The following is a 112,881-nucleotide window of genomic DNA, read 5'->3' on the forward strand; positions in this document are numbered from 1 at the left end:
CCGGGCGCCCCGGTCGGCCGCCGTCCGGGCCGCCGCGGCGGTCGAACTGGTCCACAACTTCACGCTGCTGCACGACGACGTGATGGACCGGGACACCACCCGCCGGCACCGCCCCACCGCCTGGACCGTGTTCGGCGACGCCGACGCGATCCTGGCCGGGGACGCCCTCCAGGCGCTGGCCCTCGGCATGCTCGCCGTGGACCCGCACCCGGCGGCCGCGGCGGCCGCCGCCCGGCTCGCGGCCTGTGTGGTGGAGCTCTGCGAGGGCCAGGGGACCGACACGGCCCTGGAGAAGCGGCCCCCCGCCGAGGTCGCCCTCGACGAGGTGCTCGTCATGGCCGAGGCCAAGACGGGTGCGCTGATCGGCTGCGCCTGCGCGGTGGGCGCGCTGTACGCGGGGGCGGCCCCGGAGGACGTCGACGCGCTGGACGCGTTCGGCCGTGAGGCCGGGCTGGCCTTCCAGCTGATCGACGACGTCATCGGCATATGGGGCGACCCCGGGCACACCGGGAAGCCCGCGGGCGCCGATCTCGCCGCCCGCAAGAAGTCCCTGCCGGTGGTCGCCGCCCTGGTGTCCGGCACCCCGGCCGCCGGGGAACTGGCCGAGCTGTACGCCCGGCCGCCCGTACCGGAGGACCCGGACGACCTCGACCGCACGGCACGGGCGGTGGAGCGGGCCGGGGGCCGGGCCTGGGCGCAGGACCAGGCGGCCGACCGGATGTCCCGGGCGATGGACGAACTGGCCCGCGCGATCCCGGACCCGGAGTCCGCGGGCGGCCTGCTGTCGCTGGCCGAGTTCGTGACCAGACGCAGCACCTGAAACACCACCTGGCCCCGGCGGGTCCCGCACCTCCCCACGGCGTGCGGGGCCCGTCGGTGTTCTCACGGTCGAGATCATCGCGTACGGCGTCGTCGTACGGACGTACACAAGGGAGCGCCGAGGGCACACCCGCCCTACGCTGAGGGCATGGACAGAGAACAGCGTGTCTGTCCCGTCTGCGGGCAGCCCGTACAGTCCGTCGTCCGGCGCCACAAGACCCTGGGCACCTGGGTCCCGCGCTGGGTGCCGGGCCCGTGCCACAACCCCGCATGCGAGGCGTACGTCGAGGAGGGCGCCCCGGCGGTGGCGCACGAGGAAAAGCCGGAGGCCCGCCCCGAGCCGACCGGCTAGCGTGACCCCATGACCGCACCCCTCCCGCACATCCTCCACCTCACCGAACGCGCGCTCTGGGCGGCGGCCCGCGAACAGGGCTCCTACACCTGGTCCACCCGGGGCCGCACCCTCGCGGAGGAGGGGTTCATCCACTGCTCCACCCGCGCCCAGCTCCCCAAGGTCGCCGCCTTCCTCTACGGCTCCTACGACGGCCCCGACGACCTGGTGGTCCTGGTGGTGGACCCGGCACGGCTGGACGTCGCGCTGAGGTACGAGGCGCCGGAACCGGGCGGCGAGGAGTTCCCGCACGTGTACGGGCCGATCCCGGTGGACGCCGTGGTGGACGTGGAGCCCTGGAGCCGCTGACTCAGCCCGCCGGCGGAACCGGCAGTCCGCCCGTCTCCGGATCACGGCCGGTCAGGCAGTACAGGGCCCCCGCCGGGTCGCGCATCACCGTCCAATGCCGGGCCGGGGCGACGAGGGACGCCCCCAGCCGCTCGTGCCGGGCGCGCACGGCGTCGATCCCGGTGCCGCAGGCCAGGTCCAGATGGGCGGAGACGGGCCGCTCCTCGGCCAGCCGCTGGAGCAGGATCCGCACCGGCAGCCCCGGCGGGGGCGCGACCACGTGGAACTCCGGCAGCGACCCCGGCCGGGCCGACCAGTCCGGCAGCAGCGCGCTCCAGAACGCGACTTCGGCGTCGTACGCGGACGGCGGGACGTCGACGCTCACCTGGTCCAGCCGGCTGCCCCCGACGACGGGCGGCCGGACGGACTCCCCGTGCCAGGGCACCGCGCAGAACACCTGCCCGGCGGGGGAGCTCATGACCGTCCACCCGTCGTGCGCCGCGACCGTCCGCGCCCCCAGGTCCGTCGCCGCGCGGCTGAACCCGGGAACGTCCTCCACCGCGAAGTCCAGATGCGCGCCGCCGGCCCCGTCCGCGACGGCCTGGACCTTCACACAGGCGTCGGCGCCGCCGCCCGGCAGCAGGGTGCCGAACTCCTCCCGCTCGCCGCGCGGTGCGGACGGTGTGGTGCCCGTGACGGCGGTCCAGAACGCGCACGCCGTACGGAACCGTTCGGCGGGCCGGTCGACGAAGGCGTACGTCCAGCGGACCGGGACGGGGGTGCGGGAGCTCATGGGGTGATCGTAGAGGGGGCTTTGCCTGGGGTTCGCCCGGGATTGGCCTGGGCTTGTTTGTCTGTGCGGATGGATCCCCTGACCGAGAGGACGCCATGACCACGCCTCCCCTGCTGTCCGAGCTGGCCGACCTGCGGGTCGACTACAGCGACCACGACGACCCCGTACTCGTCCGGCCGGACGGGAGCCCCGTCGACACCTGGCGGGAGAACTACCCGTACGGGCAGCGCATGGAGCGCACCGAGTACGACCTGCACAAGCGGCTCCAGCAGATCGAGCTGCTGAAGCTGCAGAGCTGGATCAAGGAGACGGGACGGCGGCTCGTCATCGTCTTCGAGGGCCGTGACGCGGCCGGCAAGGGCGGCACCATCAAACGGTTCACCGAACACCTCAACCCGCGCGGCGCCCGCGTGGTCGCCCTGGAGAAGCCCACCGAGCGCGAGCGCGGGCAGTGGTATTTCCAGCGGTACGTCGAGCAGCTGCCGACCGCGGGCGAGATCGTGCTGTTCGACCGGTCCTGGTACAACCGGGCCGGGGTCGAGCGGGTGATGGGCTTCTGCACCGACGACGAGTACCAGCGCTTCATGCGCCAGGCGCCGCTGTTCGAGCGGATGCTCGTCGACGACGGCGTGGACCTGGTGAAGTTCTGGTTCTCGGTGTCGCAGAGCGAACAGCGCACCCGCTTCACGATCCGTCAGATCGACCCCGTACGGCAGTGGAAACTCAGCCCCATGGACCTCGCCTCCCTGGACCGCTGGGACGACTACACCTCGGCCAAGGTCGCCATGTTCCGCGAGACCGACACCGAGTTCGCGCCGTGGACCGTGGTCAAGAGCAACGACAAGAAGCGGGCCCGGGTCGAGGCCATGCGCAGCGTGCTGGCCCGCTTCGCCTACTCCGACAAGGACGAGGACGTGGTGGGCCTACCCGACCCGCGGATCATCGGCGCGGCGGCCGGCCTGCTGGAGGCGGGCGAGGACGACGACCGCTAGCGGGTCCCCGACCCGCCCGGCGCGGCTTGCCGACGGCCCGTGAACAGCACCGCACCCGGACCGCCGTGGACGCCGTGGAGGCGGCCTGCGGGCCGGGTGCGGTGGTGAGGGAAAAGGTGATCGAGGTCGATCAGGCCTTCTTGGTCTCCCAGAAGATCTTGTCGATCTCGGCGATCAGCTCGAGAGCCTTCTCGCCGGTCTTCGGGTCCGTCGACGCCTTCGCGGCCGACAGGGCCTTCAGGGTGTCGTTGACCAGCACGTGCAGCTGGGGGTACTTCTCGAAGTGCGGGGGCTTGAAGTAGTCGCTCCACAGCACGGAGACGTGGTGCTTCGCGAGCTCGGCACGCTGCTCCTTGATGACGGTGGCGCGCGCCTGGAAGTGCGGGTCGTCGTTGGCGGCCATCTTCTCCTGCACGGCCTTCACCGACTCCGCCTCGATGCGGGCCTGGGCCGGGTCGTACACACCGCAGGGCAGGTCGCAGTGCGCGCTGACCTTGACCTTGGGGGCAAACAGGCGGGAAAGCATGGAGCATTCCTTCCTCGTGATCGTCTTCTCAGGTGGGACATTACTCCCTGCAAGACGGGTTTTCGCGAGTGCCCCCATGGGCTTAGGACAAAAGTCCGGGGTCAGACTGGGACTGGTGGAGGAACGGACCGGGGAGGTGCCGGGGATGCCGGAACTGTCGCAGGAGACCGAGCGGGGGAGGGCCGGGGCGCCGCCCTTCGGGCTGGCCGAGGTGACCGGGCCGTCCATGGTGCCCACGCTGTACCACGGGGATCAGCTGGTGGTGCAGTACGGGGCGCGGGTGCGGGCCGGTGACGTCGTCGTGCTGCGGCATCCCTTCCAGCAGGACCTGCTGGTGGTCAAGCGGGCCGTCGAGCGGCGCGACGGGGGGTGGTGGGTGCTCGGGGACAACGCGTACGCCGGCGGGGACAGCACCGACTACGGGACCGTGCCCGACGAGCTGATCCTGGGCAAGGTGCGGCTGCGCTACCGGCCGCGCAAGCCGGGTCAGCGCTCGCCGCTGGCCGTGGTGCGCTGGGCGCTGTCGGCGGCGAGGCCGGTGCTCGCGGTCCGGTCGGCCTCGAGGCGCTTGCGGGCGCGGTAGGCGGCCACGTTGGCCCGGGTCGCGCAGCGGTCGGAGCAGTAGCGGCGGGAGCGGTTGGTGGAGGTGTCGAGGTAGGCGTTGCGGCAGGGGGCGGCCTCGCACAGGCCGAGCCGGTCGACGCCGTACTCGGTGAGGTGGAAGGCCAGGCCCATCGCGGCGATGGCGGCGTAGCCCGCGGTCGCGTTCGAGGGGTGGTCGGCCAGGTGCATGTGCCACAGCGGGCGGCCGTCGTCGTCGCGGTGGTCGTGGCCGGAGATCTGCGGGCTCACCGGGAACTCCAGCAGGAGCGAGTTCAGCAGGTCCACGGCCAGGGTCTCGTCGCCCTGGTCGGCCGCCTCGAACACCGCGCGCAGCCGGGCCCGGACCGAGCGGAAGCGGGTGACGTCCGCGTCGGTGGCGCGGCGGGCGGCCGACTGGTTGCCGCCGAAGAGATCACGGACGGCCTCGACCGAGGTCAGCGCGTCCTTGCCCCGGGCCGGTTCCTCGCTGTTGACGAGGCGTACGGCATAGTCCGAGTAATAGGCCAGTTCCACTTGTAGTCCTTACGGAGGGGCTCTATGGTCGTGCGTGCGGTCGGGTAACGGCTGATCGTGCTTTCAGGGTATTACGCGATGGGTGACGAGGGGGCTTCCATGACCACCACGGGGACCGGAACGACCGACTGGGCGGCCTGGCAGCAGAGCTGGGACCGGCAGCAGGAGTGGTACATGCCGGACCGGGAGGACCGGTTCCGGGTCATGCTCGACATGGTCGAGGCGCTCGCCGGGCCCGAGCCCCGCGTCCTGGACCTCGCCTGCGGCACCGGCACCATCACCGCCCGGCTGCTGGCCCGTCTGCCCGGCGCCACCAGCACCGGCGTCGACCTCGACCCGGCGCTCCTCACCATCGCCGAGGGCACCTTCGCCGGGGACGACCGGGTCACGCTCGTGGCCGCCGACCTCAAGGACCCGCACTGGCCGTCCCGGCTGCCCTACGACACGTACGACGCCGTCCTGACGGCCACGGCCCTGCACTGGCTGCACAGCGAACCCCTCGCGGCCCTCTACGGTCGGATCGCGGACCTCGTCCGCGACGGCGGTGTGTTCATGAACGCGGACCACATGATCGACGACACGACGCCCCGGATCAACGCGGCCGAGCGGGCACTGCGCCACGCCCGCATGGAACGGGCCAAGGACGGCGGCGTCCTCGACTGGGCCGAGTGGTGGCAGCTCGCCGCCCAGGACCCGGTCCTCGCCGCCCCCACGGCCCGCCGCTTCGAGATCTACGGCGAGCACGCCGACGGGGACATGCCCTCGGCGGCCTGGCACGCGCGCACCCTCCGGGCGGCCGGCTTCGGCGAGGCCCGGCCGGTGTGGTGCTCGCCCTCGGACACGCTGTTGCTCGCCCTGAAGTGACCCGGGCGCGACGAAGGGGCGGTACGGAGTCTCCGTACCGCCCCTTCCGCGTCGTACCGCTGGAGGACCCCGCTAGAGCACCTTGGACAGGAACGCCTGCGTCCGCTCGTGCTGCGGGTTGGTCAGGACCTCGCGCGGGTCGCCGGACTCGACGACCACGCCGCCGTCCATGAAGACCAGGCTGTCGCCGACCTCACGGGCGAAGCCCATCTCGTGCGTGACGACGACCATCGTCATCCCGGACTCGGCCAGGTCGCGCATGACGTCCAGGACGTCACCGACCAGCTCCGGGTCCAGGGCCGAGGTCGGCTCGTCGAACAGCATCAGCTTCGGGTCCATGGCGAGGGCCCGCGCGATGGCCACACGCTGCTGCTGGCCGCCGGAGAGCTGCGAGGGGTAGCTTCCGGCCTTGTCGGCCAGGCCGACCCGGTCCAGCAGCTCCCGCGCCCGCTCCCTGGCCTGGGCCTTGCTGGTGCCCTTGACCTGGACCGGGGCCTCGACCACGTTGTCCAGCGCGGTCATGTGCGGGAACAGGTTGAACCGCTGGAACACCATGCCGATGTCCCGGCGCTGGAGCGCGACCTCGCTGTCCTTGAGCTCGTACAGCTTGTCGGCCTTCTGGCGGTAGCCCACCAGGTTCCCGTCCACGTACAGCCGCCCGGCGTTGATCTTCTCCAGGTGGTTGATGCACCGGAGGAAGGTGCTCTTGCCGGAGCCGGACGGGCCGATGAGGCAGAACACCTCGCCCGTGTTGACCTGGAGGTCGATGCCCTTGAGGACCTCGACCGCGCCGAAGGACTTGTGGACGCCCTCGGCCTTCACCATCGCGGTCATGCCGTGCTCCTCGAGGATCCGAACAGGTGGGACCTGATCTTCTGGAAGACCGTGGGCGGGAGGCTGCGGCTGGAACCGCGTGCGTAGTACCGCTCCAGGTAGTACTGGAAGACGCTGAAGATGCTGGTCATGACCAGGTACCAGATCGACGCGACGAACAGCAGCTCCATCACGGCGAACGACGAGGAGCCGATCACCGAGGTCGAGCGGAGCAGCTCGTTGTACGTCACCACGTACACCAGCGACGAGGTCTTCAGCATGTTGATGAACTCGTTGCCGGTCGGCGGCACGATCACCCGCATCGCCTGCGGGATCACGATCCGGCGCAGCGTCTTGCCGTGGCTCATGCCGAGCGCGTGCGCCGCCTCGGTCTGGCCCTCGTCCACCGCCAGCAGACCGGCACGGCAGATTTCGGCCATGTACGCGGCCTCGTTCAGACCCAGGCCGAGCAGGGCGCACATGAACGGCGTCATGACGTCCGTCATCTCGTCCTTGTAGATCGGCCCGAGGTTCAGCATCGGGAAGATCAGCGCCAGGTTGAACCACATCAGCAGCTGGACGTAGACCGGGGTGCCGCGGAAGAACCAGATGTACAGCCAGGCCACGGTGCTGGTCACCGGGTTCTTCGACAGCCGCATCACGGCCAGCAGGATGCCGAGCACCACACCGAGCACCATCGCCAGGATGCTGATCAGCAGGGTGCGCCCGGCACCGGCGACGACCGTCGAGTCGAAGATCTTGTCGCCGACCGTGGACCACTGGATGTCACCGTTGGCGAACGCGTTGATCAGCAGCGCGAGCAGCGCGACGACCACGACACCGCTGACCCAGCGGCCCCAGTGGCGCACCGGGATGGCCTTGATGGCCTCCGGCGGCCCGGCGTACGCCGAGTCGTCGGCGCCCGGAGGGGTGTCCTCCGGCGGTGCGCCCGCGGGGGTCTTGTCGAGCTTGTCAGACATGGGGACTGCCCTTCGAAGGCTTCGAGCGGAGCGGGTGGATCACTTGCCGCCGTTGATCGCGGACTGGCTGATCGCGCCGCTCTCGGCGCCCCACTTCTCCAGCACCTTCTGGTACGAGCCGTCCTTGATGATCGCGTCGACGGCCTCCTTCAGGGCGTCGCGCAGCTGGGTGTTCTTCTTGGCGACGACGATGCCGAACGGGGCGGCCTCGTACTGCTTGTCCAGGACCTCGAAGGTGTTGCCGCCACCGGCCTTGCGGGCCATGTCCACGGCGACCGGGTAGTCGTTGACGCCGGCCACGGCACCGCCGGACTTCACGCGGGTCTGGGCCTCGGTGTCGTTCTCGAAGGACTCGATCTTCAGCGCCTTCTTGCCACCGCTCGTGCAGGTCTTCGACTGCGCCTGCAGGGCCTCCTCGTAGGTGGTGCCCCGCTGCACGGCGACGGTCTGGCCGCAGAGGTCGTCCAGGGACTGGATGCCCTTGGGGTTGCCCTTCTGCACGTAGATGGCCGTACCGGCGGTGAAGTAGTCGACGAAGTCCACGCCCTCGCCGAGCTTCTTGCCGCTGTCGTCCAGGCCCTCCTGGCGCTGCTTGTTGTCCGTGATGGACGACATGGCGATGTTGTAGCGGCCGGTGTTGACGGCGGTGATCAGGGTGTCGAAACCACCGTTGGTGAACTTGAACTCGACGCCGAGCTGCTTGCCGAGCGCGGCGGCGATGTCGGGGTCGACACCGACGATCTTGCCGCCGTCGACGGACTCCATGGGGGCGTACTCGGCGTTCGTGCCGACCTGGATGACGCCGCTCTTCTGGATGTCGGCGGGCAGCTTCGAGAACAGGGGGGCCTTGGAGGCGCCGCTCGAGGACTCGGAGGAGCTGCTGCCGCTGTCGTTGGTCTGGTCGCCGCAGGCGGAGAGCAGCAAGGCGCCCGCGACCGCGAGAGATCCGACCGCTGCCAGGCGGGTGCGCGCGGCGGTCGTGCGTCGGGTGGTGCTTGCGGTCATTTTGGGTTCCTCCGGCGGATGGATGGAGATGCCGATGGGTCGACACGCGTCGACTGGTGTCGACAAGTGCCGATGGGTCGACGAGAACACACAGCTTCGGGTGTCGCGACCTCGTGTGATTACGGCATCTTGCCATTCGGACTACGCCAATCAGGGGGCCAGCCATGTCAAAATCGGATAACGGGCGACCCCCGAGCCGCACAGTCCGGTCCATCACGGCCGGGCGACGCCGGACCATCTGCGGGAATTCAGCCCCGTGGCCGGAGGATCTTCGGTTCATCTCACGATGTGATCGCCGACCGTGCGCCGCGTCCGTTCAGTTGAGTCCGTGTCAAGGCTTCACCAGGCCGTGGCCGGTCTTCGCGCATGAGTCATGTCACTCGTGATCACCTCTGTGGAGGGTCCACAGCCCGAGCGATGTGACCTTGCACTGATTGGACTCGTCGGCTGTGGTCTCCGTCCGGTATGAAGGTTCTTTACACCCCTCATCCGGGGCTCAGGGCGCGTGTGCGGCGCGCCCGACGCGCAGGCGCCCGTACGTGACACCTCTTCAGGGCCCTGTGCGATGCCCGCCCACTCCTCACCCGGAGTGACCACCCTCAAACCAAGAACAGCTAAGGGGTACATCGAAGTGGCAGCGGAGATCGTCAATCCTCGCAGCGAGAGCGCGGACCATACGGGCCCGGAGGGCGGTGCGGAACCCCTCGATTCGTTCGATCCGGCGTTCGCACTGCACCGCGGCGGAAAGATGGCCGTGCAGGCCACCGTCCCGGTCCGCGACAAGGACGACCTGTCCCTCGCCTACACGCCCGGCGTCGCACGCGTGTGCACCGCGATCGCGGAACAGCCGGACCTGGTGAACGACTACACGTGGAAGTCCTCCGTCGTCGCCGTCGTGACCGACGGCACGGCCGTCCTCGGGCTCGGGGACATCGGGCCTGAGGCCTCCCTCCCGGTCATGGAGGGCAAGGCCATCCTGTTCAAGCAGTTCGGCGGGGTCGACGCGGTTCCGATCGCGCTGGCCTGCACCGGCGTGGACGAGATCGTCGAGACGGTGGTGCGCCTCGCCCCCTCGTTCGGCGGCGTGAACCTGGAGGACATCTCGGCGCCCCGGTGCTTCGAGATCGAGCGCCGGCTCCAGGAGGCGCTCGACATCCCGGTCTTCCACGACGACCAGCACGGTACGGCGGTCGTGACGCTGGCGGCGCTGCGCAACGCGGCGCGACTGAGCGGGCGGACCATCGGCGAGCTGCGGGCCGTGATCTCGGGCGCCGGCGCGGCCGGGGTCGCCATCGCGAAGATGCTGGTCGAGGCCGGTATCGGGGATGTGGCGCTGACCGACCGCAAGGGCATCGTGTCGGCGGACCGCGAGGACCTCACGGACGTCAAGCGCGAGGTCGCCGGGTTCACCAACAAGGCCGGGCTGAGCGGCACGCTGGAGGACGCGCTGGCGGGCGCGGACGTGTTCATCGGCGTCTCCGGCGGTACGGTCCCGGAGGAGGCGGTGGCCTCCATGGCGAAGGGCGCGTTCGTCTTCGCCATGGCCAACCCCAACCCCGAGGTGCACCCCGAGGTCGCCCACAAGTACGCGGCGGTCGTCGCGACCGGGCGGTCGGACTTCCCGAACCAGATCAACAACGTGCTTGCGTTCCCGGGGATCTTCGCGGGGGCGCTCCAGGTGCGGGCCTCCCGGATCACCGAGGGGATGAAGATCGCGGCCGCTGAGGCGCTGGCCGGTGTGGTCGGCGACGATCTCGCCGCTGACTATGTCATTCCCTCGCCGTTCGACGAGCGGGTCGCTCCCGCGGTGACTGCGGCGGTGGCCGCGGCTGCTCGTGCGGAGGGCGTTGCTCGTCGCTGACGTGCACCTGAAGGGCCCCGTCCGTTCGGGCGGGGCCCTTCCTTTTGCCTACTTTTGCCCACCCACCCGCCCGTTCGGGTGAGTCGAGGAGTGGGCGTTCCCGGGGGCGCTGCCCCCGGACCCCCGTATCGGTCCTGTTTTGGCAAGAGGGCGTGTCTCACAGGCGCCCCCGGTATCGCCCACCCCCCGCGCCGCCTATCGTCAGGTTCATGTTCGCCGTCTACGCCGCCCGAATCGACCGCGACCAGCCGCTTTCCGGACTGGAGTTGGGGGAGCGACCGGCCCCCGAGGCCCGCCCCGGCTGGAGTACCGTCACCGTGCGGGCCGCCTCCCTCAACCATCACGACCTCTGGTCCCTGCGCGGCGTCGGTCTCGCCGAGGACAAGCTGCCGATGATCCTCGGCTGCGACGCCGCCGGGGTCGACGCCGACGGCAACGAGGTCGTCCTGCACTCCGTCATCGGCCAGACCGGGCACGGCGTCGGGCCCGGGGAGCCGCGCTCCATCCTCACCGAGCACTACCAGGGCACCTTCGCCGAACAGGTCGCCGTGCCGACCTGGAACATCCTGCCCAAGCCCAAGGAGCTGTCCTTCGCGGAGGCCGCCTGTCTGCCGACGGCCTGGCTGACGGCGTACCGGATGCTCTTCACCAACGCCGGCGTCCGGCCCGGTGACTCGGTCCTCGTCCAGGGGGCCGGCGGGGGTGTCGCCACCGCCGCGATCGTCCTCGGGAAGGCCGCCGGGCTGAAGGTCTTCGCGACCAGCCGGGACGAGGCCAAGCGCAAGCGGGCGCTGGAGCTCGGCGCGGTCGAGGCGGTGGAACCGGGTGCGCGGCTGCCGCAGCGGGTGGACGCCGTCATCGAGACCGTCGGTGCGGCCACCTGGTCCCACTCGGTGAAGTCCCTGAAGCCCGGGGGCACCCTGGTCATCTCCGGTGCCACCAGCGGGGACCGGCCCTCGCACGCCGAGCTCACCCGGATCTTCTTCCTGGAGCTGAAGGTCGTCGGCTCCACCATGGGGACCAAGGAGGAGCTGGAGGACCTGTTGTCCTTCTGCGCCGTCACCGGGGTCCGTCCCGTCATCGACGAGATCCTTCCGCTGGACCGGGCCCGCGAGGGCTTCGCACGCCTGGAGTCCGGCGACCAGTTCGGCAAGATCGTGCTCACCAACGGCTGAGCCGGAGAAACACGGGAGGCATTGACTGCTCCCCTTCTCCTTCGAAAAGGGGATTCCTGGCTCAGGCAGCCTCCTGGAGCAGCGCTCCAGGAGGTCTTGTGCCCTCGACACCAGCCGGGTTCAGACCAGCCCGGACGAGCATCACGCGAGCGGAGTTCTTGTCCCTGGGGCATACGAGACCGCACGCGGTGCAGGTATAGGTTCGTTCTGACAGCGGAAGGGCGTGCTTGGTTCTCGCTCCGCATCGTCCGCAGTCCATGGTGGTGTGCGCCGGGTTAACCAGGCGCACATCCCGCCTGTGCTTGCGCCCCATATCGATAAGGGCCTTCTTTGCCTGGCCGATCGCGGCGTCGGCTGCCTTGCGAGCCAATGTTGTCTTCGCGAGGAACTTCGGCCGGAAATCCTCCACCGCGATCGCATCATGGTCACGCACGACCTTCTTAGCCCACTTGCGGGCGGTGTCCTGTCGCTGACGGGCGACTTTCTGGTGGATTTTCGCCCGCCATCTGGTCGCCTGCCGGTAGCCCTTCGATGGCGCGTGTCCTTTCCTCGGTCTACGCCGGGCCACCATGCGGTCGTAAACCGACAGCCTCGCCTGGGCCATTTTGCCGTGCTGGGCGTGCGGCAGGTCGTGGGAGTCGCTGGTTGTGGTCGCGGTTTCTCGGACGCCCCAGTCCACGCCGAGCGACAGACCGGTTTCCGGCAAGGGCTCGATGGGGGAGGGGACCACAAACGACGCGTACCAATCGCCCAAGCTGTCCTGGTACACACGCACCGACGTCGGTTCGGCAGGTAATGCCCGAGACCAGACCACGGTCAGAGTGATTCTGCCTGCCAGATGGAGACGCCCGTCCCTGATCCGGAAGCCGTTCCGTGTGTAGTTCAACGTGAGGGCAGAAGCACTCTTCTTCTTGTAGCCCGGCATTCCCGCTCGCTGCCGCAAAGGCAACCGGCCCTTGATGTCCTTGAGTGCCTTCGCGCGAGACTTACCGAAGTCGCGAATGAGCTGTTGCTGTGGAACTGACGATCCCTTTGCCAACCATGGCGTACTGGACCGGGCATCCGTCAACATCCGGTCCAGCCGTGTCGGCCCGCACTCCTGCTTCTCCTCATGGGCTTTTTTGGATCGGGCGACGCACTCGTTCCACAGCCATCGGCACCGGTCCCACTCCTCTAGGAGTCTGGCGCGAGCCGTGGCTGAGGCCCTGAGACGGTAGGTGTATCGCGCTTGGTCACCCACGGCAGCCATGTCTTTCTCACCCCTGCCCGCAACTCGGTCCGGCTCATTCTCGCTTTTTGGCTTGCCCTACACGACCGTACGTGCGGCAGCGGCACGTCTGTCTCCAGATCTGCCAGGAATCGCTCATGTGGGGGACCCTCAAGCCTTCGGGGCTCGCAGAATCGCTCCGATGTGGGCCGCCGCCGAGGACAGGTGGTGGCGGGTGGCCTGGAGTTGGTCGGGGGTGATGCCCTGGTCGCGGGCCGTGTCGCGGATGTCGTCGCGGAAGCGGTCCAGGAGGCGGTCCAGATCGCGGGCCGGGTCGCCGCTGGAGTCCTCGTGGGCCCAGGACGGTTCGTACTCGGCGGGGAAGTCCTCGGGGGAGTGGGAGTAGGACGGGGCCGGGCCCGTGGAGGTGCGGCCGAAGCCCAGGTCCTTGCCGAACTCCTTGCCGAAGTCCTTGCCGAAGTCCCCGAATTCCCGGGCCAGTTCGGTCAGGCCCTCGCGGACCCCCGTCGGCCAGTCCCCGCGTGCGAAGTGGTCCTGGACCTGCTCCTGGACACGCCGGGCGATGCGCTGCATCTCCTCCTGGGCCTGGGCCCTGGCGTGGTCCTGGGCATCCTTGGCCTGACGGCGGGCACGCTGGGCCTCCTCGCGGGCCCGGCGGCTCTCGTCCTTGGCCCGGCGGGCCTGTTCCTTCCACTCCTGCTTGACCCGGCGCATCTCCTCCTTGGCGGCACGCCAGGACTCCTTGTCGCCGTACTCGCCCTGCTCGGGGACGGGACCCGCACCGCCGTCCCGCCGGGCCTCGGTGGCCGCCGCCCGCATCTCCCGCCGCAGATCACCCGCCGCGCCCCGCACATCGGCCCGGATCTCCGCGGCCAGCTCCGCGACCGACTCGCGGATCTCCAGCTCCAGATCGGCCAATTCGCCGCTGCGGTCGGCGAGTTCGGCCCGGCCCGCGTCGGTGATCGCGTACACCTTGCGGCCGCCCTCGGTGGTGTGGGTGACCAGGCCCTCCGCCTCCAGCTTGGCCAGCCGGGGGTAGACCGTGCCCGCCGACGGCGCGTACAGCCCCTGGAAGCGCTCCTCCAGGAGGCGGATCACCTCGTAACCGTGGCGCGGGGCCTCGTCCAGCAGCTTCAGCAGGTAGAGACGGAGACGGCCGTGGGCGAAGACGGGAGGCATGTCAGAGCACCTTCTTGTCGGTCGTGCTGTCGGCCGGGCCGGCGGAGGGGGAACCGCCGTCCGGGCCGGAATCGGCATTGTCCCCCGCGCCGGAGCCGTCCGCGGACCAGTCCCCGTCCTCCACGGGCGGGCGCCGCAGCAGGGCGATCGAGCCGGAGACCGTCGTCGCCTTCAGCCGGCCGTTGCCCGCGCCGAGCCGGCCGGTGATCCGCTTGGCCCCCCACTGGCCGCTGACCCGGAGGTCCTCGAAGGCGTTGGAGACCGCGCCGCTCGCCGTGTTCGCCTCCACCTCCGCGTCGGCCGGGTGCGGCAGCCGGATGGCGATCTCGCCCGAGACATTGGTCAGCGAGATCTCCGTGGGCCTGCTCGTCGGGTCCACGTCGACCACCATCGAGCCGCTCACCGAGTCCGCCTTGACGGACGAGCCGGCCTCGACGACGGTCAGGTCCCCGGAGACGGAGTTGAACCGCAGATCACCGGTGAGCGCCTGGGCCTCCACATTGCCCGACACCGTGTCCGCGCGGACCGTGCCCGCGAGGCCCACCAGGGTGGCGTCACCGGTGACGCCCTTGATCTCCGTGCGCCCGTCGATCCCGGACACCGTCGCGCCGGCGCTCACCACCCCCAGCTCCACCCGGGTGCCGGCCGGGACCGCCACGGAGACCACGGCGCTGCGCCGCCACCCCTTGCGGTCGAGCCACTTGAGGAACCCCTTCCAGGGCAGATCCTCGTACGCCACCGTCAAGGTGCCGTCCCGGTGACTCACCACCAGGGGTGGCCCCTCGATCCGGGACACCTCCAGCCGGGCCGTGCCCTCGTCCGTGCCCACCACGTTCACCGTGCCGTCGACGATGCGGACGTGCAGGGTGCTGACGGGCTCGTCGAAGGTGAGCTTGCTCGGCTCGGCGACGGACCATTCGGACATGGGAGAACCCTCCTCGGCACGACTTCCCGGTACAACGCGCCATATCGCGTCTTCTTCAATTCACGATATATCGCGGACGCCGGAAGTCAAGACACCGTGGGGGTGACCGGCGGCCTACCCTGGGGACACAGGCCCCCAGGAGCAGGAGCGAGAGTTGTACTTCACCGACCGAGGCATCGAGGAGCTGGAGAAGCGGCGGGGCGAGGAGGAGGTCACCTTCGAGTGGCTCGCCGAGCAGCTGCGGACGTTCGTCGACCTGAACCCGGACTTCGAGGTACCGGTGGAGCGCCTGGCCACCTGGCTCGCCCGGCTGGACGACGAGGACGACGAGGACTGACGTACGACGAGGACCGGCGTACGACGAAGAGCCCGCCCCCGGTGATCCGGGGACGGGCTCTTGTGTCGCTGGGTCAGAGGCTCACGCCTCGAACACCTCGCGCACCAGCTGCTCCTGCTCCGCCTGGTGGCGCTTGGCGGAGCCGACGGCCGGGGACGAGCCGTGCGGCCGCGAGATGCGGCGCAGTCGCTCGCCGTGCGGGACGTCGGCGCCGACGGCCAGGTCCAGGTGGTCGATCAGGTTCAGGGCGATGAACGGCCAGGCACCCTGGTTGGCCGGCTCTTCCTGGACCCACAGGTACTTCTCGGCGTTCGGGTACTTGTTGACCTCCGCCTGGACCTCGGCACCCGGCAGCGGGTAGAGGCGCTCGAGACGGATGATCGCCGTGTCCGTGACACCGCGCTTCTGACGCTCGGCCTCCAGGTCGTAGTAGACCTTGCCGGCGCAGAAGACGACCTTCTTGACCGCGTTCGCGTCGACCGAGGTGTCGCCGATGACGGGGCGGAACTGCCCCGAGGTGAACTCCTCCGCCTTCGAGGCCGCCGCCTTCAGGCGCAGCATCGACTTCGGGGTGAAGACGACCAGCGGCTTGTGGTGCGGGTTGTGCACCTGCCACCGCAGGAGGTGGAAGTAGTTCGACGGCAGGGTCGGCATGGCGACCGTCATGTTGTTCTGGGCGCAGAGCTGGAGGAAGCGCTCGACACGGGCCGAGGAGTGGTCCGGGCCCTGGCCCTCGTAGCCGTGGGGGAGGAGGAGCGTGACGCCGCTCGTCTGGCCCCACTTCTGCTCGGCCGCCGAGATGTACTCGTCGACCACCGTCTGCGCGCCGTTGACGAAGTCGCCGAACTGCGCCTCCCACATCACGAGCGCGTCGGGGCGGGCCAGCGAGTAGCCGTACTCGAAGCCCATGACCGCGTACTCGGACAGCAGGGAGTTGTAGACGTTGTAGCGCGCCTGGTCCTCGGCGAGGTACTGGAGCGGGGTGTGCTCCTCGCCCGTCTCGCGGTCGATGAGGACCGCGTGGCGCTGGCCGAAGGTGCCGCGCTGGGAGTCCTGGCCGGACAGCCGGACCGGGACGCCCTCCAGGAGGAGGGAGCCGACCGCGAGGGTCTCGCCCATGCCCCAGTCGATGGTGCCGTCCTCGACCATCGCCGCCCGGCGCTGGAGCTGCGGCAGCAGGCGCGGGTGGACGTGGAAGGTGTCCGGGATGTTGACCTGGGACTCGGCGATGCGCTTGACGACCTCCGCGGAGACCGAGGTCGGGACCGCGACGGGGAAGCCGTCCTGCGGCTCGTGGACGTCGCCGCCGACGGGCTGCGCGGTGGCCTCGCGGACCTCCGTGAAGACCTTCTCCAGCTGGCCCTGGTAGTCCTGGAGCGCCTGCTCGGCCTCTTCCAGGGTGATGTCGCCGCGACCGATCAGGGACTCGGTGTAGAGCTTGCGCACCGAGCGCTTCTTGTCGATCAGGTCGTACATCAGCGGCTGGGTGAAGGCCGGGTTGTCCGACTCGTTGTGACCGCGGCGGCGGTAGCAGATGAGGTCGATCACCACGTCCTTGTTGAACGCCTGGCGGAACTCGAAGGCGAGCCGCGCGACGCGGACCACGGCCTCCGGGTCGTCGCCGTTCACGTGGAAGATCGGGGCCTCGATCATGCGGGCCACGTCCGTCGCGTACATGGAGGAACGCGAGGACTCGGGGGCCGCGGTGAAGCCGACCTGGTTGTTGATGACGATGTGGACCGTGCCGCCGGTGCGGTAGCCGCGCAGCTGCGACATGTTCAGGGTCTCGGCCACCACGCCCTGGCCCGCGAAGGCCGCGTCGCCGTGCAGGGCCACCGGCAGGACGGTGAAGTCCGTGCCGCCCTTGTTGATGATGTCCTGCTTGGCGCGGGCGATGCCCTCGATGACCGGGTCGACCGTCTCCAGGTGGGACGGGTTGGCGGCCAGCGAGACCTTGATCTGCTCGCCGTCGAGGCCGGTGAAGGTGCCCTCGGCGCCCAGGTGGTACTTCACGTCGCCGGAGCCGTGCATCGACTTCGGGTCGAGGTTGCCCTCGAACTCGCGGAAGATCTGCGCGTACGACTTGCCGACGATGTTGGCGAGGACGTTGAGGCGGCCGCGGTGGGCCATGCCGATGACGACCTCGTCCAGACGGGACTCCGCCGCGCTGTCGATGACCGCGTCGAGCAGCGGGATGACGGACTCGCCGCCCTCCAGGGAGAAGCGCTTCTGGCCGACGTACTTCGTCTGCAGGAAGGTCTCGAAGGCCTCCGCCGCGTTCAGCCGGCGCAGGATGCGCAGCTGCTCCTCGCGCTCGGGCTTGGTGTGGGCGCGCTCGATGCGGTCCTGGATCCAGCGGCGCTGCTTCGGGTCCTGGATGTGCATGAACTCGACGCCGGTGGTGCGGCAGTACGAGTCGCGCAGCACGCCGAGGATGTCGCGCAGCTTCATCAGGGACTTGCCGGCGAAGCCGCCGACGGCGAACTCGCGCTCCAGGTCCCAGAGGGTGAGGCCGTGCTCGGTGATGTCCAGGTCGGGGTGCTTGCGCTGGCGGTACTCCAGCGGGTCGGTGTCGGCCATGACGTGGCCGCGGACCCGGTAGGAGTGGATCAGCTCGAAGACCCGGGCGGCCTTCGTCACGTCGTCGTCGTGCGACGCGTCGATGTCCTTGAGCCAGCGGACCGGCTCGTAGGGGATGCGCAGCGCCTCGAAGATCTCGTCGTAGAAGCCGCTCTCGCCGAGCAGGAGGTTCGCGACGATCCGCAGGAACTCGCCGGAGGCGGCGCCCTGGATGACCCGGTGGTCGTAGGTCGACGTGAGCGTCATGACCTTGGAGATGCCGAGCTTGTTCAGGGTGTCCTGGGAGGTGCCCTGGAACTCCGCCGGGTAGTCCATGGAGCCGACGCCCATGATGACGGACTGGCCGGGCATCAGACGCGGCACGGAGTGGACGGTGCCGAGGCCGCCGGGGTTGGTCAGGGAGACCGTGACACCGGTGAAGTCGTCCATCGTCAGCTTGCCGTCGCGGGCGCGGCGGACGATGTCCTCGTAGGCCTGCCAGAACTCGAAGAAGTTCAGCGTCTCGGCCTTCTTGATGCCGGCGACGACGAGCTGGCGGTCGCCGTTGGCCTTCACCAGGTCGATGGCCAGGCCGAAGTTGACGTGCGGCGGCTTGACGAGGGTGGGCTTCCCGTCCTTCTCCGCGTAGTGCCAGTTCATCGACGGCATGGCCTTGATGGCCTGCACCATCGCGAAGCCGATCAGGTGCGTGAAGGAGATCTTCCCGCCCCGGGCGCGCTTGAGGTGGTTGTTGATGACGATGCGGTTGTCGAACAGCAGCTTCACCGGGACCGCGCGGACCGAGGTGGCCGTCGGCAGCTCCAGCGAGGCGTTCATGTTCTTCGCGACCGCGGCGGCCGGGCCGCGCAGCGTGATCAGCTCGGGGCCCTCGGGCGCCGTGGTGGCGGCCCGGGGAGCGGCGGCGGCCGGCTTCGGCGCGGCCGGGGCGGCCTTCACCGGAGCGGGGGCCGCGGCCGGAGCCGGGGCGGCCGGCGCGGGCGCGGCGGCGGCGGCGGGCTTCGGGGCGGCGGCCGGGGCCGGCACGGAGGCCGGAGCCGGGGCGGCGGGCGCCGGGGGCGTGGAGGTGGTCCCTGCGGCCCCCGCGGCCGCAGTACCCGCCGGAGCCGAGGGCGTGGCCGCTCCCGGCTTGTAGTCGGCGAAGAAGTCCCACCAGGCACGGTCTACCGAATTCGGGTCCTGGAGGTACTGCTGATAGATCTCGTCGACGAGCCACTCGTTCGGGCCGAACGCGGCAGCGGGGTTCTTGCCCGCTTGGTCTGCGTCGGTCGAGATGCTCGATGCGTTACTGGGGGACTGTGGCGACACGGCGGCAACCGCCCTCTTCCGCTTCACAAGGTGATGGACAGCGGGAATAAAGGCTACGCCCCCAAGAGCACGAAGGTCAGGCCGAGCCGGTCCATCGTCGCGTAAGTCACATCGGAAAGCGTGTTTCGGGGGTTGAAATGGCGGGAAACAAGCGCGGTTGCGCTCAGAAATGGGTGCGTGGAGACAGAGCGCGCACAGCAACCGTGCGGACCGGTGCCGACCTGCACCGGCCCACTGCCTGATCACACGTGTCCGGCAGCGCGGACGAAAGGTGGATCTTGAGGCTCCGGTTCGCACTTTACGTCAACTTGGAAGAGAAGGCTCTCCCGGAAGAGTGATAAGAATCCGGCAACCCCGCTCGGATTCGGCCACTCCGATCCGTCCGCCGTGCAGATCGACCGCCCACCGGGCGATCGCCAGCCCCAGCCCCGTACCGCCGTCGCTGCCCGGCCCGTGCGGCCGGCGGACGGCTCCCCGGTTGAACCGCTCGAACACGCGGTGCCACTCCGAGCGCGGTATCCCCGGACCCTCGTCCAGGACCTCCAGCTCCAGCGAGTCCGGCTGCGTCCCGCGCCGCGCCTTCACCGTCACCCGGCCGTGCGGCGGGCTGTGCTTGACCGCGTTGTCGATCAGGTTCGCCACGACCTGGTGGATGCGCTCCGGGTCCGCGTGCACGGTCAGCTCCGGCGGGCAGACGTCCAGGTGCAGATGGACGTCCGTGCGCGTGTGACTGCCGCCCGAGCCCATGGTCGCCCGTGCAGAGGAGACCATGTTGGCCTCCTTCAGCACGCCCGACAGATACGGCCACACCTCGAAACGGCGCTTGCGCAGCGCTACGACGCCGTTGTCGAGCCGGGACAGGTCGAGCAGCGTCTCCACCAGCCGCCCCAGCCGCTCCGTCTGTTTCAGCGCCGTACGCATCGTCTCGGGATCGGCCTCGGCGATGCCGTCGACCACGTTCTCCAGGACGGCGCGCAGGCCCGCGATGGGGGTGCGCAGCTCGTGCGAGACGTTGGCCACCAGCTCCTTGCGCTGGGCGTCCTGCGCCTCCAGCTCGTCCGCCATCACGTTGATCGTCTGGGCCAGGTCGCCCAGCTCGTCCCGCCGGTTCTCCCGGACCCGGCGGGTGTAGTCACCGTGCGAGATGGAGCGGGCGACCGCGTTCATCTCGTCCAGCGGCGCGGTGAGCGAATGCGCCACGAACTGCGTAATCAGCAGTGTGGCGATCATCGAGAAGACCGTGATGAAGCGGAGCTCCGTCTTGGTGTGCACCGCGATCATCGACAGGCCCGTGGTGATCAGCACCGAGATGACGACCAGCGCGCCCAGCTTGGTCTTGACCGAGAACGGGCGGACGCCGCCCCAGGGCTCCCCCGGTCCGGAGCCGGGGCTTCTCGGTCCGTCCGCGCCACTCATGGCGTCGGGGTCTCCAGCGCGTAGCCCACGCCGTGCACCGTGCGGATCCGCTCGGCGCCGATCTTCCGGCGCAGCGCCTTGATGTGGCTGTCGACCGTGCGGGTGCCGGAGGCGTCCGCCCAGTCCCAGACCTCGGCGAGGAGCTGTTCACGGGAGAGCACCGCGCGCGGGGTGTTCGCCAGACAGACCAGCAGGTCGAACTCGGTGGGCGTGAGGTGCACGTCCTCCGAGCGCACCCGGACCCGGCGCTGCGCGTGGTCGATCTCCAGCTCGCCGAGGCGCAGGATGCCGCTGCGGGGCGTGGTGGCCGCGATCGCGGCCCGTTCCACCCTGCGCAGCAGCACATGCACGCGCGCGGCCAGCTCCCGCATCGAGAACGGCTTGGTCATGTAGTCGTCGGCGCCCACGCCGAGTCCGACCAGCATGTCGGTCTCGTCGTCGCGCGCCGTGAGCATGAGCACCGGCACCGGACGGGCGGCCTGCACCCGGCGGCAGACCTCCAGCCCGTCGAAGCCGGGCAGCATGATGTCGAGGATCAGCAGATCGGGCTGCCAGGCCTCGGCGGTGTCGACGGCCGCCGGGCCGTCGCCGGCTGTTTGCACGAGGAATCCCTCGGCGCGCAGGCGGACCGCGATGGCGTCGACGATGGTCGGGTCGTCCTCGACCACCAGAACGCGCCGCTGCGCGCCCGGGGTCGCCGTCGTCGTGCCGTTGTGCGAGGTGTGTGTCGTCTCCATCGCCCGCCCCTGAGTGTGCTTTCCGGAACCAGTGGGGTGATCCCTTGTCTGCGCATGACTGCGGTTGACGCGTAAATGATCGGCGTCAGGGATGCAACGTACCCGGAGTCACCGACGCATTGCTATCCAGGCCCGACGGCGGGACGGACGGCGAGGTGTACGACGTCCGGCACTCCTCGGGCAACCGGGATCTCTTCGGTACGCACCTGCCGGAACCCGGCATTCCCCAAGGTTCCCTCGAATTCCGGAGAGGGTCGGGCGGACCAGACGGCCAGGACACCACCGGGTGTCAACACCCTTGCGCAGTCCGTGAGTCCGGCCGGTGAGTACAGGCTGACATTGCCCTCGGTGACGGTCCAGCCGGGCCCGTTGTCGATGTCCAGGCAGATCGCGTCGAACGTGTCGTACGTCTCACGGAGGTGGTCGAGCAGGTCCGCCTCCACGATCGTCGTGCGCGGATCGGCGAGGGCCCGGGCGGAGAGCCGCCCGAGCGGGCCGTCGAGATGCCAGTCGACGACGGCCCGTTCCCGCTCCACCACGGTGATCGCGCCCCAGCGGGCGTCGGCGGCGGCGTGCGCGAGCGAGAAGCCGACGCCCAGGCCGCCGATCAGCAGCTTCGGCGCGGGACGGCCGTCCAGCGCGGCGAGCGCGGCGTCGACGAGCCGCCGTTCCGAGCGGCCGTCGGAGGTGTCCATCAGGAAGCAGCCGTTGGCGATGATCTGGAGCAGTTCGCCGTGCCGGCGTAACACGACCTCGCCATGGGGTCCTGCGCGACGGTCGAGCACCTCGGGGCCGTCGGGGATGTCGTACGAACGGGGCATCGGTCCATCCTGGCACTTCCCTGACGGTCTGTTGACGGGTTTACGGGAGCGCCGGTCGCACGGGGGTGAGGGGCGGGTGTGACGTTGACGCGCCGCTGTGCGCTGGATGTCGTGGAGCCCCTGGGAATCTCGGAGCTTCCTGTGAATCGGCCCCCGCGTGGCGCCGGTCACAGACACGGCGCGGGTCGGCCACGAAAGGTGGGGTGAAACGGAAGGAGCGCCTCCCAGTGGAACCCGCGGTGACCCGTACGAGCCCGCCCCTTCCCGACGTCTCCGGACTCCTGGACGGCATCCCCGGCCAGCGTGCCCCGCAACAGGTCACGCGACCTGTCGAGGAGCGCCCGCGCGTCCGGCTTCGCCGCCCGCCCCGGATCCCGGCCCCCTTCACCCTGTCCTACGCCGCCGTCCTCGCCGTCACCTCCTCCGTCGCCGCGCACGCCGATCCGGCCCTCGTGCACGCCCTGCACCAGGGCTCCAGCACGGATGTGGCCCATCTGCTGACCGCCCCGGCGCAGGTGCTGATCGCCAGCGCGCTGTGGGTGGCGGGCGGTCTCCTCTCACCCTTCACCCTCGGCTTCCTGATCGTCCTCACCGCGCTGGAACGCCGGATCGGCGGCGCCCGGACGGCCGTGGTCTTCCTGCTCGGACACGTCCTGGCCACCCTCGCGACCGAGGTCCCCGTCGGCCTCGCCGTCCTGGTCGGTCATCTCCCCGACAGCTCGCTGCACCGCCTCGACTACGGCATCAGCTTCGGGGTCGCCGCGAGCGTGGGCTCCCTGGCGGGCCTGCTCCGCCCCTGGCTGCGCCGGCCCCTGCTGATCGCCTTCGGCGGCATGCTCCTCCAGGACCTGATCGCCTTCACCGACCCCCTCACCAACTGGGGCCACCTGATCGCGCTGACGATAGGCATCGCAACCTGGCCGTGGGTACGGCGGTGGAGCCGGGAGCGGCCCGGGGGCGCCGCCCGGGGAGTGACCTGATCCGAACGACTCGCCCTAGGCGGCCCGTGCTGCCGCGAGGTTTCCGGCCAGTGCCGGGATGCCCAGGCGTTGTTCGTCGGCCGGGGTCGCCAGGTGCAGGAGGTTGGTGAGCTGGTAGGGGTCGGCGCGCAGGTCGTAGTACTCGCGGAAGAGGACCTCTCCGGAGCCTCGCGGGCGGCCGTCGGTGTCCAGGCGGCCCCGGTAGTACTCGGTGTACTGCTCGTTCTTCCCCACGTACGAGGCCCAGGTGTGGATCGGGACCTTGTCCTGGCGGTTCCACCACCACTCGGCGAGGACGTGGTGGCGGTCGTTGCGGGCGTCGAGGAGGGAGTGGCCGTCGTGCGGGGTGTCCGGGGTGATGCCGGCCGCGGCCAGGAAGGTGGGCGCGATGTCGACGTGGCAGGTCAGGCGGTCGTCCCGGCTGCCCTTGGCGAGTCCGCCGGCCGGCCACGACATCAGGAAGGGCACCTCCAGGCTCGGCCGGTACGGCACCGACTTGCGCAGCCAGCCGTGGTCGCCCCAGGCCAGACCGTGGTCGCTGGTGAACACCACCAGGGTGTTCTCCAGCTGCCCCAGCTCGCGCAGCTTGTCGCGGAAGTCGCGCATCGCGTCGTCCACGGAGAGCAGGGTGCGCAGCTGACGGGTGCGCAGGGCGCGGCCCTCGGCGAAGGAGTGGCCGGCGGTGCGGATGAAGGGCGGTTTGTCGAGCTTCCCGATCTCGAACACCGACGGCCGGCCCTTCCACGGCGGCACGCGCGTGTGGGCGTACGTCCCGTCCGGGATGTTCACCTCGTGCGCCGCGCGGGTGGCGACGTACGCGAACCAGGGACGGGTGTCCGTGCGGGACCTCTCGATGAAGGCGAGGGCGCGGTCCTTGATGACGGTGGTGTTGTAGCCGGGGACGGTCCGGACGGTACCGCCGTCGTTGTAGTGGCCGTCGACGTAGGCGACCGGTTCCTGGAGGAGCCACTCGTCGAAGTGGGGCGGGTTGTCGGCGGGGTGCCAGTAGTTGAGGTACTTGCCGAACAGGCCGGTGCGGTAGCCGGCCTCGCGCAGCTGACGCTGGACGGTGGTGTGCTGGTCCAGATGGGTGGGGTGCCGGGTGTCGAGGACGCCGTGGTGGTGGGCGTACCGGCCGGACATGATGGACGCCCTCGACGGCGCGCACAGCGGGGTGTTGGCGTGCGCGCGCTCGAAGGTGACGCCGTCGCGGCCGAGCCAGTCGATCGTCTGGCGCAGGGCCCAGTCGGTGTCCTTCGGCTGGTCGTCGGTGAGCACGAAGAGGATGTTCGGCCGGTGGTCGGAGCGCGGACGCGGTCCTGGGGAGGCCGGGGACGTACTGTGGCGGGCCGCCGGTGCGGGGGTGGCCGCGGCCGGGGCCCGGCCGGCGTCGGCGGTACGGCCGCCGTGGAGGGCGAGCGACGCGGCGACCGCCCCCGCGGCCGTCGCTCCGGCGACGAGGGCGCGGCGGCTCGGCCGGCGGCTGCCGCCCGTGTCGGGTGCGTCGTTCATCCGTGTGTCCCCCTGGCCCCGTTGTGCCCGTGTTTCGGGCGGCTTGCTCACTGTGAATCGCCTTGCAGTGTGCGTGAGTTGCCTGTGAGTTCTGTTGCGGGGATGCGGCGGACGGCTTGCGAAGGCATGGCGATCGGCGCGGCCGTGCCGGACGTCTCGGGGGCCCGTCAGTCGTCGTAGCGGACGGTGCCGTCCTCGCGCAGGGTCGGGTGGATCTTCATGGGGCCGTACTCGTCGGCGTCCGACGGGCGGGGCGGCTCCGGGCCGTCCGGGCCCATCCGGACCATCCGCTCGACCCGGCAGACCCGGAACACCCGGTCGTCCACGCTCGCCTCGTCGGCCCGCCCCGCCGCCCGGAACGCCTCGGCGGCGCGCGCGTAGCGGGCCTTCTTGCGCTCGTCGAAGCGGTACAGCATCGCCCAGACGCGGGACATGCCGTCGTAGAGCGAGCGACGGGCGTCGTGCGGGGTCGGGTGCAGGGAGCCGCAGGGGCTCCAGCCGGTGGCGCCGCGCTCGGCCACCGCGAAGCCGACGGGCAGCCGCACCACGTCCGGGTGTGTGGTGGCCGCCCGCACCGAGTCGGCGAGCACGTCCTCGGGGAAGCGGGCGCCCGAGTACACGAAGTCGCGCAGGCCGAGCCGCAGCGCGCCCGCCATCGGGCCCTCGTCCCGGCCGGGATCCAGCGCGAAACCGGCATCGGGGGAGGGGACCGCCGCCCGCTCCTCCCAGGACGGGCAGACCGGTTCGGGATCGGTGGGCCGTGGCGGCTCCAGGCCGTCGTCGCCGGTCCGCGCGAACTCGTCGCCGCGGACGACCCGGTAGCGCACGCCCAGCGCCTCCACCTCGTCGGCCGGGTCGCGCTCCAGCACCGAGACGGCCGCGAGCAGCGCGCGCCGCACGGCCGGGTCGTCGGTGCCGTCCTTCGCCGTGAACCACAGATGCGAGTTCAGCCCGTCCCGGGCCTGCTGGGGCATGCCGTCCACCACCGGCTTCAGCAGCCGCCAGCGCGGTTCGCCGTGGGCCGGGTCCCGGACGGCGACACCGAAGACGGGCCCGCGCAGCGCGATGTGCGGATAGCGCCGGGAGGCCTCCACGGCGTCCGCCTCCATCACCCAGGCGACGGGGTCGTCCCGGCGCACGAGATCCGCGTGCAGGGCGTCGAGCCGTCGCTTCCAGTCATCGGTCATACGCGCATTGTGGTCGCCGGATGGGGTGACTTCGGGGCGAATGCCGGAAGTGGGCGGATGGGCTGGGGGAAGCCGGGAGCGGGGAGGCACGGCCGGTCGCGTACCGCCCTTGGGCGCGCCCCCGAGCGCCTCGGGATGTCGGTCCCGCTTCGGCCGTCCGCTCTTGCGCACGGGTACGGGGGTGCGTCCGGCGGTGCCGCGGGTGGCCGCGGGGACGCCGGGCCGGGGGTGGGGCGCGGAGCCCGGCCCTCGGCCCGGCGAGCGACTCCCGTGATCGCCCACAGCGAACGCGGTGCACCCCCGGGAACATTCGAGGGCTCATGTGCATTGAGTCGGCATAGCTCAACTTGACTGCCGAAGGGGAGATCATGGCTTCGACGTCCGTATCGCTCACCCTGCCCGTACTGCCTCTTGATGACGAGGTTGTGCTCCCCGGCATGGTGGTTCCGCTGGACCTCAACGACACCGACGTGCGCGCCGCGGTGGAGGCCGCCCAGGCCGCCGCCCGTTCCGAGGGCGGAAAGCCACGTGTGCTGCTGGTGCCGCGCATCGACGGGACGTACGCGAGCACGGGTGTGCTCGGCACCGTCGAACAGGTCGGCCGGCTGGCCGACGGAGACCCGGGCGCGCTGATCCGCGGCCGCGGCCGGGTCCGGATCGGCGCCGGGACGACCGGCCCCGGCGCCGCCCTCTGGGTCGAGGGCATCCGGGTCGACCAGGAGGTGCCCGAGCCGTTGCCCGGTCAGGTCGCCGACCTGGTCAAGGAGTACAAGGCGCTCGCCACCGCCTGGCTGCGCAAGCGCGGCGCCTGGCAGGTCGTCGACCGCGTCCAGGCCATCGACGACGTCTCGGCGCTCGCCGACAACTCCGGCTACTCGCCGTTCCTGACCACCGAACAGAAGGTGGAGCTGCTGGAGACCGCCGACCCGGTGGCCCGCCTCAAGCTCGCCACCCAGCAACTGCGCGACCACCTCGCCGAGCAGGACGTCGCCGAGACCATCGCCAAGGACGTCCAGGAGGGCGTCGACAAGCAGCAGCGGGAGTTCCTGCTGCGCCGCCAGCTCGAAGCCGTCCGCAAGGAACTGCGCGAACTCAACGGCGACGCCGCCAAGGACGGCGAGGAGTCCGACGACTACCGCGCCCGGGTGGAGGCCGCCGACCTGCCCGAGAAGGTCCGCGAGGCGGCCCTGAAGGAGGTCGACAAGCTGGAGCGGTCCAGCGACCAGTCGCCCGAGGGCTCCTGGATCCGCACCTGGCTGGACACCGTCCTCGAACTGCCGTGGAACGAACGGACCGAGGACGCGTACGACATCCAGGGCGCCCAGGCCGTCCTCGACGCCGAGCACGCGGGCCTGGAGGACGTGAAGGAGCGGATCACCGAATACCTCGCGGTGCGCAAGCGGCGCAGCGAGCGGGGGCTGGGGGTGGTCGGGGGACGGCGCGGCGGTGCCGTGCTCGCCCTGGTGGGCCCGCCCGGCGTCGGCAAGACCAGTCTGGGGGAGTCCGTCGCGCACGCCATGGGGCGCAAGTTCGTCCGCGTCGCCCTCGGCGGGGTGCGCGACGAGGCCGAGATCCGCGGTCACCGCCGTACGTACGTCGGCGCGCTGCCCGGCCGGATCGTACGGGCGATCAAGGAGGCCGGGTCGATGAACCCGGTGGTGCTCCTCGACGAGATCGACAAGGTGGGCTCCGACTTCCGGGGCGACCCGGCGGCGGCTCTGCTGGAGGTCCTGGACCCGGCGCAGAACCACACCTTCCGGGACCACTACCTGGAGGTCGAGCTGGACCTGTCCGACGTCGTCTTCCTCGCCACCGCCAACGTCCTGGAGGCCATCCCGGAGGCCCTGCTCGACCGTATGGAGCTGGTCCGCCTCGACGGCTACACCGAGGACGAGAAGGTCGTCATCGCCCGTGACCACCTGCTCCCGCGCCAGCTGGAGCGGGCCGGACTGGACAAGGACGAGGTCGTCCTCGACGAGAGCGCGCTGCGCAAGCTCGCCGGCGAGTACACCCGGGAGGCGGGCGTCCGCACCCTGGAGCGCTCGATCGCCCGGCTGCTGCGCAAGATCGCCGCCCAGCACGAAATGGGCGAGCGGAAGCTGCCGTTCACCGTCACCGACGCCGACCTGCGCGCCCTGATCGGACGGCCGCACCATGTGCCCGAGTCCGCCCAGGACCCGGCCGAGCGCCGTACGGCGGTCCCGGGTGTCGCCACCGGCCTCGCGGTCACCGGCGCGGGCGGCGACGTGCTCTACGTCGAGGCATCCCTGGCCGACCCGGAGACCGGCGCGGCGGGGCTGACCCTGACCGGCCAGCTCGGCGACGTGATGAAGGAGAGCGCGCAGATCGCCCTGTCCTTCCTCCGCTCGCACGGCGCGGAGCTGGAGCTGCCCGTCGGCGATCTGAAGGACCGGGGTGTGCACATCCACTTCCCGGCGGGCGCGGTCCCCAAGGACGGCCCGAGCGCCGGCGTCACCATGACGACGGCCCTCGCCTCCCTGCTGTCCGGCCGGCTGGTCCGCACGGACGTGGCGATGACCGGCGAGGTCTCCCTCACCGGACGGGTGCTGCCGATCGGCGGCGTCAAGCAGAAGCTGCTCGCCGCCCATCGCGCGGGAGTGACGACCGTCGTCATCCCCAAGCGCAACGAACCCGACCTGGACGACGTCCCGGCGGAGGTGCTGGACAAGCTCGACGTCCACGCCGTCACGGACGTCCGGCAGGTCCTGGAACTGGCGCTCGCGCCCGCGACGAACGGCGCGTCGCCCGAGGTTCCGGCCGCGGCGATGGGGGTACCTCCCAGGCTTTTGGCACTGGGGGAGGACGCGACCGGATGAGGGCAGGGCCCGGGCTCCTCGTGAGGGAGGCCCGGGCCCTCGCCCGTACCGCCCCCGGGAAACCGCCGCCGGTCCCGGTCTGCGAAATACTTGAGGAGCCGCGGCCAGGGCGGGCACCGGCGGAAACAGGAGTGGGCTGACGTGCACGAGGAAGCGAACGGCGAGGAGTCGCCGCGCGGGGTGGACCAGGGCGACCGGGAGTTCCTCTCCCTGGAGCGGGAACTCACGGTGCTGTTCCGGCGCGCCCGCGCCAACCAGGGCGAGATGGCCCGCGAGGTCCACCCGGACCTGGAGTCCGCCGCGTACGGCCTGCTCGTCCGGCTGGAGGAGTGCGGCCGTCAGCGCGCCACCGAACTGGCCGGCTACATCGGCGTCGGCAAGGCCACCATGTCCCGTCAGCTGCGTGCCCTGGAGCAGCTCGGGCTGATCGCCCGCGAGCCCGACCCGGCGGACGGCCGTGCCTGGCTGGTCGACCTGACCGAGGAGGGCCGCAGCCGTGTCGGCCGGGTCCGCGAGGCCCGCCGCGAGCGGTACGTCACGCACTTCTCCGACTGGGACCGGCGCGAGGTCGCGGAACTGGCCCGGCTGCTCCACCAGCTGAACCGCGGCATGGAGAAGTAACCCGGGCCCGCCGCCGACGCCGTACGGCTCCACCACGGCCCTACGGCTCGACGTACACCGCCGTCGCGTCGTCGTGCGTCTTCGCGGTCCCCAGGAACACCCGGCCGGAGCCGTCGGCCGCGTCCGCGCGCTCCAGCTCCCGTACGCGGTCCACCAGCGCCTCCACCCCCCGCGCCCGGATCAGGGCGAACAGGTCCGTCCAGTCGCCCTCGCGGAAGGTCTCCGTCCAGCGGGCCGCGCCGTCCGACAGCGCCGCCAGGGCGCCGACCCGGGCGCGCGGCACGCTCCCGGTCACCGCCCGCGCGGCCACCGCCGGATCCGCGGCGGCGGTGAAGAAGCCGCCCTCCCGGTTGCGCAGCTCGCCGTCGACGTACGCCGCGCTCCTCAGCAGCTCGCGCGGCAGCCGGGCCAGCCGGTCGTCGAGGACGGGGGTGACCGCGCCGTCCGGGGCGGCGAGCAGCAGCACCGCGTCGGACAGGACCAGATACTCCACGGTCTCCGCCGACCAGCGCGCCAGGGCCACCGTCGCCTGCGGGGTGCGCGGGTGAGAAAGGTCACAGGTTTCGGCGTGGGCCGCGGCGGTACGCGCAACGGCGAGAGAGAGGGCCTCGACCAGCGGAACATCCGGTGCCGAAACGGTCAGTTCGGTCAGGGCCCCGCCCAGCCGTGCCGTGAACCAGGGGACCGAATGCAGACAGCCCCCGCCGTCCGGCGGCGGAGTCACCCCGTCGAGCACCACGACCGAACCGCCCTGCCCGCAGGCGGGAAGGCCGACGCTCACGAAGTCCTCGTCGGGGCGGGCCGGATCGCCGGGCCGCGACACAAGTTCCGTACGCATCCGGCCAGTCTGCACGACCCCTTCACCACCTCCGCGAAAGGCTTGCATCGCTCGCCGAACAGGCGTAGGCCCGCAGGTCAGACGCCTGGTTTGGGAGGTAATGCAGGGGTCGGGGAAGCGGTGGCGGCGAATCTTGTCAAAGCCCGCCGCCCACGTCCAACCGGCCTGCCGCGCAAGGGCGCTGCACGCGCCAGAGGAACTTGCCCGCCAACTCCCCTCCGATGTTCACTCCTTCGGGTGGCGGGTCAGGCGATGCACGGTTCCCGCCCACCGGCACTGGGAGGGTCGGGGACCGAACCGGGCGTACGCACCAGTTGACGGGGCGTCATATCCGGCCCATGGGTACACGAGTCAGGAATGCGAGCACCGGTGCAGAAGACGCGGCCTCGGCGCACAGGCAGGCAGACGGCCTCCGAGGGGGGCGCGGAGCGCACCCCTGTCGGCAAGGGCCGCCCCACCCATGTACGCAACCGGCTGATCGTCGCGGTGGCCGTGGTGGCCGCCGCCATCGCCGGAGCGGGCGCCCCCGCCGTCCTCACCGCCTCCGGGCAGCTGAAGGACGCCCAGGACCTGGTCACGCTCGCCGGGCAGACCCAGGACGCCCTCGTCCTCGCCCAGTCCCTCGCGGACGAGCGCGACGAGGTCACCTCCTACATCGCGGCCGGCCGCCCCAAGTCGCAGGCGCCCGCCGCCGACGGCAGCGCCCGCGTGGACCGGCAGGCGCGCGAACTGGGGGAGACGGACCTCACCGCCTCCCTGCGCGCCGCCCTCGACTCCCTCGCGTCCGTCCGCGCCACGGCGCTCACCGGCGACGACACGGCCGTGGAGACGCACGAGGCGTACTCCGCGATCATCACCGCCCTGCACGGCCTCGCCGACCGGCTCGCCGAGGGCATGCCGCCGCGCGCGGGCTCCGGGGCGTACGCCCTCGCCGAGCTCGACGCCGCCGTGCAGCAGGCCTCCGCGGCCCGCGGACTGCTGCTCGCCGCGCTGAACGTGCCCACCAGCTCCCGGTCCGTCTACGACCCGGCCACCGGTCTGACGACCACCGAGAAGACCTCGTCGGCCGCCGACACCAAGACCCGCGACGCGCTCACCGCCGCCGCCCAGCAGGCCCGGGTGCGCTCCGACGCGGCCCTCGCCGACTTCCGCGAGGGCGCCCCCGGCAAGGCCGTGGACTCCTTCGACTCCACCGTCACCGGCGGCGACGTCGACACGGCCGAGAAGTACCTCGACCGCCTCACCGACCAGCCCGTCCTCGGCGACGACGAGCTGGACACCGGCACCAAGAAGCTGGACGCCGCGCTCTCCGCCCGCATCGAGCTGATGCGCGGCGTCGAGTCCTCGCTCTACGACCACCGCACCAAGGACCTCGCGCAGCTCCGCGACGACGACGTCACCGCGCTGGAGATCCGGGTCGCGCTGATCGGCGCGCTGATGCTGCTGGCGGTCGTCGTCAGCACCGGCATGGCGCGCAGCCTGACCTTCCCGCTGTCGGTGCTGCGGCGCGGCTCCGCCCGGCTCGCCGAGGCCGAGAACCCGGGCGCGGAGGAGCCGGTCCGGTTCACCGGCCGCAACGACGAGTTCGCCCAGGTCGTCCGGTCCGTCAACGCCCTCCACGAGCACGCCGTCGCCCTCCACGAGCGCGTCAACACGCTGGAGTCCGACCGCAAGCACCTCGTCGGGCAGCGGCAGCTGATGGCCGACGCCCGCGAGGAGCTGCGCGCCGAACTCGCCGACTCCGCCGCCCAGCTGGAGCGGCTGCGCGGCGCCATCGGCGGCACCTTCGTCAACCTCGCCCTGCGCACCCTCGGGCTCGTCGAGCGGCAGCTCGCCGTCATCGAGACCCTCGAGGAGCGCGAGCAGGACCCGGACCGGCTCTCGACCCTCTTCAAGCTGGACCACTTCGCCACCGTCATGCGCCGGCACAGCGAGAACCTCCTCGTGCTGGCCGGGACCGAGCACGTCCAGCAGCACGCGGGCCCGATCCCGCTGGTGGACGTCGTCCGGGCGGCGGTCAGCGAGATCGAGCGCTACGAGCGGGTCCGCATCGCCTCCCTGCCGCCGCACGCGCACGTGGCCGGCTTCGCCGCCGACGACCTGAGCCATCTCCTCGCCGAACTGATGGAGAACGCCACCTCGTTCTCGCCGCCGGACCTCCCCGTCGAGATCTCCGGCTGGCTCCTGGAGAGCGGCGAGGTGATGCTCTCCGTCCAGGACGAGGGCATCGGCCTCGACGCGGAGCGGATCGTCCGCCTCAACTCCCGGCTCGCCGAGTTCGACCCCGAGACGCCGTACGACCAGGAGGGCGAGGAGGGTCTCGGCCTCGGCCTGTACGTCGTCGCCCGCCTCGCCCACCGGCACGGGGTACGGGTGCAGCTGCGCGAGCAGAAGCAGGGCGGGACCGCGGCCGTGGCCGTCCTGCCGACCGCGCTGCTGGCCGCCGCGCCCACCGCCGCGGTCCCGTCTTCCACCCCCGCCGGCGCCGCCGGCCACGCCTTCTCCCTCCCGGGCGCCGACGCCGAGGCCAACTCCAACGTCCTCCCCGGCCGCACCAAGCCCACCGACGACCCGTTGGTCGCCCTGGCGGAGAAGGCCGTACGCAAGGCGGACGACGCCCCGCGAGACGCCGCCGCGGGGACGACGGCCGACGCCCGGTCCGACACCGGCGGGGCCACCGGTACCGGTGCCGCCGAGACGGCTGGGGCCACGGAGACCGCTGGGGCCAACGAGATCGCCGGTTTCGACGGGGCCGCCGAGCACAAGTCCCCGGCCACCGAGCGTCCCGCTCCGGAGGGCCAGGTCACCCTGGCGGAGAGCCCCGCCCCCGAGCTCCCCGCCGAGACGACCATGGAGCTCCTGCTGCCGCACCCGCAAGGGGAAACGGACGCCGGGCCGGACAGCACCACCGAGCACAGCAGGGTCCCGGACGCGCCCGAGGCCCTCGTCGCCGACGAGGAGCCCGTCACCGACAAGGGCCTGCCCAAGCGGACCCCCAAGATCACTGTTCCCACCCAGGCCCCGCGCCGGCTGACCGGTTCGGTCGACGCCGAGGCCCTCCGCCGCCGTCTGGGCGGCTTCCGCCGGGGGGCGGAGGCCGGTTACCGCGAGGTGGAGGCGGAGATCGCGGAGAAGACGGGCCAGAACAAGGTTCCGTCACCCGCGACACCTCAAGATGCACACGCACACGCCGAAGAAGACACGGGGGGCACAGTCGAGGAGGCAAGCAGTTGACCGCGCCCAGTACCTTCGGACTGAGCAGTGAAGCTCGTAACCTGCACTGGCTGTTGACCAACCTCGTGGAGGAGGTCCCCGGCATCCAGTCCGTCGCCGTCGTCTCCTCCGACGGCCTGCTCCTGCTCTCCTCGGACCCGGGCAGAAACGACGAGGCCCGGCAGTCCCGCACCGGTAAACCCACCGGCCCCCGCGGCTCCTCCGCGGACCTCGCCACCATCGTCTCCGGCATCGGCAGCCTCACCATCGGCGCCGCGAAGCTCATCGACTTCGGCGGGGTCAAGCACACCATGATCGCCATGGAGGAGGGCAGCCTCTTCGTGATGTCGATCAGCGACGGCTCCCTGCTCGGCGTCCACGGCTCCGCCGACTGCGACATGAGCGTCGTGGCGTACCACATGGCCCTCTTCGTCGGCCGGGCCGGACACGTCCTGACCCCCGAACTCCGCAGCGAGCTACGAAAATCGCTGGAGGAGTCGGAGTCGGCGGGGAGCACCCGGTGACCGACGACCCGCGTCGGCCGGAGCAGCCGCAGCAGCAGCTCAAGAAGCAGCTCCCCGTCCGCGGCGGCGACCGCAGGCCCGCCCGCGTCCGCCCCTACTCGCTCACCGGCGGCCGTACCCGCTTCGGTCACGTCCTCCTCGTGGAGACGTTCGTCGCGGCCCTCGAAGCCCCGGAGGAGCGCAAGGAACTGGCGAACAGTTCCCTCAAGTCCACGGTCATGCCGGAGCTTCGGGCCATCGTCGAACTGTGCCGCCGGATGCGCACGGTGGCCGAGATCGCCGCGCTGCTGAAGATGCCGCTCGGTGTGGTCCGGGTGCTGCTCAGCGACCTCGCGGACCAGGGAAAGATCCGTGTGTACGGCACCGGTACCGCCCACGGTACGGGCCGTCCCGACCGCGCTCTGCTGGAAAGGGTGCTGAGTGGACTCCGTCGTCTCTGACGCCGCCTCCTCCTTTGGCGTCACCCCCCTCGTCGCACCCGAACCCGACGAGCCCCTTCAGCCCTGGCAGACGGACCGCACCCGAGCCCCGATAGCCACCAAGATCGTGGTGGCGGGCGGGTTCGGCGTCGGCAAGACCACCCTCGTCGGCACCGTCTCGGAGATCGAGCCCCTCCAGACGGAGGCGCTGATGACCGAGGCGAGCGCGGAGACCGACGACCTCTCCGGCACGCCCGAGAAGACCACCACCACGGTGGCCATGGACTACGGCCGCATCACGCTCGACGACGATCTGGTGCTGTATCTCTTCGGCACGCCGGGCCAGCAGCGGTTCTGGTTCATGTGGGACGACCTGGTGCGCGGTGCGATCGGCGCGGTCGTCCTCGCCGACACCCGCCGGCTGAAGGACTCCTTCCCCGCGCTGGACTACTTCGAGAGCTGCGGGCTGCCGTACGTCGTCGCCGTCAACCACTTCGACGGCAGCGAGCTGTTCGAGCCCGCGGACGTGCGGGAGGCGCTCACGATCCCCGCGCACATACCTGTCATGATCATGGACGCGCGGCGCCGGATCTCGGTGATCGAGACCCTTCTGGCCCTGGTGGGCCACGCGCTCGACGAAACCCCCGAGTAGCTCTCGATCAGCCCCGAGCAGTCCCCCGAGCAGTCCCCACCAAGGAGTCTCCCCGCATGCGGAAGATACTCGTCGTCGGAGCCGGCCAGTCCGGTCTCCAGCTCGCCCTCGGCCTCCAGTCGCACGGGTACGAGGTCACCCTGATGTCCAACCGGACGGCGGACGAGATCCGCTCCGGCCGGGTCATGTCGACGCAGTGCATGTTCCACACCGCCCTCCAGCACGAGCGCGACCTCCAGCTGGGCTTCTGGGAGTCCCAGGCCCCGAAGATCGCCGGGCTCGGCGTCTCGGTCGCGGCCCCCGGCTCGCACGACCCGGGCCCGACGCAGCGCGCGATCGACTGGGTCGGCACCCTCGACGGGTTCGCCCAGTCCGTCGACCAGCGCGTGAAGATGGCCGGCTGGATGGAGATCTTCGCCCAGCGCGGCGGCCAGCTCGTCATCCACGGCGCGGCCGTCTCCGACCTCGACTACTTCTCCCGCGCCTACGACCTCGTCCTGGTCTCGGCGGGCAAGGGCGAGCTGGTGTCGATGTTCGCCCGCGACCCCGAGCGCTCCCCGTACGCCGAGCCGCAGCGCGCGCTCGCCGTGTCGTACGTCCACGGCATGGGCCCCCGCCCCGAGCACCCGGACATGGAAGCGGTCCGCTGCAACCTGGTCCCCGGGGTCGGCGAACTGTTCGTCATGCCGACGTTCACCACCTCCGGCCGCGCCGACATCCTGTTCTGGGAAGGCATACCCGGCGGCCCGCTGGACGTCTTCAACGGCGTCAAGGACCCGGCCGAGCACCTCTCCCTGACGCTGGAACTCATGGAGAAGTTCACGCCCTGGGAGTACGCGCGGGCGACGAAGGTCGAACTCACGGACGCCGGCGGCACGCTGGCCGGCCGCTACGCGCCGACCGTCCGCAACCCGATCGGCCGGCTGCCCGGCGGCGGTCTGGTGCTGGGCGTCGCCGACGTCGTCGTCGCCAACGACCCGATCACCGGCCAGGGCTCCAACTCCGCCTCCAAGTGCGCGGCCGCCTACCTCGCGTCGATCCTCGAACACGGGGAGAAGGAGTTCGACGAGGAGTGGATGCGGGCCACCTTCGACCGCTACTGGGACACCGCCCAGCACGTCACCAAGTGGACCAACGCGATGCTGGCTCCGCCGCCGGAGCACATCGTGAACCTGTTGGGGGCGGCGGGGCAGCTGCCGGTCGTGGCTGATCGTTTCGCCAACGCCTTCAACGACCCGGCGGACTTCGAGAACTTCTTCTACGAGCCCCAGAAGACCGCGGCGTATCTGGCGGAGGTCACGGGCGGCTAGAGGGGCGTGGGCGGCCGTGGGTCGTCCGGGCGTACCGCTCCCAGGATCGGGTTCGACGCGATCGGGGAGATCTTGATCTTCTCGCCCGTTCTGGGGGCCTGGATCACCATGCCGTCACCCATGTAGATCGCCACGTGGGTGGCCTCGGGGAAGTAGAGGACCAGGTCTCCTGGGCGCAGGTCGTCGAGGGGGACGCGCGGGAGTCTGGCCCACTGTTCCTGGCTGGTGCGGGGGATGGGGGTGCCGGCCCGGTTCCACGCCTGGGACGTCAGGCCCGAGCAGTCGTACGTCTTCGGGCCCTCCGCTCCCCACTCGTACGGCTTGCCGATCTGACGGACGGCGTAGCGCACGGCCTCCTCGCCCTCGCGGGAGGCCTTGTGGTCGTCCTTGAGGGCGCCGGACGCGATCAGCTTCCGCTGGGCCTGCGCCACCCCGTCCTGCTCCAGTTCGGCGATCGCCGCGAGCTGGGCCGCGGTGAGGGAGGCGAGGAGCTTCTCGACGTCGTCGAGGCGGCGGCGGACGTCGTCGCGCTCCTTCCTGCTCCGCTCGGTCAGGGTGAGCTGGCGGTCCAGGGCCGTGCGCGCCTCGCGGGCCAGCCCGTCCGCCCGGCGCTCGCTGCCCTCCAGCCGGCCCACCGTCTCGGCCCGCTCCCGCGCCAGGCGGCCGATGACATGCCCCTGGTCCAGGGCCTGCTGCGGGTCACGGGCCAGCAGCAGCCGTACGTACGGGGAGACGCCGACGCCGTTCTGGTACTGCTGGCGGGCCAGCCGTCCGGCCGCGACCCGGCTCTCGTGCAGGGTCAGCCGGGCCGCGGCCAGATCGGCGTCCAGGCGGTCGGTCTCGGACTGCCGCCGCTTGAGGGCCTCCTCGGTGGCGTTGTAGGCCTCGGTCGCCTTCTCGGCCTCCCGGTACAGCCGCTGAAGCTCCGTCAGCAGCTCGGCCACCGACCGCCCGCCGGGCGGCGACGGGACCGGGGCCGGGCTCAGGGCCGGGCTCGGGGCCGGGCCGGGGGGCGACGGTTCCGGTACGGCGACGGCGGCACCGCCCGCCAGAACGGCCTGCGCGGCCAGCGCCGCCGTGGAGACCGCACAGGCCAGACGCAGCAGCCTTCCTGACATGTCATCACCTCCACTGCGGGGAGGCGGCCCGGGTGGCCCCTCGAACCCGCAGGGTGATAATGGGACATGTAGGAAGAAAGTGCGCGGTCGACTGCTCGGTTCGGCCCAGTCACGTCACTCTTCGGTGTCGTCCCGGTGCTTCTCCGGCGTGGTGGGTTCCGGCTTCGACCACGGCCACCTCAGGCGGCCGGAGCCCGTGTCGCCCTCGGCCGCGTACTCGTACTTCCACCCCTGCTGGAGCCCCAGCCGCCTGCTGTGGCCGCGCGGCACCCGCCGGTACACCAGGACCGTCGGCGGGCCGCCCGCCGCGTCGGGGACCGGGATGCGGTACGTCTTCGGCGGGTGCCCGGTCATGCCCAGCAGGACCGGCAGCACCCGGCCGTCCATCGGGCCGCCCTCGAAGGGGGTGTCTTCGCTCTTCACCGCACCAGTGTCGGTCAGCCCGCGGTGCTCAGCGCGTCCCGGACCAGCTCGGCGGTCTGCGGATCCCGGGCCGCGGTCACCGTGAGGATCGCCACCAACTGCTCCATCAGCCAGTCCCGCAGCTCCTCCGCGGGCGGCTCCTTGCCCTCGTCCAGCCAGATCAGCGAGGCCGCCTCGACCGCGGTGATCCACATCCGCACGGTCATCCGCAGCCGGGGGCCCGGATCGGCGACCCCGAGATGGCTGTAGATGTGCTCGGCCGCGGACCGTCGCACGCCGTCCACGATGGCCGTCGTACGGGAGGTCTCCACCACGCTGCCGCCCTGGAGCAGGGCGCTGAAGCCGGCGTCGTGGCGGGCGACGAAGCCGAGGTAGCGGTCCAGGGCGCGGGCCAGGCGGGGGAGGAGGGGGCCGCTGCGGGGCTCGTCGAAGCAGTGCCGGAGCTCTTCGGCGGCGGAGCGGAGCGCGGCCTCGTAGAGCTGCTGCTTTCCGCCCGGGAAGTAGCGGTAGACCAGTGGTCGGGACACCCCGGCTGCCTCCGCCACGTCGTCCAGCGAGACGTCCTCGGGGAGGCGGTGGGCGAAGAGGGTGAGCGCCGCGTCGAGGAGCTGGCTGCGGCGCTCTTCGACGCTCAGGCGGCGGTAGGCGGGGGCGGGGGTCATGTGGTGCAGGGTAGTTCTTCGGGGTCGTCGCCCGGGTGCGGGTGGGTGGGGGCTGGTCGCGCAGTTCCCCGCGCCCCTTGGGTTGCGCCGCTTGCCTAGGTCAGGAGGCCGGACGACCTCCACAGGCGGCGGCCCACACCCCTGAGCACCCCTATGTCGTCCAGGAAGTCCGTCAGGCGTTTCGAGCCCGTCTGCATGACCTCGCGGCGGTGGGCGCTCGCCTTCACCTGGGCCAGTGCCTCGCGCTTGTCCAGGCCGACGTTCGCGTAGACGTCCGGGTTCACGAAGGCGACCGAGAAGATGCGGGCGAACTCGCCGGACGTCACCCGGGTGAACTCCTGGGACCACCTGGGGGCGGTCACCATCTGGCGGCGGAGTTCCTCGCGGGCGTACCGGACGTGCCGGGCCTCCTCCACCACGTGGATGCGGGTGACGCCCCGGACCAGGGGCTGGACGCGCTCGTCCGGGAAGGTCAGGCGCTGCATCCAGTCGAGGACCTCCTCGCCGAGGAGGGTGGCGGTGAAGGAGCCGGGGGTGGTGGAGACGGTCTTGAACAGGCGGCCCATGTTCTGGTGGACCCGGCTCACCGGGTACCAGGGGGTGCCGCCCCGGGCGATCAGCCGGGCGAACATCTTCGAGTGCCGGCACTCGTCCTCGATCTCGGTGAGCGCGTACCGCACATGCGCGCTCGTCGCCGCCTTGTCGTAGATGTGCCGGACGAGCAGCTGCATCAGGATGATCTCGAACCAGATCCCCAGGGAGGCCAGCGCCGCCGCCTCGTGCTGCGACAGCAGGATCCGCTGCTCCTCGCCCATCCGCTTCCACAGCGGGGTGTCGTACAGCGACACCAGCTCCGGGGGCCAGAACCACTTGCCCTCCTCGAAGGGCGCGTCCCAGTCCAGCTCCCGGTCGGGGTCGAAGGAGTGCTTGGCGGAGGAGGCGAGGAGCCGCTCGGCCACCTGTTCGCGGTCCTTGAGCAGACCGAGCGCGTCACGCAGTCCGGCCGTCGCCTCGTCGTCCGTGAGGGTCGTCATGGCTCTTATGAGACTGCTTGTCAGCAAGGACGTCAATCCCCTGCGCACAGGTGGCACCGTGCAGACGTGCGCCGCTAGACCGAGCAGCCGAGGCCCTCGGGCACCTCGAAGCTCATCGGCTCCGCGCCCTGGGGCGGGAACGAGGTGCGCAGGGTGAAGGCGTACGGCGTCGGGCCGTGCGTCCGCAGATGCAGCAGCCGGGCCTCCGCCTCCGCGACGGTGGGCCGGTGGCCCGCCGGCACCCACCACAGGGTCGCCATCGCCTCCCGCACCCGCTCGAACCACTCCCGCCGGCGCGCCAGCATCTCCCGGTGCTGCCCCTGGTACATGTACGCGGTCAGCGCGTTCGTGTCCCGCCACACCGACATGTTGATGATCAGCCACGCGTCGCCGAAGACCTCGATGTCGGTGGCGTCGCCCTCCTCCGACTGGAGGCGCCAGACGAACCCGTCCGCGGCGTCCGCGTCCGCGTTGACCGGGTCGAGCGCATCGACGAAGTCCTTCAACTCCGGTGAGTCCAGCGGGAACTTGAGGCGGGCGATATTGACCTGGGCGAGTTCGTGGGCGGCGGGTTCCGTGGTCCTGGTCCTCGTGGCGTCAGTCATGCGCGAACCGTAGGACGGACCTGTCGCCTCCGAAACCCCCCGTCTCACGGAGCGAGCACCGCCTCCATCACCGCCCGCGCGACCGGCGCCGCCACCCCGCCCCCGGTGATCTCCCCGCGGTTCGCCGAACCGTCCTCCACCACCACCGCCACCGCGACACTCGGCTCGATGTCCCGCCGCCCCTGCGCCCAGGAGATGCACCAGGCGTACGGCGTCCCGGCGTTGCCGATGCCGTGCTGCGCGGTGCCGGTCTTGGCGCCGACCCGGGCGCCGCGGATCGCCGCCCTCGCTCCCGTGCCCTCGCGCACCACGTCCTCCATCAGCTCCCGCAGCCGTACGGCGGTGGAGGGGTACATCGCCTGCCGCGCCGACCGCGAACCGGCCGTGCCCACCGTGGCCCCGCCCCGCCGCGTGGTCCGCTCCACCAGGTACGGCTCGCGCACCTGACCCCCGTTCGCCACCGCCGCCGACACCATCGCCATCTGGAGCGGAGTGGCCCGGGTGTTGTACTGCCCGATCGACGACAGCGCGAGCTGCGCCCGGTCCAGCGAGGTGTCGAAGGTGCTGGTGGCCACCGCGAACGGGATCCGTACGTCCGGGTCGTTGAAGCCGAACGCCTGCGCCGTGCGCGACATCCGCGCCAGCCCCACCTGCACGCCGAGCTTCGCGAACACGGTGTTGCACGACCACTCGAACGCCTCCCGCACGGGGGCGTTCGCGCAGCCGTCGCCCGAGTTCGTCAGCAGGGTCGTCGTCCCCGGCAGCCGGTACGGCACGGGCGAGTCGGTCGGCGCGTCCGGATCCGTCACCACCCCCGCGTCCAGCGCCGCCGCCGCGGTCACCACCTTGAAGGTGGATCCCGGCGGATACGTCTGCCGCACCGCCCGGTTCAGCATCGGCCGGTCGGGGTCTCCGTTCAGCCGTGCCCAGGCGGCCTCGGCGCCCGGGTCGTTCCCCGACAGCAGCGCGGGGTCGTACGAGGGGCTGGACACCAGCGCCAGCACCCGGCCCGTCGCCGGCTCCACCGCCGCGACCGCGCCCTTGCGCCCGTCCAGCGCCGCGAAGGCCGCCCGCTGGGCACGCGGATCGAGGGTGGTGACGACCATTCCGCCGGGCGGGCGGCCCCGCGTCACGTCGTTCCACAGCGGGAGCGGCGAGAGCATCGGATCGAGGCCGGAGAGGAGATCGTCCTCGGCGTCCTCCAGGAACGTCGTCCCGTACTCCTGCGAGGCGAAGCCCGTCACCGGCGCGTACAGCGGCCCGTCGCGGTACGTCCGTTCGTAGCGCAACTGCTCCCCGGTGTCCCGGGAGCCGGTGACCGGGGCGCCGCCGACCAGGATGTCGCCGCGCGGCTGGCCGTACCGGGCGATGGACGCACGCCGGTTGGCCGGGTTGCCGTCGTAGGCGGCGGACCGGACGACCTGCACGCGCAGGGCGTTGACCAGCAGCGCCAGCAGGAGCAGGGCGCAGAACACGGCGGCGTGCCGGATGTGCCGGGTCACTCCGATACCTCTCTGGTCAGGGGGCGGTGCTTCCGTCGTACTGCCGTCGTGCCGAGTCGCTCACCCGGATCAGCAGCGCCACGATCGCCCAGTTGGTGACGACCGAGGAGCCGCCCTGGGCCAGGAAGGGCATGGCCATGCCGGTCAGCGGGATCAGACCGGTCACCCCGCCCGCGATGACGAACACCTGGAGCGCCACGATCGAGGCGAGCCCGACGGCGAGGAGCCGGCCGAACGGGTCGCGCAGGGCGAGGCCGGCCCGGTAGCCGCGCTCCACCAGCAGGCCGTAGAGCAGGAAGAGCGCCGACAGACCGGCGAGGCCCAGTTCCTCGCCCGCCGTCGCCAGGATGAAGTCCGACTTCGCCGCGAACCCGATGAGGACGGAGTGGCCGAGCCCCAGCCCGGTGCCGAGCACCCCGCCGGCCGAGAAGGCGAACAGGGACTGGGCGAGCTGGTTGGGCCCCAGGCCCGCGTCGATCGACGCGAACGGGTACAGCCAGTCCTCGATCCTGCCGTGCACATGCGGTTCGAGCCGGCCGACGGCCACCGCGCCGAGCGAGGCGAGCAGCAGACCGACCGCGATCCAGCCGGTGCGGCCGGTGGCGACGTACAGCATGACCACGAAGAGCCCGAAGAAGAGCAGCGAGGTGCCCAGGTCCCGCTCCAGGACCAGCACCCCCACGCTCAGCAGCCAGATCGCGACGACCGGCCCGAGCACCCGGCCGGTCGGCAGCTGCACGCACCAGATCTTCCGGCCCGCGTACGTCAGCGCCGTGCGGTTCGCCGCCAGGTACGCGGCGAAGAACACCGCGAGCAGCACCTTCGCGAACTCGCCCGGCTGGATGGAGAACCCGGCGATCCGGATCCAGATCCGGGCGCCGTTCACCGCCGGGAAGAGGATCGGCAGGGTCAGCAGGGCGAGCGCGGCGACCACGCTGACGTACGCGTACCGCTGGAGCACCCGGTGGTCGCGCAGCGCCGCCACGACCAGGATGAACAGGGTGATGCCGAGGGTCGACCACACCAGCTGGGTGGGCGCCGCCCGGTCGCCCGGTGTCTCCAGGTCCAGGCGGTAGATCAGCACCAGCCCGATGCCGTTGAGCAGCACGCCGATCGGGAGGGGGAGCGGGTCGGCGTAGGGGGCGCGCCACCGCACGGCGAGATGGGCGACCAGCGCGAGCGCGCCGAGCCCGGCGCCGTAGCCCGCGGCGCCGGGCGGGAGTGAGCCGTGCCGGGCGACGCCGACCGCGCAGTAGCCGTACACGGAGAGCAGGACGGCCACGACGATGAGGGCGAGCTCGATGCCGCGGCGCCGGGGGAGGCGTAGGGCGGGGGAGGGGGCGCCGGCCGCGGCGAACGCGGTCGTGGCTCCGGTTCCGGTTCCGGCACTCGTCATGTCCGGAACCTACCCAAATGATGCTCCTTGTGATTCCTGGGTGTGAGGGTGTGTCAGTGCGGTGTGTCAGCACCAGCGGGGCGCCTCGCCGATGTTCTCGATGTAGCGGGCCGAGCCCCAGGCCCAGGTGCCGTCGGTGAGGAGGTACCAGAGGGGGTTGCCGTCGACGTTCTGGCCGGGCGTCTTGCAGAAGATCGACACGATCTCGCCGCGGTGGACGGACCGGATCACCTCGCTGGCCCGGGTGGGCTTGCTGCGCAGCAGCAGGGTGTTCGCGGTGACGCGGCCGCGGAAGAGGCGCTGGGTGTCGTTGTGGCCGCCCTGGTTCCACTGGCCGTCACCGCCCTGACCGCCGCCCTGGTTCCACTGGCCGCCGCCTCCACCGTCTCCGCCGCCCTGGTTCCATCCGCCGCCGTCTCCGCCGTCGCCTCCGCCCTGGCCGCCGTTCTGGTTCTGCCAGTTGTTGCTGTTGCTGTTGCTGTTGCCGCTGCCTGTGCCATTGGTGTTGCCGTTGCCGTTGCTGTTGCCGCCGGTGTTCCAGCCCCCGCCGCCCCCGCCGTCCCCGCCTCCCTGGCCTCCCTCGTCCCAGGTGCTGGTGCCGGGGTCGCCGCCGTCGTTCCAGTCGTCGTCGGCGGTGGCGGGGGTGGCGACGGCCGCGGTGACCAGTGCGCCGACGGCGGTCGCCAGGGCGAGGCGGGTGAGGGCGGAGCGGCGCAGGGACATGGCGGTACCTCCATCAAGAGGGTGAAACCGGCTCAGAAGCTGACTTGACGCCAGATTAGGAGCGGCTCGCGCGTGTCGCCCGTCACGCTGCGCCATCGGGGAGGTTCGGTGCCTGAGGCAGCGTCAGCGTGGCCACCGCCCCGCCCTCCGGCGCGTTGACGAAGGCGAGCACGGCCCCCAGCACCTCCGCCTGGCCGACCGCGATGGTCAGCCCGAGCCCGTGCCCCGTCGCCCCGCCCTCCGTACGGAACCGCTGCGGCCCGTGCGCGACGAGGTACTCCGGATAGCCGTCCCCGTGATCCCGTACCGCGACCACCGGCCCGTCCACGGTGAGGACGACGGGCCCCCGCCCGTGCCGGTGCGCGTTGGCCACCAGATTGCCGAGCACCCGTTCGAGGCGCCGCCGGTCGGTCTCGACGCGTGCGTCCCGTACGACCCTGATCTCCGTGTCGGCTCCGGACGTCCGTACGACCCGCCGGGCCAGCGCGCCCAGCTCCTCGGTGTCCAGCTCCAGCCGCTCCCGCCCGGTGTCGAGCCGGGAGATCTCCAGCAGGTCCTCGGTGAGCGTGCGCAGCGCGGCGACCCGGTCGCGCACCAGCTCCGTCGGCCGGCCCGGCGGCAGCAGCTCGGCCGCGGCGTGCAGCCCGGTCAGCGGGGTGCGCAGCTCGTGGGCCACGTCGGCGGTGAAGCGCTGTTCGCTCAGCAGCTTGCTCTGGAGGGTGGCCGCCATGGTGTCGAGCGCGGCGGCGACCGCGCCCACCTCGTCCTGCGGCCGGCCCCGCTGCCTGGCCCGGGGATCGTCCACCCGCGCGTCCAGATCGCCGGCGCTGATCCGCCGGGCCACCCGCGCCGTGGTGTGCAGCCGGCGGGTCACCCGGGTCACCGCGAACGCGCCCACGAGGAGCGTCGCGCCGATGGCCAGCCCCGCGGACCACAGGATCGCCGAGTCGAGCGCCTCGATGGTGCGGGCGCTCTGCGCGTAGTCGACCCGTACGGCGAGGGCCCGTCCGCCGTCGGCCGGACCGGCCGCCCACATCGTGGGGCGCCCGGCGGTGTCGGCGACCATCGTGCCGCGCTCCCCGGCCAGTGCCAGGGTCCGCAGCGAGGCGGGCAGTCCTGGCGGGTCGACTCCCGCGCCCCAGCCGAGGCTGTCCCCGGCCTCGAACGCGGTCGTCGCGTCCGCCAGCCGGGACAGCGCGAGGTCACGGGCCTGGCCGACGGTCTGGTTGGTCACCGAGACATGCACGAGGACACCGAGCAGGGCGGCGAGCGCGCAGCACATCACCGTGATGAACACGGCGGCCTTCAGCGCGAGCGTGCCGGCCCACCGGGGGAGCGCGAGCCTCATCGGCCGCTCGCCGAGGCGGAAGGGGAAGCGGAAGGGGAAGCGGAAGGGGAGGCGGAGGGGTGGGGAGTGGGGGATCTCCTGGACGTTCCGGTGCGCAGCATCTCGTCGTGGGTGAGCAGCATGGCGTGCTGCTGCGGGTCCCAGGTCCACTGGAGGCGGTACTCGTACCCGGCGACCTCCGAGGGGGCCCGGACGATCACCGCGCGGCCGGCCAGTTCGACGCCGCTGACCGCGTCCTCGTAGGCCATCACCTGGACGAGCCGGTGGTCGCGGACGGTGTACACCCGGACGGCGGTGAGGTTGCCGGGCAGCTGGCGCAGACCGAGCGTCATGTCGTCGCGCCCGTCGCCGGTCAGATCGCGGTAGTACGCCTTGAGGACGGGGCAGGCGCGTCCGGCCGCGCCGCTCTTCCCGCAGTCGCTCATCCGCCGGGCGGTCTCCTGGTACGCCCCCGGGCCGTAGTCGCCCGGGTGCGCGGCGATCTCGGCGCGGACGACGGCGACCGGGTCCACCTGGTGGATGTCCCCGCCGGGCACGGTGATGCCCTTCACCGCCTCGGTCTCCACCTCGCCGATGTCGAAGGCGGGGCTGGAGGCGGGGGTGAGCTCGGGCCAGAGCCGGTCGGGGCTGATGGCGGTCGCGGTGGGGCCCGCGCCCTGGAGTCCGCCCGCGTCGCCGCAGGCCACGGTCGCCGAGGCCAGCAGGGCGGCTGCGGCGACGGCGCGGGCTATGCGGAGGGGACGGGCGGGGCGGCTGGGCGGCACGGGACTCCTGAGGTGCATGGCGATGTGCGGCCCCGTACACCTTATTTGTAGAGAAGTCCTTTTTGCGTACCGGGGATCAGGGCCGGAGGGTGGACGGGAGGGTGAACCGGAGGGTGGAGAGGAAACGATTGTGCATGGTCATTCAGCCAGCTCCTCCAGCAGCCTGGCCGTCGGCAGTCCGGCCCGCAGGTACTCCACGAACAACTCGTTGTGCAGGGCCCAGGGCGAGCGCCGCGACCGTATCAGCCGGATCGCCTCGTCGGCCGGGTGGCCCTGTCGCATCAGCGTGTGGGCGACGACCAGCCCCGAACGGTTGTAGCCGCTGTAACACCGCACCAGCACGCGGTGTCCCTGCTCCAGGGCCTCGCCGGCGGCCTGGGCCAGCCGGATCACGCCCGCCAGCTGGGTGCCGTCCAGCGGCCCGTCCGGGATCGGCCACACATGGTGCACCACCCCCGGGTCGGGACCGTGGCCCGAGCGGGCCCGGGTCAGCGTCTGGACGAGATCGAACTCGCCCCGCACCACGGCGAGCGCCGGCTGCCCGGAGGGCCCCCGGTACTCGTGGCAGCCCATCCACAGCCCCGGCACGATCTCGTCCCACGGACGGTCCGGAGCCGGTACGTCGGGTTGCTTCCTGCGGGTCCGCAACGGCGCCTCCCCACGCGCGCTCCCTGAGGGCCTGTGTCCTGTCCCCGGCCGGGCGCCCGCCGTCTGGCACGCACGCTCGCCGCGTTGCCGAAACGCCCGCGTGGCTCCGCCACGAGGACGCTCCGGCGCCTTGCGATCGCACGCACCAGGCGACGTGCGCTGATCCGGCCGGGGACAGGACACAGGCCCTGAGCCCTATGACCTGCCCAACTCCTCCCCAAGGTAACCGCCTTCTTGCCCTCGCGGCATCCTGCCTGTTCCCATGGTCATGGGGTGATGGCGCATGACCGGACTACGCGTCGTACCGACCTGGCGGCATGGCCGGGAGCGGCTCTACGTCTGTCTCACCGACGGCAGGAACATCGCCTGGTACGACCGTGAGGCGGCCCGGGTCAATCTGCTCGCCGACGACCGGCGGGAGGACGTCCTGGAGGCGCTCGGCCCCTTCCTGACCGGCTCGGTCACCGTGGGTCCGCCCCCGGTGCCCACCCCCGCCGAACTGGCCCGCCTCGCCCTCCACCCGGACGACGACCTCGCCCCCAACCGTCCCGGCGAGGCCCTCCTGGTCTCCCTGGACCGTGACCCGGCCCCCGCCCACCGTCTCCGGCCCGACCCGCGCCGCCACGCCCTGACCGCCGAGCAGACGGTCGGCGAGGCCCTGGACCGCCTGGACGGCGCCGGCTGGCACACCCTGCACTCGATCCCCCTGCCCGGCGGTGACCGGCTCCACCATCTGGCGATCGGCCCGGGCGGCCTGTTCACGATCCACTCCCTCTACGCCCGGAAGGCCCGCGTCCGCGTTTCCGACCCCCACATCACCCTGGGCCGCCGCGACCCCGACCCCCTCCTGCGCCGCCTGCGCACCGACGCCGCCCGCGCCTCCCACGCCCTCACCGCGGAGGTCCGCTCCATCCTGGTCCTGGTCGCCCCCGCGGAGGTCACGTTCACCACGGTCCCGCGCGAGGTCCGCGTCCTCACGGCCGCCGAACTGGAGAACTTCACCCGCCTCGGCGGAGTCCTGAAACCGGCGGACGTGGAGGCCCTCCACGCAATGGCCCGGGACCGCAACACCTGGACCCACCTCTGATCCTCCCCGGGCTCGGCCCTGTACTCCCGAAGCTGCCGCGAAGTGACAAGTAGCTCTCTGTAGCCGAACTGACGACTGGTTGTCGCGGCGTTCCGCGTTGCCCTGGTCAGCTTTGTGGTGCTCTGCGGGGTTAGGAGTAGAAGCCCCGGCCGTAGTCCTCGCGTGACACCGTGAAGTCGTCAGGGCGATCCTGGCGGAGTTCTTCGTAGCGTTCGGCGAAGATGTCCAGTGCCTCGTGGAGGGTGCAGGCGCGTGCTTCACGGATCGCCTTGATGGCGAAGATGATCCGGTGGTTCACGATGTCGCGGTCGACACTCTCGGGCAGCTGTTCCATAAGCCCGACAGGCTAGCGTCACGAGCTCGGCGTCAGCGGGCTTTGATCTCCCGTCGGGCGGCGTCCCAGACTTCCTCGAATTCTTGCAAGGTCAGATATTCAGGCTCGTGGCCCTCCCACTGCGGCACCGGGAGCTGTGAGGTCACCCCGAACTTCCTCTCGTACGCGGCCAGAGCACCTGTCTGCTGGGCGTGCTGCGATTCGTCCAGCGAGGCAGCCGCGATGGGGGCCAGCTCGGAACCTTGCAGTTCGACCTGCCGGGTAACCCAGCCTTCGGCATCGACCTCGAAGTAGAACCAGGTGTCTTCTTCGTCCCAGTAGCAGCGCATCCATGTCGTCACCGGTCGGCCTGCCTCTGCGACAGGGCGATGCGGCGCCGGGGCAGATCGACTTCGATGATCTTCACCGTGAGGATGTCGCCGACCTCGACGACGACGCCGGGTGAGTCGTCCAGATCACTGGTGTGCACGAGCCCCTGGAACCCGTCCTGTCGGTCTTCGATGCGCACGAAGACGCCGAACGACATGACCTTGGTGACCGGCCCGGTGACCGTTTCGCCGATCCGCTGACCCGCCTGCGGCCACGGGTCCTCCTGCACCGCTCGGAGCGAGAGCGGCACCCGTTCCCAGACCATGTCGACGTCGAGGACCTCGGCCGTGATCTCCTGACCGACGCTGACAATGTCGGACGGGTGGTTGAACGGACGCCAGGACAGCTCCGGAATGTTGATCATTGCGGTGAAGCCGCCGATGTCCACGAAGGTGACGCCGAAGCTCGCGATGGAGGTCACCGTGCCGGTGACGACCTGGCCGCGCCGCAGGGTCTTCAAAACCGCCCAGCCCCGGTCGCTGGGCGTTGGCTCGGTCTGCCAGCGTGCACGGAGGACACCGTCACTGTCCGGCAGCACGGCGGTGAACAGCGGGCGCCGGTCGTCGATCTCCAGGGACACGACGCCGGCGGCACGCGCACCGCTGATCCGGGAGGACACTGCCTCGAACTGGGTCTCGTCCGCGACCGTGCTGGTGATCTGTCCGCCGGCGTCCTCCCAGATGACTTCCACCAAACCCTCATCCGGCAGAGAGGCCGTGGCCGTGTCGATGTCGGTGAGCAGGTCCGGCCAGACCGCCAGCTGGGCGCGGGGGGTCAGCTGGGCACACACCGCCTCGACGTTGTCGTGGGTGAGGCGGTGCCAGCGGGTGGCGTTCGCGGCGTAGGTCTCCTCCAGGAACGTGGCGTCATGGGCGCCTACCACCCAGCGCAGACGGGCCCAGAAGTCGGCGTCGGCCGGGCGCTGCACGTGCAGTGGGTCGTCGGGCGCGAAGTCGTACGGCGAGGCGTCCAGGCGTTCCGGGAACAGGCCGAGGGCACGGGTGCGGGTCAGTGCCGCGTCGCAGGGTCGGCTGCTGCCTATGTAGAGGTACTGGTCCCAGCCGACGTGCACCGTGAATTCTCCTTCCGTCTCCAGGCGGCACCATGCGCCGTTGTCGCGGAGCATGGCCCGCACCAGTTCCAGGCCGGTGGCGATCGATACCAGTGCGCCGTCGTGGAACCCGGTGGGACCGGCCGGGAAGAGGTCGGCCAGGCCGTGGCCGTCGACCGGTGGCTCCAGGCCGAAGTGGGCGATGCCGCTGAGTTGCGGTTCGCGGATGGCCAGCCGGTCTATGTCGGTGTCCTCGGCGAAGGCGGCGACGGCCTGCAGATAGGCGGCTTCGACCGGCCCGTGGTCACTGATCGCGGGCTCGGTGCCGAAGTAGTGGCCGTTCTGATCACGGTCGGCGGGGTCGTACTTGGTGACCCGGTAGACGTAGGGCAGCACGTCACTGCCCGCCGGGTGTCGAAGGCGTGGGCGTGTTCTGGTGGCGTTCAAGGACGCGGTAGACGGTGGCGCGGCTGACGGAGAAAAGCTCGGCGAGGTCGGCGATGGTGTGCTCGCCGGACTGGTGCTGCTGGACCAGGTGGCTCTGCTGGCGGGCACTCAGTTTGGGCTGCTTGCCCTTGAGCTTGCCCTTGGCCCGCGCGACCGCCATGCCTTCGCGGGTGCGCATGCGCAGCAGGTCGACCTCGAACTCGGCGAAGGTGGCCAGGATGTTGAAGAACATCTTGCCCATCGGGTCGGCGGGGTCGTAGAGGGTGCCGCCGAGCGAGAGCTTGACGCCGCGGGCGGTGAGCGAGTCACCGATGTCGCGGGCGTCGGGTACCGAGCGTGCGAGGCGGTCGAGCTTGGGGACGACTAGGGTGTCGCCGGCGCGCACCGCCGCCAGGGCTTGGGCTAGGCCGGGCCGGTCGCGGTTGGTTCCGGTCAGTCCGTGGTCCAGGTGGATCCGGTCCTCCGGGACGTCCAGGCTGAGCAGGATATCGCGCTGGGCGATGAGGTCCTGCTTGTCCAGGCTGCATCTCGCGTAGCCGACGCGTTCGCTCATGCCCGGAGCGTACGGTAAGCCCCCGCTCACCGTACAGTTTACAGGACACCCTAAATGAGACGCCGTCAGCGCAGGTCGATCCTTCCGGCTGGGCAAGATCACGATTGTTCGTTGGGGGTTCCCCTAACGGACACAAAAGAGCGCCGCGGTCAGTACCCTGACGCGGTGACGACCGACACCGCCTTGTCGAGGGCCCTGAGCCGCACCGTCAACCCACCGCTGTGCCCGTTACCCGATCGCGTCGCAGAGCTCCTGATCGAGCTGGGAAGTCCGCCGCGGCTGGCAGCCCACCTGCGGGCCGTCCACGATGTCGCACACCAGCTGGTCGACTGGATGGGGAGGCGCTACCCGGCCGTCCCCTTCGACCGCGAGGCGGTGCTCTTCGGTGCCGCGACACATGACATCGGGAAGACCGTGCACATCTCCGAGCTCTCTGGGCCCGGTGCGGCGCACGAGGAGGCTGGACAGGCTCTTCTGCTTGGCCGCGGCGTCAGCCCGGAGCTCGCCCGCTTCGCCGCGACCCACGCGTCGTGGACAGAGCCTGGTGTCGTCTTGGAGGACCTCCTCGTGAGCCTCGCCGACAAGATCTGGAAGAACAAGCGCGTCTCCGACCTGGAGGACCTCGTCGTTGCCCGGCTGGCCGAAGAGACCGGCCGGGAGGTATGGGAGGAGTTCATCGCACTCGATGAAGTCCTCTCCCGCATCGGCGATGACGCCGACGGTCGCCTGGCGTTCCAGGGATCCTTCCCAATCCACGCCTGACAGAAGGGGGCAGCACACCGTGACGATCAGTCCCGACGGCCCCAGCCAGACGCCCAGCATCCCGCCGAGGCCGCTACTTCCCGATCTCGCAGCGGCCCGCAAGCTTGGATCTGCGGCGACAGTGGAGGCGCGCTGGCAGCAGTTGCTGCTCGTCTGGCAGTGGCATCACATGCGGCACGAGATCTTGAAGCCGGGCACTGCCTACCCGGGCATCGTGCCCCTGATTGAGGCGGCCGGAGCGGAACCGCGGCTGCGGCAGCTCTACCCTTTCACCAGCCATTACAACCTGAACTTCAGCAGCTTCACGAGCCACCCCTGGTCAATCCAGGTGCCGTCGGTAGACCCGCTGCATGATGGGCGGTTCTGCGTTCGCCGCCCTCGTAGTGCCGAGGTTCTCGGGTTCGCACACACCGCGGACGCCGCGGTGTCCCTCGTCGTCGGCAACCTCCCCGCTGGGCTCGGCCCGGCCGTCGCCCACGAGCAGACCGGCCGCTGACGCGGACCGGACGAGCTTTATGACATCCGGCGCCATGACGTGAGCGCGAGCGGCACCGTCGGCCCGCGTCAGCCTGGTATCGCGACCGCGCTGCTCCGTCATGAGTCACATCGCGTCAGGAGTGGAACTGGCCGTTGCGGTACTCCTCGTGCGGCAGCGAGTCCCATTCGGTATACGCGCCGTCGCGCGTCACCATGAACAACGGACGCGATCGAAGGACATGCCCGACTCGTTGCCCGCGCATCACGACCCCGGGATCATCCGGTCCTGCGTAGCCCTCGGGCGTGTAGCGGAAGTGCCCGTCCACTGCCTCGGCATGCGCGATCGCGTCGCGCTCCAGCTCCGACAGGTCTCTTCCGACCAGCGTGAGTCCGTCGTGCGCGACCTGGGGGCCGTGCACGGCGTCGGCAGCCACGCAGAACAACCCCGCTGCTTGGCTCGCATAAGCCGTGACGGCAGGCGCAGAAGGAGCCACGGCGCGACGGTGGACCTCGATCTTCCACGTCGGCGAGAAGATCGCGGGGCCCGCTGGACACTCGCTGACGCTCGACTGGCCGAGCACCTCAGCCGCCTCGACCACTTCGTCGACGGTCATGCCGAACCGGAGTGGTCCGACCCCGACGGCCGGCGCATAGGGCCACTCGTCCCGTCCGGCAACTCTGGCATCGGCTTCGATGTTGAACGGCATAGTCGCCCCTCTGGACACAGCTGAGACTTGCGCCGATTGAACAGGCAGAGAACGAAAGGATCAAGGTGCCGTCGCATCTTCGGTTCGCTCGGTGTGATCCTGCGGGGTGCGCTGCTGCGGGAGGAGCGGGCCGAGGTGCAGGTGGCGGTTCATGTCCAGCTCGAACCTGCCGTACGGGTTCACATGGGTCCAGAAAAGTGGGGAGAGGCCGCGCCGGTCTGCCTCGGTGAGCTTGTCCGCCCACTTCGGCTCGGCCAAGACCTGTTGGACCAGGAGCGTGTTGACGTGAACCAGGGCCGATTGGAGGAGGTGGAGAGCGAGCATCGAGATCTCCTGGCTCTCCTTGTCCTTGCCGGTCAGTTCGCCGTCCTTGCCGTAGAACAGGTCGTGGTTCGCGCTGTTCCAGTTCTCGACGACCTGCAGGCCTTCGCCGATCTCGCGGCGCAGGTCGGCGTCGGCGAGGTAGTCGCAGATGAAGGCCGTGTGCACGGCCCGCCCCAACTCCTCGATGGCCCGGTAGGTGGGGTGCTTGGGACCTCCGCGGGTGAACCTACGCAGGACCTGCTCGGCCTCCGCCGTGCCCAGGCGCAGGGCGGTGGTGTATTTGACGATCTGGTCGTACTGCTGACGGATCAGCTCCCAGTCGATCGTCTTGGGCGACAGCACCGGGCCCAGCTGTGGCCACTGCTCGTCCTCGCCTGCGGCGGGGCGGTACAGCCGGGCCGACCCGACGTTCTTGAGCCTGGGCAGCAGGTTGAAGCCGAGCATGTGGGAGAACGCGAACCCGACGATGGAGGCGCCGTGAGTGTCGGTGTACTGCCGGTCGACCGTTGCGTGGGACCGCCTCCCGGGAGGCCACCGAGGCGAACTCGGAGGTGAAGCCTGTGGCGAACTCGGCCTCCTTGAGGATGTCGATCAGGTCGATCGTGCCCCAGCGGCGCTGGATCTCGGCTTTCAGGGCGACCAGGTTCTCCGGCTCCTCCTGCTTGGCCGGCGGGGACACCTTGATCCACGGCTCGCCGTGCTTCCTGGTGATCTCCACCCCGCCCGTGGTGCCCAGCTCCAACGCGCGGTCGAAGCCCGTGAGGGCGTCGCGCAGCCGCTTCTGCAGGGCGGCGATGAACTCCTGCGGGTCCTGCGGCTGGCGGATCGCCCAGTAGTGCACGTCCCGGTTGTCCTCGAAGTCCGGGGGCAGGTCGTCCTCCGGGTTGCGCCAGCGGCTGGCCCCGGCCACCCACACCTCCCGCCTGCGCAGCGCGTCCCGCAAGCTGACCAGCACGCACAGCTCGTAGGGGATGCGCTCGACCCGGCCCTTGTCGTCCACCACCGCGGCCCGCCACTGCTCGGGCACCACCCCCTCCAGCGGCACCTTCTCCGCCGCGTCGAAGAACGCCCCGTCCTTGATCGGCTGGTCCAGGTAGCGCTTGAGCAGGTCGATGGCGTCCATCACGGGGCGGTAGGCGGTGTTGTTGCTCTTCAGCTCCCAGGCCGACAGCAGCGGCGAGAGCATCCGGCGCCAGTGCGCCGAGTACGAGGACCGCAGCACGGTGCGGATCCGCGCCTTGTACTTGGCCTCGTTCGCCGCAGCCTCCGCCGCCAGCGCCTTGAGCGTCTTCTCCCCGCCCACCACCGGATAGATCACCTTACGGACCGTGCCGGACGGCTCCGCCAGAGCCGCCTCCGCGACCCGCAGCATCATCGCCTCCTTGCCGCGGACCTTCTTCAGCTCCTTGACGAACTCACCCTCGACCTTCTTCTCCGCTCGCGTATTGATCTTCTGCACCAGTTGGATGAACAGGTCCACCAGGGAGTCGGTGATCTCGGTCTCGCGCACGTGGCACAGCGCCGCCAGCAGCGTGTACCGCACCGAAGCCGGCGCGGCCACCAGGTCGGACGGGTACTCCTTCGCCGCCCGCGCCCGCCACGCCGACACCAGCTTCTCCGGAAACTCCCCGAACAACCCCGGCGGCAGCTCCAACTGACGCACCCGCTGCAGCTTGTTCACCTCCGTCAGCAGGCTGTCCAGGCCCAGCGCGCCGGGGTCCGCCTTCAGCTCGGTGAAGAACGTCCGGCCCCCGCCCACGCTGCCCTCATCCCCGTCGTCCTCGGCCACCAGGTCGTCCAGCCGGGACCGCGAGGCCGCGGACAACCGCCCCACTGTCGTCGCGCAGAACCCCTCCTCGAAGGTGTTCACCGCCGAGGCCACCAGGCCGTGCCACCTTCGCGGGCGCCGGCGGCTCCAAGCGGTCGTTGCGGCACCGCGCCACCACCGCCTCAGCCAGCCGGTCCCCGTTCAGTTCCACGGGGCACAGCTCCGCCGCCAACCACTGCGTGAGCTGGACCTGGTCCTCCTGCGTGCACTCGCGGAACCCGAACGCCGCCCGGACCTCCATCCGGTGCCGCTTGATCGCCCGCCCCGACCAGTCGTAGGCGCCCCAGTCCTCGGCCGGCACCTTCACCTGTTGGGCCACGTACGACACCGCCGCCGCCGGGACCTCCGCCGCATCCTCCGGGAAGCGCGCCTCCACCTCGAAGAACTTCAGCAGCAGCGCGAAGCCCAGCCGGTTCGCCCCCGACTTGTTCCGAAGCCGCTCCTGGTCCTCCTCCAGCATCGTCCAGACCTCGATCAAGTCCTCTGGTTCCCACTCCCGACGCACGCCTGACCCCTCTCCTCGATCACCGCAACGCGACCAAGGTGACGCGGGCACAACAGAGGCAGGGCCAGAACGGCGGAGACCGGGACAACAGACCGTCAGATCGGCTACACAGAGCTACTTGTCACTTCGCGGCAGCTTCGGGAGTACAGGGCCGGCTCCGGCCGTGGGAGGATTCAAGGTAGGATAAGTAGCATGAGTGAGCCTACCGGCAAGTACTCGATCACCATGCCGCGCGACATCGCCGAAGCCGCCAAGGCCCGAAGCGGCCCCTCCGGACTCTCCGCCTACGTCGCCGCAGCCGTTGCCCGCCAGATCGAGCGGGACAACCTCAACGAACTCATCGTGGTCGCGGAGGCCGAACACGGCCCCATCACCGACGAGGAGATCCAGGGCCTGCGCGATCAGCTGCACCGGGCCCGGGAGCAACAGTCCCAAGGCGGGGCGAGCGCCGCGTGACCCGGTCCCCCGCCGTCCCCGGCGGCACCCTGGTTCTCGACTGCGAAGGGCTGGCCAAGGCTGTTGCGCGGGACCGTACGGTCACCGGCTGGCTCGCCCTCGCCCGCGCCGACGACCTGCGGGTGATCACTTCCGCGGCCACCCTCGTGGACGTGATCCATCCACGGATCAATCGCCCGGCTCTGGAATGGATCCTGTCCCGCCTCGTCGTCGAACCGGTCACCGAACCCCTTGCCCGTCACGCGGTCACCCTCCTCGCCGACGCCGGCCTGCACGGCCACAAGTACGCCCTTGGCGCCCTGCTGGGCGCCACAGCACTCGCCGCCCCCGGTCCGGCCACGGTCCTCACCTCGGACCCCGAGGATCTGACCGCCCTGTGCGGCTCTCGCGTCACCGTCGTCAAAGTCTGACGCCGACACGGTCCGTCCGGCAGGGCGAGGAAATCCGGCCTCAAGGCACCGCGCCCGCGTGATCCGGGTCGAGTACCGGCGCCAGCAGGTCCCCCCATTCCCGTACCCGCTCCACCACCTCCCCCGCCCCCAGCGCCATCCGCCCCGCCTCCCCCGTCTTCGCGACCTCCCCCACCTCCTCCCACCGCACCGGTGCCGACACCAGCGGTTCCTCCCGGGCCCGCAGCGTGTAGGCCGTGGCCGTCGTCTTGCGTGCCGCGTTCTGGCTCCAGTCCACGAACACCTTTCCCGCCCGCAGGCTCCGGGTCATCCGGTGCAGCACCAGCGACGGCATCGCCCGCTCCGCCTCCACCGCCAGGCTCTTCGCGTACTCCGACACCCGCTGCGACGACGCCCCCCGCACCGCCGCCACCAGGTGCAGCCCCTTCGACCCGGACGTCTTCGCGTACGCCTCGATCCCGTCCTCCGCCAGCCGCTCCCGCAGCCACAACGCGGCCTCGCAGCACTCCACCATCCCGGCCGGCGCCCCCGGGTCGAGGTCGAAGACCAGCCGGTCGGCGTGCCCGGGGTCCTGGATCACCCACTGGGGCGTATGGAACTCGGTCACCAGGTTCGCCGCCCACACCAGGCTCGCCAGATCCTGGACGACCACCATCCGCGCCGGCCCCTCCGACCGCGGCACCTCGGCCGTGGTCACCCACTCGGGCGTCCCCGGCGGCACGTTCTTGGCGAAGAACACCTGCCCGCCCGGCCCGTCCGGATACCGCAGGAAGGACAGCGGCCGGTCCCGCAGATGGGGGAGCAGGACGTCGGCGACCGTGGCGTAGTAGTGGAGCACCTCGCCCTTCGTGAAGCCGGTCGCCGGGTACAGCACCTTCTCCAGATTGCTGAGAGCGAGCCTCCGCCCCTCCACCTCTGTGATCGGCGTCATACGATGAGAATCACACGAATCACACAAAACGGTATAAATCGTCGCCCCTTTCCCGGTTCAGGAGGACGCTGCCCGTGCGATCCATTTGGAACGGCGCCATCTCCTTCGGTCTCGTCAGCATCCCGATCAAGCTGGTGAACGCCACCGAGAGCCACTCGATCTCCTTCCGCCAGATCCACACCGAGGACGGCGGTTCTCTGGGGGTGTGAGGCGTTCCAGTGGCAGGCCAGTGGATGTCGGCGCAGGTGGGGCCGACTGATCTGCGTTGTTCGTCTTGCAACAGATGTGGCGCAAGGTGATTCCGGTGACTGGCGCTGGCGCGTTAGCGTCTGTCTCTCATCTGGGAGCTCGTCGGCAGTTGATCTTCAACGGTAGGGTTGCTTCCTGGATCAAGCGCCTGGGGGGCGGATGAGGCGGGGACGTTTACTGCGCATGTCGGCCTGTGCTGGGCTGGTTGCGGTCGTCGCCGCAACAACGGGCTGCACGAGCCGTTCGCAGGAGGCATCCAGCGATGACATGGCGCCTGGGGCGCGGACGTATTTGTCGAGGGCGCTGAGCATCATGGAAGAGCACTCTCTTCTCCGGCACCAGGTCGACTGGGCAGACGTGCGGAGCAAGGCGTTCACGCAGGCACGCGGTGCGCGGGCGCCTGCGGACACTTACGGGGCAATCGGCTCGGCATTGCAGACCCTGGGCGACGGCCACAGCACCTTCTGGGAGCCGGAGCGGGCAAAGGTGAACCTGGGATCCTCCGCGGCCTCCCTCGATGGCCTGCGGGGCCATTCACTGAAAAACGGCATTGGGTACGTTTCCCTCCCCGGAGTTCAGGGATCTCAGAAGGTGTACGACGAGTACGTACGGCTGGGCCGAGGTGCCGTGGCGAAGGCAGACCGGACGGGGTCCTGCGGTTGGGTGGTGGATCTGCGTTCGGATACGGGCGGCAACATGTGGCCGATGCTGGCTGTCGTGGGGCCCATCCTCGGCGATGGCAAGGTCGGGATGTTCGTGGATGCCGACGGCAAGAAGTCCGTCTGGTCGATCAAACACGGTGCCCCGTACGAGGACGGGAGGCCGGCCGGCTGGGGCGACGGCCGGCCCGTGGCCAGGAGCATGCCGCCGGTTGCGGTCCTGACCGGCAAGCGGACAGCCAGTGCGGGTGAAGCGGTCGCGGTGGCCTTCCGAGGGCGTCCGGACACCCGATTCTTCGGCGAGCAGACCTATGGCGTGCCCACGGGGAACCAGGAGTACCGCCTGTCTGACGGAGCCATGCTGATCTTGACGGAAGTCAAGGACGCGGACCGTACGGGCCGTACCTACGATGCGGCGATCCCGCCGGATGAAGAGATCGTCAAGGACCCGCGCCCAGTTGCACGCGACCGGGACGAAGTTCTGGAAGCAGCCCGGCGTTGGCTGTTCGAGCAGAACGCCTGCCGACAACCGTGAACTTCTCGGCCGCTGGGTGACACTGTCTGGACCGGCCGGGTCTGGTTCGGCAGCGCGGGAGACGATCTCCGTATAGGAGTTGTCGTCCCTGGACAGCGCGTTTCATCGGTGTGCCCTAAGCTGACGAGATTGGGGCACGACTACGACCCGCTGCCGCTGCTACCTCGTCAGGACGCTTGTGTGGTGCGGTGACCTCTCCTGCCAGTGAGGGCTTTGACCAGGTCTTCTCGAGTCATCGATGAGCGACCAGGAATGTCGGCCTCGGATGCGCGCTGGTAGAGCTCGGCCTTGCTCAGCCCTTCCAATTCCGAAGCCTTCGAGGACTTCGCGGCCTTTCCTGACGTACGGCCCGCGCGTCTTTCGGTCGCTGCCTTCAACGGTGTCGGAGGACTCGTGCCCGCGGTTTTCTGCTGCCCCTTACTGCCTCCTTTCCTTGTCGTCTCGGCCTGCTCGACGCTGGCCCGCAACGCGTCCATGAGATCGATAACGTTGGTGGAGCGCGGCGGCGGCTCGCCCTTCTCCACTGTCTGACCGGTGCGCTTGGCCTCCACGAGCTGGAGCACCTTCTCCTGATAGGTGTCGTGGTACTCCTCCGGATTCCACTCGATGCTCAGCGCCTCAACCAGCTGCACCGCCGTCTGTAGCTCCTTGTTAGAGACCTTCGTCTCCTCCGGCAGACTCCCGATCTCCCGATGAGGGTCGCGAACCTCGTCCGCCCAGTGCATGGTGTGCATCGCCAGAACATCACCCTCGGCCTTCACGGCGACCAGATACTCGTGATTGCGCATGACGACGGTGGCGATACCGACCTTGTTCGCCTTGGACAGGGCGCTGTGGAGCAGGGCGTAGACCTTGGCGTACTCCTTGCCCTTCGGCGCCAGGTAGTAGGTCTTGTCGAAGAACACCGGCTCGACCTGGTCCAGGTCGACGAACCCGGTGATCTCCAGCGACTTGGACTGGCCAGGGGCGATCTCGTCCAGCTCGCCGGGCTCGACGACGACGTATTCGTCCCCCATGTCGAAGCCCTTGATGATCTCCTCCATGGGGACTTCCTCGCCGGTGCGCTCGTTGACTCGCTTGTTGCGCACTCGGTCGGATGTTCCGCGTTGGAGCTGGTTGAAGCGGATCGTGTGGCTTTCCGTCGCCGTGAACAGCTGCACCGGCAGGGCGACGAGACCGAATGAGAGAGCACCGCTCCAGACCGCTCGGGCCATGGCCTTCCCACCTCCTGTATTTCCATGGCACCTCCCCTGGCCGCTGATCGCATCCCGGCATGCGCCACCTGGACGGTTCGGAGGAACAGGTGCGGTCAGCGGTGGGTCTGGTTGAGGGTTCGGGTCAGCTCTCGGTTGGCGGCACGTGCGGCCTGTAGTTCCTTGGTGCGGTCTTCGAGTTGGCCTCGGAGTTCCACCACTCGCTGTTCGAGGGTGGTGATCTGCCGCTGGAGGTGGTCGATGTCGGTGGGCGCTCCGAGGCCGGAGTCGCGCCAGGCCTGTTCACCGAGCTGTTGGGAGAGCCGGTTCTCCAGTTGCCGGACGCGGGCCGTGAGCCGGGCGTTGCGTTCCACGGCGTTCGCCAGGTCGGCTTGCAGGGAGGCCTTGCTGACCTGGGTGTGGCCTTCGCCGGACGGCGGCGCCGTTGCCGCGGTGTGGATTACTTCCAGCAGGTCGCGGTGGCGGTAGAGAAAGGAGCGGTCGACTCCGGCGGTTCGGGCGATGCCGGAGGCAGTGATCTCGTCACCCGCCTTGATGGCGGCGCTGATGGCTCTCTCGACGCGCTGCCGTCGGCGTGCTGCGTCTGCCCGCTTCCCTTCGGACATGGCGTGATCGCTCTTGCTGGTCACAACGGCCTTTCTGGTCGCAGATCGGGGAGAGGCTGGCGGACCCGAGGCATCCCCAGCAGCACGCTTTGCCGACCGCGGCGGACCACGGATACGGCCTCCTCGACCTCGGCGCGCTGGCTTGCGTCGAGGTCGTCCATGCCGTCCTTCACTCGCTTGATGAGACGCCTCACCCGGCTGATTTCCTCGTCCGACGGCATGGCCTCGGCCTTCGCCCAGTCGTCCGCGTCCAGCGCGGCGGCGATCCGCTCGCGGTTGCGCAGCAGGTCGGAGAGGTAAGCCTCCAGGTCGGGCAGGTAGGAGACGTCGGTGCGGAAATGACCGCAGCCCACGCAGCGGAATCTGACGGGACAGTCGTGTCCGCCCGCCGCCACGTTCGACGGCTCGGTGCAGACGCCGTATGGAACGGCTACCTCGCCGACGGCCCGGCGGGCGTGTTCGGAGTCGAGCAGCTCCCTGGCCTGCCGCCAGATACGCTTGCCGTGCCGGTCGAACTGCATCTCGGTGACACGGTCCACGGCCTCTCGGCGCCGTTCTTCGGTGACCCGGTAGTAGGCCTGGGTGGTGTCCAGGCGCCGGTGATCCATCAAGGCCCTGAGGACGTCGACGGCGACCCCGGCGTCCGCGTGTCGCTGGCAGTAGGTGTGCCGGTACGCGTAAAGGAAGATCTTGGACTTGTCGAAGGGCATCATCCTGGTGACCGGCAGGCCGTCCATCTCGACCCGGGTGGGGACCAGGAACTCGGGCAGGGACCGGATCCACTCGCGATGGCGGCCGGAGAGCCATCCCGGCGCGATGGTCTTCAGGCCGTGGGGATTGGCCACCCGTGTGGGCAGCAGCATCAACTGGGCGGTCGGTGTGCTCGGGAAGTCGGCGCGGATCAGTTCCTGCTGTCTGGTGATCACTCCTGCCGTGACCTGGGAGATCGGCAGCCGACGTCCGTGGCGGTTGGCCTTGTAGTTGTCGTAGATCAGCACGTGCTGCCCGTCGGCATCCTGTTTGAGGCAGTCCCAGCGCAGCTGGCAGATCTCCTGAGGCCGTCTCCCGGTGTCGATGAGCAATTCGACGGCCACCCGGTTCTCGTTGCCGTTCCGGGCCTGGCCGACCAGGGAAGGCAACTGCTCGCAGATCTGCCGCATGACCTCGGCCGGGAGGTCCTTGCCGGCCTCGGTGTCCTCGGGGTCGTCGGGAATGTCCTCCGCGAGGATCGCGAAGTCATCCGGCAACCAGTGCAGCGGCTGACCGGGCCGGGTCAGTCCCAGGGACCGCATCCGGGCGAGATGGGTACGGACGTAGCGGACGACCCTGACCCGTTTGGTCGCCGAGATGTCCCCACTGTGGTGCAGGAAGGCCAGGCGATTGGTGAACGCGGTGATGTCCCGGCGACTGAGCGCGTGGATGTCGTCTCCGCGATCCTCGCGCTGGAGCCTCAGGCTCTCGGACAGCAGGGAGAACGCGTTGAGGATGTCCTGGATGCTGCTCATGACATTGCCACGACGCTGAGGCAGCGAGAAGAACGCCCATTCCTTGGCGGCGGCCCTCAGCCAGGGCTGGTGGATCGCGGTGAACGCAAGGTGCCCGGTGTGTCCGAACGCGGCGCCGTTCCACACATCCTTGCCCCGCTCGCCCTCCGGCGTCAGTCCGAGCCGACCCACGAGGGTGACCAGGTTGCTGCAGAGGCCGCGCGTACCTCGGGAGACATGAGCTGGGTCCACCGCTGTCAGCGAGGGGAGTTCGAGTTCGCGGAGACGGTTGGTGAGATTGCGGAGCAGGAACTGCGTGGTGTGGAGTCCCTCGCGCGTCCGGGCCTGGACGCTGTAGAGGATTTCGGCCACCACGCGGTCCGGCAGGCCACGCAGGCTGACCTCGTTGTTCGCGGAGACGGGGACGGTCGTGCGCCGCCATCGCTCCTCGTCGTCCCCGCTCAGCCCGCGGGCGACCGCGGTCCTCCAGCGCTCCCGGTGGGCGTGACAGTAGGGGGACACGCCGTCCCGGTCCCGGTGGCAGGCGGCGACCTCGCAGGGGCCGAACGCGGGCAGCGCGACCAGATCGTCGAGGGTGAGGAACTCCTCCAACGTCACATTCCGGCGCTTGAGTTGCCCGAGGTGCGTCGAGCACAACGGCCGTCGCCAGGACGAGAACGGCCGTTGGCATCCGGACACCGAGCAGTCCTGGACCCCGACCTGCCGACCGTTGCCGCGGCCCATCTCGGCGAACTCCTCCAGCCGAGGCTCCCCGGCCTGCTTCCACCGCGATCGGCAGCCGGAACACAACTGCCTGGCGACGCTGGTCTGTACGCAGCCGTTCACTCGGCACAGCGGCGTGCCCAGCAGCGGGTGGTCCACGGGGAAGAATAGCACGCCGGTCTCCGGCGACCAGTCGAAGACGGTCAGGAACTCCGGATCGACCGCCGCCCACAGGGCCGCGGTACTGCCGTCTGCCGCCTCATGCCCGAGAGGCTGGAGACGGACAACGCTGAGCGTCATCGACCTGGCTCCCCGCCCAGGTCCCTCGGCGAGGGAACACGGCTGATCGCCTCGCGCAGCCGCGACTGCGCGGGGTGCAGGTAGGGACGAGCCGAGTCCGGGTGCTTATGGCCCAGGAGAGACTGGATCTCGTCCAGTGAGCCCCCGGAGTCCGCGACATTGCTGGCGAAGGCGTGCCGCATCATGTGTGGGGTGACCTTGCGGTCCAGCCCGGCACGGCGGGTCAGGGCCTCCACGGTCTCGCCGATCGCGTCCGGTGTGATGGGTGACCCCAAGGGCTCACGGAAGAGGTTCACCAGCAGGAAATCACTGCCCGCCGGCCCGAGCCGTTCGTGCCGCTCCAAGACGTACTGGTCGAACGCCTGCACCACCAGGAAGTCCACCGGCAGCGCCACCGGACGCCGGGACTTCGACCAGGCGTTGTTCGGGTTCTGCCGCCGTACGACATGCAGGTGGGCGCCTTCCAGGCGGCATCCTAGGGCGGCTGAGTCCACGAGCAGATGAGCGTCACTGCGACGCAGGCCCGCCGCCTGCCCGCGGCGAAGCCCAACTCGGGCCAGCAGCAGGATCAGCAACCTGTCGCGCGCCGAGCGACAGGCCCGGAACATCGCCACGATCTCCGCATCGCTGGCCCGGTCCACTGCCCTCTCCGTTTCCGGCAAGCGGTGCTGGGCCTGGAGCCGGTAGCGGAGCCTGCCGTCTTCCGACTGTGCCTGAATAGGGAGGTCCAAGCTGTCCCCGAGCTGGTAGAGCTGCTCCAGCACCCAGCCCGGGACTTCCCGCTCCGTCACCGCGTGAGCCAGGAAGCCGCGAACCGCTGTGAGCACGCCATTGATCCGGCGTGCCTCCCGGGCGGGCCTCCCGCCGGGCCCTGGTACGACCGTCGCCTGCCCCTCTGCCCCAGTCGGCTGCCATTTCAGCCAGAGGATGAAGGAGCTCAAATCGCGGGCGGCTGTACGCCAGTCTCGCCCCGTCGCCATACACCAGCGTAGAAACAGCCCGATCGCTCCGGCGTACGCCTTCGTCGTCGACTCGGCGCGGTCCTTGCTCAACCTGAGACCCCGTAAGTACCGGTCGGCTTCGTTGACCACCTGCATCTCAGCGTCGACCACTGTCCAGTACGCAGTACCGGACGGCATTCGGACCGGAAAAGCACGCACCCGTTGATCCCCTCACTCCACGGACAGGCCGCAACGGTCCACCACGGAGCAACACCCCCGGAGAACCATCGCAGCACTCTCAACGACGATGCACACTGCGACGTCACGCAACGCATCTGGAACCCCCGTAGAACGGCGGCCGCATCCGCTACCGCAAGGTCTGCGAGCTGGAGGACCGCGAGGTGAGCGCCACGGAGATCGGCAAGGGCTACGAGGACGCGGACGGCACGATCATCCCGATCACCGACGAGGACCTGTCCCACCTCCCCCTCCCCACCGCGAGGACGATCGAGATCGTGGCCTTCGTCCCGGCCGACCGGATCGATCCCCTCCAGATGGACGCGGCCTACTACCTCCAGGCCGGCGGCGCGCCCGCCGCGAAGCCGTACACCCTCCTGCGGGAAGCCCTGAAGCGCAGCCACAAGGTCGCCATCGCCAAGTACGCACTGCGCGGCCGGGAGCGCCTCGGCATGCTCCGCGTGGTCGGCGACGCGATCGCCATGCACGGCCTGCTCTGGCCGGACGAGGTCCGCGCCCCCGAGGGCGTCGCCCCCGACACCGACGTCACGGTCCGTGACCAGGAACTCGACCTCGCCGACGCCCTGATGGACACCCTCGGCGAGGTCGACCTCGACGACCTGCACGACGAGTACCGGGAGGCCGTCGAGGAGGTCATCGCGGCCAAGGCGGCCGGCGAGACACCCCCCGAGGCCCCCTCCGCACCGTCCGGCGGCAAGGTCCTGGACCTGATGGCGGCCCTGGAGAACAGCGTGCGCGCCGCGAAGGAGTCGCGGGGCGAGGAACACCCGGCCGAGGCCGGACTCAGATCCCTCCCGCGCCCCAAGGCGCCGGCCGGGAAGAAGTCCACCTCCACCTCCGCCACGAAGCGGGCGGAACCCTCCCCCCACAAGTCGACGGCCCGGACCGCCAAGACCGCCAAGTCGGCACAGGGCGCGAAGAAGGACGCACCGGCGGCGAAGAGCACGGCCAAGAAGGCCGCCACCAAGAAGGCGGCGACGGCCAAGAAGGCCCCGGCCAAGAAGACGGCGGCCCGCAAGCGGACGGCCTGACGCGCCCCCGGCCCCGCCGCGGTTCCCGCCCCTGTCAGGCGGCCTTCCCCACGGCACCCTCGTCGCCGCTCCGGGAGCTCTCCGCCGCCTGCCGATGTCCCGCCCGCCCCGGGAACAGCACCGACCCCACCCCCAGAGCCAGCCCCGTCGCCGCGAGGAGCGGGAAGCGGCCGCCGTCGGCGAACCCGTGGCCGGCGAAGTACGTCAACGCCCACCCGCTCACCGCGGTCCCCGCCCACATCCGTGCCGCGGCCGCACCCCCGAGCCGGGCGTCGGGCCGCACCCGGGCCGCCCACACCCGGAGCCCCCGCTCCACCGGCCGCAGCGCTTGGAGCACGCCCGCCAGAACGCCCCCGAGCACCACCATCCACGGCACCCGCAGCGCCCACCAGGCCGCCGAGCCGTACGCGGGTTCGGGCGCGAGGTCCGTCAGATAGAAGGCGGCGGCCACCACCAGCACCGGCACCATGTGCCAGAGGTACAACGTCATGCTCGCCGCCCCCAGCCCCCGCACGGCCCGCCACACCCGGGCCCGCTCCAGCACCCGCCGCACCCCCGGCGCGACCAGCAGGCACACCCCGACCTGCGCCACGGCCCACGCCAGCATGGCCACCGAGGGCGGGTCGGTGTTGCCGAGATCCTGACCGGTCACCAGGATGAGGCTGACGGGGAACGGCCCGGCACCGACGAGCAGCGCGAAACCGGCCCCACCACCCACGGCCATGGCCACCGGAACCCCGCGTCCGCCGCCCAGCCTTCCGCTGTCCCCCCGTTCGCCGCCCAACCGCCCGTCCCGCCAGCAGAAACCGAGCTGGTAGACGACGCCCCACACGAGCAGATAGTTGAGCGTGCCCAGGGCGCCGACCGCCCCCGTGTGCCGTTCGTCGGCCGTCGCGACCAGCGTGCCGACGCCGAGCGCGGCCGCCCCCATCGCCACCGGGACCCGCGGACCCCAGCGCCGGTGCAGGGCGTACAGCGCCGGGGTCAGGCCGCTGAGCAGCAGATACACCGGCAGGAACCAGAACTGCATCGCCATCGCCCACCCCACCAGGGCGAGCGTGACCGGATCCACGCCGAGCGCCGAGCAGACCGCGACGGCGAGCAGCACCAGCCCGCTGTACACGGCCACCGGCAGCAGCAGCCGTACGGCCCGGCCGCCCACCCACCCCGCGGCCGTCGCCCCGTCCGCCCGGGCCCGCTCCCACGACCCGCTCGCGGCGTGCCCGCCCGCCAGGAAGAACAGCGGCATGATCTGGAAGCCCAGCGTCAGCCACTGCGTCCAGGGGACGGTCGCCAGCAGCTCCGGTGCGGTGATCTCCCCGTCCGGGTGCCGGACCAGCCCCGTGATCAGCCAGTGGCCCGCCACGACGAGCGTGATCGCCCACGCCCGCAGAAAGTCGATGTATCGGTCCCGGTCCATGCCGGCATGGTTCCGCCCGTCCAACTCCCGCACACCGAAAGCTCCTTGTCGCAACCAACCCGTGCCCGGGCCGACACCCCGGGGTGAGGACCGGCTCGGCCCATTCGGTGTGAAAAGCATCTTGACGGCGTTGATGTTACCGGTAACATCGAGCCTCGTCGGAGCAACCCACCCCTGCCCGTACCCGTGCCCACACCGCCGTGGGCCGTCCGCCCCTGGAGGCCGCGTGACCGACCAGCCCACGCGGCAACGGCGTACCCCGCCGGTGCCGGGCCCGCCGGACGTCCCCGTCTTCAGCACCGCCGCCGTCGCGGCCGCCTGCGCCGCCTTCGCGCTGATGGGCGCGCTCCAGGCCTTCTACGGCCCCGCCATCCCGGCCCTGCGCGAGGAGTTCGGGCTCTCGCCCTCCGCCACGGGGCTGGCCCTGAGCGCCCACTTCGTCGGGGGAGTCGCGGGAGTCCTCCTCTTCGACCGGCTGTACGGCCGGATCGGCAACCGGCGACTGCTCGGCTCCTCGTACCTGCTGATGGCCACCGGCGCCGCGGGCTTCGCCCTCGCGCCGGACTGGACCGCGGCCCTCGCCGCCGCCCTGTGCGCCGGGCTCGGCGCGGGCGGGGTCGACTACGGCCTCAACCAGCTCTTCGCCGTCGGCTTCGGCAGCCGTTCCACCGCGATGCTCAACATCCTCAACGCCCACTTCGGCGTCGGCGCGATCCTCGGCCCCGCCCTGATCGGCGGGGCCGGCGCCGACCGCTACCCGGCCGTCTTCCTCGGCTTCGCCCTGGTCACCCTGCCACTGCTGCTGTGCCTGCGCGGCGTACGCGACCACGTCCCGCCGCCGCTCGGCGACACCCCCGCCGCGCCCGCCCCCGCCCGCCGCGCCCTGCGCTCCGTCCTGGCCGTCTTCGTCACCCTCTACGTCCTGCACGTCGGCATCGAGGCCGGCGTCGGCGGCTGGGAGCCCACCCATCTGGAGACCGTCGGCTACGGCGCCGGGCTCGCCGCCACCGCCACCTCCGTGTACTGGCTGATGATGACGGCCGGCCGCTTCCTCACCGCCCCGCTCGCCCTGCGCTTCTCCGCCCAGACGATCATCACGGTCTCCTGCGCGGGGATGACGGTCTGCCTGCTGCTGGCCGCCGTACCGGGCCTCGCGCCCTACGCCTACGCGGGCGTCGGCCTCTTCATCGCGCCGATCTTCCCGACCGGTCTGCCCTGGCTCCACCGGGCCGCGCCGCACGCCCGCCGGGCCGGTGCCCTGGTCATCGCCGCCTCCCTGGCGGGCGGTGTCGCGGCGGGCCCCTCGCTCGGCAAGGTCATCGAGTGGTCGGGCGTCCGCGCCGTACCGCTGCTGCTCGCCGCGGTGTCGGCCGTGTGTCTCGCCGCGACGCTGTGGCTGACCCGGGCGACCCGCACCTCCTCCTGACCGTCCGTCCGTTCGCCCACCCGCACCCACGTCACGTCCGTACCGCAATGCACCCGAGGGGAACCCCATGCCCGCCCTGACCACGACCACCGACGGCTTCCTCCTGCACGGCACCCCCTTCCGCATCCTCTCCGGCGCCCTCCACTACTTCCGCGTCCACCCGGACCAGTGGCCCGACCGGCTGCGCAAGGCCCGGCTCATGGGCCTGAACACGGTGGAGACGTACCTCCCCTGGAACCTCCACGAGCCCACCCCCGGCACCCTCGACCTCGACGGGCTCCTCGACCTCCCCCGCTTCCTCCGCCTCGCCCAGCAGGAGGGCCTCCACGTCCTCCTGCGGCCCGGCCCCTTCATCTGCGCCGAATGGGACGGCGGCGGCCTCCCCTACTGGCTGACCTCCGACCCCGACATCCGGCTGCGCACCAGCGACCCCCGTTTCACCGACGCCTTCGACCGCTACCTCGACCTGCTCCTGCCCGCCCTCCTGCCGTACATGGCCGCGTCGGGCGGGCCGGTCATCGCCGTCCAGGTGGAGAACGAGTACGGCGCGTACGGCGACGACACCGCCTACCTCAAGCACGTGGAGAGCAGTCTGCGCGGGCGCGGCGTCGAGGAACTCCTCTTCACCTGCGACCAGACCGACGGCGACCACCTCACCCGCGGCACCCTCCCCGGCGTCCTCGCCACCGGCACCTTCGGCAGCCGCGTCGACGCCTCCCTCGCCCGGCTGCGCGAGCACCAGCCCGAAGGCCCGCTGATGTGCTCGGAGTTCTGGATCGGCTGGTTCGACCACTGGGGCGGCCCGCACCACGGCCGGGACGCCGCGGACGCCGCCGCCGACCTGGACCGCCTCCTCGCCGCGGGCGCCTCCGTCAACATCTACATGTTCCACGGCGGCACCAACTTCGGTTACACCAACGGCGCCAACCACCACCACGCCTACGCGCCCACCATCACCTCGTACGACTACGACGCCCCCCTCACCGAAAGCGGCGACCCCGGCCCCAAATACCACGCCTTCCGCGAGGTGATCGCCCGCCATGCCGCGGTCCCGGACGAGGCCGTGCCGACCGAGGCGCCCAAACTGCCGTGCACCGAGGTCGAGTTGACCCACCGGCTCGGTCTCTTCCGGCGGCTCGGCCACGACGGCGTGCACTCCGCCGACCCCGTCACCGCCGACGCGCTCGACCGGCGCGCCGGATACGTCCTCTACCGGACCACCCTGTCCGCCACGGGACCCGGCCTGCTCCACTTCGCGGGCGGGGTCGGCGACCGCGCCCAGGTCTTCGTCGACGGCGCCCCCGCCGGAGTCCTCGAACGCGAGCGCTACGACGAGACGCTCCCCATCGACGTCCCGCGCTCCGGCGCCCGGCTGGACGTCCTGGTGGAGAACATGGGCCGGGTCAACTACGGCCCCCGCATCGGCGTCCCCAAGGGCCTGCTGGGCCCGGTCACCCTCGACGGCGAGGCCCTCCAGGGCTGGGACTGCCACCCGCTGCCCGTGGACGACGCGCCGCCCACCACCGCCTTCGACCCGGCGACCGCCCCCACCTCGGCCGAACCGGCCTTCCACCGGGGCACGTTCGAGGTCACCGAACCCGCCGACACCTTCCTCTCCCTCCCCGGGTGGACCAAGGGCCAGGCCTGGATCAACGGCTTCCACCTGGGCCGCTACTGGAACCGCGGCCCCCAGCGCACCCTCTACGTCCCCGCCCCCGCCCTGCGCCCCGGCACCAACGAACTGGTCCTCCTCGAACTCCACGGCACCACCACCCCCAGGGCCCTCCTCACCGACACCCCAGACCTGGGCCCGACGACGCCCTGACACCACCGCGGACCTGGGGACCTGGCCCGGTCCCCTGACATCGCCCCGGCCCTGGTCCCGGCCCCGGCCCTGGTCCCGGTCCTGGCCCCGGTCCTGGCCCCGGTCCCGGCCCTGGCCCCGGTCCCGGCCCCGGTCCCGGCCCTGGTCCTGGTCCCGGTTCCGGTCCCGGCCCTGGTCCTGGTCCCGGTTCCGGTCCCGGTTCCGGTCCCGGCCCTGGTCCCGGCCCCGGTCCCGGTCCCGGACTCGGTCCCGGACTCGGTCCCGGACTCGGTCCCGGCCATGGACCCGGACCCGGACTCGGACACGGTCCCGGACTGGGACCCCGAACTGATCCCGGTCCCGGTCCCGGTCCCGGTCCCCGACCCGCACCCCGCCTTGGTCCCGGTCGCCGACCCGACCACGACTCGCCCCGGCGCCGAGCGCCCGGACCTGATCCCACCCCGTGACCCCGCCCCCTGATCCCTGACCCCGCCCCCAGATCCCTGACCCTGACCCCGATCCCTGATCCCCGCCCCCTGACCCCGATCCCCGGCGCCCCGTCCGGCCGTGCCAGGTGTCTCGACTCGACCCCGGAGGTCAGCCGATGCCGCGTCACCAGCTCCAGGTTCCCGCGCCCTCCGCCCCGCCCCTGCGGGGTCACCTTCCCTTCGTCGATGCCCCGGGGGTGCCCGATCCCATCGAGGTGACCAGCCGCTGGCTGACCCGCGGCGGGCGACCCTGGTTCCCCGTCTCCGGCGAGTTCCACTACTCCCGTCACCCGGCCGCCCACTGGGAGGAGGAACTCCTGAAGATGAAGGCGGGCGGGGTGACGGCCGTCGCCTCCTACCTCATCTGGATCCACCACGAGGAGACCGAGGGCGACCTCCGCTTCGACGGCGACCGCGACCTGCGCCGGTTCGCCCGCCTCTGCGCCCGCCACGGCCTCGACCTCATCCCCCGCATCGGCCCCTGGTCCCACGCGGAGGTGCGCAACGGCGGCCTCCCCGACTGGGTCCTGGCCCGCACCACCGCACCCCGCACGGACGACCCGGCGTACCTCGCCGCCGTACGCCCCTGGTTCGCCGCCATCGGGGCGCGACTCGCCGGTCTGGACCGCGCGTCCGGCGGCCCGATCGTCGCCGTGCAGATCGAGAACGAGCTGTACGACCAGCCCGGCCACCTGCTCACCCTGAAACGCATGGCCCGGGAGGCCGGACTCGACGCACCCCTGTGGACGTCCACCGCCTGGGGCGGGGTCCAGCTCCCGGGCGACGAACTGCTCCCGCTCTACGGCGGCTACCCGGAGACCTTCTGGACCGAGCACGACGGCGGCTGGCCCGACACCTGCCGCAAGCACTTCTTCTTCACCCACCAGCGCGACGACGAGGGCATCGGCGCCGACCTGCGCCCCACGACCGTCCGCGGCACCGACCCGGCCGCCCACGCCGACCGTTTCCCCTGGGCCACCTGCGAGCTGGGCGGCGGCATGGCGGTCTCCTACCACCGCCGCCCGCGCGTCGACGCCGCCGACATCGGCGCCCTCGCGCTCACCAAGATCGGCTGCGGCTCGGTCTGGCAGGGCTACTACATGTTCCACGGCGGCACCAACCCGCCCGGCGACCGCACCACCCTCCAGGAGTCCCACGCCACCGCCTACCCCAACGACCTGCCCGTCCTGACGTACGACTTCCAGGCCCCGCTGGGCGAGTACGGCCAGTACCGGCCGTCGTACGACGAACTCCGCCTCCAGCACCTGCTGCTGGCGGAGTTCGGCGAGCGGATCGCCCCGATGGAGTCGGCCCTGCCCGCCGACCGCCCCGACGGCCAGCACGACAGCGCCACCCTGCGCTGGGCGGTCCGCACCGACGGCCGCGCCTCCGGCTTCCTCTTCGTCACCAACCACCAGCCGCACGAGCCGCTGCCCGACCACGAGGGGACCACCTTCACGGTCGCGTTCCCGGACGCCGCACCCCTCACCTTCCCCGCCACCCCCGTCACCGTCCCCTCCGGCGCCTACTTCTGCTGGCCGCTGCGGCTGGACGTGGCGGGCCTGCGCCTCGACTGGGCCACCGCCCAGCCGGTCTGCACGGTCGCCGACGAGGACGGCCGTACGGTGCTGGTGCTCGCCGCGACGGACGGCATCACCCCCGAACTCGCCCTGGACGCACGGACGGTGGGGAAGGTCACCGCAGCGGGGACCGGGACCGTACGGCGCGCGGACGGCCGGGTCCTGATCACCGGCCTGCACCCCGGCACCGACGCCCTCGTGGAGACGGAGACCGCCGACGGCACCCGGGTCGCCCTGCTGGTCCTGGACGCGGCGACGGCCCGTACGGCCTACAAGGGCCGGGCCTGGGGCGCCCCGCGACTGATCCTCTCCCCGGACGGGGTCGTCCTCGACGAGGAACGGGACGAGGTACGCCTCCACACCCGTACGGACCCGCACCCCGGCGAACGGCCCACCCTGGCGGTCCTCCCCGCCCCGCCCCACCCTCCGACGGCCGCGGGCGCCACCCTGAAGGAGACCCGGGAGGGCGCCCTGACCCGCTACACCCTCTTCCCCGACCCGGAGACGGAATCGGGGGACAGCCCCCTGCCGGAACCTTCGGTCACCCTCCTGCGCCCGCCGGGCCCGGCGCCCACCCCCACCACCGGTGTCCTGGACCGCGCGAGCGCCCCGGCCGACGAGCACTACGACGCCGTCGCGGCCCTCTACCGGGTGGACGTCCCCGCGGACGTCCCCGAGGGAACCCTGCTGCGCCTGCACTGGACGGGGGACACGGCACGGGCGTACACCCGGGCGGGGCGCCTGGTGGCGGACCAGTTCTTCTCGGGGCGCCCCTGGGAGCTGGCCGCGGAGCTGGTGCCGCCGGGCGAACCCGTCCTGCTGAAGGTGCTGCCGGCCGCCGCGGGGGCGAAGGTGTACACGCCGGCCGAGCCGGCCCCGGGCGTGGCGGAGGTGACGGGCGCGGAGTGGATACGCCGCCCGAAGTGGACGCTCCGCCGGACCTGACCCCGGCCCCCGCACCCCGCCCGGCCTATCCTGTGGGTCAGCCGGGCGGGGCAGGCCCGGTGGATCCGCGGCCGGCGTAAGGCCCGTCCGCGGAGCAGCCCAGGCCGAAGGAAGCAGAGCACCCACCATGACCCCAGGCGCCGCCGACGGCCCGGCGACCAAGGGACGCAGCCGCCGCAACTTCGCCGGCGCGCGCCCCGTGATGGACGACGTGGCGAAACTCGCCGGCGTCTCCAAACAGACGGTCTCCCGGGTGCTCAACGACCACCCGGCCGTGCGCCCCGAGACCCGCGAGGCCGTCCGGGCGGCGATGCGTACCCTCGGCTACCGCCCGAGCCGCAGCGCCCGTTCCCTGGCCAGCGGCCGGACCCGGATGCTCGGCGTGATCTCCTTCGACGCCGCACGCTACGGCCCCGCCTCCACCCTCACGGCCATCAACACGGCCGCGCAGGAGGCCGGTTACCTGGTCAGCTCGATCGCCCTGGACACCGCCGACAAGGACACCGTCGTCCGCGCGGCGGACCGGCTCTCCGCCGAGGGCGCCGACGGCGTGATCGCGATCGCCCCCCAGCTCCGGGTCGCCCGGGCGCTGGCCGAGGCCCACCTGGACATCCCGCTGGTGGTCATGGACAACGACCTCGGCGACGGCACCCCCATGGTCACCTCGGACGCCCGCACCGGGGCCCGCAAGGCCACCGAGCACCTCCTGTCCCTCGGCCACGCCACCGTCCGGCATGTGGCGGGCCCGACCGGCTGGACCTCCGCCGACCGGCGCGCCGACAGCTGGCGGGACACCCTGAAGGCGGCCGGCGCCGAGATCCACGCCCCGCTCATCGGCGACTGGAGCGCCGACTCCGGCTACGACCTGGGCCGTGACCTCGCCAAGGACCCGTCCGTCACCGCGGTCTTCGTCTCCAACGACCAGATGGCCCTGGGCGTCCTGCGCGCCCTGCACGAGGCCGGCCGCGGTGTCCCCGAGGACGTCAGCGTCGTCGGCTACGACGACATCCCGGAGGCCGCGCACTTCCTGCCCCCGCTGACCACCATCCGTACGGACTTCACGGACATCGGCACGATCTCGCTGCGCATCCTGCTCGACCGCATCGACGCCTCCGACGGCCCGCGGACACCGGTACCGCCGCTGACCCTGATCCCCGTGGACCTACGCGTCCGCGACAGCACCCGCGCCGTCTGAGAGTCGGCGGCGGGCGTCCTCACGCCGAGGGCGCGAACGCCCGTACCCGCACGCCCGTGTCGCAGACGCGCACCGCCTGCTTCCTCCCGTCGGAGGTGGTGAAGGCAGGGGTCAGCGGCCGTGACTCCCCGGGCGGGACGACATCGAGCCCGGTGATCGCGTCGCACTCGTCGAGGCTGGTGAAGGTGAGCGCGGCGACGGCGGAGTCGCCCGGCCCGAGGGTGACCTCCGTGGCCTCGTCGGCCGATCCGGCCCAGTCCACCGGCAGTTCGGTCCGCCCGGTCCGGCCCTCGAAGAGCAGCGACGGGAAGCCGCGTACCGTACAGGAGCCGTCGCCCTCGTGGGTGAGCACGACGGAGGCCCGGCCCCCGCCGGTGCTCCGCGCCGCGGCCGTCAGGTCCTGCGTACGGCAGTGATCGGCGGCGGGACTGGGCAGGGAATCGGCGCCGAAGAGCACGCCGGCGGACGGGGCGGAGGTGTCGGAGTCCTGACCGGCACCGGCACCTTTCTCGTCGGTGGTCCCACGGGAGTCGTCACCGCCGGTGCTCGCGTCCGCGCCCGCACCGGAACCACCCCTCGGGACGTAACCGGTCTCGGACGACGACGGCTCAAAGGAGGCACCCGACGCCGCATCGGGGCCGGACGAGCACCCCGCCGCCCCCATGAGGAGCAGGGCCACGAAGGCGTACCTCATCGGTCGGCGCATGACTCCTGCTGGTTCATCGGACGGACTGACGGACGGACAGACGGACGGGCGGTTCAACGGATTGTGGCCCCCTGGCCCACGACTGTGAGGGTATTGCATAGAATCCACGGCGATCACTTTCACCGGTGCCGCGCAGCGCACCGCCTTTGGGGGAAAGGCACACGGGTGCAGTCGAGCGACCATTCCATCCGCCGACGGAGGTTCCTCGGCGCCGGAGCCGTCACCCTGGGAGCCGCGGGAGCGGCCGCCGCGGGGCAGCTGCTGCCGGACAGCGCCTCCGCCTCGGTGAGCGGGGCGGCCGCCGCGGCCGGCGCGGGCGCGGAGGTGAGCGGCACGGTCTTCAAGCTCGGTGTCGCCTCCGGGGATCCCCTGCCCACCGCGATCGTGCTGTGGACGAGAGTGCTGCCCGCGACTCGGGGCAGCTCCGGCATTCTGCCGTCCACCGTGGCCGTGACCTGGGAACTCGCCTCGGACAGCGGTTTCACGACGATCGTCAAGAGCGGTACGGCGACGGCGAGCGGCAGCCTCGGGCACAGCGTGCACGTGGACGTCACGGGGCTGACGCCGGCCACCGACTACTGGTACCGGTTCAAGGCGCTGGACCGTACCTCTCCCACCGGCCGCACCCGTACCGCCCCCGCCGCCGGCAGCACCCCCGACAACCTGCGGATCGCGCTCGCCTCCTGCCAGAACTGGCAGCACGGCTACTTCACCGCCTACCGGGACATGCGCGAACAGCAGCCGGACCTGGTGCTGTTCGTCGGCGACTACATCTACGAGAGCTCCGCGTACTCGTACCGGGTACGCCGTCACGAGGGCACCGGACAGCCCGTCACGCTCGCCCAGTACCGTGCCCGGCACGAGCAGTACAACACCGACCCGGATCTCCAGGCGATGCGTGCCGCCGCCCCGTTCGTCGTCGTCTTCGACGACCACGAGGTGGAGCAGGACTGGGCGGGTGACGTGGCGAACGACCCGGTGGCCTGGCCCACCGCCAAGTTCCTGGCCCGCCGTGCCGCCGCCTTCCAGGCCTTCTACGAGCACATGCCGATCCGTGCCGCGCAGAAGCCCAGCGGCCCGGACGTCCTGATGTACCGGTCCCTCGACTTCGGCACCCTGGCCCGGCTGCACGTCCTGGACACCCGGCAGTACCGCGACGACCAGGCGACCACCGACGCGGGCGCGCTGAAGGACGGCCGCGTCATCATGGGCGACACCCAGCGGGACTGGCTGGTGAACAGCATGAGCGGCTCCGGCGCCCGCTGGAACCTGGTCGCCTCCCAGGTGATGATGGCCGAGACCGACTTCCTGGCGGGCGTCGGCAAGGAGTGGTCGTACGACGCCTGGGACGGTTACCAGAAGGAACGCGCCGCCCTGCTGGCCGAGTTCCAGGACATCCGCAACCCGGTCGTCCTGTCCGGCGACCGCCACCGCACCATCGTCAGCGACCTCAAACTGGACTTCGCCGACGCGGACTCGGCGGTGGTCGGCGCGGAGTTCGTCGGGACGTCCATCTCCAGCAGCGGCGACGAGGACCTGACCGCCTTCGCCGCCGAGTGGGCGCCCAAGCTGGCGGACAACCCGCACTGGAAGATGATCGACGCCCGGCGCGGCTATCTCCTCCTCGACATCACCGCCGACGGCATCGAGGCCCGGCTGCGGGCGGTCTCCACGGTGCTCACCAAGAACGGCACGACGGCGACGGCCGCGACCTTCCGGGTGGAGGACGGGGTACCGGGCGTGTACCAGGTGGGGGTGGAGAGGGAGACGACCGCGAGCGCGCAGGAGTCACCGACCGGAACGGACGGGACGGGCAAAGCGGACGGAACGGAGGGAACGGTGGACGCCGCGGCACCGACGGAGTCCGCGACGCCTTCCCCCACCGATTCCCCGGACGGGGCGACGGCCACGGCGGACCCTTCCGCCGATGTCACCTCCGGGACGGCCGCGGACACCGCCTCCGGCGCGTCCTCCGACAGCTCCGTCACCACCCCTGACGCCTCCACCACCCCCTGACCCTCCGGGAGAGCATGTGTTCACCCTCCGATCCCGGCAGCGCGAGGCAGGCACCGGACGCCGTTCGGGTCGCCGTCGCCCCCGCGCCGGGAAGGTGTCGGCGCTGGCCGGCACGGTGGCGGTACTGGCGGCGGGCGTCTTCGTCCTGTCGCCCGGCGACGCGGACGCGACCGCTCCGGCGCGCGGCGACTTCGACGGGGACGGCACGTCCGACCTGGTCTACCGCAATGTGGCGGGCCAGCTGTACGTCAACACCGGCGCGGCCGAGACGATGGCCCTCGACACCGACGTGGCCAAGGTCAAGGACGTCCTGACCCCCGGCGACCTCGACTCGGACGGCGTCCAGGACGTGCTGACCCTGAGTCCGGCAGGCGTGCTCTACTTCCACTCCGGCGTCTACGCCCGCACCCCCGGCGGCCTGGGCTCGTACCGTACGGTCGCGTCCGGCTGGCAGATCTACAACAAGGTCGTCGCCCCGGGGGACCTGAACGGCGACGGCAAGGCCGACCTGCTGGCCCGCACCCCGGTCGGCACCCTCTACTACTACCCGGGCAAGGGCACCGGTGCCTTCGGGAGCCGGGTGACGGTCGGGACGGGCTGGCAGCAGTACGACGAACTGATCGGCGCCGGTGACCTCAACGGCGACGGCGTCGGCGACGTCCTGGCCCGCACCCCGACCGGGGTCCTCTACCGCTACACGGGCAAGAAGGGCGGCACCTTCAACGCCCGGGTCAAGGACGCGAAGACCGACTGGGCCTCGTACAGCCAGATCATCGGCGGCGGCGACTGGGACGGCAACGGCAGGACCGACCTGCTGGCCAGGGACTTCGCCGGCCAGCTCTGGTTCTACGCCGGCACCGGCAAGGGCACCTTCGGCACCAGGGCCGCCCGCAGCAAGGGCTGGGGCAAGGTGACGCAGTTCGCGGGGGCGGGGAACAACCCGCACTACGGCAAGTTCGGCGCGCTGGCCCGCACCTCGGCCGGGGCGGTCTACAGCTACCAGGTGACCGGCACGGGCACCCTCACCGGCCGACTCCTCGTCGGCACCTCCTGGCCCGCCTCCACCACCCGGCTGTCCTACGCCGTCTCCCTCCGCCAGAACGGCCTGACCGACCTCGTCGTCCAGTCCGTCGGCACGGGCAGACTGACCAACCCGGCGTACTACGCCCTCTCGGACCCCACCCTCGCCACGGGCTCCACCTCCTACAACCGGATCGTGGGCCCGGGTGACGTGACGGGCGACGGAAAGAGCGACCTGCTGGCCGTCACCACCGCGGGCACCCTCTACCTCTACCCGGGCGACGGCACCGGCACCTCGGTCGCCTCCCGCGTCAAGATCAGCACCGGCTGGCAGCGCTACAACACCCTGGTCGGCGCGGGAGACTTCACCGGCGACGGCCGCCCCGACCTCCTGGCCCGGGACACCTCCGGCACCCTGTGGCGCTACGCGGGCACGGGCTCCGCCTCCGCGCCCTTCGCCGCGCGGGTGAAGGTGGGCACGGGCTGGCAGACGTACAAGAAGCTCTTCTCCCCGGGCGACGCCAACGGCGACGGCAAGTCCGACCTGATGGCCACGACGTCCGCGGGCGCCCTGTACTTCTACGCCGGCACGGGGACGGGCGGTTTCAAGACCCGGGTGAGCAAGGCGAGCAGCGGGTGGGGAAGTTGGGCGGATCTGCTCTGACGGCGCGCGGCCGGACGGCCGGGCCTCGACGGCATCCGAAGAGACGGCCGATTCCGCGCCCTCGGGATAGCGGATTCGGCGACCGCTACCGCGACCGGCTCGAACGTCATTGAGCACCGGCGATCACCGCTGATTCCGCGTTGGGCGTTTCCTCTCTGTGATTCACCTATGTGGGTGAGAGTATGGAGCGCGAGTGTCTCGGAGACGGCAGATGTGAGAGAAGCCATGCTGAAGATTCTGATCGCCGAGGACATGGTGATGTTGCGCCGGGCGCTGGCCGAACTTCTCTCGCTGGAAAGCGATTTCGACGTGGTGGCGGAAGTCGATCGGGGCGATGAGATCGTCCCGAAAGCGCGGGCGCTGCGACCGGATGTGGCCATACTCGACATCGGTCTTCCCGGTATGGACGGCATCACCGCCGCCGCGGCGCTCTGTACCGCCGTACCCGACTGCCGGATCCTCATGCTCACGGGGCTCGGCAACCCCAGCACCCTGCGCCGGGCGCTGGCCTCCCGGGCCACCGGATTCCTGTGCAAGGACGCCAACCCCGCCCAACTCGTCGGCGCCATCAGGGCGGTGGCCGAGGGGAAGCGGGTCGTCGACCCCCAACTGGCCGTCGCGGCACTGGAAGAGGTGACGCAGCCGCTGGCCCCGCGTGAGCTGGAAGTCCTCCGGCTCGCTGCCGCGGGCGAGGGCACCGCGGCCATCGCCGGCCGGCTGTTCCTCTCCACCGGAACGGTGCGGAACTACCTGAGCAGCGCCGTGGTCAAACTGGGCGCCCGCAACCGGATGGACGCGGTACGGATCGCCCGTGAGGGCGGCTGGATCTGAGGAGCTCAGGCCACGGTCGCGGAGTTGTGCACCCCGCTGTCGTCGGGGTGGAGCGGCCGGACGAGCCAGTGCCGGGGCGTGGCCGTCTTCGCGGGGAGCGGCACGACCGCGGTCAGGGAGAACCACTTCCCGTCCATGACCTCCGCGGTGAGCCGGCCCTCCACCGCCTCGATGCGGTCGCGAAGGTTGGTGAGGCCGTTTCCCGGGCGGGCGTCGCCCGTCGCGACGGCCGGGAAGTCGTCGAGTCCGTCGTTGGTCACCGTCATCCTGACCGTGCCCTGTTCGCGGTGCAGCCGGACGACGCAGGTGCCGACCCTGCTGTGCCGCAGCATATTGGTGACCCCCTCGCGCAGCACCGTCGCCAGGGTGGTCTCGATGTCGGGCGGCAGCGGCCCCGTGCTGCCCCTGACCTGCGCGTGCACACCCAGGTTCCGGAGGGTGGCGAACAGGGTGTCGACCTCGGCCGTCAGGGACATCGCCCGGTAGGTCTGGGAGACCGCCCGGACGTCGATCAGGGCCCGCTGGGTGGTCTCCAGGATCTCCGTCAGTTCCTGGTGCAGCCGGGCGTGTTTGGAGGGCGGCAGCCGCCGCGCCAGTTCGCTCTTGAAGGCGATGGTGGTCAGGCTCATGCCCAGCAGATCGTGCAGATCGCGGGAGAAGCGCAGCCGCTCGGCCTCCACGGCCATCCGGGCGAGCTCGTCGGAGGTGTGGTGGGCGTCCTGGACGAGCCGGGTCAGCTCGGAGAGCCCGAACACCACCAGACCGGTCAGTGTGGTCGCGACCGTCCCGTAGCCGAGCGAGCCGCGGCCCAGTCCGCTCTCCAGTACCAGCAGGCTGGACGATGCCACGATCGCCGCGAACGTCAGCCACCGCCAGCGGGGCGGCAGCACGAGCAGGGCGGAACCGGCGAGGGTGCCCGGGGTGGCGAGCCAGGCGTCGGCGAAGGTGAGGAAGGGCAGATACGTGAGGAGGGCCTGGAGCCCGAGGGTCCAGTACCGCCGGCGGGTCAGCCGGGGGGACAGGTACCCGAAGGAATGGGCCAGTTGGAGGCCGTAGACGAGCCACAGGGTCACGATGCCCGCGGTGAACCTGACCGGTGAGAGATGGTCGTCCAGCAGATAGGCGACGGCGACCCCGAAAAAGGCCACGAGGACCGCGATCGTGATGGCACTGGAGGTGCCGAGGGCGAGATGCCTGCTTCTCGCGTCGTCCCGTTCGGTGCGCACACCCTGGTGCTGGGCAGAACCTCGCATCTCTTCTCTTCCCCCCGGGAGAACCGAACGAGTCAAATGAGTAACGAGTCGATGAGCCGGGTTGTGCCGCTCCTAATCCTCTCACGGCTTCGTACGGGCGTGCGGGAAACGTAATTTCTCAATCCCCTTGCCCAAGGAGACCGTTCCGGGTACGGAAAGGTTTACTCGATACGCAGAAGAAAATAGGAAGACCTCATTCCGTTATAGGTACAGGGGCAGCGGATTGAGCTCCGCGTAGTCCGTCGGCCGGGTCAGCCGGCCGAGCGCGACGGGTACGTCGAACAGCCGGCCCGGACCGAATCCCGCCCAGTGCGGGCGCAGACCGGGGATCAGCACCTTGGCGACGGGCAGGTCCACATCGGGGCGGGTCTGGTCGAGGACGAGGACGTCGAGGCCCTGCCGGCGCAGCAGCGCGACCAGGGCGTGGACCTGCGCCGCGGCGTCGGCGGGCGGCCGCAGCCCCGCGGGCGGCCGGGCGGACCGGCGGGCCGCGGGCAGCAGATGAGGCTGGTTGACGGTGGTGGCGTACCCGAACCAGCCCAGCGCCTCCGGGTCGGTGCCGGTGTACGCGGAGGATCCGTCGGCCGGCACCCCCGTCAACGGCGGCAGCATCTGGTTGAGTTCGGTGAGCGCCCGGCGCAGCGCGATCCGGGCGTCGAAATGCGCGCCGAAGCCCAGCACGATGTCCTCGGCCTTCCCCCCGGTCCGGGCCGACACGGCGGCGACCACGGGAATGCCGAGGTCGGAGGTGAGATCGAGGGCCCACACCGTCCGGCCGAGCTCCCTGTGGACGGCCCGCATCCGGGCGATCCACGGATCCCGGGGCTCCAGGGTCACGCCGGGCTGCCGGGTGCGGTTGTACCACCACAGCGCGACCGCGTCCCGCTCCACCAGTTCCAGACAACCGTGGACGACGGCGTCCTCCAGACTGGTGCCGGCGGCGGCCCCGTTGGAGGTGGCCCGGCAGAATCCGGTGTCCGCGTCGGGGGCGTTGTAGTAGAGCAGACTCGTGGGCGCCAGCCGCTGCCGTCGCTCGGTCAGCGACCAGACGGGCGTCCAGTCGAGCGGGGCGTCCTCGTCGAACGGCTCGGTCACCTGGTGGAAGGGGCCGTGCGCGCGGTTCCAGGCCACCCGGTCCTCGAACTGCCGCCGGTCGAAGAGCTGGACGCCGTCCGGATGCACGGCGAGCGGCGCCAGGTCGCGGTAACTGCCGTGCCGGCGCGGCTCGTCGCCCTGGAAGTAGCCGCTGTACCGCTCCAGCGCCTCGGCCAACGCGCTCGCCCTGGCGTGGAGTTCGGTGACGCCCTTGCCGGAGCCGGGGCTGCGCAGCGGGGTGTCGAGCGGGGGTGGCGGCCGCTCGGGGGCCCAGGGCGGCTGGGCGCCCGCGTGGAAGCAGTTGAGGAACTCCGGGCCCCGGGGGTCCCGGCGGATCTCGCCGACGAGACCGGTGACGGGGTCCACGAGATGCCCGTAGCGCTCCAGCATCCGGTCCGGACCGTACGTCCGGTGGCCCCCGCCCGTGGTGTCCCGCACCGGCCGGGACGACAGCACGACCGGGGCCGAGACCCGGTCCCGTACCAGCAGCGGATCACCGCAGCGCGAGCACTGCGGGCGGCGCCGCACCGGATGGCGGCTGCTCTCCAGCGTGCGGGTGTCCAGACGCCACAGACCGCCCTGCTCGGCGCCCCGGTGCCCGGCCAACCACTTCCCGGCCTCCAGCAGGGCCAGCTGGAGGGCCGCCGTACGCCCCGCGGGCAGGTACGACGGAGGGTGCTCGGCGGGCCCGCTCGCCCCGAGCCGGTGCTGGACGTACGCCTCGCCGCGCCGGCGCAGCCGCAGCCGGTCCGCGAGACAGCTCCAGCAGGGGCCGTCGCCGGGGGAGAAGAAGGGGCCGATCCACAAGTGGGTGCCGCTGGCCCTCACGGGCAGCCAGGTGCGTCCCGCCGCGCGGTGCTCGGCGTCCAGGGCGCCCAGCCGCGGATCGAGATAGTCGTGGCACAGCGCCAGGGTCAGGTCGGCCGGCTCGCCCGCGGCGGCCGCGCGCAGCCCCGCCGCCGGGACGGCCTCGTGCAGCGCGCCCCCCGTGCCCCCGGTGAGGTCGACCGCGGCCAGCGGCGCGTCCCGGCCGGCCCCGGGCCGCGCCGCCAGGCCGGTGAGGGTCCAGTAGGCGCACTCGGGTCCGTCGGGTCCGTCGGACCCGTCCGGCGGATAGGCGTGCAGCAGGCCCGCGTCCAGGAGCCTGGTCACGAGCCGTTCGGTGCTGGCGGCCGACAGCCCGGGTGCCGCGTCGGCGACGATACGGGGCAGATCGCGGCTGCCGTCGAGCAGCGGGGCCAGGAGGGCGACCTGCCCTCCGCCCAGCGTGGTCACCCGGTCCTCCGTCAGCAGGAAGACGGGCTCCCCCGGCACCGATGCGACCCGCAGATGCGGGGCGAATCCCAGCCGGGGGAGCCCGTGGTCCGGAACCGGACGGCTCATCGAGACGTACGACCGCCGTCCGTGGCGGACGCCGGGCCGTGCGAAGGGATCCAGCAGATACAGATGCGGCCGTCGGGGATCTCGGCGGGGTCGTGGCCGAACTCGGTGATCACGAGATCGTCGACGGCCCCGAAGGTGGCCGTGTCGCCGTCCGGCAGAGACGTGATCCGTGACATGTGCACTCCTTGTCGCTGTCGACTGCCTGCTCCGTGAGGTGCGTCGGACCGGGCCCGGCCCTGCGCAGCGCCGCCATCCTTGCGGGGCCCGGCGGGGGGATACCAGTGCATCGCGCACAGGGACCATATGAGGTTTACACATCTTGCGCATACGTTTCTCCTATGCCTGTCCGGGACCACGGCACTGGTTTACGGACGAAGCGGCCAGCGAGACTCCCTGAGCAAGGAGCTCTTCGCGGTGCTCCGCCGACCACATGGCCGACCACCTGGGGGAGACAGACGTGGACATATGGTTGCTGGGACCGCTGACGGCCGAGGTGCGGGGCCGCTCGATCGTGCCGACGGCCGCGAAGCCCCGCCAGATCCTCGCGCTGCTCGCGGTCCACGCCAACCGGGTCCTGCCCGTCGGGACCCTGATGGAGGAGATCTGGGGCACCGAACCGCCGCAGAGCGCGCTCGCGACCCTGCACACGTACATCCTCCAGCTGCGCCGCCAGCTCACCGCGGCCTACGGCTCCGACGGCGAGGTGTCCGCCAAGGACGTCCTCGTCACCCAGTACGGCGGCTACTGCTGGCAGGCGCCCGAGGACGCCGTCGACGTACCGCGGTACGAGCAACTGGTCGCCGCGGGACGCCTCGCCTCCGCCGAGGACCGGCACGAGAAGGCGTCGGCGCACTTCCGTGAGGCCCTGGCGCTGTGGCGCGGGTCCGCGCTGGTCGACGTGCGGATCGGGCCCGTACTGAGCATCGAGGTGGCCCGGCTGGAGGAGAGCAGGCTCGGTGTGCTGGAGCGGTGTCTGGAGGCGGATCTGAGGCTGGGACGCCACGCCGAACTGCTGGCCGAGCTGATCGAGCTGACCGGGCGCCATCCGCTGCACGAGGGCCTGCACGCCCAGTGCATGACGGCGCTGTACCGGGCGGGCCGCTCCTGGCAGGCACTCGACGTCTACCAGAGGCTGCGCCGCAGGCTCGCGGAGGAACTGGGACTCTCGCCGTCCCCGCGCCTGCAGCGCCTGCAGCAGGCGGTGCTCGCGGCGGAGCCGTGGCTGGACGTGCCCCGGTGCGGGGAGGAGGTGCTGCTCGACCGGATGATCGGCTGACCGCCCCCGGGCGGCTCAGCCGTTCTTGGCGACGAACTCGACGACGGACTCCCGCATGTAGTCGGTCATCTCCTCGGTGATGCCCGGGTACACCCCGATCCAGAAGCTCTGCTCGGTGACGATGTCGGAGTTGCGCAGGTCTCCCGCCACCCGGTGCCGGGTGCCGAGGTACGCCGGGTGCCGGGTGAGGTTGCCGCCGAACAGCCGCCGGGTGCCGATGCGCCGCTCCTCCAGGAACGCGACCAGGTCGCGCCGGGTGTACGTGGCGTCGGGCAGCACCGTGATGACGAAGCCGAACCAGCTCGGGTCACTGCCCGGCGTCGCGGTGGGCAGCAGCAGACCCGGGACGTCCGCGAGCCCGTCGCGCAGCCGCTGCCAGTTGCGCCGGCGGGCCGCGCCGAACTCCGGGAGCTTCTTCAACTGGCTCAGTGCCAGGGCCCCTTGGAGGTCGGTCGCCTTCAGGTTGTAACCGATGTGGGAGAAGATGTACTTGTGGTCGTAGCCCTTGGGCAGGTCACCGAGCTGGTAGTCGAACCGCTTGAGGCAGGTGTTGTCCTCGCCCGGCTCGCACCAGCAGTCCCGGCCCCAGTCGCGGAACGACTCGACGATCCTCGCCAGTTCGAGGTTCCTGGTCAGGACGCACCCGCCCTCGCCCGTCGTGATGTGGTGGGCGGGGTAGAAGCTGACGGTGGCGAGGTCCCCGAACGTGCCCGTCATCCGCCCCTGATAGGTCGAGCCCACCGCGTCGCAGTTGTCCTCGATCAGGAACAGCTCGTGATCGGTGGCCAGTTGCTGGATCTCCGCCACCTCGTAGGGGTTGCCGAGGGTGTGCGCGATCATGATGGCCCGGGTGCGGTCCGAGATCGCCGCCCGGACACGTTCCGCCGTCGTGTTGTAGGTGCCGAGTTCGAGGTCCACGAACACGGGCGTGAGGCCGTTCTGGAGGATCGGGTTCACCGTGGTGGGGAAACCGCCGGCCACCGTGATCACCTCGTCCCCCGGGCGCAGCCGCTGATCGCCGAGCCGGGGGGAGGTCAGCGCCGAGAGCGCCAGCAGGTTCGCCGAGGATCCGGAGTTCACCAGGTGCGCCTTGCGCACACCGATGTGACGGGCGAACCGGCTCTCGAAACGCCGGGAGTGCGCCCCGGCCGCGATCCGCAGATCCAGGGCCGCCTCCACCAGGGCGACCCGGTCCTCCTCGTCCAGGACCGCCCCCGAGGAGAGGATCGGTGTCACTCCCGGCTCGAAGTTCCCCGGCTGCTGCTGCCGGTGGTACTCGCGGACCTGCTCCAGGACCAGGGCCTTGGTGTCGGATGTCATAGCCGTCCCTCCGGTAAGGATTGCCTCGGGACCATGCTCGCGCCGCCCGGTCGAGGAGCCATGGAGTCCCCGCGGACAGCACCTGCTCCAGCGGGCTTCCAGGGGCCTTCGACCTGCCCTGGCTAGCTTGTGTCGGCGACGTATCCGACAGGTGAGGTGGCAGATGCCCGAGGACACTCCACGACCGGTACTCCGCATGGGGGTTCTGGGCTGTGCCGACATCGCGGTGCGCCGGATCCTGCCGGCGCTCGTGGAGCACCGGTCGGTGCGGCTGGTGGCGGTGGCGAGCCGGGACGGGGCGCGGAGCGAACGGCTCGCGGCCCGGTTCGGATGTGCGGCGGTGACCGGCTACCGGGCGCTGCTGGACCGGGACGACATCGACGCGGTCTATGTGCCGCTGCCGCCGGGGATGCACCACGAATGGGTCGCGGAGGCGCTGACCGCGGGCAAGCACGTCCTGGTGGAGAAGCCGCTCAGCACCACGTACGCGCAGAGCGCCGAGCTGGTGGCGATGGCCGCGCGCCTCGGTCTGGCGCTCACCGAGAACTTCATGTTCCTGCACCACTCCCAGCACGCGGCGGTACGGGAGATGGCGGGCGAGGTCGGCGAACTGAGGGTCTTCTCCAGCTCCTTCGGGGTGCCGCCGCCCCGCCCGGCGTCCTTCCGGCACGATCCGCGGCTCGGCGGCGGTGCCCTGCTGGACGTGGGCGTCTATCCGCTGCGCGCGGCCCAGCTCCACCTCTCCGGGGAACTCGACGTCCTCGGCGCCTGTCTGCGCGTCGACGAGGCCACCGGTGCCGATGTCGCGGGAAGCGCGCTGCTCTCCACCGCGAGCGGGGTGACGGCGCAGCTCGACTTCGGGTTCCAGCACTCCTACCGGTCCGTGTACGCGCTGTGGGGCAGCCGGGGCAGGATCAGCGTGCCGCGCGCGTTCACGCCGCCGCGGGAGCACCGTCCGGTGGTCCGCCTCGAACAGCAGGACCGGATCACCGAGGTGACGCTCTCCGCCGACCACCAGGTGGGCAACGCGCTCGACGCCTTCGCGACAGCGGCCCTGACGACCACCGGCCGAACGGCCCTGGGCGAAGCCCTCCTGCGCCAGGCACTCCTGGTCGAACAGGTACGCAAGGCGGCGAGAGTGGTGACGCGCTGAGCTTCGGTGGGGTGAGGGTGGTCCGGCCCCGGGCCGTATGCGGGCGGAGACCCGTCGGGGCCGTGACGTGCGCGGGCGAACACCGGGTGCCGTACGCCCCGTCCGGAGCACCCCGGCTCCCCGTTCGTGCAGCGGCACCGCCCCCCGACGGCCGGAGTCGGTCCGTCGAGGGGCGGTGGGTCAGGGCTGGGGGGACGGGTGGGCGCGGTGCCAGGTGATCAGTTCGCGTAGGCCCTCGTCCAGGGAGCGCAGCGGGCGGTAGCCCAGTTCCGTGCGGATCTTCGTGTCGTCCACCGCGTAGCGCAGGTCGTGGCCCTTGCGGTCCGGTACCCGGCGGACCCGGGACCAGTCGGCGCCGCACAACCCCAGGAGCTTGGACGTCATCTGGCGGTTGGTCAGGTGCGTGCCGCCGCCGATGTTGTAGATCTCCCCCGCACGGCCGCCGGTCAGCACCGCGTGGACGGCCCGGCAGTGGTCGTCCACGTGCAGCCACTCCCGGACGTTGCCGCCGTCCCCGTACAGCGGCACCGTCCGCCCCGCCAGCAGCTCGGTGACGAACAGCGGGATGAGCTTCTCCGGATGCTGGCGCGGCCCGTAGTTGTTGGCGCACCGCGTGATGCGTACGTCGAGCCCGTGCGTGCGCCAGTAGGACCGGGCGACGAGGTCGCTGCCCGCCTTCGACGCCGCGTAGGGCGAGTTGGGCAGCAGGGGCTCCTCCTCCGTCCAGGTGCCCTCGGCGATGGACCCGTAGACCTCGTCCGTCGAGATGTGCACGAAGGTCCCCACCCCGCAGCGCAGGCTCGCCTCCAGCAGCGCCTGGGTGCCCAGCACATTGGTGCGGACGAACTCCGCGGCCCCGGTCAGGGACCGGTCGACATGGGTCTCGGCCGCGAAGTGCACCACCGCGTCGTGCCCGGGGACCACCTCCAGGAGCGCGTCGAGGTCACGGATGTCGACGCGCCGGAAGTCCAGCCGGGGGTCGTCCAGCGGCAGATTGTCCGTGCTCCCCGCGTACGTGAGCAGGTCGACGACCGTCACCCGCTCCGGCGCGGGCCCGGGCAGGCGGCCGGCCAGCAGGGAGCGCACATAGTGGGAGCCGATGAAACCGGCGCCGCCGGTGATCAGGACGCGCATGGGGTGGACGCACCTCCGGGACGTCGGCGGACGTGGGCGCGGTGCCGGGCGGTCAGCCGCTCCAGTACGGGCACGACCTCCGCCGGGGTCGGATCGGACACGGCCTCGGCCCGCAGCCGGGCGGCGGCCGCGGCGAACGACGGCTCGTCGAGGAGCCGTACGAGCCGGCTCCGCAGCCCCTCCACCGTCACCTCGTGGGAGGGCAGATGGAGCCCGGCGCCCAGCTCCTGCTGGCGCCGCGCCCGCTCGATCGCGTCCCAGATCCAGCCCATGGCGATCTGCGGCACCCCCTCGACGAGCGCCGTCGACCAGGTCCCGGCACCGCCGTGGTGCACGATCGCCGCACAGGTCGGCAGCAGCGCGTGGAGCGGTACGTGGTCCACCAGGCGCACATTGTCCGGGACATGGGACAGCAGCGCCCGCTCCTCCGCGTCGAGCGTGGCCACCACCTCGATGTCGAGCCCCTCGATCGCCTTGAGGACCAGGTCGACGGGGACCGCGTTGGGGAACTCGGACGTCCGGGCCGTGAGCCCCAGGGTGACGCACACCCGGGGACGCGTCGGCGGAACCCTGAGCCAGTCGGGTACGACGGCGGGCACCGGCCCGTTGTAGGGGACGTAGCGCATGCCCACGGTCGGCTCGTCCGACGGCGGCCGGAAGCTGCGCGGCACCTGGTCCACCGACCATTGCCCCGTCACCGCCTCCTCGTCGAAGGGCACGCCGTACCGGCCGAGCGTCCACTGGAGCCACTGGCCGACGGAGTCCTCGGTGTGCGGTCCCCGCTCCCCGTCCCCGCCCCCGTCGGCCGGACCGGGGCCGAGCTGGGCGAGGAAGGCGCGCCGCATCGACAGGAACATGTCGGGGAAGGACAGCAGCCGCGCGTGGGCGGCGCCGGTCACCTTCGCCGCCACCGCGCCCGCGAACGTGAACGGCTCCCAGAGGATCAGGTCCGGCTCCCAGGCCCGGGCGAACGCGACGAGCTCGTCGACCATCGGATCGTCGTTGATCAGGGTGAAGAAGGTCGCGGTCATCATCGTGTCCCAGCCCTTGAGGAAGGCGGGGGTGAGCTGACCGGGGGTGTCGGGGTCCAGCGACTGGTCGGCGTGGTGGGAGAGCACGGAGTCGCCCACGCCCTTGACCATCTCGTCGAGGCCGGGGTCGGCGCCCACGGGGACGGCGGTCAGGCCGGCCGCCGTGATGCTCCCCGTCAGCGCGGGCTGGCTCGCCACCCGTACCTCGTGCCCGGCGGCCCGCAGCGCCCAGGCGAGCGGTACGGACCCGTTGAAGTGCGCGTCCAGCGCGAAGGACGTCAGCAGAACCCGCATGGCCGGTCCCTTCCCTTCCGTCACGCCGAGCCGGTCAACGTGAACCGCAGGACCCCGCCCAGGACGGGGGACCGCATCCGCCGCTGGACGCCGTCGGCCGGTGCCAGCCGGGGGTGGCGCTCGCGCAGGGTGCGTACGGCGGTCTCCGCCTGGAGCCGGGCGAACGCCCCGAACAGCGAGGTGTGCGGCCCGGACAGCGCCAACTGCCCTTGTCCGGTCGGCCGGGTGAGGTCGAAGTGGTCCGGGGCCAGGAACACCTCGGGATCCCGGTTGGCCGCGCCGACATGGACGACGACCTGGGCGCCGGCCGGGACGTCCTGGCCGGCGAGCGTGAGGTCCTCGGCGGCGATCCGGCTCTCCAGCCGCACCGGCGGCGCGTGACGCAGTGTCTCCTCCACGGCCCCGGCGGCGAGTTCGGGGTCCTCGCCGAGCAGCGCCCACTGCCGGGGGTGGGCGAGCAGCGCCTCCACGGCGTTGTTGATGAGCCCGGAGGTGAGTCCGACGCCCACCGCTGCGGTCAGCACACCGACCGCGAGGGCGTCCTCGGCGGGCGCGCCGGCCCGCAGCACCGTGCTGAGCAGATCGTCACCCGGCTCGGCCCGCCGGGCCGCGACGAGGTCGCCGACGAGGGCGCGGACGTCCTCGACCGCCTCGGTGAGCCGGCGGGTCACCACGAGCGGCTGCGGGCAGAGCGCCGCGTCGAGCGCTACCTCCAGGGCCAGGCAGGCGCGGGCGAACCGGTCGCGCTGCGCCTCGGGGACGCCGAGCAGCGCCGCGGCGGCCTCGGTGGCCACCGGGCGGGAGTAGTCCGCCATGAGGTCGAAGGAGGCGCCGAGCCCGTCGGCGGTCTCCTGGTGCAGACGGTCGGCGCTCTTGCGGTGGCCGTCCGCGGCGGCCGCGCCCAGGACCGGGGCCGCCGCCCGCTCCCAGCGCGCGTGGTCGGCGCCCGGCGCGTGGAGGAAGGCCCGGTCCAGCGGGATGATGTGGCACAGCAGCGGATTGCTCCAGGCGTCCGAGAAGACGTGCCGCTGGAGGCCCGGCAGATCGGCGTGCCGCAGGCTCAGCCGGGGATCGGCCAGGATCCCGGCGGCCACCCCGTGCCGGCCGGTGACCCAGGCTCCGGCGGCGCTCTGCCACAGCGGTGTCTCCGCCTCCCGGATCCGGCGGGCGAGCGCCACCGGGTCGTCGCTCTCCGCGCGCAGTGTGAGGGCGTACGGGTCGCCGCTGGTGCCGTAGATCCAGTGGAAGCCGCGGGCGGTCAGCAGATGACGGCCGAGTTTGCTGTCGGTCTGCGTGATCTCCTCGGCCCCCGCGCCACTTTCGGCGGTGGCCGTCGCGTCTGTGGTCGTCGCGTCGGTGGTCGTCTCGTCGGTCTCCGTGTGGGTCACGGCAGTCTCCTTCGGGGCGTGGTTCAGGTGAGGGACAGACCGCCGTCGACCGCGAGCACCGCTCCGGTCGCGTAGGCGGCGCGCGGGTCGGTGAGCTGGACGGCCCACCAGGCGATGTCCTCGGGGCGGCCGACCCGGCCGGCCGGGACGCGCGCGGCGATCTGCTGGAGGAAGCCCGCGTAGGCCTCCGGTGACATGCCGGACCGTTCACCGATACCGGTGTCGATCACGCCCGGCGCCAGGCCGAGGACCCGGATGCCGCGGGGCGCCAGTTCCACGGCCCAGGTCCGGGTGAGGAAGTCGAGCCCGGCCTTGGCGGCGCCGTAGACCCCGTTCTCCGGCCAGGCACGGCGGCCCAGCGCGCCGGCCGAGCCGATGTTCAGCACCGTGCCGCCGCCGTCGGCCGCGAGGGCGTCCAGGGCCTGCCGGGTGAGCAGCAGCGGGGCCAGGAGGTTGCCGTCGAGCTGGCCGCGGGCGGTCTCCCGCTCGGTCTCCGCGAGACCGGCGAACCCGCCGGTGGCCGCGTTGTTGACCAGGACGTCGATCCGGCCGAACGCGTCCAGCGCCGCGGCGGTGACGGCCCGGGGGGTGTCCGGATCGGTGAGGTCGGCGGTGAGGACGCCGATCCCCGGGTGGCCCTCGGCGGTCGCGGCCAGGGTGGCGGGCGTACGGCCCACGACGAGTACCCGGTCGCCGCGGTCGGCGAAGGCGCGGGCGGTGGCCCGTCCGATGCCGGTCCCGCCGCCGGTGACGATCACGCCCCGGGGCGCTGTCGGGTCCTGTGTCGCGCTCATGCCGGGGACCGTAGGACGGGCCGCTCGATTCGCGGTCGACTCCCGCTACGGCCGGTCGTCACGCGTCACCACCCTTTCCCTGACGAGGAGTTCGCCGGCCTCGCGCACCAGCACGTCCCGGCAGACGCACATCAGGTGCAGCCGGGCGGGGCCGCCCCGCGGCACGGCGATGATCGAGACCTGGCTCTCGGCGGTCAGCGCGCCGTCGTCCCCGGGGGTGACGGTGAGCATGCCGACCCAGTGGCGGTGCGTCTCGCCCGCGGCCGTGAGACTGGCGGCGGCCTGCCGGGCGCCCTCGGTGAGGGCGGGGCGGCCGCGCACCGGCTCCGGGAGCGAGGGCGGCGCGAAGGAGCCGTCCTCGGTGAAGGTGCCGGCCCAGTTCTCGGCCTCGCCCGAGTCCAGGAGCCGCATCTGCCGTGCGTAGAAGTGCTGCACCTCGGCGTAGACGTCCGCCGGGGCCGTCGGGGCCTGTGCTGCCATGCCGTGTCCCTTCCGCCGTTCCTGTCGTGGGGTCACGACGGTGGCAGCGGCTCCTCCAGGATCGGTCGAGCGCGGGGCGGGCGGGCGCGCGGGCGGCCGTCGAGCCAGGCTCCAACGCTTCTCTAGCCGTGCTGGTGAGCATGGGCTGGCTCGCAGGAATCCAGCGCCGGGAGGCTCGTGTGCGCATCATCGACCTGTCCTCGCCCGTGGACGGGGCGGGTTTTGAACCCGATCCCGTGGTGCACGACGTGCTCGGCCCGAAGGAGGCCGCCGTGCACATGAGTGAGGAGATGCGTGACCACTTCGGGATCGCGTTCGATCCGGCGGAGCTGCCGGAGGGCGAGTTCCTCTCGCTCGACCGCCTCCAGCTGACGACCCACACCGGGACGCACGTCGACGCGCCCTCGCACTACGGCACCCGCGCCTCCTACCGGGACGGTCCGCCGCGGCACATCGACGAGATGCCGCTCGACTGGTTCTTCCGGCCCGCGGTGGTGCTCGACCTGAGCGACCAGGGCACGGGAGCGGTCGGCGCCGACGTGGTGCAGCGGGAGCTGGACCGGGTCGGCCACACCCTCGCGCCCCTGGACATCGTGCTGCTGAGGACCGGCGCCGACGCGTGGTCGGGGACCCAGAAGTACTTCACGGACTTCACCGGGCTCGACGGCCCGGCCGTGCATCTGCTGCTGGACCGGGGGGTCCGGGTGATCGGCACCGACGCGTTCAGCCTGGACGCGCCCTTCGGCGACATCATCACCCGCTACCGGCGGACCGGTGACCGCTCGGTGCTGTGGCCGGCCCACATGATCGGGCGGGACCGGGAGTACTGCCAGGTCGAACGGCTGGCCGGGCTTGACCGGTTGCCGGCCGCGCACGGATTCCGGGTCGCCTGCTTCCCGGTGAAGATCGCCGGAGCGGGCGCCGGCTGGACGAGGGCGGTGGCGCTGCTCGACGAGTGAGGCGAGCGCGGTGAGTGAGGCGAGCCGCGGCGAGTGCGGCGAGTGAGACGAGTCAGGCGCACACGGCGGTCCGGCGGACGACGCGCCCACCAGGGCGGCAACGGGAGGAGACACACATGTACGGCAGGGAACTCGCGGACGTGTACGAGGCCATCTACCGCAGCCGGGGCAAGGACTGGGGGGAGGAGGCCGCGGACGTCTCCCGGCTCATCGCCGAACGCCGCCCGGGAGCCGACTCGCTGCTCGACGTCGCCTGCGGCACGGGCGCCCATCTCAGCGTGTTCGCGGCCCGGTTCGGGACCGCCGAGGGGCTGGAGATCGCGGAGCCGATGCGCCGGCTCGCCGAACAGCGGCTGCCCGGCGTCACGGTGCACGCGGGCGACATGCGCGACTTCTCCCTCGGCCGCAGGTACGCGGCGGTGACCTGCATGTTCTGCGCCATCGGCTATCTGGGGACGGTGGCCGACCTGCGGGCCGCCCTCGCGTCGATGGCCCGCCATCTGGAGCCCGGCGGCGTCCTGGTCGTCGAACCCTGGTGGTTCCCCGAGAACTTCATCGAGGGCTATGTCGCGGGTGACCTGGCCCGGGAGGAGCACCGCACCGTCGCGCGGATCTCGCACACCACCCGCAAGGGCCGGGCCACCCGCATGGAGGTCCGTTTCACCGTCGGGGACGCCGCCGGTATCCAGCAGTTCACCGAGATCGACGTACTGACCCTGTTCACCAAGGAGGAGTACGTCTCCGCGTTCACCGACGCGGGCTGTTCCGTGGAATTCCTGGAGGACGGCCCGACCGGTCGTGGGCTTTTCGTCGGTGTCCGCGCCGCGGGCTGACGGACGGCGGCGTCAGGACGACATTTCGCGGGCCACCGACATCACATAGCGGCCGTAGTCCGACTGCGCCATCTTCTCGCCGAGCCGGTGGCAGCTCTCCGCGTCGATGAATCCCATGCGCAGGGCGACCTCCTCGACACAGGCGATGCGGACGCCCTGCCGTTCTTCTAGCGTCCGCACATACTGGGTGGCCTGGAGCAGGGATTCCGGAGTCCCGGCGTCCAGCCAGGCGAAACCGCGGCCGAGGTCGACCAACCGGGCTCGGCCGCGCGCCAGGTAATTCCGGTTGACGTCGGTGATCTCCAGTTCTCCGCGCGCCGAGGGGCGGAGGTTCTTGGCAATGTCGACCACCTCGTTGTCGTACAGGTAGAGCCCGGTGATGGCGAGGTCGGAACGGGGCCGCACCGGCTTCTCCTCCAGGGAGACGAGGCGTCCCGACGCGTCGGTCTCGCCCACCCCGTACCGCTCGGGGTCCTCCACGGGGTAGCCGAACAGCACACAGCCCCGGACGTCCCGGACGTTGCTCTGGAGCAGGTCGTAGAAGTGGTAGCCGTGGAAGATGTTGTCCCCCAGGACCAGGGCCACGTCGTCGTCGCCCACGTGGTCGGCGCCGATGACGAAGGCCTCGGCCAGCCCGGCCGGCCGGTTCTGCACCGCGTAGTCGATCCGGACGCCGAGCTGGGAGCCGTCGCCGAGGAGCCGGCGGAACGGGTCCAGGTCGCGCTCGGTGCAGATCAGCAGGATCTCCCTGATGTCCGCGAGCATCAGCACCGAGAGCGGATAGTAGATCATCGGTTTGTCGCCGACCGGGAGAAGTTGCTTCGAAACGGAGACGGTTATGGGATGGAGCCTTGTTCCCGAACCGCCGGCGAGAATAATCCCCTTCATGGATATATCCCTGTCCTCGATTTCTGCTCATGCTAACGGCGGGATTCACGCGGAAGCAAGGAAGTGCAATCCCTGGTCCAGGGATGTTCGAGCGGAAATAGAGGAAAAACCGGGGTTGTGGATCGACCCGTCAATATGATGTGCTGCGAGGGGCTGGTGACGCCCTGCGGCACGGCATCAGCAATGGGAGGGAAGCGAATTAATGACCACTCTCGTATGGGACTACCGGCAGGAATACGAGAACGAACGCGCCGATATTCTGGACGCGGTGGAGACGGTCTTCAGCTCGGGCCAGCTCGTCCTCGGTGACAGTGTCCGCGGCTTCGAGCGGGAGTTCGCCGGCCATCACGGCGTGGGCCACTGCGTCGGCGTCGACAACGGCACCAACGCCATCAAGCTCGCCCTCCAGGCGCTCGGCGTCGGCCCCGGGGACGAGGTCGTCACCGTGTCCAACACCGCGGCCCCCACCGTGGTCGCCATCGACGCCGTGGGCGCCACCCCGGTGTTCGTCGACATCCGCCCGGACAGCTACCTCATGGACACCGACCAGGTGGCGTCCGTCCTCACCCCGCGGACCCGGTGCCTGCTCCCCGTCCACCTCTACGGACAGTGCGTCGACCTGGCCCCGCTGGAACGGCTCGCCGCCGAGCACGGCCTGGTCCTCGTCGAGGACTGCGCCCAGGCCCACGGCGCCCGCCGCGAGGGCCGGCTCGCCGGCACCACCGGCGACGCCTCCGCCTTCTCCTTCTACCCGACGAAGGTGCTCGGCGCGTACGGCGACGGCGGCGCCGTGCTGACCTCCCGGGACGACGCCCACCGCGCGCTGCGCCGGCTGCGCTACTACGGCATGGAGGAGCGCTACTACGTCGTCGGCACCCCGGGCCACAACGCCCGGCTTGACGAGGTGCAGGCCGAGATCCTGCGGCGCAAGCTGCGCCGGCTCGACACCTACGTCCAGGGACGCCAGGCCGTCGCCCGCCGCTACGAGGAGGGGCTCGGCGACACCGACCTGGTGCTGCCGTACACCGTCCCGGGCAACGAGCACGTGTACTACGTGTACACGGTGCGCCACCCCCGGCGCGACGACATCATCAAGGCCCTCAAGGCGTACGACATCGAACTCAACATCAGCTATCCCTGGCCGGTGCACACGATGTCCGGGTTCGCCCATCTCGGCCGCCCCACCGGCTCGCTGCCCGTCACCGAGGAACTGGCCGGCCAGATCTTCTCCCTGCCGATGTACCCGGCCCTCGCCCCGGACGTCCAGGACAAGGTGATCAGCGCGGTGCGCGACGTGCTGGACAGCCTCTGAGTCCGTGCGGCGGGCCCGGCCCGGCCCACCCCGCACCACACACCGAAGGCCCGGCGGAGGGATCCCGCCGGGCCTTCGGTGTGCGCGGGGTGCGCCGGTGCTCAGCCGGCCGGGCGGGCCGCCTCCAGACCGCGCAGACACGCCACCAGGCTCCGGGCCTGCACATTCAGGTAGTGGCTGTGCCGGAGCAGCTGCGTCAGCTGGTCCATGGTCAGCCAGCGGTAGTCGGGATGACCGGGATCCTCGGGGACATCGCTGTCCACGATCAGATAGCGGTTGCGGGCATGGAAGAAACGGCCGCCCTCCTCGGAGAGCACGGCCTCGAAACGGATCCGGTCCGGCCGGGCGGACAGCACCTCGTCGAGATGACGGGGCCGGGCGGCGGGCGGCAGCCAGCGGTAGCTCGACGGGATGCACTGCACGGTCGGCGCCAGCTCCACCACGTCCGCGGAGCCCGGCTCGGCGCGGGCGTGCATCAGCACGTGCGGCACCCCGTCGATCTCCCGGGACAGGAAGGCGATGACACCCGTGCCGCGCGGCTCGATCATCGGCTGGCGCCAGGTGCCGACCTCGCGCCCCGCGGCCGTCACGGAGACCCCGATGACGTCGAAGAAGCCCCCGCTCTCGTGCGAGTAGCCCATCTCGCTGTGCCGCCACTCGTCCAGCGCGTTCAGGGCGATCCGCTCGGTGCGCACGGTGACCAGCGAGCGGGCCCCGTTGATCCAGCTCAGCACGTCGGTCATCCGGTGCAGCGCGCCGTCCGCCCGGGCGCGGTGCGGCAGACACGCCAGTACGGTCCTCAGGTCCATGTTGATGACGTCGTCGCGCGACAGCAGCCGGTACAACTGCCCCAGCGTGAACCAGCGGAAGCCGTCGAGGACCTCCACCTCGTCGGTCGTCTCCACCGCCATGTTGCGGTTGCGCTTGCGGTAGAACCAGGCGCCCTGCTCCGACTGCCGGACGTCCGCGACCACCCGGTGCCGTGACGTGTCCCGGAAGTAGTCCAGGTACGGCACGGCCTTGCCCTTGTGGACACCGGTGTAGTTGCTGCGGGTCGCCTGCACGGTGGGGGAGAGCTGGAGCCCCCCGGGGTTGCCCGGTTCCGCCTTCGCCTGTATCAGGAGGTGCGGAACCCCGTCGAACTCCTTGATCAGGACGCCCAGGATGCCGACCTCGGGCTGGTCGATGATGGGCTGGACCCACGAGGGCACCGCCCCGGCCGGATCGTCCACCCGCAGCCCGTGGATCGTGAAGAACTTGCCGCTGCGATGCCACAGATCACCGGTCACCGGCGTCTGGTACCACTGGTCGAGCGCGGCCAGCGGCACCCGCTCGGCCGTCGTGTAGATCCGCTGCCCGAACTCGGCGAACCAGTCGTCGAATCCGGCGGGATCGGTCAGCGGGCTCTCCACGGCCCCGGCCGACCTGGCGATACGGGCCGTCACATCGGCCATCTGAACTCCTTGTCATGGATGGGGGCGGTCGTCCGGGCCGGCTCAGTCCGCGGGCGTCTCCCAGGTCGCCCGCATCGCCTCGGCGAGCGCGATCCGCGGCTTCCAGCCGAGGAGTTCGCCCGCCAGCCGGATGTCCGCGAGGGTCCAGCCGCCGCCCTTGCTGGCGACCGGTCCGTCCTCGACCCTCAGCGCCTGAGGCGGCAGCCCCGAGGCGGCCACCAGCAGATCCACCAGCTCCCGCATCGCGGAGGCCTCCCCGCGGCCGATGTTGACGACCCGTCCGGTGACCGGTGACGCCACGGCGAGGACCACGGCCTCGGCCAGGTCGCGCACATCGATGAAGTCCCGCCGGGCGTCCGCGACCCGCAGCGTCACCGGGGCGCCCACGGACGTGGCCCGCAGCCGGTCGGCGACCGCCCCGAGGAAACTGGCCCGGGTGGTGCGGGGCCCGCACACGTTCACCGCGCGCAGCACCAGCCCGTCCACCCGGCCGGCCCGGGTGGCGTCGAGCACCAGCGCGGAGCCGGCCAGCTTGGTCCTGGCGTACATCGTCGTCGGCCGGGGCTCCAGGTCCTCGCCGATGGAGCGGGGCTCGGGCACCGGCCCGTACTCGTGGATCGAGCCGACATGGACCAGCCGCGGCCGCTCCGGCATGCGGGTCAGCGCGTCCAGCAGCCGGTCGACCAGGGTGATGTGCGCGTAGTGCATCTCCTCCTCGGTCGTGCCCCAGCCGCCCGTCACATTGACCACCGCCGCCACCCGGTGCCGGGTGAACAGGCCCGCCAGCTCGTCCGGCGGGACCGCCGCCACATCCACCCCGGCGAAGACGTGCTCCGCCACCGCGGGACCGCCGCGCCGGGCGACGGCGAGCACCTCGTGCCCCTCGCGCACCAGCGCGGCGCTCACACAGCGGCCGACACAGCCGCTGGCCCCGAGCACCGCGACCCGGGACCCCGCGGCCGCCGGCCGGCCACCGCTCAGGGCCGCCACAGTGCGGCCTCGATCCGGCGGCACTTGTCGTACTCCGGCAGGCCGCCCTCCGCCCGCACCTGCGCGAGCAGCGGCGCGGCCGTGTCCCGGGCGGACAGCAGCGGCTCCACGTCCCGGGGGACCGGCAGCCCCAGCGCGGGGTCGAGCGGGGACAGGGACATCTCGTGCTGCGCCTCGTAACTCCCGGAGAGCATGTACGACATCACCGTGTCGTCCTCCAGGGCGATGAACGCGTGCCCGACCCCGACCGGGAAGTACATGGCGCCGAAGCCCTCCGGGTCCAGCACGGACGAGTCCCAGCGGCCGAACGTGGGCGAGCCGACCCGGATGTCCACCACGATGTCGATGGCCCGGCCCCGGGCGCAGTACACGTACTTGGCCACGCCCGGCGGGGTGACGGTGTAGTGGATGCCCCGGACCGTGCCGCGCCGCGACTTGCTGTGGTTGGACTGCGCGACGGGGAAGAGCGGATGCCCGAGGGCCTCCACGAACGCCGGCTCCTGGTACGGGGAGGTGAACAGCCCGCGGTCGTCCTCGAAGACGGGCGGCGTGAAGGCGTACGCGCCCTGCACGGCGAGCTCGCGGAACTTCACGGCGGAGGCCATCTACCGCTCCCCTCGAACGGCACCGGCACCGGCATCCGCACCGGTGGCCCGGGCCCCGCGGTGTTCCTCGACGAGTTTCTCCAGCAGCGGGACGATGTCGTTGGGGCTCGGCGTCCCCACCATCTCCCGGCGGATCCGCGCGCAGTTCTCCGCGAACGACGGCTCCTCCAGCAGCCGAAGCACCTGGTCGCGCACGTCCTGGGCGGTGTAGTGGTCGACGTCGTGCAGGTACAGCCCCGCGCCGAACTTCTCCAGCTGCTTCGCCTTGTGGATGGTGTCCCAGACCATGTCGGGCACGATCAGCTGGGGGACGCCGTGCGCCAGCGCGGTCTGGAAGGTCCCGGAGCCGCCGTGGTGGATGATCGCGGAGCAGGTCGGCAGCAGCGCGTTCAGCGGGACGAAGTCGACGGCCCTGACGTTGTCCGGCAGCCGGGTCCCGGCGAGCTGCTTGGCGTTGAGGGTGGCGACCACCTCGACGTCCAGCTCCGCCAGCGCCGCGACCAGCTCACCGACCGAGGCCCGGTCGCCGTCCAGCACCTCACGGTGGGCCACCCCCAGCGTCAGACAGACCCGGGGCTTCTTCGGCGGCTCGTGCAGCCAGTCCGGTACGACGGCCTGCCCGTTGTAGGGGACGTACCGCAGCGGGACGAACGGCTGCCGCACCGGGAACCGCATCGACGGCGGCACCGGGTCGATCGTCCACTGACCGACCGCGACCTCCTCCGCGAACTCCGCGCCGTAGCGGCCGAGCGTCCAGGTCAGCCACTCGCGCAGCGGATCGTCGCGCTGCTCCGGCAGCCGCTCCGCCTGGAGGTCCAGGAAGGTCTCCCGCATCCTCCCCAGCAGATCCAGCCCGAACAGCAGCCGGGCGTGGGCGGCACCGGTCACCCGCGCGGCCACCGGGCCCGCGAACGACAGCGTGTCCCAGACGACCAGGTCGGGCCGCCACTCACGGCTGAACGCGACCAGGTCGTCGATCATGCGCTCCGGGCAGGAGTTCTGGAAGGCCATCGCCGTCATCGAGGTGAACACACCGAGGACGTGGTCCCAGGTCAGCATCTCGGGACGGGTCTCCGTCATGTCCATCCCGGCTTCCGCCTGGCTCTCCATGATCTCGGCGTCCTCGCCCAGACCCTCGTTGACCCGCTGCATCTGCTCCTCCAGGAGCAGCGGCTCACCGACGCAGACGGCGGTCAGCCCGGTACGGGTGATGTCCTCCGCCAGATCCGGCTGGCTGGCGATCCGGACCTCGTGGCCGGCGGTCTGGAGGGCCCAGGCCAGCGGAACCTGGGCATGCATGTGGGACTTCGCGGCGAACGTGGTGAACAGGACCTTCATCGATCTCCCTTTTCGCGAGTGGTGGGGCCGGCGCTGTCCGGGGCGGCGGGCTTCACTGCCCGTCGTGGCCGACGTACCGGTGGCGCACCAGCCAGCCGTCCCCGTCGGCGACGAGGACGTCCTGGCACGACGTGCTCAGCCGGAGCACGGGGGCGGAGCCCGCCGCGGTCGACACGACCAGGGCGTCGTAGCCCGTGCGCACCGAACCGTCCGGGAAGCGCCAGGCCGCCGGCAGGCCCAGCCAGTGCCGGCGCACCGTGCCGGCCGGCGCCGCGGGCCGCTCCCGCACGGCCGCGGCGATCGCCGCCCGGCCGCGCACCGGCTCGGTGAACGAGCTCTGGTCGAAGACCCCGTCCTCGGTGAAGGTGTCCGCCCAGGCATCCCCCTCGCCCGCGTCGAGGAGCCGCATCTGCCGTGCGTAGAACTGCTGGACGGAGGCGTACTCGGCGGGCGGCACCGGCTCGGTACGGGCCCGCCGCTCCGCGTGCTCCTTCGCGTGCCGCAGGGTGATCGTGCTGTTGCCGCCGAGCACGTCCCGGACGAAGGCGCGGGCGTCGGCGGTGGTCGCGGAGGCGCCGAGGACCTGGGTGACGGCGGCGGCGTTGACGACCACGGTGTGCCGGGAGACGGCCACACAGCCGGACGGGGCCTCCCGCACCGTCCACTCCCCGGTGTGCACCGACATCAGGGCCGGTGTCTGCAACTGCTTGTACGTGATCCGCCCGTCCGGCAGGCAGATCCGCACCGAGGCCGTGGTGTGCGTCGAACCGTCGGGGGTGCGGGTGTCCATCTCCAGGTGCTGGACGTCGGGCGTGTCCTCCTTCAGCAGCACCCGCGCCACATGCGGCAGCCGCTCCTGCCACCGTCCCGCGTCGTGCAGGAAGTCCCGCACCTCCTGGGCCGGGGCGTCGATCCGCACCGCGTCCTCGAAGGTGTACGGCGCCTCGTCGGTGCCGGCGCGCAGCGCGGCGGACTCCAGCGCCGCCAGCTCGGCCCCGCTGTTGCGGTCGATCGCCTCCAGGATCCAGCCGACGTTGCGCTCCAGGTCGCCGACGGCCTCGAAGTCGTGCAGCAGCCGCACCCGGCTGCCGCCGTCGGGCAGCGCCTCGATGATCCACTCCCCGCCCATCGCGGCGACGGGATCCTGGGAGACCTCCTGGCGGAACCGGATCCGCAGCCCCGCGCGGTCCAGGGTGCGCCGCGAGGTCCAGGACTTCACCTCGCCGTTGGCGGTGGCCCAGATCCGCAGCCGCTCCTCGTCGCCGGACCGCTCCAGGCACTCCACGTGCAGACTCGGCGGAAAGACGTGCGGCCAGTCCTCCGCCCGCTCCACCAGGCCGAAGACGGCCTCGGGTGCGGCGGCCACCGTGACCGTGTGCTCGGTCGTGTGCACCTCGTACGCCATGCTGATCCCCTCTGTCCGCCCGTGGCCGCGCAACGCCCGGGCCCGCTGTCAGTAGTTGCCGAGCCCGCCGCACACGTTCATCGCCTGGGCGGTGATCGACGCGGCCGTGGCGGAGAGCAGATAGCCGACGAGCCCGGCGACCTCGTCCGGCGTGGAGTAGCGGCCGAGGGGGATCTTCGCCTCGAACCGTTCCAGCACCTCGTCCTCGGTGATGTCCCAGGCGCCGGCGTAGCCCTGGCGCACCCGCTCGGCCATCGGTGTCTCGACATAGCCCGGGCAGACGGCGTTCACGGTGATGCCCGTCTTCGCCAGCTCCAGGCCCAGGGCCTTGGTGAAGCCGACCACGCCGTGCTTGGACGCCGAGTACGGCGCGCCCAGCGCCACGCCCTGCTTGCCGCCCGTCGAGGCGATGTTGACGATCCGTCCGGCCCCGCGCTCCAGCATCCCGCCGGTCGTCAGTACCTCGCGGGTCATCCGGAAGACGCTGTTGAGGTTGGTCTCGATCACATCGAGCCACAGCTCGTCGGGGATCTGCGCGGTGTGGCCGCCGCCGCTGCGGCCGGCGTTGTTCACCAGCGCGTCCACGGGGCCGAACCGGTCCCTGGCCTCCTGGACGAAGGCACGCACCCGCTCGGTGTCGCGCACGTCGCAGGCGGTGCCGTCGACGTCGAGCCCCGCCTCGCGCAGCTCCTTGACCGTGTGGGCGACCCGGTCGCCGTCGCGGGCGCAGAGGAAGACCCGCGCACCGCCCTCGGCCAGACTGCGGGCCACGGCGAGACCGATCCCGCTGGTCGCACCGGTGACGACGGCGACGCGTGCTGCTGCTGGCGACATGAAGGCTCCTCGGCGGTCCCCGCGGTGGGCTGTCGGACGACTGCGAGGGTGTCAGCGGCCGCTCGAAATGCGCTCGACCCCCGGCCCGGTCCGGGCTCCAGCGGCCTTCCACCCGGCTGCGAGACCGGACACGCAGCGTGGAACGACACGAACGACCGCACGATGTCAAGCGGGGCCGGGTTGCACGAACGAGCCAGAGACCGACCTGGCGACCCGGGACAACACCGGGCTACGAGGAGGCCATTGATGACGCATCAGGAGCCGGATGCCAAGGAGGCCGGCGCCGTCACCTTCGTGAACACCTTCACCGTGCACGCCGAACCCGAGGTGTTCGAGAGGGAGTTCGCGAGGACGTCCGAGTTCATGGCACGGCAGCCGGGCTTCGTCCGGCACACGCTCTGCCGGCACACCGAGCGGCCCGGCCAGTACGTCAACGTCGCCGAGTGGCAGGACGCCGCCTCGTTCCGCGCGGCCGTCTCGCACCCCGACTTCACCCCGCACGCCGGTGCGCTGCGCGCCCTGAGCGAGAGCCGGCCGGAACTGTACCGGGCCCGGCTGCGCCGCGACGGCGACGCCGCGCCCGAGGGCCCCGGGCTCGACGGGACGGCCGATCCGGGGGAGGACGTATGACGGCCCGACGGGTGGTCGTCACCGGACTGGGCGTGGTCGCCCCGGGCGGTATCGGCACCAAGGCGTTCTGGGAACGCATCGTCTCCGGTGTCTCCGCGACCCGGACCATCACGGCCTTCGACCCGGCGCCGTTCCGCTCCCGGATGGCCGCCGAGTGCGACTTCGACGGGGCCCGCTTCGGACTGTCGGCCCGGGACACCGCGCGGCTGGACCGCGCCACCCAGTTCGCCCTGGTCGCCACCCGCGAGGCACTGGCCGACAGCGGCGTGGAGATCGACGACACCAACGCGCACCGGACCGGCGTCAGCCTCGGCTCCGCCGTGGGGTGCACCCAGAAGCTGGAGGAGGAGTACGTCGCGCGCAGCGACGGCGGGCAGCAGTGGCTCGTCGACCACGCGGCGGGCACCCCGTACCTGTACGACTACTTCGTGCCCAGCTCCATGGCGGCGGAAGTGGCCTGGGAGGCCGGCGCGGAGGGGCCCGCCGCACTCATCTCGGCGGGCTGCACCTCCGGCCTCGACTCCCTGGGGCACGCCGTCGAACTCATCAGGGAGGGCAGCGCCGACATCATGATCGCCGGAGGCAGCGACGCCCCCATCGCGCCGATCACCGTCGCCTGCTTCGACGCCATCAAGGCGACCTCGCCGCGCAACGACACCCCGGGCCACGCCTCGCGGCCCTTCGACCGGACCCGCAGCGGCTTCGTCCTCGGCGAGGGCGCCGCCGTCCTCGTCCTGGAGGAGCGGGAGTCCGCCCTGCGGCGCGGGGCGGACGTCTACGCCGAGATCGCCGGCTTCGCCGCGCGCGCCAACGCCCACCACATGACCGGACTGCGCCCCGACGGACGGGAGATGGCCGCCGCCATCACCGGCGCGCTCGACGACGCCCGGATCGACCGCGAGTCCGTGGGCTACGTCAACGCGCACGGCACGGCCACCCGGCAGAACGACATCCACGAGACGGCCGCGATCAAACACAGCCTGGGCGAGCACGCCCACCGGGTCCCGGTCAGCTCCATCAAGGCCGTCATCGGCCACTCGCTCGGCGCCGTCGGCTCCATCGAGGCCGCCGCCTCCGCCCTGGTGATCCGCCACGGGGTACTGCCGCCCACGGCGGGACTGTACGAGCCGGACCCCCAACTCGACCTGGACTACGTGCCGTTGACCGCACGCGACCAACGCACCGACACCGTGCTGACGGTGGGCAGCGGCTTCGGCGGCTTCCAGAGCGCGATGGTCCTCACGGCCGCGGAAGGGAGGCGCCCATGACCGCCACGGCCGTGGTCACCGGAGTCGGCGTGCTCGCGCCCAACGGGATCGGGGCGCGGGAGTACTGGTCGGCGACCCTGCGCGGGGAGAGCGGCATCGGCCGCATCACCCGCTTCGACCCCTCCTCCTACCCCTCCCGGCTGGCCGGCGAGGTCACCGGGTTCTCGGTGCGTGAACACATCCCCAGCCGTCTCGTCCCGCAGACCGACCGCACCACCCAGTTCGCCCTGGCGGGCTCCGACTGGGCGCTCGCGGACTCCGGGCTGACCGCCGACAGCCTGCCCGCGGACGAGCGCGGGGTCGTCACCGCCAGCGCCTCCGGCGGATTCGAGTTCGGCCAGCGCGAACTGGGCCACCTGTGGGGCAAGGACCCCAAGCACGTCAGCGCGTACATGTCCTTCGCCTGGTTCTACGCGGTCAACTCGGGCCAGGTATCCATCCGGCACGATCTGCGCGGCCCCACCGGAGTCGTCGTCACCGACCAGGCGGGCGGTCTCGACGCGGTCGCCCAGGCCCGGCGCCGGATCCGCGCCGGCACCCCGCTCATGCTGACGGGCGGGATGGACGCCTCGCTGTGTCCGTACGGCTTCGCCGCGCAGATCTCCGCCGGCATCCTCAGCGCGAGCGAGGACCCGGCCCGCGCCTACCTGCCCTTCGACGCCGCGGCCGACGGGCATGTGCCGGGCGAGGGCGGGGCGATGCTGACCCTGGAGGACGCGGAGCGGGCCCGGGAGCGCGGCGCCCGCAGCTACGGCGAGATCAGCGGGTACGCCGCCACGTTCGACCCCCGCCCCGGTTCGGGCCGGCCCGCCAACCTGGAGCGGGCCGTGCGCGGCGCGCTGGCCGACGCGGGCCTGCGGGCCGAGGACATCGCCTTCGTCCTCGCGGACGGCGCGGGTGAACCGGAGGCCGACCGGGTCGAGGCGCAGGCCCTGACCGCGGTCTTCGGGCCCGGGGGCGTGCCGGTCACGGTCCCCAAGACCATGACGGGACGCCTCTATGCGGGCGCCGCACCGCTCGACCTCGTCACGGCCCTGTTCGCCCTGCGGGACGGCGTCGTCCCGCCGACCGTCCATGTCGACCGTCCCGCGACGGACCACGCCATCGACCTGGTGACCGGCGCCCCCCGTCCCGTCGACGGGGACGCCGCGCTCGTCCTGGCCCGGGGACGCGGCGGATTCAACAGCGCGATGGTCGTACGCCGCCCACCGACGACCTGAGCCGAGCCCCGGACCGTCTCGCTCCACCTGGCCGCCCTGCTCCACCTGACCGTCTCGCTTCACCTGGCCGAGCTGCTTCACCTGGTCGAGCTGCTTCACCTGGCCGTCCCGATCGACCTGCGGGTCTGGCTCCACCTGGCCGTCCCGCTTCACCTGGCCGTCCCGATCGACCCGCGGGTCTCGCTTCACCTGGCCGTTTCGAGTCATCCGGCTGTCTCAATCCATCCGGCCGTCCTGAGTCATCCGGCCGTCCTGAGTCATCCGGCCGTCCTGGGTCATCCGGCCGTCCTGGGTCATCCGGCCGTCCTGGGTCATCCGGCCGTCCTGATCCACCCGACCGTCCTGGTCCACCCGCACGTCTCGATCCACCGCGCGTGTCGACCGGCCCGCGTCCGATCCAGCGGGCGTCTGATCCTCGGCGCGTCCGACCTGCCGAGCGTCTGATGCACGGTCCGTCCAATCCAGCGCGCGTCTGATCCACGGCGCGTCTGATCCACGGCGCGTCTGATCCACGGCGCGTCTGATCCACGGCCCGTCTGATCCACGGCCCGTCCCGATCCACCGCGCGTCCCGATCCACCGCGCGTCCGATTCACCGCGCGTCCGATCCACACCGCGTGTGATCCACACCGCGATCGATCCACGACCGATGCACCACCCGTCAGCCCGTCCGGCCGCACCCTACGCGGCCGGCCCCACCGCGGCCCACGGGGTCGCCCCTTGGAGATGTCATGTCCGCTTTCACCATGGAAGACCTGTTCCGGATCATGCGGGAGTGCGCAGGCGAGGAGGAGGCCGTCGACCTGTCGAGCGCCGCCGCGGACCAGGAGTTCGCCGTGCTCGGCTACGACTCGCTGGCCCTCATGGAGGCGATCAGCAGGGTGGAGCGCGGCTTCGGGGTCGAGCTGCCCGAGGACACCCTCGGCGAGGCGCTGACCCCGGCGGCGTTCGTCGACGCCGTCAACGCCGCGCTCGCCGACCGCACGCCCGCGGTGGAGGCCGCCGGATGACCGAGGCGGACCTCCGGATCGCGGGGTGCGCGGCCTGGCTGCCGCCCCGTACCCCGGTCGCGGACGCCGTCGCCGCCGGGCGGTGCGACGAGGCCCTGGCCACGACGACCGGCATGGTGTCGGTGGCCGTGGCCGAGGACGAGCCGGCACCGGAGATGGCGGCCCGCGCCGCCCGCACCGCCCTCGGGCGTTCCGGCTCGGACGAGGTCTCGCTGATCCTGCACGCCAGTTTCTTCTACCAGGGACACGACCTGTGGGCGCCCGCCTCGTACGTCCAGCGCACCGCCGTCGGCAACCAGTGCCCCGCGATCGAGGTCGGCCAGGTCTCCAACGGTGGCATGGCCGCGCTCGGGCTCGCCCTCGATCATCTGCGGGCCGGCCCGGCGTCCGGCGAGGCGGACCGACGCGTGCTGGTCACGACGGGGGACGCCTTCCGCCCGCCCGGGTTCGACCGCTGGCGCAGCGACTCGGGCACCTTCTACGGCGACGGCGGCACCGCCCTCGTCCTGTCCGCGGGGGAGGGCTTCGCCCGGATCCGGGGCCTGGCCACCGTCTCCGTACCGGAGCTGGAGGGCATGCACCGCGGTGACGACCCCTTCGGCAGCGCCCCGTTCAGCCACCGGCCGGTCGTGGACCTGGACGCCTGCAAGAAGGACTTCCTGGCCACCCACCGGGTGACCCAGGTGATCGCGGCGAGCGGGGCCGCGCAGGACGCCGCCGTCGAGCGGGCCCTCGCCGAGGCCGGTGTCGCCCTCGCCGACGTCGACCGGTTCGTCCTGCCCCACCTGGGCCGCAAGCGGCTGCGCGCGGGCTATCTCGCCCGCTTCGGGATCGCGGAGGAGCGCACCACCTGGGACTGGAGCCGAGGGGTCGGGCACCTCGGCGCCGGGGACCAGATCGCCGGGTTCGATCATCTGGCCGGCTCGGGGAGCCTGGGCGCCGGGGACCTGGTCGTGCTGATGGGCGTGGGCGCGGGGTTCACCTACTCCTGCGCGGTCGTCGAAATGCTGGAACGGCCCGCCTGGGCCGACCCGACCCACACGGGGGACGCCGTATGACCGCCGCCGTACGGCCGCTGCCCGTCGCCCTGCTGCTGCCGGGCCAGGGCTCCCAGCACCCGCGGATGGCGGCGGGGCTCTACGGGCACGAGCCCGTGTTCACTGCGGCCATGGACGCGTTCTTCGACGCGGCGGGCCCCGAGGGCGGTCCGCTGCGCGAGGACTGGCTCACCGAGCGGCCCGCCACGGACCTGGACCACGTCACCCGCTCCCAGCCGCTGCTCTTCGCCGTCGACCACGCGCTGGGGCGGGTTGCGCTGAGCCGGGGCGTGCGCCCGGCGGCCCTGCTGGGGCACAGCATCGGGGAGCTGGCCGCGGCCACCCTGGCCGGGGTGTTCGGTGTACGGGACGCCACCGGCCTGGTCCTCGACCGGGTACGGCGGCTGGCCGGGGCCCCGCCCGGCGGCATGCTCGCGGTCGCCGCGTCCACGGCGGAGGTGACGCCGTATCTGAGCGGGGACGTCGTGGTCGGCGCGGTCAACGCCCCGCGCCAGACCGTGCTGGCCGGCCCCGACGGCCCGCTGGACAAGGTCGACCGCACCCTGCGCGAGGCCGGGTTCACCTGCCGTCGGGTGCCGTCGCTCAGCGCCTTCCACAGCCCGCTGCTCGAACCCGCCTGCCGGGGTGCGGCCGCACGCTTCGCCGCGGTGGACCGCAGCACACCGTCCCTGCCGGTCCACTCCGCCTACACCGGCGCCCCGTTGACGGAGTCCGACATCGACGACCCCGCCTTCTGGGCGCGCCAGCCGGTGGCCCCGGTGCTCTTCTGGCCCGCGCTGGAAGGGCTGTTGGCGACCGGTGACCATCTGCTGGTGGAGGTGGGACCGGGGCAGGGCCTGTCCCAGGTGGCCCGCCGGCACCCGGCCGTCCGGCGCGGGACCAGCGAGGTGATTTCCCTGCTCCCGGCCCGCCCCGGCCCCCCGGAGGCGGACCGGACGGCACTGGACTCCGCGATGGCCCGCCTGACGGAGGCGGGCCACCCGACCGCCTGACCCTGAGCGCACACGACCGACGCCCCGCCCCCGTGAACACAGCGGGGCGGGGCGTCGGGCGCGTCGCGATCAGGCGCGTACGGTCGCCGTGACGTAGCGGACCGGCGTGTCGATCGTGAGCGGTCCGTCCCCGTCGCGCATCGCGTCCAGCGAGGTGATCAGCCGCTCCCGCAGCTCCCGGCGCTTGTCGTCCGAGAGGTGGTTCCAGAGCAGGCGCATGCCCTGCGTATGGGACCAGTCCACCCACGCCAGGCCCGACCCGGCCACCAGCCGCACGCTCTCGTCGACGACCGACACCTCCTGGAAGCCGGCCTTCTCCAGCGTGCGGGTGAGGTCGGCCGGGTCCGCGAGCCAGCTGTTGAAACGCTGCTGGAGCCGCTCGGGCTGCCACTGCGGCGGCAGGTCGAGCAGCAGCTCGCGCGGGATCAGCTCGGTGAACACCGGCGGCAGGAAGGGGAAGGTGTCGTCGCTGAACACCGGGCTGGTGAAGGCGAGCCGCCCGCCGGGCGAGAGCAGCGGCGCGTACCGGGCGAGGGCCGCGGGCGCGTCGGGAAGGAAGATGACGCTGTAACTGCCCAGCACCACGTCGAAGGAGCGCGGCGCGAAGTCCGGGTGCTCCCCGTCCATCACCCGCAGCTCCACCGTGGTGGCGCCCCGCAGCGACGCCTCCTTCGCGGCCTCCTCGATCATCGCCTCGGCGACGTCGATGCCCACCACACGGCCGTCCGGCCCCACACGGTCGGCCGCCGGGAAGACACAGGCCCCCCGGCCGCAGCCGACGTCGAGGACCCGCTCGCCCTCCCCGGGGGCCGCGCGTTCCACCAGGCGCCGGCCCATCGGAGTGAAGAACTCCACGCCGAGCCGGTCGTAGGACGCCGCAGCGCTGTTGAAGGCGGCCGCCACTTCGGATTTGTATGTGGACGTGTCCACTGTCCCTCCCGCTCTCTCGGTGGATCCCCCACCTTTCCGGCCCCGTCTCGGGCACGGATGGAGGGGGATTGGAGGGGTCTTGGAGCGCCACTGGACCGCGGCTGGACAAAACGCAAAGAAGTCCGAGGGGGGCCTTTCTCCCCTTGCTCCCGATGGAGTCGTCTCCTAAGAATTGATGGCGTCACGTACCGCACCGATTCGGGAGGGAAGAACGTGAGCGACCAGATGGCGAGCGTCCGGCGCCTGGTGGAGGCGTACAACACCGGGAAAACGGACGACGTGGCCGAGTACATCCATCCGGAATACATGAATCCGGGAACTCTGGAATTCACCTCGCTGCGCGGCCCGGAGCTTTTCGCGATCAATGTCGCCTGGGTCAAGAAGACCTTCTCCGAGGAGGCCCGCCTGGAAGAGGTGGGCATGGAGGAGAACGGCGACTGGGTGCGCGCCCGGCTGGTGCTCTACGGGCGGCACGTCGGCGAGATGGTCGGCATGGCGCCCACCGGACGGTTGTTCTCCGGCGAGCAGATCCACCTCCTCCACTTCGTCGACGGGAAGATCCACCACCACCGCGACTGGCCCGACTACCAGGGCACCTACCGCCAGCTCGGTGAGCCGTGGCCGGAGAAGGAGCACCGCCGCCCGTGACGGCGGGTTCCTGGACGCAGGGAAACAGGGGGGAAGCGCGATGGAATTCGGTGTACTGGGGCCGCTGTACGTGCGGGTGGACGGGGCGACCACCGCTCCGAGCGCCCCGAAGCTGCGCAACGTACTGGCGATGCTGCTCGTCCACACGGGACAGGTGGTGCCCGTGCCGTCCCTGGTGCGGGACCTCTGGGACGACGATCCGCCCGTCAGCGGTCTGACCACGCTCCAGACGTACATTCTGAATCTGCGCAAGATGTTCGCCGCGCTCACCGGGCTGACCACGGACGAGGTGGCCCGTGAGGTCCTGGTGACCCGGGCGGGCGGCTATCTGCTGGCCGCCGAGGCGGGAGCGCTCGATCTCCACCGCTACCGGAGCCTGGCGGCCGCCGGCCGCGAGGCCCTGGTGCGCGGCGACGACGCGGCCGGGGTGCGGGACCTGAACGAGGCGCTGCTGCTGTGGCGGGGCCCCGCGCTGGTGGACGTACCGGCCGGGCGGGTGCTGGAGAGCCGGCGCCGGCAGCTGGAGGAGTCCCGGCTCGCCACCTTCGAGTACCTGATCGACGTGGAGCTGCGGCTCGGCATGTACCGCGAGGTGCTGGCCGAGCTGGCGGCCCTCACGGTGGAGAACCCGCTGCACGAGGGTCTGCACGGCCAGTACATGTGGGCCCTGCACCTCAGCGGGCGCAGGGCCCAGGCGCTCCAGGTCTTCCACCGGCTGCGCGGGGCGCTGGTCGCGGGGCTCGGTCTGGAGCCGGGGCCGCAGGTGCAGCGGCTGCACCAGGCGGTCCTGAACGCGGACACCGACTACGAGCCCCGCTTCGCCGCCGGCCGGTCCCCGGTCGCCGTGCCGGCCACCGCGTTCGGCGGGGGACGCCCCTACTGACTCCCGGGCCGGTATTCAAATTTGATTGCGGCGCTCGGCGCGGCGTCGCTAGGGTGGCTAGACAAATTTGATTAGCTCGAAGGAGTTCCTCATGCCGGAACAGCCGCAACAGCCGGAACAGCAGGACGAGACGCCCATCGACAGCCCGACGGGCTGGGTCGCCGCCCACATCCGCCGCTACGACGGCAGCGGCGGCAAGGAGGGCCAGAAGTGGTACGGCCTCGACACCCTGCTCCTCACCACCCGCGGCCGGAAATCGGGAAACCTGCGCCGCACCGCGGTGATCTACGGCCGCGACGGCGAGAACGTCATCCTGGTCGGCTCGAACGGCGGAAAGCCTGAGCATCCGCTCTGGTACCTCAATCTGGTGGCGACGCCCGAGGCCCATGTCCAGATCGGCGAAGAGCATCTCGATGTGCGCGCCCGCACCGCGAACGCCGAGGAGAAGCCGGAACTCTGGAAGCTCATGACGGGAATCTTCCCGCAGTACAAGAGCTACCAGAAGAAAACCAGCAGGGAAATTCCCGTGGTGATCCTGGAGCCAGTGAAGCCGTAGAACACGTAGACAACAGAGCCGCAACCGCCGATTGCTCAGAGAAACGTCATGGCAGGGAAATGAAAGGGTTACTGTGGTGAACGAATTCACGCGCCGCGGATTCCTCGGCACCGCGGCAGCGGTCGGCGGGGCCACCGTGGTGGGCACGGCCGGACCGGGTGCCGCGACCGCCGAGGCGGCCGTCCCGGCGGCGGCGGAAGGCGGCGCGTGCGGCGCCCCCACCGGACTGGTGCAGGTGGACCGGACGGACCGGCGCTACCGGGACCTGGTCAGCAGGGGCTTCAACGGACGGTTCCGCGGCAGCCCCGACACCGTGTACGTCGTGCACACCGCGGACCAGGTCGTCGACGCGGTGAACCGGGCCCTGGACGCGGGCCTGCGGATCGCCGTGCGCAGTGGCGGCCACTGCTTCGAGGGCTTCGTGGACGACCCCGCCGTCCGGGCCGTGATCGACATGTCCGAGATGAGACAGATCTGCTACGACCCCGCCAAGCGGGCGTTCGCCGTGGAGCCCGGCGCCACCCTCGGGGAGACGTACCGCTCCCTGTATCTCAACTGGGGCGTCACCATCCCGGCCGGCGTCTGCCCCCAGGTGGGCGTCGGCGGCCATGTCCTCGGCGGTGGCTACGGCCCGCTCTCCCGCCGCGACGGCGTGGTGGCCGACCACCTCCACGCGGTCGAGGTCGTCGTCGTGGACGCCTCGGGCCGGGCCCGCAAGGTCGTGGCCACCAGCGCCGCGAACGACCCCAACCGTGAGCTGTGGTGGGCCCACACCGGGGGAGGGGGCGGCAACTTCGGGATCGTCACCCGGTACTGGTTCCGCACCCCCGGGGCCACCGGCAACGATCCGTCGGCCCTGCTGCCCAAGGCCCCCCGGTCCACCCTGCGGCACCTCGTGACCTGGGACTGGTCCGCCCTCACCGAGAAGGCGTTCACCCGGATCATCGACAACCACGGGGCCTGGCACCAGCGCAACAGCCTCGCCGACACCCCGTACGCCAGTCTGCACAGCGTCTTCTACCTCAACAGCCGGGCGGCCGGCCAGATCCTGCTGGACGTCCAGATCGACGGCGGACTCGACGGCGCCGAGGGGCTGTTGACCGACTTCGTGGCCGCGATCAACGAGGGCACCGGGGTGGAGCCCGCCGTCCAGCGGAGCACGGAGCCGTGGCTGCGCGCCACGCTGGCCAACAAGTTCGACACCGGGGGCTTCGACCGGACCAAGTCCAAGGGCGCCTATCTGCGCAAGCCGTGGACCGCCGCCCAGGCCGCCACCCTCTACCGCTGTCTGAGCGCCGACTCCCAGGTGTGGGGCGAGGTCTCGCTCTACTCCTACGGCGCGAAGGTCAACTCCGTGCCGGAGACGGCCACCGCCACCGCCCAGCGCGACTCCATCATCAAGGTGTGGATGTCCGCGACCTGGATGGACCCCGCGCAGGACGACGCCAACCTCGCCTGGATCCGGGAGATCTACCGCGACGTCTTCGCCACCACCGGCGGCGTCCCGGTGCCCGACGACCGCACCGAGGGCACCTTCATCAACTACCCCGACATCGATCTGACCGACCCGCGGTGGAACACCTCCGGAGTGCCCTGGCACACCCTCTACTACAAGGGCAACTACCCCCGCCTGCAGAAGGTCAAGGCCCGCTGGGACCCCAAGAAC

104 protein-coding genes and 2 pseudogenes (1 of these 106 only partly in view) are annotated in these 112,881 nt (G+C 71.4%); 48 read left to right on the forward strand and 58 right to left on the reverse strand.

Annotation, left to right across the window (positions count from 1 at the left end; genetic code table 11):
- From ABZ490_RS32085 to ABZ490_RS32095, 3 genes are all read left to right on the forward strand, one after another.
- The coding region (locus tag ABZ490_RS32085) for a polyprenyl synthetase family protein (protein WP_358997802.1) at positions 1-820 on the forward strand (820 nt) is incomplete at its 5' end.
- Positions 821-967: 147 nt separating this feature from the next.
- Positions 968-1,171, forward strand: coding sequence for a hypothetical protein (locus tag ABZ490_RS32090; protein WP_358997806.1), 204 nt, complete (start codon positions 968-970; stop codon positions 1,169-1,171).
- Between the two features lie 9 nt (positions 1,172-1,180).
- Positions 1,181-1,519: a DUF952 domain-containing protein gene (locus tag ABZ490_RS32095; protein ID WP_358997810.1), complete on the forward strand. Its 339-nt coding sequence runs from the start codon at positions 1,181-1,183 to the stop codon at positions 1,517-1,519.
- 1 nt (position 1,520) lies between these two features.
- On the opposite strand, the gene ABZ490_RS32100 is transcribed toward ABZ490_RS32095, so the two are convergent.
- Positions 1,521-2,291: a VOC family protein gene (locus tag ABZ490_RS32100; protein ID WP_358997813.1), complete on the reverse strand. Its 771-nt coding sequence runs from the start codon at positions 2,289-2,291 to the stop codon at positions 1,521-1,523.
- 95 nt (positions 2,292-2,386) lie between these two features.
- Between ABZ490_RS32100 and ppk2 the strand changes: the two genes are divergently transcribed.
- A complete protein-coding gene (ppk2, locus tag ABZ490_RS32105) occupies positions 2,387-3,283 on the forward strand; it encodes a polyphosphate kinase 2 (RefSeq protein WP_358997816.1) in 897 nt (298 codons plus the stop codon).
- 130 nt (positions 3,284-3,413) lie between these two features.
- On the opposite strand, the gene sodN is transcribed toward ppk2, so the two are convergent.
- Positions 3,414-3,809: a superoxide dismutase, Ni gene (gene sodN / locus ABZ490_RS32110; RefSeq protein WP_055634112.1), complete on the reverse strand. Its 396-nt coding sequence runs from the start codon at positions 3,807-3,809 to the stop codon at positions 3,414-3,416.
- A gap of 145 nt (positions 3,810-3,954) precedes the next feature.
- Here sodN and sodX point away from each other — a divergent pair, with 145 nt between their 5' ends.
- On the forward strand, positions 3,955-4,392 hold the full coding sequence (gene sodX / locus ABZ490_RS32115) for a nickel-type superoxide dismutase maturation protease (RefSeq protein ID WP_358998127.1): 438 nt from the start codon (positions 3,955-3,957) through the stop codon (positions 4,390-4,392).
- On the opposite strand, the gene ABZ490_RS32120 is transcribed toward sodX, so the two are convergent.
- Entirely contained in the window at positions 4,296-4,925 is a 630-nt protein-coding gene (locus ABZ490_RS32120) for a CGNR zinc finger domain-containing protein (protein WP_358997820.1), read from the reverse strand. The two genes, sodX and ABZ490_RS32120, sit on opposite strands and share 97 nt — an antisense overlap.
- A 99-nt stretch (positions 4,926-5,024) precedes the next feature.
- Between ABZ490_RS32120 and ABZ490_RS32125 the strand changes: the two genes are divergently transcribed.
- Positions 5,025-5,789, forward strand: a complete 765-nt coding sequence (locus ABZ490_RS32125) for a class I SAM-dependent methyltransferase (RefSeq protein WP_358997823.1) — start codon at positions 5,025-5,027, stop codon at positions 5,787-5,789.
- A gap of 72 nt (positions 5,790-5,861) precedes the next feature.
- On the opposite strand, the gene ABZ490_RS32130 is transcribed toward ABZ490_RS32125, so the two are convergent.
- The 3 genes from ABZ490_RS32130 to ABZ490_RS32140 are packed head-to-tail and all read right to left on the reverse strand — an operon-like array spanning position 5,862 to position 8,587.
- Positions 5,862-6,623 (reverse strand): amino acid ABC transporter ATP-binding protein, encoded by a 762-nt coding sequence (locus tag ABZ490_RS32130; protein WP_358997826.1) that lies wholly within the window; start codon positions 6,621-6,623, stop codon positions 5,862-5,864.
- Positions 6,620-7,582 (reverse strand): amino acid ABC transporter permease, encoded by a 963-nt coding sequence (locus ABZ490_RS32135; protein ID WP_358997829.1) that lies wholly within the window; start codon positions 7,580-7,582, stop codon positions 6,620-6,622. Before ABZ490_RS32135 ends, ABZ490_RS32130 begins: the two co-directional genes overlap by 4 nt.
- A gap of 39 nt (positions 7,583-7,621) precedes the next feature.
- Positions 7,622-8,587 (reverse strand): ABC transporter substrate-binding protein, encoded by a 966-nt coding sequence (locus tag ABZ490_RS32140; RefSeq protein WP_358997832.1) that lies wholly within the window; start codon positions 8,585-8,587, stop codon positions 7,622-7,624.
- Between the two features lie 631 nt (positions 8,588-9,218).
- On the opposite strand from ABZ490_RS32140, the gene ABZ490_RS32145 reads away from it, so the two are divergent.
- On the forward strand, positions 9,219-10,448 hold the full coding sequence (locus ABZ490_RS32145) for an NADP-dependent malic enzyme (RefSeq protein WP_358997834.1): 1,230 nt from the start codon (positions 9,219-9,221) through the stop codon (positions 10,446-10,448).
- Positions 10,449-10,657: 209 nt separating this feature from the next.
- Positions 10,658-11,623, forward strand: coding sequence for a zinc-binding dehydrogenase (locus ABZ490_RS32150; protein ID WP_358997837.1), 966 nt, complete (start codon positions 10,658-10,660; stop codon positions 11,621-11,623).
- A 61-nt stretch (positions 11,624-11,684) separates the two neighbouring features.
- On the opposite strand, the gene ABZ490_RS32155 is transcribed toward ABZ490_RS32150, so the two are convergent.
- The 3 genes from ABZ490_RS32155 to ABZ490_RS32165 all read right to left on the reverse strand — a co-directional run bounded on the left by ABZ490_RS32155 (position 11,685) and on the right by ABZ490_RS32165 (position 14,955).
- Positions 11,685-12,872: a transposase gene (locus ABZ490_RS32155; RefSeq protein ID WP_358997840.1), complete on the reverse strand. Its 1,188-nt coding sequence runs from the start codon at positions 12,870-12,872 to the stop codon at positions 11,685-11,687.
- A gap of 129 nt (positions 12,873-13,001) precedes the next feature.
- Positions 13,002-14,030: a helix-turn-helix transcriptional regulator gene (locus ABZ490_RS32160; protein ID WP_358997843.1), complete on the reverse strand. Its 1,029-nt coding sequence runs from the start codon at positions 14,028-14,030 to the stop codon at positions 13,002-13,004.
- A gap of 1 nt (position 14,031) precedes the next feature.
- A complete protein-coding gene (locus ABZ490_RS32165; RefSeq protein ID WP_358997846.1) occupies positions 14,032-14,955 on the reverse strand; it encodes a DUF4097 family beta strand repeat-containing protein in 924 nt (307 codons plus the stop codon).
- 154 nt (positions 14,956-15,109) lie between these two features.
- Here ABZ490_RS32165 and ABZ490_RS32170 point away from each other — a divergent pair, with 154 nt between their 5' ends.
- Complete coding sequence (locus ABZ490_RS32170) at positions 15,110-15,292, forward strand: DUF6104 family protein (protein ID WP_018535226.1); 183 nt, start codon at positions 15,110-15,112, stop codon at positions 15,290-15,292.
- 81 nt (positions 15,293-15,373) lie between these two features.
- Here the strand turns inward: ABZ490_RS32170 and ABZ490_RS32175 are convergent, their stop codons facing one another.
- From ABZ490_RS32175 to ABZ490_RS32190, 4 genes are all read right to left on the reverse strand, one after another.
- Entirely contained in the window at positions 15,374-19,177 is a 3,804-nt protein-coding gene (locus ABZ490_RS32175) for a multifunctional oxoglutarate decarboxylase/oxoglutarate dehydrogenase thiamine pyrophosphate-binding subunit/dihydrolipoyllysine-residue succinyltransferase subunit (RefSeq protein WP_358997848.1), read from the reverse strand.
- 303 nt (positions 19,178-19,480) lie between these two features.
- Complete coding sequence (locus tag ABZ490_RS32180; protein WP_358997851.1) at positions 19,481-20,593, reverse strand: ATP-binding protein; 1,113 nt, start codon at positions 20,591-20,593, stop codon at positions 19,481-19,483.
- A complete protein-coding gene (locus tag ABZ490_RS32185) occupies positions 20,590-21,330 on the reverse strand; it encodes a response regulator transcription factor (protein WP_055635373.1) in 741 nt (246 codons plus the stop codon). Before ABZ490_RS32185 ends, ABZ490_RS32180 begins: the two co-directional genes overlap by 4 nt.
- A gap of 122 nt (positions 21,331-21,452) precedes the next feature.
- Positions 21,453-22,151 (reverse strand): spermidine synthase, encoded by a 699-nt coding sequence (locus ABZ490_RS32190; protein ID WP_358997855.1) that lies wholly within the window; start codon positions 22,149-22,151, stop codon positions 21,453-21,455.
- Positions 22,152-22,378: 227 nt separating this feature from the next.
- Between ABZ490_RS32190 and ABZ490_RS32195 the strand changes: the two genes are divergently transcribed.
- Positions 22,379-23,131: a rhomboid-like protein gene (locus ABZ490_RS32195; protein ID WP_358997858.1), complete on the forward strand. Its 753-nt coding sequence runs from the start codon at positions 22,379-22,381 to the stop codon at positions 23,129-23,131.
- Positions 23,132-23,146: 15 nt separating this feature from the next.
- Here ABZ490_RS32195 and ABZ490_RS32200 read toward each other — a convergent pair whose 3' ends face one another.
- A complete protein-coding gene (locus ABZ490_RS32200) occupies positions 23,147-24,643 on the reverse strand; it encodes a sulfatase (RefSeq protein WP_358997861.1) in 1,497 nt (498 codons plus the stop codon).
- A 167-nt stretch (positions 24,644-24,810) separates the two neighbouring features.
- On the reverse strand, positions 24,811-25,830 hold the full coding sequence (locus tag ABZ490_RS32205; RefSeq protein ID WP_358997864.1) for a DUF5954 family protein: 1,020 nt from the start codon (positions 25,828-25,830) through the stop codon (positions 24,811-24,813).
- 368 nt (positions 25,831-26,198) lie between these two features.
- On the opposite strand from ABZ490_RS32205, the gene lon reads away from it, so the two are divergent.
- Positions 26,199-28,667 (forward strand): endopeptidase La, encoded by a 2,469-nt coding sequence (lon, locus tag ABZ490_RS32210; RefSeq protein ID WP_358997867.1) that lies wholly within the window; start codon positions 26,199-26,201, stop codon positions 28,665-28,667.
- A gap of 141 nt (positions 28,668-28,808) precedes the next feature.
- Entirely contained in the window at positions 28,809-29,288 is a 480-nt protein-coding gene (locus tag ABZ490_RS32215) for a MarR family transcriptional regulator (protein WP_358997870.1), read from the forward strand.
- A 40-nt stretch (positions 29,289-29,328) separates the two neighbouring features.
- Here the strand turns inward: ABZ490_RS32215 and ABZ490_RS32220 are convergent, their stop codons facing one another.
- Positions 29,329-30,126, reverse strand: a complete 798-nt coding sequence (locus ABZ490_RS32220) for a hypothetical protein (RefSeq protein ID WP_358997873.1) — start codon at positions 30,124-30,126, stop codon at positions 29,329-29,331.
- Between the two features lie 369 nt (positions 30,127-30,495).
- Between ABZ490_RS32220 and ABZ490_RS32225 the strand changes: the two genes are divergently transcribed.
- From ABZ490_RS32225 to ABZ490_RS32245, 5 genes are read left to right on the forward strand one after another with little or no spacing between them, the layout of a single operon-like run.
- Positions 30,496-33,360 (forward strand): nitrate- and nitrite sensing domain-containing protein, encoded by a 2,865-nt coding sequence (locus ABZ490_RS32225; protein ID WP_358997876.1) that lies wholly within the window; start codon positions 30,496-30,498, stop codon positions 33,358-33,360.
- Positions 33,357-33,863, forward strand: coding sequence for a roadblock/LC7 domain-containing protein (locus tag ABZ490_RS32230; protein ID WP_358997879.1), 507 nt, complete (start codon positions 33,357-33,359; stop codon positions 33,861-33,863). The genes ABZ490_RS32225 and ABZ490_RS32230 overlap by 4 nt, the downstream gene beginning before the upstream one ends.
- On the forward strand, positions 33,860-34,303 hold the full coding sequence (locus ABZ490_RS32235; RefSeq protein ID WP_358997882.1) for a DUF742 domain-containing protein: 444 nt from the start codon (positions 33,860-33,862) through the stop codon (positions 34,301-34,303). The genes ABZ490_RS32230 and ABZ490_RS32235 overlap by 4 nt, the downstream gene beginning before the upstream one ends.
- Positions 34,284-34,934 (forward strand): ATP/GTP-binding protein, encoded by a 651-nt coding sequence (locus ABZ490_RS32240; protein WP_358997885.1) that lies wholly within the window; start codon positions 34,284-34,286, stop codon positions 34,932-34,934. The genes ABZ490_RS32235 and ABZ490_RS32240 overlap by 20 nt, the downstream gene beginning before the upstream one ends.
- A gap of 56 nt (positions 34,935-34,990) precedes the next feature.
- Positions 34,991-36,244, forward strand: coding sequence for a styrene monooxygenase/indole monooxygenase family protein (locus ABZ490_RS32245; RefSeq protein ID WP_358997888.1), 1,254 nt, complete (start codon positions 34,991-34,993; stop codon positions 36,242-36,244).
- On the opposite strand, the gene ABZ490_RS32250 is transcribed toward ABZ490_RS32245, so the two are convergent.
- The 11 genes from ABZ490_RS32250 to ABZ490_RS32300 form a co-directional block, all read right to left on the reverse strand.
- On the reverse strand, positions 36,241-37,362 hold the full coding sequence (locus ABZ490_RS32250) for an NlpC/P60 family protein (protein ID WP_358997891.1): 1,122 nt from the start codon (positions 37,360-37,362) through the stop codon (positions 36,241-36,243). The two genes, ABZ490_RS32245 and ABZ490_RS32250, sit on opposite strands and share 4 nt — an antisense overlap.
- Before the next feature lie 114 nt (positions 37,363-37,476).
- Positions 37,477-37,785, reverse strand: coding sequence for a hypothetical protein (locus ABZ490_RS32255; RefSeq protein WP_358997894.1), 309 nt, complete (start codon positions 37,783-37,785; stop codon positions 37,477-37,479).
- A 14-nt stretch (positions 37,786-37,799) separates the two neighbouring features.
- Entirely contained in the window at positions 37,800-38,447 is a 648-nt protein-coding gene (locus ABZ490_RS32260) for a helix-turn-helix domain-containing protein (RefSeq protein ID WP_358997897.1), read from the reverse strand.
- 95 nt (positions 38,448-38,542) lie between these two features.
- On the reverse strand, positions 38,543-39,481 hold the full coding sequence (locus ABZ490_RS32265; RefSeq protein ID WP_358997900.1) for a diiron oxygenase: 939 nt from the start codon (positions 39,479-39,481) through the stop codon (positions 38,543-38,545).
- Between the two features lie 74 nt (positions 39,482-39,555).
- Positions 39,556-40,086 carry a DUF3291 domain-containing protein gene (locus tag ABZ490_RS32270; protein WP_358997903.1) on the reverse strand — a complete coding sequence of 177 codons (531 nt, stop codon included), beginning with the start codon at positions 40,084-40,086 and terminating at the stop codon, positions 39,556-39,558.
- A 44-nt stretch (positions 40,087-40,130) separates the two neighbouring features.
- Positions 40,131-41,588 (reverse strand): penicillin-binding protein 2, encoded by a 1,458-nt coding sequence (locus tag ABZ490_RS32275; protein ID WP_358997906.1) that lies wholly within the window; start codon positions 41,586-41,588, stop codon positions 40,131-40,133.
- 16 nt (positions 41,589-41,604) lie between these two features.
- Entirely contained in the window at positions 41,605-42,984 is a 1,380-nt protein-coding gene (locus tag ABZ490_RS32280; RefSeq protein WP_358997909.1) for an FtsW/RodA/SpoVE family cell cycle protein, read from the reverse strand.
- Positions 42,985-43,050: 66 nt separating this feature from the next.
- Positions 43,051-43,707: an SH3 domain-containing protein gene (locus ABZ490_RS32285; RefSeq protein ID WP_358997912.1), complete on the reverse strand. Its 657-nt coding sequence runs from the start codon at positions 43,705-43,707 to the stop codon at positions 43,051-43,053.
- Between the two features lie 82 nt (positions 43,708-43,789).
- The gene (locus ABZ490_RS32290) at positions 43,790-45,055 is read right to left on the reverse strand and encodes a HAMP domain-containing sensor histidine kinase (protein WP_358997915.1); all 1,266 of its coding nucleotides are present in this window, start codon (positions 45,053-45,055) and stop codon (positions 43,790-43,792) included.
- Positions 45,052-45,819: a hypothetical protein gene (locus tag ABZ490_RS32295; protein WP_358997918.1), complete on the reverse strand. Its 768-nt coding sequence runs from the start codon at positions 45,817-45,819 to the stop codon at positions 45,052-45,054. The genes ABZ490_RS32290 and ABZ490_RS32295 overlap by 4 nt, the downstream gene beginning before the upstream one ends.
- Positions 45,820-45,957: 138 nt before the next feature.
- On the reverse strand, positions 45,958-46,467 hold the full coding sequence (locus ABZ490_RS32300) for a dual specificity protein phosphatase family protein (RefSeq protein WP_358997921.1): 510 nt from the start codon (positions 46,465-46,467) through the stop codon (positions 45,958-45,960).
- Positions 46,468-46,750: 283 nt separating this feature from the next.
- Here ABZ490_RS32300 and ABZ490_RS32305 point away from each other — a divergent pair, with 283 nt between their 5' ends.
- Positions 46,751-47,554 (forward strand): nuclease-related domain-containing protein, encoded by an 804-nt coding sequence (locus ABZ490_RS32305; protein WP_358997924.1) that lies wholly within the window; start codon positions 46,751-46,753, stop codon positions 47,552-47,554.
- Between the two features lie 130 nt (positions 47,555-47,684).
- Here the strand turns inward: ABZ490_RS32305 and ABZ490_RS32310 are convergent, their stop codons facing one another.
- The 4 genes from ABZ490_RS32310 to ABZ490_RS32325 are packed head-to-tail and all read right to left on the reverse strand — an operon-like array spanning position 47,685 to position 50,308.
- Positions 47,685-47,888: a hypothetical protein gene (locus tag ABZ490_RS32310; protein ID WP_358997928.1), complete on the reverse strand. Its 204-nt coding sequence runs from the start codon at positions 47,886-47,888 to the stop codon at positions 47,685-47,687.
- A gap of 32 nt (positions 47,889-47,920) precedes the next feature.
- Positions 47,921-48,229 carry a hypothetical protein gene (locus ABZ490_RS32315; protein ID WP_358997931.1) on the reverse strand — a complete coding sequence of 103 codons (309 nt, stop codon included), beginning with the start codon at positions 48,227-48,229 and terminating at the stop codon, positions 47,921-47,923.
- Positions 48,226-49,704 carry a S1 RNA-binding domain-containing protein gene (locus ABZ490_RS32320; RefSeq protein WP_358997934.1) on the reverse strand — a complete coding sequence of 493 codons (1,479 nt, stop codon included), beginning with the start codon at positions 49,702-49,704 and terminating at the stop codon, positions 48,226-48,228. The genes ABZ490_RS32315 and ABZ490_RS32320 overlap by 4 nt, the downstream gene beginning before the upstream one ends.
- 1 nt (position 49,705) lies before the next feature.
- A complete protein-coding gene (locus ABZ490_RS32325; RefSeq protein WP_358997937.1) occupies positions 49,706-50,308 on the reverse strand; it encodes a recombinase family protein in 603 nt (200 codons plus the stop codon).
- A gap of 165 nt (positions 50,309-50,473) precedes the next feature.
- Between ABZ490_RS32325 and ABZ490_RS32330 the strand changes: the two genes are divergently transcribed.
- Entirely contained in the window at positions 50,474-51,070 is a 597-nt protein-coding gene (locus tag ABZ490_RS32330) for an HD domain-containing protein (protein ID WP_358997940.1), read from the forward strand.
- A gap of 19 nt (positions 51,071-51,089) precedes the next feature.
- Positions 51,090-51,566, forward strand: a complete 477-nt coding sequence (locus ABZ490_RS32335) for a DUF6193 family natural product biosynthesis protein (protein WP_358997943.1) — start codon at positions 51,090-51,092, stop codon at positions 51,564-51,566.
- 115 nt (positions 51,567-51,681) lie between these two features.
- Here the strand turns inward: ABZ490_RS32335 and ABZ490_RS32340 are convergent, their stop codons facing one another.
- The 3 genes from ABZ490_RS32340 to ABZ490_RS32350 all read right to left on the reverse strand — a co-directional run bounded on the left by ABZ490_RS32340 (position 51,682) and on the right by ABZ490_RS32350 (position 54,911).
- Complete coding sequence (locus tag ABZ490_RS32340; RefSeq protein ID WP_358997946.1) at positions 51,682-52,254, reverse strand: hypothetical protein; 573 nt, start codon at positions 52,252-52,254, stop codon at positions 51,682-51,684.
- Positions 52,255-52,314: 60 nt separating this feature from the next.
- The gene (locus ABZ490_RS32345; RefSeq protein ID WP_358998130.1) at positions 52,315-53,046 is read right to left on the reverse strand and encodes a Tn3 family transposase; all 732 of its coding nucleotides are present in this window, start codon (positions 53,044-53,046) and stop codon (positions 52,315-52,317) included.
- A gap of 1,298 nt (positions 53,047-54,344) precedes the next feature.
- Positions 54,345-54,911: a DUF4158 domain-containing protein gene (locus ABZ490_RS32350; RefSeq protein ID WP_358997949.1), complete on the reverse strand. Its 567-nt coding sequence runs from the start codon at positions 54,909-54,911 to the stop codon at positions 54,345-54,347.
- A gap of 192 nt (positions 54,912-55,103) precedes the next feature.
- Here ABZ490_RS32350 and ABZ490_RS32355 point away from each other — a divergent pair, with 192 nt between their 5' ends.
- Positions 55,104-55,367: a CopG family transcriptional regulator gene (locus ABZ490_RS32355; RefSeq protein ID WP_358997952.1), complete on the forward strand. Its 264-nt coding sequence runs from the start codon at positions 55,104-55,106 to the stop codon at positions 55,365-55,367.
- Positions 55,364-55,777, forward strand: a complete 414-nt coding sequence (locus ABZ490_RS32360) for a DNA-binding protein (RefSeq protein ID WP_358997955.1) — start codon at positions 55,364-55,366, stop codon at positions 55,775-55,777. Before ABZ490_RS32355 ends, ABZ490_RS32360 begins: the two co-directional genes overlap by 4 nt.
- Before the next feature lie 40 nt (positions 55,778-55,817).
- Here the strand turns inward: ABZ490_RS32360 and ligD are convergent, their stop codons facing one another.
- Positions 55,818-56,708 carry a non-homologous end-joining DNA ligase gene (gene ligD, locus ABZ490_RS32365; RefSeq protein ID WP_358997958.1) on the reverse strand — a complete coding sequence of 297 codons (891 nt, stop codon included), beginning with the start codon at positions 56,706-56,708 and terminating at the stop codon, positions 55,818-55,820.
- A 68-nt stretch (positions 56,709-56,776) separates the two neighbouring features.
- Between ligD and ABZ490_RS32370 the strand changes: the two are divergent.
- A pseudogene (locus ABZ490_RS32370) lies at positions 56,777-56,908 on the forward strand (Ku protein); the annotation flags it as partial.
- A 361-nt stretch (positions 56,909-57,269) separates the two neighbouring features.
- Positions 57,270-58,151 carry a S41 family peptidase gene (locus ABZ490_RS32375; protein WP_358997961.1) on the forward strand — a complete coding sequence of 294 codons (882 nt, stop codon included), beginning with the start codon at positions 57,270-57,272 and terminating at the stop codon, positions 58,149-58,151.
- 167 nt (positions 58,152-58,318) lie between these two features.
- Here the strand turns inward: ABZ490_RS32375 and ABZ490_RS32380 are convergent, their stop codons facing one another.
- From ABZ490_RS32380 to ABZ490_RS32395, 4 genes are all read right to left on the reverse strand, one after another.
- Positions 58,319-59,365, reverse strand: coding sequence for a Ku protein (locus tag ABZ490_RS32380; protein ID WP_358997964.1), 1,047 nt, complete (start codon positions 59,363-59,365; stop codon positions 58,319-58,321).
- A 95-nt stretch (positions 59,366-59,460) separates the two neighbouring features.
- Complete coding sequence (locus ABZ490_RS32385; protein ID WP_358997967.1) at positions 59,461-59,970, reverse strand: DUF6262 family protein; 510 nt, start codon at positions 59,968-59,970, stop codon at positions 59,461-59,463.
- A gap of 20 nt (positions 59,971-59,990) precedes the next feature.
- On the reverse strand, positions 59,991-62,477 hold the full coding sequence (locus ABZ490_RS32390) for a site-specific integrase (RefSeq protein WP_358997970.1): 2,487 nt from the start codon (positions 62,475-62,477) through the stop codon (positions 59,991-59,993).
- Entirely contained in the window at positions 62,474-63,574 is a 1,101-nt protein-coding gene (locus ABZ490_RS32395; protein WP_358997973.1) for a tyrosine-type recombinase/integrase, read from the reverse strand. Before ABZ490_RS32395 ends, ABZ490_RS32390 begins: the two co-directional genes overlap by 4 nt.
- A gap of 194 nt (positions 63,575-63,768) precedes the next feature.
- On the opposite strand from ABZ490_RS32395, the pseudogene ABZ490_RS32400 reads away from it, so the two are divergent.
- Positions 63,769-64,707 (forward strand): annotated as a pseudogene (locus ABZ490_RS32400) (Ku protein); the annotation flags it as partial.
- 34 nt (positions 64,708-64,741) lie between these two features.
- Here ABZ490_RS32400 and ABZ490_RS32405 read toward each other — a convergent pair.
- Positions 64,742-66,127: an acyltransferase gene (locus ABZ490_RS32405; protein ID WP_358997977.1), complete on the reverse strand. Its 1,386-nt coding sequence runs from the start codon at positions 66,125-66,127 to the stop codon at positions 64,742-64,744.
- 226 nt (positions 66,128-66,353) lie between these two features.
- Between ABZ490_RS32405 and ABZ490_RS32410 the strand changes: the two genes are divergently transcribed.
- The 5 genes from ABZ490_RS32410 (at position 66,354) to ABZ490_RS32430 (ending at position 73,565) form a co-directional block, all read left to right on the forward strand.
- Positions 66,354-67,553, forward strand: coding sequence for an MFS transporter (locus ABZ490_RS32410; RefSeq protein WP_358997980.1), 1,200 nt, complete (start codon positions 66,354-66,356; stop codon positions 67,551-67,553).
- 67 nt (positions 67,554-67,620) lie between these two features.
- The gene (locus tag ABZ490_RS32415; RefSeq protein WP_358997983.1) at positions 67,621-69,378 is read left to right on the forward strand and encodes a beta-galactosidase family protein; all 1,758 of its coding nucleotides are present in this window, start codon (positions 67,621-67,623) and stop codon (positions 69,376-69,378) included.
- A gap of 279 nt (positions 69,379-69,657) precedes the next feature.
- Positions 69,658-69,837 (forward strand): hypothetical protein, encoded by a 180-nt coding sequence (locus ABZ490_RS32420; protein WP_358997986.1) that lies wholly within the window; start codon positions 69,658-69,660, stop codon positions 69,835-69,837.
- A gap of 124 nt (positions 69,838-69,961) precedes the next feature.
- Entirely contained in the window at positions 69,962-72,370 is a 2,409-nt protein-coding gene (locus ABZ490_RS32425) for a beta-galactosidase (protein ID WP_358997989.1), read from the forward strand.
- Positions 72,371-72,497: 127 nt separating this feature from the next.
- A complete protein-coding gene (locus tag ABZ490_RS32430; protein ID WP_358997992.1) occupies positions 72,498-73,565 on the forward strand; it encodes a LacI family DNA-binding transcriptional regulator in 1,068 nt (355 codons plus the stop codon).
- A gap of 19 nt (positions 73,566-73,584) precedes the next feature.
- Here the strand turns inward: ABZ490_RS32430 and ABZ490_RS32435 are convergent, their stop codons facing one another.
- Complete coding sequence (locus ABZ490_RS32435; protein WP_358997995.1) at positions 73,585-74,271, reverse strand: DUF4232 domain-containing protein; 687 nt, start codon at positions 74,269-74,271, stop codon at positions 73,585-73,587.
- Between the two features lie 165 nt (positions 74,272-74,436).
- Between ABZ490_RS32435 and ABZ490_RS32440 the strand changes: the two genes are divergently transcribed.
- From ABZ490_RS32440 to ABZ490_RS32450, 3 genes are all read left to right on the forward strand, one after another.
- Positions 74,437-76,287, forward strand: a complete 1,851-nt coding sequence (locus tag ABZ490_RS32440; protein ID WP_358997998.1) for an alkaline phosphatase D family protein — start codon at positions 74,437-74,439, stop codon at positions 76,285-76,287.
- 16 nt (positions 76,288-76,303) lie between these two features.
- Positions 76,304-77,971: a VCBS repeat-containing protein gene (locus ABZ490_RS32445; RefSeq protein WP_358998001.1), complete on the forward strand. Its 1,668-nt coding sequence runs from the start codon at positions 76,304-76,306 to the stop codon at positions 77,969-77,971.
- A 225-nt stretch (positions 77,972-78,196) separates the two neighbouring features.
- Entirely contained in the window at positions 78,197-78,802 is a 606-nt protein-coding gene (locus tag ABZ490_RS32450) for a response regulator transcription factor (RefSeq protein ID WP_358998004.1), read from the forward strand.
- Between the two features lie 5 nt (positions 78,803-78,807).
- Here ABZ490_RS32450 and ABZ490_RS32455 read toward each other — a convergent pair whose 3' ends face one another.
- The 3 genes from ABZ490_RS32455 to ABZ490_RS32465 form a co-directional block, all read right to left on the reverse strand.
- The gene (locus ABZ490_RS32455; RefSeq protein ID WP_358998006.1) at positions 78,808-80,055 is read right to left on the reverse strand and encodes a histidine kinase; all 1,248 of its coding nucleotides are present in this window, start codon (positions 80,053-80,055) and stop codon (positions 78,808-78,810) included.
- A 201-nt stretch (positions 80,056-80,256) separates the two neighbouring features.
- On the reverse strand, positions 80,257-82,533 hold the full coding sequence (locus tag ABZ490_RS32460) for a TOMM precursor leader peptide-binding protein (RefSeq protein WP_358998009.1): 2,277 nt from the start codon (positions 82,531-82,533) through the stop codon (positions 80,257-80,259).
- The gene (locus ABZ490_RS32465) at positions 82,530-82,709 is read right to left on the reverse strand and encodes a hypothetical protein (RefSeq protein ID WP_358998012.1); all 180 of its coding nucleotides are present in this window, start codon (positions 82,707-82,709) and stop codon (positions 82,530-82,532) included. The genes ABZ490_RS32460 and ABZ490_RS32465 overlap by 4 nt, the downstream gene beginning before the upstream one ends.
- 281 nt (positions 82,710-82,990) lie before the next feature.
- Here ABZ490_RS32465 and ABZ490_RS32470 point away from each other — a divergent pair, with 281 nt between their 5' ends.
- Positions 82,991-83,809, forward strand: coding sequence for an AfsR/SARP family transcriptional regulator (locus tag ABZ490_RS32470; RefSeq protein ID WP_358998015.1), 819 nt, complete (start codon positions 82,991-82,993; stop codon positions 83,807-83,809).
- Positions 83,810-83,824: 15 nt separating this feature from the next.
- Here the strand turns inward: ABZ490_RS32470 and rfbH are convergent, their stop codons facing one another.
- Positions 83,825-85,129: a lipopolysaccharide biosynthesis protein RfbH gene (gene rfbH / locus ABZ490_RS32475; RefSeq protein WP_358998018.1), complete on the reverse strand. Its 1,305-nt coding sequence runs from the start codon at positions 85,127-85,129 to the stop codon at positions 83,825-83,827.
- A 196-nt stretch (positions 85,130-85,325) separates the two neighbouring features.
- On the opposite strand from rfbH, the gene ABZ490_RS32480 reads away from it, so the two are divergent.
- Positions 85,326-86,282, forward strand: coding sequence for a Gfo/Idh/MocA family oxidoreductase (locus tag ABZ490_RS32480; protein WP_358998021.1), 957 nt, complete (start codon positions 85,326-85,328; stop codon positions 86,280-86,282).
- Between the two features lie 180 nt (positions 86,283-86,462).
- Here the strand turns inward: ABZ490_RS32480 and rfbB are convergent, their stop codons facing one another.
- Genes rfbB through ABZ490_RS32505 form a run of 5 tightly spaced genes read right to left on the reverse strand, consistent with a single transcriptional unit; the run spans position 86,463 to position 91,403 of the window.
- Positions 86,463-87,416, reverse strand: a complete 954-nt coding sequence (gene rfbB / locus ABZ490_RS32485) for a dTDP-glucose 4,6-dehydratase (protein WP_358998024.1) — start codon at positions 87,414-87,416, stop codon at positions 86,463-86,465.
- Positions 87,404-88,741, reverse strand: coding sequence for an activator-dependent family glycosyltransferase (locus ABZ490_RS32490; RefSeq protein ID WP_358998027.1), 1,338 nt, complete (start codon positions 88,739-88,741; stop codon positions 87,404-87,406). Before ABZ490_RS32490 ends, rfbB begins: the two co-directional genes overlap by 13 nt.
- Before the next feature lie 20 nt (positions 88,742-88,761).
- On the reverse strand, positions 88,762-90,129 hold the full coding sequence (locus ABZ490_RS32495) for a P450-derived glycosyltransferase activator (protein WP_358998030.1): 1,368 nt from the start codon (positions 90,127-90,129) through the stop codon (positions 88,762-88,764).
- Between the two features lie 23 nt (positions 90,130-90,152).
- Positions 90,153-90,923, reverse strand: a complete 771-nt coding sequence (locus ABZ490_RS32500; RefSeq protein WP_358998033.1) for an SDR family oxidoreductase — start codon at positions 90,921-90,923, stop codon at positions 90,153-90,155.
- 45 nt (positions 90,924-90,968) lie between these two features.
- The gene (locus ABZ490_RS32505; RefSeq protein WP_358998035.1) at positions 90,969-91,403 is read right to left on the reverse strand and encodes a nuclear transport factor 2 family protein; all 435 of its coding nucleotides are present in this window, start codon (positions 91,401-91,403) and stop codon (positions 90,969-90,971) included.
- A gap of 179 nt (positions 91,404-91,582) precedes the next feature.
- Between ABZ490_RS32505 and ABZ490_RS32510 the strand changes: the two genes are divergently transcribed.
- Both ABZ490_RS32510 and ABZ490_RS32515 read left to right on the forward strand, forming a co-directional pair.
- Positions 91,583-92,362: a cyclase family protein gene (locus tag ABZ490_RS32510; protein WP_358998038.1), complete on the forward strand. Its 780-nt coding sequence runs from the start codon at positions 91,583-91,585 to the stop codon at positions 92,360-92,362.
- Between the two features lie 116 nt (positions 92,363-92,478).
- On the forward strand, positions 92,479-93,195 hold the full coding sequence (locus ABZ490_RS32515) for a class I SAM-dependent methyltransferase (protein WP_358998041.1): 717 nt from the start codon (positions 92,479-92,481) through the stop codon (positions 93,193-93,195).
- A 12-nt stretch (positions 93,196-93,207) separates the two neighbouring features.
- On the opposite strand, the gene rfbA is transcribed toward ABZ490_RS32515, so the two are convergent.
- Positions 93,208-94,083, reverse strand: coding sequence for a glucose-1-phosphate thymidylyltransferase RfbA (rfbA, locus tag ABZ490_RS32520; RefSeq protein ID WP_358998044.1), 876 nt, complete (start codon positions 94,081-94,083; stop codon positions 93,208-93,210).
- A 202-nt stretch (positions 94,084-94,285) separates the two neighbouring features.
- On the opposite strand from rfbA, the gene ABZ490_RS32525 reads away from it, so the two are divergent.
- The gene (locus ABZ490_RS32525) at positions 94,286-95,395 is read left to right on the forward strand and encodes a DegT/DnrJ/EryC1/StrS family aminotransferase (RefSeq protein WP_358998046.1); all 1,110 of its coding nucleotides are present in this window, start codon (positions 94,286-94,288) and stop codon (positions 95,393-95,395) included.
- Positions 95,396-95,496: 101 nt separating this feature from the next.
- Here the strand turns inward: ABZ490_RS32525 and ABZ490_RS32530 are convergent, their stop codons facing one another.
- Genes ABZ490_RS32530 through ABZ490_RS32555 form a run of 6 tightly spaced genes read right to left on the reverse strand, consistent with a single transcriptional unit; the run spans position 95,497 to position 102,021 of the window.
- The gene (locus ABZ490_RS32530; protein WP_358998049.1) at positions 95,497-96,849 is read right to left on the reverse strand and encodes an NDP-hexose 2,3-dehydratase family protein; all 1,353 of its coding nucleotides are present in this window, start codon (positions 96,847-96,849) and stop codon (positions 95,497-95,499) included.
- Between the two features lie 42 nt (positions 96,850-96,891).
- A complete protein-coding gene (locus ABZ490_RS32535) occupies positions 96,892-97,839 on the reverse strand; it encodes an NAD(P)-dependent oxidoreductase (protein ID WP_358998052.1) in 948 nt (315 codons plus the stop codon).
- Entirely contained in the window at positions 97,827-98,444 is a 618-nt protein-coding gene (rfbC, locus tag ABZ490_RS32540; protein ID WP_358998055.1) for a dTDP-4-dehydrorhamnose 3,5-epimerase, read from the reverse strand. Before rfbC ends, ABZ490_RS32535 begins: the two co-directional genes overlap by 13 nt.
- Entirely contained in the window at positions 98,445-99,782 is a 1,338-nt protein-coding gene (locus ABZ490_RS32545; protein WP_358998058.1) for an activator-dependent family glycosyltransferase, read from the reverse strand.
- Positions 99,783-99,834: 52 nt separating this feature from the next.
- Entirely contained in the window at positions 99,835-101,187 is a 1,353-nt protein-coding gene (locus ABZ490_RS32550) for an SRPBCC family protein (protein WP_358998061.1), read from the reverse strand.
- A gap of 48 nt (positions 101,188-101,235) precedes the next feature.
- A complete protein-coding gene (locus ABZ490_RS32555) occupies positions 101,236-102,021 on the reverse strand; it encodes an SDR family NAD(P)-dependent oxidoreductase (protein WP_358998064.1) in 786 nt (261 codons plus the stop codon).
- Between the two features lie 246 nt (positions 102,022-102,267).
- On the opposite strand from ABZ490_RS32555, the gene ABZ490_RS32560 reads away from it, so the two are divergent.
- The 6 genes from ABZ490_RS32560 (at position 102,268) to ABZ490_RS32585 (ending at position 108,198) form a co-directional block, all read left to right on the forward strand.
- A complete protein-coding gene (locus ABZ490_RS32560; protein ID WP_358998067.1) occupies positions 102,268-102,651 on the forward strand; it encodes an antibiotic biosynthesis monooxygenase family protein in 384 nt (127 codons plus the stop codon).
- Entirely contained in the window at positions 102,648-103,919 is a 1,272-nt protein-coding gene (locus ABZ490_RS32565) for a beta-ketoacyl-[acyl-carrier-protein] synthase family protein (RefSeq protein WP_358998070.1), read from the forward strand. The genes ABZ490_RS32560 and ABZ490_RS32565 overlap by 4 nt, the downstream gene beginning before the upstream one ends.
- Entirely contained in the window at positions 103,916-105,139 is a 1,224-nt protein-coding gene (locus tag ABZ490_RS32570) for a ketosynthase chain-length factor (RefSeq protein WP_358998073.1), read from the forward strand. The genes ABZ490_RS32565 and ABZ490_RS32570 overlap by 4 nt, the downstream gene beginning before the upstream one ends.
- Positions 105,140-105,869: 730 nt before the next feature.
- Positions 105,870-106,148, forward strand: a complete 279-nt coding sequence (locus ABZ490_RS32575; protein WP_340376194.1) for an acyl carrier protein — start codon at positions 105,870-105,872, stop codon at positions 106,146-106,148.
- A complete protein-coding gene (locus tag ABZ490_RS32580; protein ID WP_358998078.1) occupies positions 106,145-107,206 on the forward strand; it encodes a ketoacyl-ACP synthase III family protein in 1,062 nt (353 codons plus the stop codon). The genes ABZ490_RS32575 and ABZ490_RS32580 overlap by 4 nt, the downstream gene beginning before the upstream one ends.
- A complete protein-coding gene (locus ABZ490_RS32585) occupies positions 107,203-108,198 on the forward strand; it encodes an acyltransferase domain-containing protein (RefSeq protein ID WP_358998081.1) in 996 nt (331 codons plus the stop codon). The genes ABZ490_RS32580 and ABZ490_RS32585 overlap by 4 nt, the downstream gene beginning before the upstream one ends.
- Positions 108,199-108,267: 69 nt before the next feature.
- Here ABZ490_RS32585 and ABZ490_RS32590 read toward each other — a convergent pair whose 3' ends face one another.
- The gene (locus ABZ490_RS32590; protein ID WP_358998084.1) at positions 108,268-109,128 is read right to left on the reverse strand and encodes a methyltransferase domain-containing protein; all 861 of its coding nucleotides are present in this window, start codon (positions 109,126-109,128) and stop codon (positions 108,268-108,270) included.
- 213 nt (positions 109,129-109,341) lie between these two features.
- On the opposite strand from ABZ490_RS32590, the gene ABZ490_RS32595 reads away from it, so the two are divergent.
- The 4 genes from ABZ490_RS32595 to ABZ490_RS32610 all read left to right on the forward strand — a co-directional run.
- A complete protein-coding gene (locus tag ABZ490_RS32595) occupies positions 109,342-109,776 on the forward strand; it encodes an ester cyclase (protein ID WP_358998086.1) in 435 nt (144 codons plus the stop codon).
- 40 nt (positions 109,777-109,816) lie between these two features.
- Positions 109,817-110,659: an AfsR/SARP family transcriptional regulator gene (locus ABZ490_RS32600; RefSeq protein WP_358998089.1), complete on the forward strand. Its 843-nt coding sequence runs from the start codon at positions 109,817-109,819 to the stop codon at positions 110,657-110,659.
- A 91-nt stretch (positions 110,660-110,750) separates the two neighbouring features.
- Positions 110,751-111,215: a nitroreductase family deazaflavin-dependent oxidoreductase gene (locus ABZ490_RS32605; RefSeq protein ID WP_358998092.1), complete on the forward strand. Its 465-nt coding sequence runs from the start codon at positions 110,751-110,753 to the stop codon at positions 111,213-111,215.
- Between the two features lie 76 nt (positions 111,216-111,291).
- A protein-coding gene (locus tag ABZ490_RS32610) for an FAD-binding protein (RefSeq protein ID WP_358998095.1) crosses the window boundary here: on the forward strand, positions 111,292-112,881 show its 5' portion. It continues 39 nt past the right edge of the window; the window shows 1,590 of its 1,629 coding nt (coding positions 1-1,590); it begins with the start codon at positions 111,292-111,294; its stop codon lies off the right edge, out of view.

The sequence above is a fragment of the Streptomyces sp. NPDC005811 genome (assembly GCF_040630405.1).
Classification (GTDB): domain Bacteria; phylum Actinomycetota; class Actinomycetes; order Streptomycetales; family Streptomycetaceae; genus Streptomyces.

Coding starts and splice junctions, on each gene's coding strand:
- ABZ490_RS32190 (WP_358997855.1), bottom strand. CDS start 22,151: ATGCCCCGTTCGTACGACATCCCCGACGGCCCCGAGGTGCTCGACCGT.
- ABZ490_RS32340 (WP_358997946.1), bottom strand. CDS start 52,254: ATGCCGTTCAACATCGAAGCCGATGCCAGAGTTGCCGGACGGGACGAG.
- ABZ490_RS32325 (WP_358997937.1), bottom strand. CDS start 50,308: ATGAGCGAACGCGTCGGCTACGCGAGATGCAGCCTGGACAAGCAGGAC.
- ABZ490_RS32165 (WP_358997846.1), bottom strand. CDS start 14,955: ATGTCCGAATGGTCCGTCGCCGAGCCGAGCAAGCTCACCTTCGACGAG.
- ABZ490_RS32415 (WP_358997983.1), top strand. CDS start 67,621: ATGCCCGCCCTGACCACGACCACCGACGGCTTCCTCCTGCACGGCACC.
- ABZ490_RS32375 (WP_358997961.1), top strand. CDS start 57,270: ATGGAAGAGCACTCTCTTCTCCGGCACCAGGTCGACTGGGCAGACGTG.
- ABZ490_RS32135 (WP_358997829.1), bottom strand. CDS start 7,582: ATGTCTGACAAGCTCGACAAGACCCCCGCGGGCGCACCGCCGGAGGAC.
- ABZ490_RS32515 (WP_358998041.1), top strand. CDS start 92,479: ATGTACGGCAGGGAACTCGCGGACGTGTACGAGGCCATCTACCGCAGC.
- ABZ490_RS32570 (WP_358998073.1), top strand. CDS start 103,916: ATGACCGCCACGGCCGTGGTCACCGGAGTCGGCGTGCTCGCGCCCAAC.
- ABZ490_RS32405 (WP_358997977.1), bottom strand. CDS start 66,127: ATGGACCGGGACCGATACATCGACTTTCTGCGGGCGTGGGCGATCACG.
- ABZ490_RS32155 (WP_358997840.1), bottom strand. CDS start 12,872: ATGGCTGCCGTGGGTGACCAAGCGCGATACACCTACCGTCTCAGGGCC.
- ABZ490_RS32140 (WP_358997832.1), bottom strand. CDS start 8,587: ATGACCGCAAGCACCACCCGACGCACGACCGCCGCGCGCACCCGCCTG.
- ABZ490_RS32270 (WP_358997903.1), bottom strand. CDS start 40,086: ATGACTGACGCCACGAGGACCAGGACCACGGAACCCGCCGCCCACGAA.
- ABZ490_RS32205 (WP_358997864.1), bottom strand. CDS start 25,830: ATGACCGATGACTGGAAGCGACGGCTCGACGCCCTGCACGCGGATCTC.
- ABZ490_RS32285 (WP_358997912.1), bottom strand. CDS start 43,707: ATGTCCCTGCGCCGCTCCGCCCTCACCCGCCTCGCCCTGGCGACCGCC.
- ABZ490_RS32450 (WP_358998004.1), top strand. CDS start 78,197: ATGCTGAAGATTCTGATCGCCGAGGACATGGTGATGTTGCGCCGGGCG.
- ABZ490_RS32100 (WP_358997813.1), bottom strand. CDS start 2,291: ATGAGCTCCCGCACCCCCGTCCCGGTCCGCTGGACGTACGCCTTCGTC.
- ABZ490_RS32390 (WP_358997970.1), bottom strand. CDS start 62,477: ATGACGCTCAGCGTTGTCCGTCTCCAGCCTCTCGGGCATGAGGCGGCA.
- ABZ490_RS32310 (WP_358997928.1), bottom strand. CDS start 47,888: ATGGAACAGCTGCCCGAGAGTGTCGACCGCGACATCGTGAACCACCGG.
- ABZ490_RS32580 (WP_358998078.1), top strand. CDS start 106,145: ATGACCGAGGCGGACCTCCGGATCGCGGGGTGCGCGGCCTGGCTGCCG.
- ABZ490_RS32305 (WP_358997924.1), top strand. CDS start 46,751: ATGACCGGACTACGCGTCGTACCGACCTGGCGGCATGGCCGGGAGCGG.
- ABZ490_RS32095 (WP_358997810.1), top strand. CDS start 1,181: ATGACCGCACCCCTCCCGCACATCCTCCACCTCACCGAACGCGCGCTC.
- ABZ490_RS32435 (WP_358997995.1), bottom strand. CDS start 74,271: ATGCGCCGACCGATGAGGTACGCCTTCGTGGCCCTGCTCCTCATGGGG.
- sodN (WP_055634112.1), bottom strand. CDS start 3,809: ATGCTTTCCCGCCTGTTTGCCCCCAAGGTCAAGGTCAGCGCGCACTGC.
- rfbB (WP_358998024.1), bottom strand. CDS start 87,416: ATGCGCGTCCTGATCACCGGCGGCGCCGGTTTCATCGGCTCCCACTAT.
- ABZ490_RS32125 (WP_358997823.1), top strand. CDS start 5,025: ATGACCACCACGGGGACCGGAACGACCGACTGGGCGGCCTGGCAGCAG.
- ABZ490_RS32505 (WP_358998035.1), bottom strand. CDS start 91,403: ATGGCAGCACAGGCCCCGACGGCCCCGGCGGACGTCTACGCCGAGGTG.
- ABZ490_RS32565 (WP_358998070.1), top strand. CDS start 102,648: ATGACGGCCCGACGGGTGGTCGTCACCGGACTGGGCGTGGTCGCCCCG.
- ABZ490_RS32420 (WP_358997986.1), top strand. CDS start 69,658: ATGGACCCGGACCCGGACTCGGACACGGTCCCGGACTGGGACCCCGAA.
- ABZ490_RS32525 (WP_358998046.1), top strand. CDS start 94,286: ATGACCACTCTCGTATGGGACTACCGGCAGGAATACGAGAACGAACGC.
- ABZ490_RS32545 (WP_358998058.1), bottom strand. CDS start 99,782: ATGAAGGTCCTGTTCACCACGTTCGCCGCGAAGTCCCACATGCATGCC.
- ABZ490_RS32160 (WP_358997843.1), bottom strand. CDS start 14,030: ATGCCTCCCGTCTTCGCCCACGGCCGTCTCCGTCTCTACCTGCTGAAG.
- rfbH (WP_358998018.1), bottom strand. CDS start 85,129: ATGACATCCGACACCAAGGCCCTGGTCCTGGAGCAGGTCCGCGAGTAC.
- ABZ490_RS32555 (WP_358998064.1), bottom strand. CDS start 102,021: ATGTCGCCAGCAGCAGCACGCGTCGCCGTCGTCACCGGTGCGACCAGC.
- ABZ490_RS32480 (WP_358998021.1), top strand. CDS start 85,326: ATGGGGGTTCTGGGCTGTGCCGACATCGCGGTGCGCCGGATCCTGCCG.
- ABZ490_RS32380 (WP_358997964.1), bottom strand. CDS start 59,365: ATGGCCCGAGCGGTCTGGAGCGGTGCTCTCTCATTCGGTCTCGTCGCC.
- rfbC (WP_358998055.1), bottom strand. CDS start 98,444: ATGGCCTCCGCCGTGAAGTTCCGCGAGCTCGCCGTGCAGGGCGCGTAC.
- ABZ490_RS32425 (WP_358997989.1), top strand. CDS start 69,962: ATGCCGCGTCACCAGCTCCAGGTTCCCGCGCCCTCCGCCCCGCCCCTG.
- ABZ490_RS32455 (WP_358998006.1), bottom strand. CDS start 80,055: ATGCGAGGTTCTGCCCAGCACCAGGGTGTGCGCACCGAACGGGACGAC.
- ABZ490_RS32550 (WP_358998061.1), bottom strand. CDS start 101,187: ATGGCGTACGAGGTGCACACGACCGAGCACACGGTCACGGTGGCCGCC.
- ABZ490_RS32260 (WP_358997897.1), bottom strand. CDS start 38,447: ATGACCCCCGCCCCCGCCTACCGCCGCCTGAGCGTCGAAGAGCGCCGC.
- ABZ490_RS32430 (WP_358997992.1), top strand. CDS start 72,498: ATGACCCCAGGCGCCGCCGACGGCCCGGCGACCAAGGGACGCAGCCGC.
- ABZ490_RS32385 (WP_358997967.1), bottom strand. CDS start 59,970: ATGTCCGAAGGGAAGCGGGCAGACGCAGCACGCCGACGGCAGCGCGTC.
- ABZ490_RS32245 (WP_358997888.1), top strand. CDS start 34,991: ATGCGGAAGATACTCGTCGTCGGAGCCGGCCAGTCCGGTCTCCAGCTC.
- ABZ490_RS32355 (WP_358997952.1), top strand. CDS start 55,104: ATGAGTGAGCCTACCGGCAAGTACTCGATCACCATGCCGCGCGACATC.
- ABZ490_RS32250 (WP_358997891.1), bottom strand. CDS start 37,362: ATGTCAGGAAGGCTGCTGCGTCTGGCCTGTGCGGTCTCCACGGCGGCG.
- ABZ490_RS32220 (WP_358997873.1), bottom strand. CDS start 30,126: ATGCGTACGGAACTTGTGTCGCGGCCCGGCGATCCGGCCCGCCCCGAC.
- ABZ490_RS32185 (WP_055635373.1), bottom strand. CDS start 21,330: ATGGAGACGACACACACCTCGCACAACGGCACGACGACGGCGACCCCG.
- lon (WP_358997867.1), top strand. CDS start 26,199: ATGGCTTCGACGTCCGTATCGCTCACCCTGCCCGTACTGCCTCTTGAT.
- ABZ490_RS32605 (WP_358998092.1), top strand. CDS start 110,751: ATGCCGGAACAGCCGCAACAGCCGGAACAGCAGGACGAGACGCCCATC.
- ABZ490_RS32530 (WP_358998049.1), bottom strand. CDS start 96,849: ATGGCCGATGTGACGGCCCGTATCGCCAGGTCGGCCGGGGCCGTGGAG.
- ABZ490_RS32130 (WP_358997826.1), bottom strand. CDS start 6,623: ATGACCGCGATGGTGAAGGCCGAGGGCGTCCACAAGTCCTTCGGCGCG.
- ABZ490_RS32200 (WP_358997861.1), bottom strand. CDS start 24,643: ATGAACGACGCACCCGACACGGGCGGCAGCCGCCGGCCGAGCCGCCGC.
- ABZ490_RS32465 (WP_358998012.1), bottom strand. CDS start 82,709: ATGTCACGGATCACGTCTCTGCCGGACGGCGACACGGCCACCTTCGGG.
- ABZ490_RS32490 (WP_358998027.1), bottom strand. CDS start 88,741: ATGCGGGTTCTGCTGACGTCCTTCGCGCTGGACGCGCACTTCAACGGG.
- ABZ490_RS32460 (WP_358998009.1), bottom strand. CDS start 82,533: ATGAGCCGTCCGGTTCCGGACCACGGGCTCCCCCGGCTGGGATTCGCC.
- ABZ490_RS32290 (WP_358997915.1), bottom strand. CDS start 45,055: ATGAGGCTCGCGCTCCCCCGGTGGGCCGGCACGCTCGCGCTGAAGGCC.
- ABZ490_RS32575 (WP_340376194.1), top strand. CDS start 105,870: ATGTCCGCTTTCACCATGGAAGACCTGTTCCGGATCATGCGGGAGTGC.
- ABZ490_RS32265 (WP_358997900.1), bottom strand. CDS start 39,481: ATGACGACCCTCACGGACGACGAGGCGACGGCCGGACTGCGTGACGCG.
- ABZ490_RS32395 (WP_358997973.1), bottom strand. CDS start 63,574: ATGCAGGTGGTCAACGAAGCCGACCGGTACTTACGGGGTCTCAGGTTG.
- ABZ490_RS32280 (WP_358997909.1), bottom strand. CDS start 42,984: ATGACGAGTGCCGGAACCGGAACCGGAGCCACGACCGCGTTCGCCGCG.
- ABZ490_RS32600 (WP_358998089.1), top strand. CDS start 109,817: ATGGAATTCGGTGTACTGGGGCCGCTGTACGTGCGGGTGGACGGGGCG.
- sodX (WP_358998127.1), top strand. CDS start 3,955: ATGCCGGAACTGTCGCAGGAGACCGAGCGGGGGAGGGCCGGGGCGCCG.
- ABZ490_RS32090 (WP_358997806.1), top strand. CDS start 968: ATGGACAGAGAACAGCGTGTCTGTCCCGTCTGCGGGCAGCCCGTACAG.
- ppk2 (WP_358997816.1), top strand. CDS start 2,387: ATGACCACGCCTCCCCTGCTGTCCGAGCTGGCCGACCTGCGGGTCGAC.
- ABZ490_RS32585 (WP_358998081.1), top strand. CDS start 107,203: ATGACCGCCGCCGTACGGCCGCTGCCCGTCGCCCTGCTGCTGCCGGGC.
- ABZ490_RS32500 (WP_358998033.1), bottom strand. CDS start 90,923: ATGAGCGCGACACAGGACCCGACAGCGCCCCGGGGCGTGATCGTCACC.
- rfbA (WP_358998044.1), bottom strand. CDS start 94,083: ATGAAGGGGATTATTCTCGCCGGCGGTTCGGGAACAAGGCTCCATCCC.
- ABZ490_RS32560 (WP_358998067.1), top strand. CDS start 102,268: ATGACGCATCAGGAGCCGGATGCCAAGGAGGCCGGCGCCGTCACCTTC.
- ABZ490_RS32180 (WP_358997851.1), bottom strand. CDS start 20,593: ATGAGTGGCGCGGACGGACCGAGAAGCCCCGGCTCCGGACCGGGGGAG.
- ligD (WP_358997958.1), bottom strand. CDS start 56,708: ATGACGCCGATCACAGAGGTGGAGGGGCGGAGGCTCGCTCTCAGCAAT.
- ABZ490_RS32150 (WP_358997837.1), top strand. CDS start 10,658: ATGTTCGCCGTCTACGCCGCCCGAATCGACCGCGACCAGCCGCTTTCC.